General features: G+C 56.0%; 93 protein-coding genes and 1 pseudogene. 28 read left to right on the top strand and 66 right to left on the bottom strand.

Annotated features, from left to right (window positions below):
• Positions 1-247 precede the first annotated feature (247 nt).
• Positions 248-463: pseudogene (locus tag Q5Y71_RS00455) on the top strand (integrase core domain-containing protein); the annotation flags it as partial.
• 484 nt (positions 464-947) lie between these two features.
• On the opposite strand, the gene Q5Y71_RS00450 reads toward Q5Y71_RS00455, so the two are convergent.
• The 9 genes from Q5Y71_RS00450 to Q5Y71_RS00410 all read right to left on the bottom strand — a co-directional run bounded on the left by Q5Y71_RS00450 (position 948) and on the right by Q5Y71_RS00410 (position 9,463).
• Positions 948-1,616, bottom strand: coding sequence for an O-methyltransferase (locus tag Q5Y71_RS00450; protein WP_306039153.1), 669 nt, complete (start codon positions 1,614-1,616; stop codon positions 948-950).
• Between the two features lie 225 nt (positions 1,617-1,841).
• On the bottom strand, positions 1,842-2,054 hold the full coding sequence (locus tag Q5Y71_RS00445) for a LexA family transcriptional regulator (RefSeq protein ID WP_306039151.1): 213 nt from the start codon (positions 2,052-2,054) through the stop codon (positions 1,842-1,844).
• A gap of 195 nt (positions 2,055-2,249) precedes the next feature.
• Positions 2,250-2,915, bottom strand: a complete 666-nt coding sequence (locus tag Q5Y71_RS00440) for a phytanoyl-CoA dioxygenase family protein (protein WP_306039150.1) — start codon at positions 2,913-2,915, stop codon at positions 2,250-2,252.
• Between the two features lie 371 nt (positions 2,916-3,286).
• On the bottom strand, positions 3,287-5,071 hold the full coding sequence (locus Q5Y71_RS00435) for a DUF885 family protein (RefSeq protein ID WP_306039149.1): 1,785 nt from the start codon (positions 5,069-5,071) through the stop codon (positions 3,287-3,289).
• A gap of 189 nt (positions 5,072-5,260) precedes the next feature.
• Positions 5,261-5,752 carry a shikimate kinase gene (locus tag Q5Y71_RS00430; RefSeq protein ID WP_306039147.1) on the bottom strand — a complete coding sequence of 164 codons (492 nt, stop codon included), beginning with the start codon at positions 5,750-5,752 and terminating at the stop codon, positions 5,261-5,263.
• A 512-nt stretch (positions 5,753-6,264) separates the two neighbouring features.
• Entirely contained in the window at positions 6,265-7,272 is a 1,008-nt protein-coding gene (locus Q5Y71_RS00425; RefSeq protein WP_306039145.1) for a fumarylacetoacetate hydrolase family protein, read from the bottom strand.
• Positions 7,269-7,829 carry a VOC family protein gene (locus tag Q5Y71_RS00420; RefSeq protein WP_306039144.1) on the bottom strand — a complete coding sequence of 187 codons (561 nt, stop codon included), beginning with the start codon at positions 7,827-7,829 and terminating at the stop codon, positions 7,269-7,271. The genes Q5Y71_RS00425 and Q5Y71_RS00420 overlap by 4 nt, the downstream gene beginning before the upstream one ends.
• Before the next feature lie 15 nt (positions 7,830-7,844).
• The gene (gene hppD / locus Q5Y71_RS00415) at positions 7,845-8,924 is read right to left on the bottom strand and encodes a 4-hydroxyphenylpyruvate dioxygenase (protein ID WP_306039142.1); all 1,080 of its coding nucleotides are present in this window, start codon (positions 8,922-8,924) and stop codon (positions 7,845-7,847) included.
• 287 nt (positions 8,925-9,211) lie between these two features.
• Positions 9,212-9,463 (bottom strand): hypothetical protein, encoded by a 252-nt coding sequence (locus Q5Y71_RS00410; protein WP_306039140.1) that lies wholly within the window; start codon positions 9,461-9,463, stop codon positions 9,212-9,214.
• A 335-nt stretch (positions 9,464-9,798) separates the two neighbouring features.
• On the opposite strand from Q5Y71_RS00410, the gene Q5Y71_RS00405 reads away from it, so the two are divergent.
• On the top strand, positions 9,799-10,779 hold the full coding sequence (locus tag Q5Y71_RS00405; RefSeq protein ID WP_306039138.1) for a calcium/sodium antiporter: 981 nt from the start codon (positions 9,799-9,801) through the stop codon (positions 10,777-10,779).
• Positions 10,780-10,848: 69 nt separating this feature from the next.
• Here Q5Y71_RS00405 and Q5Y71_RS00400 read toward each other — a convergent pair whose 3' ends face one another.
• From Q5Y71_RS00400 to Q5Y71_RS00390, 3 genes are all read right to left on the bottom strand, one after another.
• Positions 10,849-11,172 (bottom strand): chaperone modulator CbpM, encoded by a 324-nt coding sequence (locus Q5Y71_RS00400; protein ID WP_306039136.1) that lies wholly within the window; start codon positions 11,170-11,172, stop codon positions 10,849-10,851.
• A gap of 2 nt (positions 11,173-11,174) precedes the next feature.
• Positions 11,175-12,128: a DnaJ C-terminal domain-containing protein gene (locus Q5Y71_RS00395; RefSeq protein WP_306039134.1), complete on the bottom strand. Its 954-nt coding sequence runs from the start codon at positions 12,126-12,128 to the stop codon at positions 11,175-11,177.
• 272 nt (positions 12,129-12,400) lie between these two features.
• Complete coding sequence (locus Q5Y71_RS00390) at positions 12,401-13,357, bottom strand: LysR family transcriptional regulator (protein ID WP_306039133.1); 957 nt, start codon at positions 13,355-13,357, stop codon at positions 12,401-12,403.
• 207 nt (positions 13,358-13,564) lie between these two features.
• Between Q5Y71_RS00390 and Q5Y71_RS00385 the strand changes: the two genes are divergently transcribed.
• From Q5Y71_RS00385 to Q5Y71_RS00375, 3 genes are all read left to right on the top strand, one after another.
• On the top strand, positions 13,565-15,010 hold the full coding sequence (locus Q5Y71_RS00385; protein WP_306039131.1) for an NAD-dependent succinate-semialdehyde dehydrogenase: 1,446 nt from the start codon (positions 13,565-13,567) through the stop codon (positions 15,008-15,010).
• Positions 15,011-15,140: 130 nt separating this feature from the next.
• The gene (locus tag Q5Y71_RS00380; RefSeq protein WP_306039130.1) at positions 15,141-16,454 is read left to right on the top strand and encodes an aminotransferase class III-fold pyridoxal phosphate-dependent enzyme; all 1,314 of its coding nucleotides are present in this window, start codon (positions 15,141-15,143) and stop codon (positions 16,452-16,454) included.
• Between the two features lie 395 nt (positions 16,455-16,849).
• Positions 16,850-17,446, top strand: a complete 597-nt coding sequence (locus Q5Y71_RS00375) for an HdeD family acid-resistance protein (RefSeq protein ID WP_301415931.1) — start codon at positions 16,850-16,852, stop codon at positions 17,444-17,446.
• 327 nt (positions 17,447-17,773) lie between these two features.
• On the opposite strand, the gene Q5Y71_RS00370 is transcribed toward Q5Y71_RS00375, so the two are convergent.
• Positions 17,774-19,306, bottom strand: coding sequence for a cryptochrome/photolyase family protein (locus tag Q5Y71_RS00370; protein ID WP_306039128.1), 1,533 nt, complete (start codon positions 19,304-19,306; stop codon positions 17,774-17,776).
• 636 nt (positions 19,307-19,942) lie between these two features.
• Between Q5Y71_RS00370 and pepN the strand changes: the two genes are divergently transcribed.
• Entirely contained in the window at positions 19,943-22,645 is a 2,703-nt protein-coding gene (gene pepN, locus Q5Y71_RS00365; RefSeq protein WP_306039126.1) for an aminopeptidase N, read from the top strand.
• Positions 22,646-22,823: 178 nt separating this feature from the next.
• Here pepN and tssH read toward each other — a convergent pair whose 3' ends face one another.
• From tssH to Q5Y71_RS00285, 16 genes are all read right to left on the bottom strand, one after another.
• Positions 22,824-25,487, bottom strand: a complete 2,664-nt coding sequence (gene tssH, locus Q5Y71_RS00360) for a type VI secretion system ATPase TssH (protein WP_306039125.1) — start codon at positions 25,485-25,487, stop codon at positions 22,824-22,826.
• Between the two features lie 28 nt (positions 25,488-25,515).
• The gene (tssG, locus tag Q5Y71_RS00355) at positions 25,516-26,658 is read right to left on the bottom strand and encodes a type VI secretion system baseplate subunit TssG (RefSeq protein WP_306039123.1); all 1,143 of its coding nucleotides are present in this window, start codon (positions 26,656-26,658) and stop codon (positions 25,516-25,518) included.
• The gene (gene tssF / locus Q5Y71_RS00350) at positions 26,622-28,451 is read right to left on the bottom strand and encodes a type VI secretion system baseplate subunit TssF (protein WP_306039122.1); all 1,830 of its coding nucleotides are present in this window, start codon (positions 28,449-28,451) and stop codon (positions 26,622-26,624) included. The genes tssG and tssF overlap by 37 nt, the downstream gene beginning before the upstream one ends.
• The gene (tssE, locus tag Q5Y71_RS00345) at positions 28,451-28,924 is read right to left on the bottom strand and encodes a type VI secretion system baseplate subunit TssE (RefSeq protein WP_306039121.1); all 474 of its coding nucleotides are present in this window, start codon (positions 28,922-28,924) and stop codon (positions 28,451-28,453) included. Before tssE ends, tssF begins: the two co-directional genes overlap by 1 nt.
• Positions 28,925-28,928: 4 nt before the next feature.
• Positions 28,929-30,443 carry a type VI secretion system contractile sheath large subunit gene (gene tssC, locus Q5Y71_RS00340; protein ID WP_306039119.1) on the bottom strand — a complete coding sequence of 505 codons (1,515 nt, stop codon included), beginning with the start codon at positions 30,441-30,443 and terminating at the stop codon, positions 28,929-28,931.
• A gap of 104 nt (positions 30,444-30,547) precedes the next feature.
• Complete coding sequence (gene tssC, locus Q5Y71_RS00335; protein ID WP_306039118.1) at positions 30,548-32,035, bottom strand: type VI secretion system contractile sheath large subunit; 1,488 nt, start codon at positions 32,033-32,035, stop codon at positions 30,548-30,550.
• Positions 32,032-32,553 carry a type VI secretion system contractile sheath small subunit gene (gene tssB, locus Q5Y71_RS00330; RefSeq protein WP_306039116.1) on the bottom strand — a complete coding sequence of 174 codons (522 nt, stop codon included), beginning with the start codon at positions 32,551-32,553 and terminating at the stop codon, positions 32,032-32,034. The genes tssC (Q5Y71_RS00335) and tssB overlap by 4 nt, the downstream gene beginning before the upstream one ends.
• A 42-nt stretch (positions 32,554-32,595) precedes the next feature.
• The gene (gene tssA, locus Q5Y71_RS00325) at positions 32,596-33,879 is read right to left on the bottom strand and encodes a type VI secretion system protein TssA (protein WP_306039115.1); all 1,284 of its coding nucleotides are present in this window, start codon (positions 33,877-33,879) and stop codon (positions 32,596-32,598) included.
• A gap of 513 nt (positions 33,880-34,392) precedes the next feature.
• Positions 34,393-35,079 carry a type VI secretion system-associated protein TagF gene (gene tagF, locus Q5Y71_RS00320; RefSeq protein ID WP_306039114.1) on the bottom strand — a complete coding sequence of 229 codons (687 nt, stop codon included), beginning with the start codon at positions 35,077-35,079 and terminating at the stop codon, positions 34,393-34,395.
• On the bottom strand, positions 35,076-38,615 hold the full coding sequence (gene tssM, locus Q5Y71_RS00315) for a type VI secretion system membrane subunit TssM (RefSeq protein ID WP_306039113.1): 3,540 nt from the start codon (positions 38,613-38,615) through the stop codon (positions 35,076-35,078). The genes tagF and tssM overlap by 4 nt, the downstream gene beginning before the upstream one ends.
• A gap of 53 nt (positions 38,616-38,668) precedes the next feature.
• On the bottom strand, positions 38,669-39,532 hold the full coding sequence (icmH, locus tag Q5Y71_RS00310) for a type IVB secretion system protein IcmH/DotU (RefSeq protein WP_306039112.1): 864 nt from the start codon (positions 39,530-39,532) through the stop codon (positions 38,669-38,671).
• A gap of 1 nt (position 39,533) precedes the next feature.
• Positions 39,534-40,871, bottom strand: coding sequence for a type VI secretion system baseplate subunit TssK (gene tssK, locus Q5Y71_RS00305; protein WP_306039110.1), 1,338 nt, complete (start codon positions 40,869-40,871; stop codon positions 39,534-39,536).
• 73 nt (positions 40,872-40,944) lie between these two features.
• Complete coding sequence (gene tssJ / locus Q5Y71_RS00300) at positions 40,945-41,562, bottom strand: type VI secretion system lipoprotein TssJ (protein WP_306039108.1); 618 nt, start codon at positions 41,560-41,562, stop codon at positions 40,945-40,947.
• The gene (gene tagH, locus Q5Y71_RS00295; protein ID WP_306039106.1) at positions 41,549-43,351 is read right to left on the bottom strand and encodes a type VI secretion system-associated FHA domain protein TagH; all 1,803 of its coding nucleotides are present in this window, start codon (positions 43,349-43,351) and stop codon (positions 41,549-41,551) included. Before tagH ends, tssJ begins: the two co-directional genes overlap by 14 nt.
• Positions 43,352-43,481: 130 nt before the next feature.
• Positions 43,482-44,918 carry a type VI secretion system contractile sheath domain-containing protein gene (locus Q5Y71_RS00290; RefSeq protein WP_306039105.1) on the bottom strand — a complete coding sequence of 479 codons (1,437 nt, stop codon included), beginning with the start codon at positions 44,916-44,918 and terminating at the stop codon, positions 43,482-43,484.
• 120 nt (positions 44,919-45,038) lie between these two features.
• On the bottom strand, positions 45,039-45,752 hold the full coding sequence (locus Q5Y71_RS00285; protein WP_306039103.1) for a transposase: 714 nt from the start codon (positions 45,750-45,752) through the stop codon (positions 45,039-45,041).
• Positions 45,753-45,939: 187 nt separating this feature from the next.
• On the opposite strand from Q5Y71_RS00285, the gene Q5Y71_RS00280 reads away from it, so the two are divergent.
• From Q5Y71_RS00280 to Q5Y71_RS00270, 3 genes are all read left to right on the top strand, one after another.
• On the top strand, positions 45,940-46,803 hold the full coding sequence (locus tag Q5Y71_RS00280; RefSeq protein WP_306039101.1) for a Stp1/IreP family PP2C-type Ser/Thr phosphatase: 864 nt from the start codon (positions 45,940-45,942) through the stop codon (positions 46,801-46,803).
• A 22-nt stretch (positions 46,804-46,825) separates the two neighbouring features.
• A complete protein-coding gene (locus tag Q5Y71_RS00275; protein ID WP_306039100.1) occupies positions 46,826-49,927 on the top strand; it encodes a DUF6531 domain-containing protein in 3,102 nt (1,033 codons plus the stop codon).
• Positions 49,928-50,014: 87 nt separating this feature from the next.
• Complete coding sequence (locus tag Q5Y71_RS00270) at positions 50,015-51,037, top strand: succinylglutamate desuccinylase/aspartoacylase family protein (protein ID WP_306039098.1); 1,023 nt, start codon at positions 50,015-50,017, stop codon at positions 51,035-51,037.
• Positions 51,038-51,044: 7 nt separating this feature from the next.
• On the opposite strand, the gene Q5Y71_RS00265 is transcribed toward Q5Y71_RS00270, so the two are convergent.
• The 13 genes from Q5Y71_RS00265 to Q5Y71_RS00205 all read right to left on the bottom strand — a co-directional run bounded on the left by Q5Y71_RS00265 (position 51,045) and on the right by Q5Y71_RS00205 (position 66,421).
• A complete protein-coding gene (locus Q5Y71_RS00265; protein WP_306039097.1) occupies positions 51,045-52,265 on the bottom strand; it encodes a lytic murein transglycosylase in 1,221 nt (406 codons plus the stop codon).
• Positions 52,266-52,437: 172 nt separating this feature from the next.
• Positions 52,438-53,091 carry a hemolysin III family protein gene (locus Q5Y71_RS00260; protein ID WP_306039096.1) on the bottom strand — a complete coding sequence of 218 codons (654 nt, stop codon included), beginning with the start codon at positions 53,089-53,091 and terminating at the stop codon, positions 52,438-52,440.
• A 141-nt stretch (positions 53,092-53,232) separates the two neighbouring features.
• Entirely contained in the window at positions 53,233-54,555 is a 1,323-nt protein-coding gene (locus Q5Y71_RS00255) for an adenylosuccinate synthase (protein WP_306039094.1), read from the bottom strand.
• Positions 54,556-54,666: 111 nt separating this feature from the next.
• Positions 54,667-55,863: an ATP phosphoribosyltransferase regulatory subunit gene (locus Q5Y71_RS00250; RefSeq protein ID WP_306039093.1), complete on the bottom strand. Its 1,197-nt coding sequence runs from the start codon at positions 55,861-55,863 to the stop codon at positions 54,667-54,669.
• Between the two features lie 187 nt (positions 55,864-56,050).
• Positions 56,051-56,923 carry a protease modulator HflC gene (hflC, locus tag Q5Y71_RS00245; protein ID WP_306039091.1) on the bottom strand — a complete coding sequence of 291 codons (873 nt, stop codon included), beginning with the start codon at positions 56,921-56,923 and terminating at the stop codon, positions 56,051-56,053.
• 11 nt (positions 56,924-56,934) lie between these two features.
• Complete coding sequence (gene hflK / locus Q5Y71_RS00240) at positions 56,935-58,071, bottom strand: FtsH protease activity modulator HflK (RefSeq protein WP_306039090.1); 1,137 nt, start codon at positions 58,069-58,071, stop codon at positions 56,935-56,937.
• A gap of 145 nt (positions 58,072-58,216) precedes the next feature.
• Positions 58,217-59,551, bottom strand: a complete 1,335-nt coding sequence (gene hflX, locus Q5Y71_RS00235) for a ribosome rescue GTPase HflX (RefSeq protein WP_306039088.1) — start codon at positions 59,549-59,551, stop codon at positions 58,217-58,219.
• A 138-nt stretch (positions 59,552-59,689) separates the two neighbouring features.
• Positions 59,690-59,974: an RNA chaperone Hfq gene (gene hfq, locus Q5Y71_RS00230; protein WP_301415873.1), complete on the bottom strand. Its 285-nt coding sequence runs from the start codon at positions 59,972-59,974 to the stop codon at positions 59,690-59,692.
• A 191-nt stretch (positions 59,975-60,165) separates the two neighbouring features.
• The gene (gene miaA / locus Q5Y71_RS00225; RefSeq protein ID WP_306039228.1) at positions 60,166-61,089 is read right to left on the bottom strand and encodes a tRNA (adenosine(37)-N6)-dimethylallyltransferase MiaA; all 924 of its coding nucleotides are present in this window, start codon (positions 61,087-61,089) and stop codon (positions 60,166-60,168) included.
• Positions 61,090-61,159: 70 nt separating this feature from the next.
• Positions 61,160-63,037: a DNA mismatch repair endonuclease MutL gene (gene mutL / locus Q5Y71_RS00220; RefSeq protein ID WP_306039084.1), complete on the bottom strand. Its 1,878-nt coding sequence runs from the start codon at positions 63,035-63,037 to the stop codon at positions 61,160-61,162.
• Positions 63,038-63,080: 43 nt separating this feature from the next.
• A complete protein-coding gene (locus Q5Y71_RS00215; protein ID WP_306039082.1) occupies positions 63,081-64,391 on the bottom strand; it encodes an N-acetylmuramoyl-L-alanine amidase in 1,311 nt (436 codons plus the stop codon).
• Between the two features lie 54 nt (positions 64,392-64,445).
• A complete protein-coding gene (gene tsaE / locus Q5Y71_RS00210; RefSeq protein WP_306039080.1) occupies positions 64,446-64,937 on the bottom strand; it encodes a tRNA (adenosine(37)-N6)-threonylcarbamoyltransferase complex ATPase subunit type 1 TsaE in 492 nt (163 codons plus the stop codon).
• Positions 64,938-64,939: 2 nt separating this feature from the next.
• Positions 64,940-66,421, bottom strand: coding sequence for an NAD(P)H-hydrate dehydratase (locus Q5Y71_RS00205; RefSeq protein WP_306039079.1), 1,482 nt, complete (start codon positions 66,419-66,421; stop codon positions 64,940-64,942).
• 135 nt (positions 66,422-66,556) lie between these two features.
• Here Q5Y71_RS00205 and queG point away from each other — a divergent pair, with 135 nt between their 5' ends.
• Positions 66,557-67,660, top strand: a complete 1,104-nt coding sequence (queG, locus tag Q5Y71_RS00200) for a tRNA epoxyqueuosine(34) reductase QueG (protein ID WP_306039077.1) — start codon at positions 66,557-66,559, stop codon at positions 67,658-67,660.
• A 24-nt stretch (positions 67,661-67,684) separates the two neighbouring features.
• On the opposite strand, the gene orn is transcribed toward queG, so the two are convergent.
• On the bottom strand, positions 67,685-68,224 hold the full coding sequence (gene orn, locus Q5Y71_RS00195; RefSeq protein ID WP_306039076.1) for an oligoribonuclease: 540 nt from the start codon (positions 68,222-68,224) through the stop codon (positions 67,685-67,687).
• A gap of 85 nt (positions 68,225-68,309) precedes the next feature.
• Between orn and rsgA the strand changes: the two genes are divergently transcribed.
• From rsgA to asd, 3 genes are read left to right on the top strand one after another with little or no spacing between them, the layout of a single operon-like run.
• Positions 68,310-69,344 (top strand): small ribosomal subunit biogenesis GTPase RsgA, encoded by a 1,035-nt coding sequence (gene rsgA, locus Q5Y71_RS00190; RefSeq protein WP_306039074.1) that lies wholly within the window; start codon positions 68,310-68,312, stop codon positions 69,342-69,344.
• Positions 69,338-70,135: a sulfurtransferase gene (locus Q5Y71_RS00185; protein WP_306039073.1), complete on the top strand. Its 798-nt coding sequence runs from the start codon at positions 69,338-69,340 to the stop codon at positions 70,133-70,135. The genes rsgA and Q5Y71_RS00185 overlap by 7 nt, the downstream gene beginning before the upstream one ends.
• A 26-nt stretch (positions 70,136-70,161) precedes the next feature.
• The gene (gene asd, locus Q5Y71_RS00180) at positions 70,162-71,031 is read left to right on the top strand and encodes an archaetidylserine decarboxylase (RefSeq protein ID WP_306039071.1); all 870 of its coding nucleotides are present in this window, start codon (positions 70,162-70,164) and stop codon (positions 71,029-71,031) included.
• A 55-nt stretch (positions 71,032-71,086) separates the two neighbouring features.
• Here the strand turns inward: asd and Q5Y71_RS00175 are convergent, their stop codons facing one another.
• The 11 genes from Q5Y71_RS00175 to Q5Y71_RS00125 form a co-directional block, all read right to left on the bottom strand.
• Entirely contained in the window at positions 71,087-72,433 is a 1,347-nt protein-coding gene (locus tag Q5Y71_RS00175) for an HD-GYP domain-containing protein (protein ID WP_306039069.1), read from the bottom strand.
• A 171-nt stretch (positions 72,434-72,604) separates the two neighbouring features.
• Positions 72,605-73,669: a uroporphyrinogen decarboxylase gene (gene hemE, locus Q5Y71_RS00170; protein ID WP_306039226.1), complete on the bottom strand. Its 1,065-nt coding sequence runs from the start codon at positions 73,667-73,669 to the stop codon at positions 72,605-72,607.
• Between the two features lie 164 nt (positions 73,670-73,833).
• On the bottom strand, positions 73,834-75,252 hold the full coding sequence (locus Q5Y71_RS00165) for an FAD-dependent oxidoreductase (protein ID WP_306039068.1): 1,419 nt from the start codon (positions 75,250-75,252) through the stop codon (positions 73,834-73,836).
• Between the two features lie 24 nt (positions 75,253-75,276).
• Positions 75,277-79,725 (bottom strand): glutamate synthase large subunit, encoded by a 4,449-nt coding sequence (gene gltB, locus Q5Y71_RS00160; protein ID WP_306039066.1) that lies wholly within the window; start codon positions 79,723-79,725, stop codon positions 75,277-75,279.
• A gap of 339 nt (positions 79,726-80,064) precedes the next feature.
• Positions 80,065-81,150 (bottom strand): 3-dehydroquinate synthase, encoded by a 1,086-nt coding sequence (aroB, locus tag Q5Y71_RS00155; RefSeq protein ID WP_306039064.1) that lies wholly within the window; start codon positions 81,148-81,150, stop codon positions 80,065-80,067.
• Between the two features lie 83 nt (positions 81,151-81,233).
• Positions 81,234-81,758: a shikimate kinase gene (locus Q5Y71_RS00150; RefSeq protein WP_306039062.1), complete on the bottom strand. Its 525-nt coding sequence runs from the start codon at positions 81,756-81,758 to the stop codon at positions 81,234-81,236.
• The gene (pilQ, locus tag Q5Y71_RS00145) at positions 81,755-83,938 is read right to left on the bottom strand and encodes a type IV pilus secretin PilQ (protein WP_371876968.1); all 2,184 of its coding nucleotides are present in this window, start codon (positions 83,936-83,938) and stop codon (positions 81,755-81,757) included. The genes Q5Y71_RS00150 and pilQ overlap by 4 nt, the downstream gene beginning before the upstream one ends.
• Positions 83,938-84,468: a pilus assembly protein PilP gene (locus Q5Y71_RS00140; protein WP_306039059.1), complete on the bottom strand. Its 531-nt coding sequence runs from the start codon at positions 84,466-84,468 to the stop codon at positions 83,938-83,940. Before Q5Y71_RS00140 ends, pilQ begins: the two co-directional genes overlap by 1 nt.
• The gene (locus Q5Y71_RS00135) at positions 84,465-85,085 is read right to left on the bottom strand and encodes a type 4a pilus biogenesis protein PilO (RefSeq protein ID WP_306039058.1); all 621 of its coding nucleotides are present in this window, start codon (positions 85,083-85,085) and stop codon (positions 84,465-84,467) included. Before Q5Y71_RS00135 ends, Q5Y71_RS00140 begins: the two co-directional genes overlap by 4 nt.
• Before the next feature lie 12 nt (positions 85,086-85,097).
• Complete coding sequence (locus Q5Y71_RS00130) at positions 85,098-85,673, bottom strand: PilN domain-containing protein (RefSeq protein WP_301415841.1); 576 nt, start codon at positions 85,671-85,673, stop codon at positions 85,098-85,100.
• Between the two features lies 1 nt (position 85,674).
• Positions 85,675-86,751: a pilus assembly protein PilM gene (locus Q5Y71_RS00125; protein ID WP_306039057.1), complete on the bottom strand. Its 1,077-nt coding sequence runs from the start codon at positions 86,749-86,751 to the stop codon at positions 85,675-85,677.
• Positions 86,752-86,898: 147 nt separating this feature from the next.
• Between Q5Y71_RS00125 and Q5Y71_RS00120 the strand changes: the two genes are divergently transcribed.
• A complete protein-coding gene (locus tag Q5Y71_RS00120; RefSeq protein WP_306039055.1) occupies positions 86,899-89,556 on the top strand; it encodes a penicillin-binding protein 1A in 2,658 nt (885 codons plus the stop codon).
• Positions 89,557-89,890: 334 nt separating this feature from the next.
• Here Q5Y71_RS00120 and Q5Y71_RS00115 read toward each other — a convergent pair whose 3' ends face one another.
• The 6 genes from Q5Y71_RS00115 to pilG all read right to left on the bottom strand — a co-directional run bounded on the left by Q5Y71_RS00115 (position 89,891) and on the right by pilG (position 100,738).
• Complete coding sequence (locus tag Q5Y71_RS00115) at positions 89,891-90,373, bottom strand: chemotaxis protein CheW (RefSeq protein ID WP_306039052.1); 483 nt, start codon at positions 90,371-90,373, stop codon at positions 89,891-89,893.
• 43 nt (positions 90,374-90,416) lie between these two features.
• A complete protein-coding gene (locus tag Q5Y71_RS00110; protein ID WP_306039051.1) occupies positions 90,417-96,737 on the bottom strand; it encodes an Hpt domain-containing protein in 6,321 nt (2,106 codons plus the stop codon).
• 136 nt (positions 96,738-96,873) lie between these two features.
• Positions 96,874-99,015, bottom strand: a complete 2,142-nt coding sequence (locus Q5Y71_RS00105) for a methyl-accepting chemotaxis protein (RefSeq protein WP_306039049.1) — start codon at positions 99,013-99,015, stop codon at positions 96,874-96,876.
• Between the two features lie 163 nt (positions 99,016-99,178).
• Positions 99,179-99,718 carry a chemotaxis protein CheW gene (locus Q5Y71_RS00100; protein ID WP_301415829.1) on the bottom strand — a complete coding sequence of 180 codons (540 nt, stop codon included), beginning with the start codon at positions 99,716-99,718 and terminating at the stop codon, positions 99,179-99,181.
• Between the two features lie 17 nt (positions 99,719-99,735).
• Entirely contained in the window at positions 99,736-100,098 is a 363-nt protein-coding gene (pilH, locus tag Q5Y71_RS00095; RefSeq protein ID WP_306039048.1) for a twitching motility response regulator PilH, read from the bottom strand.
• Between the two features lie 244 nt (positions 100,099-100,342).
• Positions 100,343-100,738, bottom strand: a complete 396-nt coding sequence (gene pilG, locus Q5Y71_RS00090; RefSeq protein WP_020413651.1) for a twitching motility response regulator PilG — start codon at positions 100,736-100,738, stop codon at positions 100,343-100,345.
• 347 nt (positions 100,739-101,085) lie between these two features.
• On the opposite strand from pilG, the gene gshB reads away from it, so the two are divergent.
• The 8 genes from gshB to Q5Y71_RS00050 all read left to right on the top strand — a co-directional run bounded on the left by gshB (position 101,086) and on the right by Q5Y71_RS00050 (position 108,643).
• The gene (gene gshB / locus Q5Y71_RS00085) at positions 101,086-102,042 is read left to right on the top strand and encodes a glutathione synthase (protein ID WP_306039046.1); all 957 of its coding nucleotides are present in this window, start codon (positions 101,086-101,088) and stop codon (positions 102,040-102,042) included.
• Between the two features lie 100 nt (positions 102,043-102,142).
• Entirely contained in the window at positions 102,143-103,051 is a 909-nt protein-coding gene (locus tag Q5Y71_RS00080; protein WP_306039045.1) for an energy transducer TonB, read from the top strand.
• A gap of 35 nt (positions 103,052-103,086) precedes the next feature.
• On the top strand, positions 103,087-103,671 hold the full coding sequence (locus Q5Y71_RS00075; RefSeq protein WP_306039043.1) for a YqgE/AlgH family protein: 585 nt from the start codon (positions 103,087-103,089) through the stop codon (positions 103,669-103,671).
• A gap of 32 nt (positions 103,672-103,703) precedes the next feature.
• Positions 103,704-104,135, top strand: coding sequence for a Holliday junction resolvase RuvX (gene ruvX / locus Q5Y71_RS00070; protein WP_306039042.1), 432 nt, complete (start codon positions 103,704-103,706; stop codon positions 104,133-104,135).
• Between the two features lie 81 nt (positions 104,136-104,216).
• Positions 104,217-105,134 carry a hydroxymethylbilane synthase gene (gene hemC / locus Q5Y71_RS00065; protein WP_306039041.1) on the top strand — a complete coding sequence of 306 codons (918 nt, stop codon included), beginning with the start codon at positions 104,217-104,219 and terminating at the stop codon, positions 105,132-105,134.
• A gap of 13 nt (positions 105,135-105,147) precedes the next feature.
• Positions 105,148-105,918 carry a uroporphyrinogen-III synthase gene (locus tag Q5Y71_RS00060; RefSeq protein ID WP_306039039.1) on the top strand — a complete coding sequence of 257 codons (771 nt, stop codon included), beginning with the start codon at positions 105,148-105,150 and terminating at the stop codon, positions 105,916-105,918.
• Between the two features lie 119 nt (positions 105,919-106,037).
• Entirely contained in the window at positions 106,038-107,396 is a 1,359-nt protein-coding gene (locus tag Q5Y71_RS00055; protein WP_306039038.1) for a uroporphyrinogen-III C-methyltransferase, read from the top strand.
• Positions 107,393-108,643: a heme biosynthesis HemY N-terminal domain-containing protein gene (locus tag Q5Y71_RS00050; RefSeq protein WP_306039037.1), complete on the top strand. Its 1,251-nt coding sequence runs from the start codon at positions 107,393-107,395 to the stop codon at positions 108,641-108,643. The genes Q5Y71_RS00055 and Q5Y71_RS00050 overlap by 4 nt, the downstream gene beginning before the upstream one ends.
• A gap of 26 nt (positions 108,644-108,669) precedes the next feature.
• On the opposite strand, the gene Q5Y71_RS17455 is transcribed toward Q5Y71_RS00050, so the two are convergent.
• The 3 genes from Q5Y71_RS17455 to Q5Y71_RS17450 all read right to left on the bottom strand — a co-directional run bounded on the left by Q5Y71_RS17455 (position 108,670) and on the right by Q5Y71_RS17450 (position 109,493).
• Positions 108,670-108,846, bottom strand: a complete 177-nt coding sequence (locus tag Q5Y71_RS17455; RefSeq protein WP_371876970.1) for a hypothetical protein — start codon at positions 108,844-108,846, stop codon at positions 108,670-108,672.
• Positions 108,847-108,992: 146 nt separating this feature from the next.
• Positions 108,993-109,241, bottom strand: coding sequence for a pyruvate kinase (locus Q5Y71_RS00045; protein ID WP_306039035.1), 249 nt, complete (start codon positions 109,239-109,241; stop codon positions 108,993-108,995).
• A gap of 3 nt (positions 109,242-109,244) precedes the next feature.
• The gene (locus tag Q5Y71_RS17450) at positions 109,245-109,493 is read right to left on the bottom strand and encodes a pyruvate kinase (RefSeq protein ID WP_371876967.1); all 249 of its coding nucleotides are present in this window, start codon (positions 109,491-109,493) and stop codon (positions 109,245-109,247) included.
• A gap of 137 nt (positions 109,494-109,630) precedes the next feature.
• On the opposite strand from Q5Y71_RS17450, the gene Q5Y71_RS00040 reads away from it, so the two are divergent.
• Positions 109,631-110,104, top strand: a complete 474-nt coding sequence (locus tag Q5Y71_RS00040; RefSeq protein ID WP_306039033.1) for an META domain-containing protein — start codon at positions 109,631-109,633, stop codon at positions 110,102-110,104.
• A gap of 62 nt (positions 110,105-110,166) precedes the next feature.
• Positions 110,167-110,661 (top strand): META domain-containing protein, encoded by a 495-nt coding sequence (locus tag Q5Y71_RS00035; RefSeq protein WP_306039031.1) that lies wholly within the window; start codon positions 110,167-110,169, stop codon positions 110,659-110,661.
• Positions 110,662-110,828: 167 nt separating this feature from the next.
• On the opposite strand, the gene smrA is transcribed toward Q5Y71_RS00035, so the two are convergent.
• The 3 genes from smrA to Q5Y71_RS00020 are packed head-to-tail and all read right to left on the bottom strand — an operon-like array spanning position 110,829 to position 112,744.
• Positions 110,829-111,416: a DNA endonuclease SmrA gene (smrA, locus tag Q5Y71_RS00030; protein WP_306039029.1), complete on the bottom strand. Its 588-nt coding sequence runs from the start codon at positions 111,414-111,416 to the stop codon at positions 110,829-110,831.
• A 19-nt stretch (positions 111,417-111,435) separates the two neighbouring features.
• Positions 111,436-112,299 (bottom strand): NAD(P)-dependent oxidoreductase, encoded by an 864-nt coding sequence (locus Q5Y71_RS00025; protein WP_301415815.1) that lies wholly within the window; start codon positions 112,297-112,299, stop codon positions 111,436-111,438.
• On the bottom strand, positions 112,292-112,744 hold the full coding sequence (locus Q5Y71_RS00020) for a thioesterase family protein (RefSeq protein WP_306039026.1): 453 nt from the start codon (positions 112,742-112,744) through the stop codon (positions 112,292-112,294). Before Q5Y71_RS00020 ends, Q5Y71_RS00025 begins: the two co-directional genes overlap by 8 nt.
• 297 nt (positions 112,745-113,041) lie before the next feature.
• Between Q5Y71_RS00020 and Q5Y71_RS00015 the strand changes: the two genes are divergently transcribed.
• From Q5Y71_RS00015 to Q5Y71_RS17445, 4 genes are all read left to right on the top strand, one after another.
• Entirely contained in the window at positions 113,042-114,019 is a 978-nt protein-coding gene (locus Q5Y71_RS00015) for a site-specific integrase (protein WP_306039024.1), read from the top strand.
• 136 nt (positions 114,020-114,155) lie between these two features.
• Positions 114,156-114,389, top strand: a complete 234-nt coding sequence (locus Q5Y71_RS00010; RefSeq protein ID WP_306039022.1) for a UPF0175 family protein — start codon at positions 114,156-114,158, stop codon at positions 114,387-114,389.
• A 13-nt stretch (positions 114,390-114,402) separates the two neighbouring features.
• Positions 114,403-114,912: a DUF3368 domain-containing protein gene (locus Q5Y71_RS00005; protein ID WP_306039021.1), complete on the top strand. Its 510-nt coding sequence runs from the start codon at positions 114,403-114,405 to the stop codon at positions 114,910-114,912.
• A gap of 249 nt (positions 114,913-115,161) precedes the next feature.
• Positions 115,162-115,343: SymE family type I addiction module toxin (locus tag Q5Y71_RS17445; protein ID WP_371876969.1), on the top strand; the 182-nt coding region annotated here is incomplete at its 3' end.

Raw genomic sequence — 115,343 nt, 5'->3', positions numbered from 1 at the left:
GTTAAAGGTTTCAACCTGGTCCCGGCTGAGTTGCTTCGTCATTTGTATGTTCAGGTCCTCATGGTATATATTGTAAAGAACGTTTTTCTTGAAAAACTTCCATAACCGTTCATTCAAATTTAATTCTGGAGAGTAGACAGGTAAAAAGTAACCGTCCGGTAATCTCATTTACTCAGCCAAACTCTACGCTGTAATTTAGGTGTCCACCTATCAACAAGTGGACATCTAATATGAGTGAAATTATCGTGAGCGATTTCACAAGACTATTCTGCAGGAGTTTTATCAGCCGTCACTACGACGCAAGATTTATAGCTCGCTGGAGGATCTGCAGATGGATCTAGACGAATGGCTCAATTATTACAATAATGAACGAACCCACCAAGGCAGGAAGTGCTGTGGCCGTACGCCAGTACAAACGCTTGAAGATGGCCAAAAGATCTGGATGGAAAAGTTCGTGAACTGAACCTGACCTGACAGAGCGCCGTCAGAAAAACCGGTAACTGTCAGATCAAGTCTGAACTACTACATTTAACCATTACCGCATTCTTGGGCCAATTGGCGATATGCCTCCAGCCGGATACGAAAACCTGTATTATCAAGAAACCGAGTCTGCCCAAGCGGCATGACTCAAATCAAATTGCCTCCGACAAACCCGGGGGGATTCATCACCTTTGTCTACCGCACTCCCCTGTATCCCACCATACTTTACACCGCGATATCCTCCGATTGTATAACACCTCAACCTGCGGAAAATTCGTGACAATTCCTTCCAGTTTGCGATGTTTGACACCCATGTTTAACCCTGCTTCTGCTTATTACACGGGGAGGACCAATGATATCACTTACAATCTGCCACCGTTTGGCAAATACGATCTGAAAAAAGCCAGCAGTCGCCTCAGGAAACGTTGCATGACCAAAAGAAAGCCTCTCTCGCTCCGAATCGAAACTCAAGCATCTCTTTTAGTAACAATGGTTAACCCGTCCCCAACGGGCAAAAGCAGCATATCAACCCGGTTGTCTTTATGAATTTTCTGATTCAGGGCTTTGATGGCCAGGGTATCCGGGTCGTTTTTGTCGTCATCTGCAACACTGCCTCCCCAGAGTACGTTGTCGACTAAAATAAGACCACCGGGGCGGATCAATTGCAGGCACTGTTCGTAGTAAGTGTCATAGCCCGTCTTATCGGCATCAATAAAGGCCATGTCAAACTGGTTGTGTTGCTTTTGCTCGATCAGCTTTGCCAGAGTCTCAGAAGCAGGGGCAAGATAGAGTTTTATTTTCTGAGAGCACCCTGCCTGCGTCCAAAAGGCTCTGGCTGTGTCAGTGTATTGTTTATTGATGTCGCAGGCGATCATTTCCCCGGTTTCCGGCAGGGCCATGGCCACAGACAATGCGCTGTAACCGGTGAACACACCCACCTCAATCGTTCTCCTGGCCTTTATCAGTCTTGCCAACAGCGCCATCAGCTGCCCTTGTTCGGGTGAGATTTGCATCTCAGCCTGGGTACAAGTGCGGGTGACATTCCTAAGTTCAATCAGTACAGGGTGCTCTCGCATGCCGGTGTTAAGGATATATTCCCGTACAGTAGGAGGAAAATCTCGAGTTTGGCTGCTCATAAGATATGCTCATTTCCATTGACTTGAGAGATGATATGATCGCGCAAGGCCAGTATGCTTCTCTGTAGCCAATTTGACAATTCGACCCCTCGCCAGCACCATTTTCGCTCAACACAGGGCCCTGTGCAGCGGTAATACCATGCCAACCGTTCATCCTTCAACACTGCGCCCTCTCGACTCAGAAGTTACTCTCTAAGCTGGCTGAATATACAAACAGCAGTTGGTTCAACCTCCTCTATGGTAGCGAACCGACGCTTTCACCACTCCTCCCACTACCAGCTCCTGACCCTCCAAGACAGAAATGGCCGGGCACTTGGAGTTGGCCGACAATAAGCATCCTCGCTTCCTGTCTAGAATTTTGCATGTTAACTGGCCATCCAGAGCCACCACTACAACATCACCATGTACCGGAGTTAGCGATCGATCGACAATAAGCAAGTCACGATTGGAAATACGACTTAGAGGCGTACGAAAAGCGAAATGAAGTGGAGAGACTGTTTCGACGCCTGAAGGGCTTCAGAAGAATTTTCTCTCGCTTTGACAAACTGGATGTTGTTTTCACGTTTTTTATTCACTTTGCGCTTATTGCCGATACTTTAATTAGTGTGAACAGGCCCTAACTGATTACCTGCTTTACGCCCATGTGATATCTGCAGGTAATGTGTAGCTACTGTACTCAAGATGCAAAATCCGGCGCTGAGAAGGATTTGACCCTTTGCTGGATGAATGCAGCATATGAGGGCGCATCACTAAAGCAGATCCCGCCGGTGCCTTGCAAGTCACGAAATCATGATTTTTTGCATATTCTTGGATATCGGCATGATCTAAAATACCTAATCTGTGGCTATTAGGTAACACTTTAAGACAACCATTCTCTAGATCAGTGTTATCCAGATGGATTCTGAAAGTTACCATTTGATTGAGAACTTCAACTGGAGGCTGGACGTGATAAATTCCATCTTTGATGCTCCACGACTGCCAATTTTCTTTTTCAAATTTTTCCGAAACGGCTACGGTTCTATCCTGATGCCATGTGACAAACCAGTTAGTTTCTTCTGTCTTGTTAAATAATATCACGCGGACCAAACTGGCTTTTCCCGGAAGGTAGCCGCTTGCCAGGTCTCTTATTTTCTGCGACTCCGCTAACTCACGTATTGAAGAAAACTTTTTCTCAGCATTTCGGATACCTCCAACTTTAGCTGTTATCTTAATGGCTTGGATATCGCGGTTTATGGATTTTATTTGACCAGCAGATAAAACCCTTGCAATCATTTCATAGCCATATTCTAAAACTGGCATTTAATTTTATCCTTGATGAGCCTGTAACAGATCAGCTCAACGGATCACGTGTGGCGTAGTCGTCTTGTGGAATTCCTTCAGGGCCTGTAGCGAACCCCACTCACTTGTTAGGCATTTGGGGAATGTATCTCATATACTAGTGCATATCCTGATAGGACTGGAAAAGGCAGCCAGTTGCCGTAGTCTTCGCGCTTTTTCTACGACAAGAGATATGCACTCGCAAATTCAATCTTGGGCTTTATTTTCCCATGATTAAGAGGGATTGAGCATTTGGTAAAAGACAATAAATCCTGCGCGACAACTCAAGCACCGACCAACGTGATTTATCATTCGAATCTCCCCGTTGGAATGAATCCATATTCAACCCCTTGCTAAGGGGCTTTCTGCTCGGCGATAAAGCGCTGTATCTGCGTTTCCAGCATGGAAAGCGGCAGGGCGCCGTTACTGAGAATGGCGTCGTGGAATGCCCGCAGATCAAACTTGTCCCCAAGGGCCTTTTCTGCCTGGGCGCGCAGCTGGCGAATTTTGATCTCACCCATCTTGTAGGAGAGCGCCTGTCCCGGCCAGGAGATGTAGCGGTCCACTTCCGCACGCACATTGGCCGGCGACAGTGAGGTGTTGTCAGAGAGAAAATCCAGGGCCTGCTGGCGGGTCCAGCTCTGGGAGTGGATACCCGTATCGATTACCAGGCGGGCGGCGCGCCACATTTCATAGCTGAGGCGCCCAAAGTGCTCGTAGGGAGTGGTATACAGACCCATCTCCTTGCCGAGGCGTTCCGAGTAGAGAGCCCAGCCTTCACCGAAGGCGCTCAAGTAAAGGTTGCGGCGAAAGTCCGGTACATTTTCCAGCTCCTGGGAAAGCGCGTTTTGCAGGTGGTGCCCCGGTACCGCCTCATGCAGGGTCAGCGCCGGCAACTCGTACAGGGGACGCTGGTTCAGTCCGTGGGTGTTCAGCCAGTAGGCACCGCCGCGGATACCGCCAATGGCGGCGGGGTTATAGGAAGCCGTGGTGTAGTTGGGGGCTATCTCACTGGGCACCGGCACCACACCATAGGGCGTGCGCGGCAGCACATTGAAAAATTCCGGCAAGCGGTAGTCGATACGCTTGGCGATATAGGCGGTTTCCTTCAACAGTGCTTCCGATGTGTTGGCATAAAACTGCGGAGCTGTACGCAGGAAGTGGGTAAACTCCTCAAAGCTGCCCTTAAAGCCGGATTCTTTGATCAAGGCTTCCATTTCCGCGCGGATGCGCCCCACCTCTTCAAGTCCGATGCGGTGGATCTGCGCCGGGCTCATATCCATGGTGACATAATAACGAATATTATGACGGTAGTACTCGCTGCCATCGCGCATCTGTTCTGCGCCAATGGCCTCACTGGCAGCCTTGCGATACTCTCCCTCAAGGAAGTCGGCAACGCGGGCAAAAGCCGGGATGGCCACTTGCCGAATTGCTTCTGTACCGGCATCGCGCAGGCGTTGTTGTTCTTCAGCTGGAATAGATTCGGGCATTTCCGCGAAGGGCTTGTACAAACTGCTCTCGGTGGGGTCTGAGTAGACCTGTGCACGCACTGTGGGCGCTATCCCTTCCACCACAATCCTGGGCAGTACAAAGCCGGTGCGTATGCCCTCGCGCATATTGGCGATGTTTTCATCGAAGTAGCGGCCGAACTCTCTAATCCGGGCAATATAATCCTCGTAATCGCTGACCCGGTGCATGGCCAGACCCCGGTTGGCATTCAGTGCACTGCTGTAGAAGCTGGAGAAAGTGTTCAGGGGAATCCGCTCTAGAAACAGCGTCTTACTCTCAATGCCGTTTTCCAGAACCCATGCAAACAATTCACGGTTGATCCTGTCCGATTCGGCCAAATCCTTTGCATCCACTGCGTTGAGGCGATTGAGGAACCGGCGTTCAGCCTCCAGGCGGCGCGCGCGATCCTCGGCAGTCACCCCCGGCAGCTGCCGGTTATATTCCCGCACACCCATGCGCCCGGCGGTAATGGGGTCTTCGCGTAAACTGTATTTCCAGTGGTCCTTAATCACACTGTGCAGTTGCTCGGTAGCCGTAGCGGCCCAACCCAATGGGGCAAGAAGACAGGTGACCACCAGGGCACCGGAGAATCGAATAAGGCGGTTGTTCAGGGTGCAGCCAGATTTCACTGTTTTTTCCATTATTCTGTTCAAATCATCTCGTAACCATAACATGGGTGGCGTAATCGAGGGCTGCTTTTTGCGACCGGAAACTCCTTCCGGATTTCCGGTCGCCTGGAGAAAGACAATAATCTTTACGGCTGGTTATAATACAGCGTTTTAAACACCCTCTATAGAGGCAAAGGCAATTGTATCGAATCAGTGTTTGTTCACCTGATTCTCGGTATAAATCCTCTTATTGCCTTGAAAAGTATCGTAAAAGTTACGATGTGATTGATAGGCGCATGTATCTGACCTTAGTTTATATTCCCCAATCCAGCTGACCAGTATTTCCAGGTTTGCGTCTTGGGCTTCTTTGGCCTTGTACTTGTGCGGCTCCCAAGGGCGATTCCTGGCGTTGACGATATATTGTTCAACGCTGAGGTCTATAAATATTATTTCCGTGGCTTCATACCTCAGAAGTACCAGTAAATCAGTGTGGCATCCCTCGACAACCCATCCATTCTGCTCCCGCAGAAAACTATTTATCCTTCTCCGTGATTCTTCAATAGGCCTTCTTCGAGGTGGCGATATTGGCAGCCATGCCAAAAGATCTAGATCCAAATGGGTCAAACCCTCTTTACCTGCAATATGTCTGGCAAGTGTAGATTTCCCAGAACCGGAATTTCCAAAAATTAAAATTTTCCTCATCACAACCTCCAGGTTTAATATCAAAAAACCCCATGGATAACCGTAGACAAATCGCAGCCGCTAGAAAAGGCGAACAACTCGTTATGGGCACAGAAGCTAAAAGTGGGACTGGGGTTACCTGCTAAGATATGAACTCTCTAAGTTGGATTTGGTTGGCATCAGGATCAATAATATTGCACACTTTAAATAAAGGCTATTTGATTAAAAAAGTAAAACCCTGAGTGAAAATGGCTTACCCGTAATTATTCATGGTTTTGCTCATGGTATTCTCCGGTTCAGAGTACGGAGGCATGAGCAGTTACACAATTTAATTTACACTCTCATCCATTGGCTACGTGCAAACGGGAACAACCCCCAGGGCCAATACATGACCACACCCAGGAATACCAGACTGGCTTGGACTGGGAAAACAGAGGAAAGACTTTTCTGATAAAAAACCCGACCGAACAAGAGACTGCTGCTTGAAAAGCCGCAGTCCACTGAACAGGGCCGGATTTGGTGTCGAATGTCGCTTAAGCCTGCTCTATGGCCTGCTCAATACGTCCAAAGACAGATTGACCATCCCCGTCAAACATTTCAATGGCAATGGTATTGCCAAAATCCATAAATGGCGTGCTCGGGGAACCCTGCTGAATGGTTTCTATCATGCGGATCTCGGCGATACAGCTGTAGCCGACACCACCCTCTGCCACGGGTCTACCGGGGCCGTCATCCAATTTATTGGATACGGTACCGGAACCTATAATGGTGCCTGCACAAAGTGGACGGGTTTTGGCAGCGTGGGCAATCAGTTGACCGAAGTGGAACGTCATATCCACACCGGCATTGGGCTCACCAAACTTCTGTCCGTTCAGCCGGGAAACCAGCGGCAAATGCAATTTGCCCTCACGCCAGTTTTCACCCAGTTGCGCGGGCGTGACACACACCGGTGAAAAGGCGCTGGAGGGTTTGGACTGGTAAAAACCGAACCCCTTGGCCAACTCCGCAGGAATCAACCCGCGCAGGGAGACGTCGTTTACCAGCATCACCAGCTTGATATGAGAGAGTGCATCCTCGGCAGACACCCCCATAGGCACGTCGTCGGTGATCACGGCGATTTCCGCTTCAAAGTCGATACCAAAGCCGTTGCTCTGGGGCATCTTCACCGGCTCCCGTGGCGCCAGGAAGGTATCGGACCCCCCCTGGTACATCAGAGGGTCAGTGTAAAAACTCTCCGGCACCTCGGCACCGCGGGCCTTGCGCACCAGTTCCACATGGTTTACATAGGCGCTGCCATCGGCCCATTGGTAGGCGCGCGGCAGAGGCGAGGCGCACCGGGTCTGATCGAACGTTTCCCCCTGGATCTCACCATTTTGCAGGCGCTGGCGCAGTGTCTCCAGTTCACTGTTGACTGCTGCCCAGTTGTCCAGGGCGCTCTGCAGGGTGGGTGCAATATCACTGGCAGAAGCCATACGGGTAAGATCATCACTGACGACAACCAGTTGGCCGTCGCGACCGGATTTCAGGCTGGCTAACTTCACTGTGGGTCCCCTTCAGATTTTTCCACAAACTCTCCCTCCCCGTGCATCCACGCAGCATGCCTTGGGGCTTTTTTCGTGCGCGACCACTCTTCCAGCATATCCTCAGCCACCCGTTTCAATTCTTTGTGCATGCCGGGCCTAGCGGTATTGGCGGCCAGTTCGATGCGGTGGCCGTTGGGATCGAAGAAATAGATCGACTGGAAAATCGTGTGGTTGGTGGGGCCGAGCACATCGACCCCAGCCGCTTCCAGTCGCGTTTTGGTCGCGAGCAGTTCCTCCATAGACTCCACTTCGAAGGCGATGTGCTGCACCCACTTGGGGGTATTTTCATCGCGCCCCATCTCCGGGGAATTGGGGATTTCGAAGAAGGCGAGCACATTTCCCATACCCGCATCCAAAAACACATGCATGTAAGGGTCCGGCTCACCGGTTGAGGGTACCTCATTTTCGGCAATGGCCAGCTGGAAGTCCATGCCGAGAAGATCGCGGTAGAATGCCACGGTCTCCTTGGCGTCCCTGCAGCGATAGGCCACATGGTGAATGCGCTTGATGCCCATTGAAGCCTCCGGTTTTTATTCCTTTTCCTTGATTACGCCACGCTTGAGCTGGTCGCGCTCAATGGATTCGAACAGGGCCTTGAAGTTGCCTTCGCCGAAGCCTTCATCTTCCTTGCGCTGGATAAACTCGAAAAATACCGGGCCGAGCATATTCGCAGAGAAAATCTGCAACAGCAGGCGCGGTTGGCCGCCTTCGGTGGTGCCATCAAGCAGGATACCGCGTCTCTGGAATTCTTCGGTGGGCTCACCGTGGCCCGGCAGGCGCTCTTCCAGCATTTCATAGTAGGTATCCGGTGGCGGGGTCATAAACTCCATGCCGCGCTCTTTCAGGCGATCCCAGCAGGCCACCAGGTCGTCACAGGCAAAGGCAATATGCTGGATGCCCTCACCGTTGTATTTCATCAGGAACTCTTCGATCTGGCCACCGCCACCGGCCGCCTCTTCATTCAACGGGATACGAATTTTGCCATCCGGCGCGGTCATGGCCTTGGACAGCAGGCCGGTGTACTCGCCCTTGATATCGAAGTAGCGGATCTCGCGGAAATTGAACAGGTCTTCGTAGTACTTGGCCCAGTAGTCCATACGGCCGCGGTATACATTGTGGGTCAGATGATCCAACGTGTGGAAGCCACAGCCTTCGGGACGGCGCTCTACGCCTTCCTCCCAGATAAAGTCGATATCGTAGATGGACTCGCCATCTTTGTAGCGGTCAATCAGATACAGGGTGGCGCCGCCAATACCCTTAATGGCAGGCAGGTGCAGCTCCATTGGGCCGGTATGCACCTGTACTGGCTGCGCGCCTTTACGCAGGGCCTCTTCATAGGCGAACTTGGCGTCTTTCACACGGAAAGCCAGGCCACAGGCGGAGGGGCCGTGCTCTTGGGCATAGTAATCAGCGTGGCTTTTGGGCTCGTAGTTGGTGATAAAGTTGATATCGCCCTGGCGCCACAGCTCCACCTCTTTGGAGCGGTGGCGAGCAACTTTCTCAAAGCCCATAGCCGCAAAAACGGTCTCGAGAATGCCTTTTTCCGGTGCGGTAAACTCCACAAACTCAAAGCCATCGAGACCCATCGGATTTTCAAACAAGTCGGCCATGCAGTCCTCCGTCTCTTATCATCGCGGCGCCTGAAGTCGAGGCTGCGAGTGGTTGATTTAAAGCGCAAGAACTTAGTTGCACATGTAACTAATGTCAAGGGGCCACAAAGAGGTTGGCCGGGGGGTGCCGGCCTGGCTCAGGGGGTCATGAAGACCGTATCCACAGCGCTGCCATCGCCACAAAAACCAGCAACAGGCGTAGCGGTGTCACACTCAGAAAGAACGGCAGTTTGGGCAGGATAGGATGCACACAGGCGTGTTACCAATCTGTAACACGCCCGAAACTATCAGCGCTCCTTGCGGGTACACTTGCCAGCATCCGTGCTGCACATGTGATCCTTATGAAATTTGCCCGCCATTTGATCACACTGGGATTTGGTGACATCGCTGGCACAGGCATTCTCTCCGTGCTGGCAACAACCCATTTCTGATTTATCCATTCCCATTCCTTCGCCCATCCCCTCCTTCTTCTGCCCGCAGGCAGACAGGGTCAGCACCATCACCGCAGCCAGTACTCCAATCGAAGTTTTGAGTCGCATATCGGCCTCCTATCGTTAATCCCGCACAGCAGCTGGTATGGAGATATTGCAGCACCTGCCAGACATGGTCTGACTGGCCTGTGCAGACAATACTCACCAGCCACCCCAACCCCGCACCTGGGGATGGCATTCACACGCCATCCCACGGATTTACCGGGTCATGCAAAGACTGTAGCTCACAGGGGCAAAAAACTGTCTGACTGACCGGACATTTTATTGATTTCCACCACCTGCGCCACACAAAGAGCAGCCCCCCCTGTTTGTATCCGCCAGAGCCGGTACAATCGGCCCCCGTTTGCGGGGCAGTGCCCCCTCTGTTCGATTAAGGATTGCCTATGGTGCTCGCCGCTGTCGCTATCATCGCCGGATTTGTTGTGCTGGTCTGGAGCGCCGATCAGTTTGTGGAAGGTGCCGCAGCTACCGCCAGGCACGCCGGTATGCCCACACTGCTGATCGGTATGGTGGTCGTCGGCTTTGGCACCTCCGCCCCGGAAATGGTGGTCTCCGCCATCGCGGCTTTAAATGGCAGCCCCGGCCTGGCGCTGGGCAACGCCTATGGCTCCAATATTGCCAATACCGGCCTGATCCTCGGCCTCAGCGCACTCATTATTCCCCTGACGGTACACTCAAAAATCGTGCGTAAGGAGCTGCCACTTCTGCTGGCCATCACCCTGCTGAGTGGCGCCTTTTTGTGGAACGACAAGCTGGAACGATGGGAGGCCATTATCCTGTTAACGGGTTTCTTTGCCTTGATCGGCTGGAGTATCTTTTCTGCACTGCAGGGTAAGGGGGATCGAATGGAGGAAGACCTGGCAGGCGAGTTGGAGGCGCACGCCATGCCCCTGGGCCGGGCCCTCTTTTGGGTAGTAACCGGGCTGCTGCTGTTGATTGCCAGTTCCCGTATGCTGGTGTGGGGAGCGGTGACGGTTGCCGAATCCCTGGGGGTCAGCGACCTGGTTATCGGCCTCACCATTGTCGCTCTGGGCACCTCACTGCCGGAACTCGCCGCAACAATCGTGGCTGCGCGCAAGGGGGAGCATGATATCGCCATTGGCAATGTGGTCGGCTCAAACATGTTCAACCTGCTGGCCGTGGTGGGCATCGCCGGCACTATCGCACCTATGCCAAACGTGCCGCCGGAAGTGCTCACAAGGGATTGGCCGATGGTCATCGGCCTGACCATTGCCCTTTTTGTATTCGCTTACGGTTACCGCGGCCAGGGTCGCATCAACCGTTGGGAAGGTGCTGCGCTGCTGCTGGCCTATCTCGGGTATACCGGCTATCTGATTACGACGATTACCAGGGCCGCTCTGTGATTACACTGCGGGGCGGGTTTCCCCCCTTGCGCCCGGGGTCCAGGGTTGCCTGACTCAGGCCCAAGGCCACTATCCCTTGTGCCGCTCCTCCAGCCGGGACAGATGTGCCTGCAGCCGCTCTATTTCTTCAAGTAACTCAATAGCCAGGGCCGCACCGGCAAGATTGACGCCAAGATCCTGCTCCAGGGTATAAACGCGGCGCACCCGGCGCACACAAACACCACTGAAGCGCCAGGAGGCGCCGGCGCGGCTGGGCTCGATAATTCCCTCTTCCACCAGGGTCATAATGCGCTCTGCCGACATACCGCAGGCATGGCAAAGCTCGCCCAGGCTCAGCTCGCTCTCTTCGTCCAACAGCACCCCCGCCACCTGCTCGAACTCTTCGTCTCTCACCTTCAGCCCCCCATGATCTTGCGCGGGTTGAACTCGAACGCCTTGCCAAACTGCCGGTAGGCCTCGCGCTGGGCATCGGTATTGGCCGGGGGTGTTACCGTCTGCAGTACGACAACCATGTCTCCCGGCTGTCTGGCCGGGATTCCCCGGCCCTTGAGACGCAGCTTTTTACCATTGGCGCTGTTGGCGGGAATGGTCATCTTTACCGGCCCATCCGGGGTGGGCACCTGTACCTTGGCCCCAAGTGCGATTTCCCAGGGCGTGAGGGGTAAGTCCAGAAATACGGTCTTGCCCTCGGTATGGTAAAGCGCATGGGGATTGAAACTGATTTCCAAATACAGGTCTCCGGGTGCGCCTGTCCCCATACCCGGCTCGCCCTGTCCCGCCAGGCGTATCTGCTGCCCCCCGATAATGCCCTTGGGAATCTTGACGTTGAGCGTGCGTTCACGAAGCTGCGGGCGCCCGTCTGCACCAAGCGTTGGGTGCTTCAGGGTGATCTGGCGGGTACCCCCGCGGTAACTGTCCTCCAGATCAATCGCTATACGGGCATAGGTGTTCTCCCCCTGGGCGTTGTACTGGCGCCGCTGCCGACTGCCATAGGTCTGGCTGAACCCGCCCCGACCGAAGAGACTTTCGAAAAAGTCGCTGAACGCTTCCGGGTCCGCATTGGTGTAACCACCGCCATGGAATTCGAACCCTTCATCCCAGCCCGGCGGCGGGTGGAAATCCTGGCCGGGCTGGTAGCCGGCGCCAAGCCGGTCGTAAGCGGCGCGCTTCTCCGGGTCCTTGAGCACTTCGTAAGCTTCGTTCACCTCTTTAAAATGTTCTTCGCTGTTCTTTTCACTGCTGACATCAGGATGATATTTACGCGCCAGTTTGCGGTAGGCACGCTTGATCTCGGCCTGATCCGCACCTCGCTCAAGACCGAGTATCCTGTAGTAGTCCTTGTATTCCATGGCATTAATAAAAGCGTATGATCCGGATCTTCGCCACGCAGGCAGGGCAAATAGGCTGGCGCCAGTATAGCGCTACCTTTACAGACAGAGTCGCGGTTAACACTGTCCCATCACGGTGGAGACCCAGTTGGGCCGGGTACCCGCCTGCCAGAATATGGCACAACCGTATCCGGCAACCAGCCGGCTCGGGTGCAGGCCCTGCCACTTGCCGGCAGGTGCGCACATTGGAAATACAGGCAGTGCTCCGTTGTCGAACCGGTCATGCAAGGACGTCAATTCAATGGATTATGTCCGCCCTGATGGCAGGGTGATTCACGAATCACCAAAGCCTCCAGGAACAACCGCACCGCCGGGTGCTCCGCAGCATTTTTTTTGTAAGTGACCGCATTGAGGATGCGGTAGTGAAAGTGCTCCGGCAAGAGAGATACCAGTTTGCCAGCCTCTACATAGCGCCGTGCCAAATATTCGGGCAGAAACCCGATAAAACAGCCGGAGAGGATCATGGCCAGCCGTGCGGCCATATGATTGGCGGTGGAGCGATTGGGGAAAAGGCGGTATAAGTGAGCGGCACCGGAAAATACGGCGTGGCTGGGGGCGGCCAGTGCCTGCTGAGTCAGCAACTCTTCACTTACCCGGTCGGCACTGGCACAGGGATGATTGGCACCGCAGTAGAGAATGGATTGGTGGTGAAACAGGGGCTGGTATTTTAGGCCGGGGCGACGAGAGTGCAGGGGATTGATGCCCACATCGGCGCGATTGGCAAGAATCTCCAATTCCAGCTCCTGGGGGGCAGCCAGCTGCAGCTCCAGTTGTAACTGGGGAGCCCGGTTTCGCAGGCGGTTGATCGTAGCGGGCAGGTCCAGCCGCGGGATTTCCAGCAGATCATCCGGCATCACCAGGCGCAGGGTGCCGGTCAGCTGGGACTGAATGGCGTTTACCTGGCTTTTGAACGCCGCCAGGTGACCGTCCAGCTCCAGGATGGCGCGGTAGAGGTCTTCCCCCTCCGGTGTCAGCTTGAAATCGGCCCGCCCGCGGGAGCGCAGGCACAGCTGCATACCCAGGCGCGCCTCGAGGTCGGAGAGATGCACACTGATGGTGGAGCGGCCGATATTGAGGGCCACTTCTGCCGGGGCCAGGCCACCGGCACGTACCACCTCGCGAAAAACCCGCAACAGGCGCAGGTCCATGTCACTGAGTCGTCCGCTCAGGGCTTTTTTAGTCTTGCGCATTTGGCAGCTTTTCCCCTGTGCTTGTGGGTTCTCTGGCGTAGAGTGTGCACACTTTGCAGACAGCGCAGAAAACAGCTGTTGTACAAGATCGGTTAAAGTTTGATAAATATAAATTATAGTTGCAAAAATAGTACTATTTTCTGCGCTTCACAGCCGCCAGAATCGGCGTAATACCATAACCAAACACTGTTTATCGGGAGTTTTCTCGTGAAACTGGCAAATCCAGACCTGTTGAAATTTCAGAATTATATTGATGGCACCTGGCGGGCTGCTGCGCGCACCATGGCGGTGTGCGATCCTGCCAATGGCGAGCTGCTGGGCAATGTGGCCGATGGTTCGGCGGCGGATGCAGAGACCGCCGTGACCGCTGCCACTGCTGCCTTGCCGGAATGGCGCCGCCGCACTGCGGCTGAGCGCGCCGCCACCCTCAAGCGATGGTACCAGTTGATTGTGGAAAACAGCGGGGATCTGGCACGCATTCTTACCCTGGAGCAAGGCAAGCCCCTGGCGGAAGCCCAGGGCGAGATTCTCTATGGCGCCTCGTTTATCGAGTGGTTTGCCGAGGAGTGCCGCCGGGTCTATGGACAGACCATTCCCACCCACAACCCGGCCATGCGATTGAGCACTATCCGCCAGCCAGTGGGGGTGGTTTCCTGCATCACCCCGTGGAATTTCCCCAATGCCATGATCACCCGCAAGGCGGCACCGGCGCTGGCCGCCGGCTGTACCGTGGTGATCAAGCCCGCCCAGGAAACCCCGCTGTCTGCGCTGGCACTGTGTCAGCTGGCGCATGAGGCTGGCCTGCCAAAGGGAACCATCAATGTGGTGACCGGTAGCGATGCCGCCGGTATCGGCAGGGTGCTGACCCAGGATCCGCGTGTGGCTAAATTCACATTTACCGGTTCCACCGCTGTGGGCAAACTGCTGATGGCCCAGTGTGCCAGCACCGTCAAAAAAATGTCCATGGAACTCGGCGGCAATGCGCCGTTTATCGTTTTTGATGATACGGATATGGACACGACGGTGAAAGCCTGTATGGCCACCAAGTTTCGCAACGCGGGCCAGGTGTGTGTGGCCACCAACCGCATCTATGTGCATCAAGCCGTACATGATGAGTTTGTTGAGAAGCTGCGCACCGAAATGACCGCACTGAAGATCGGTCACGGCACAGAGGCCGGGATCAATATGGGCCCAATGATCTTCCGCCGCGCGGTGGAGCGGGTTTGGGACCTGGTGCAGGATGCAGTGGCATCCGGTGCAAACCTGGAAATCGGTGGCGAGCCACTGCCAAATGGCGAGAATTATTTTGCACCCACTTTGCTTACCGGTGTGTCCGACGATATGCGTATCGCTACAGAGGAGAATTTTGGCCCCATTGCTGCGGTGCAACAATTTACCGACGAAACCGATGTAATCCGCCGCGCAAACGCTACACCCTATGGCCTCGCCGCTTATGTGATGAGTGAGAATATCCGACGCGCGAATCGTGTGGTGGAAGCACTGGAATACGGCATGGTGGCCTGCAATACCGGCGTTTTCTCCACCACCGTGGCACCGTTCGGCGGCAATAAGGAGTCGGGCATTGGCCGCGAGGGCGGTGTCGAGGGCATGGCCGAATTTTATGAGACCAAATACTGCTGCTTCGGCACCTGATGCCGGCTTTGAACGACAACGACTCGTGCTTGTCCATACCGGTGGAAAGCACCTGAAACAAGCGCCGGGAGCCCGTAGCTCCCGCACCGATACACATTGAAATTTCAGGGAACCTGCGGAGATACTGTCTATGTCTGAATTGCAAACCAACGCGTTCTGGATGCCCTTTACACCCAATCGCGCCTTTAAGTCCGCGCCGCGGATTGTGGAACGTGCAGAGGGCATTTACCTCACTGAAAAGGGCGGACGCCAGATTATCGACGCCACTGCAGGTCTCTGGTGCAGCAACGCCGGCCACGGCCGCACGGAGATCGCCGATGCGATCTACAAACAGGCGAAAACCCTCGACTACAGCTCCATCTTTAACTTCGGCCACGAATTGGGTTTCGAATACGCCGAGCGCCTGATACAACATACACCCGATGGCCTGAACCATGTGTTTTTCGGCAACTCCGGCTCGGAGGCGGTGGAAACCGCACTGAAAATTGCCCTGCAGTACCAGCGCGCGCGCGGCAAGGGCACCCGCACCATGTTTATCGGCCGTGAAAAAGGCTACCACGGGGTGAACTTCGGTGGTATTTCCGTGGGCGGTATTGCCCCCAATTACCAGAGTTTTGGCCAGCCGGTAAAAGCCAACCATCTGCGCCACACACTGGATATCAAGCGCAATGCCTTTAGCCGGGGCCTGCCGCTGCACGGTGTGGAACTGGCGGAAGACCTGGAGCGCCTGGTGAATTTCCACGGTGCAGACCAGATTGCCGCGGTCATCGTAGAGCCTTTTGCCGGGGCCGGCGGTGTGGTGTTGCCACCAAAGGGCTACCTGCAGCGCCTGCGCGCCATCTGCGACAAGCACGACCTGCTGCTGATTTTCGACGAGGTAATTTCGGGCTGGGGCCGCACCGGTTCCGCGTTCGGCGCCATCGAGTTTGGTGTCACCCCGGATATGATTACCTCGGCCAAGGGTATTACCAATGCAACAGTGCCCCTTAGTGCGGTATTCGTACAGGAGGAGATACACAACACCATCATGGATGCCGCTGGGGAAGGTATGGTCGAATTCTTCCACGGCTACACCTACTCTGCACATCCGGTGGCCTGTGCCGCAGGTATGGCGACTTTGGATATCTACGAGCGCGAAGGTCTGCTCACCCGTGCCTCCGGCGACATTGCCAAATACTGGGAAGATGCCCTGCACAGTCTGGGAGACGGGCACAATGTGATTGATGTGCGCAATTACGGCCTGGTGGGTGCGATTGAGCTGCGCGCACCGGAAAAGCTCAGTGGTAAATTCGGTGCCAAGGTTTCCGGCATGGCCTGGGAGGCGGGCGTGATGACTCGCGGTATCGGCGACGCCCTGTGCATGTCGCCACCGCTGGTTATTGAAAAGCATGAGATCGACGCAATTGTTGACAAACTGCGCAGCGTGCTCAGTACGCTTTCCTGATAGACAAAGTCTAAGGTTTTCCCCAGCATCCCTGCTGGGGAGCCTTCACTCCTATTCACCGAGTAATCAAATGGGTTGTGGAAAACCTGTCCGCAGCGCCTTTGAAACACTGACGAGCATTCAAAAATTGTCCACCATAGAACAGCCTTCGCAACGCGGCAACGGCCCTGACTTGTACTCCACAAACCCAATTCGCCAGTTGCAGCTACACTGGAGATAGCGGCCCGCGGCGCGATCCCGGTCTTTGCAGAGTCGACTGTCGGGTCGCGCTCGTGGGCCGCCTCCATCAATTCCTCCGTTTTTTCATTCATTAGCTGGGAAAATTCCCCAAAAACTGGGTATTTATGCCCGGTAAGACTTAAACTGAAGAAAAGATGTCATTTGGGTATTACTGTATGTCCACTGATCCCTCTTCTTTTCCTGCGAGTCGAATTTTACCGGCACTGTCGGCCAACTGGTGGCTACTGCTGCTTCGGGGAATCATCGCGGTTATTTTTGGTGTACTCACATTTATCTGGCCGGGCCTTACTCTGCTTACCCTGGTTTTGCTATTCGGTATTTACGCCTTGCTGGATGGTATTTTTTCCCTGGTTGCGGCTGTTCTTGGGCGACACAAATCCTCGCCCTTATGGTGGCTGATTGTATCCGGGTTAATCAGCCTGGCTGCCGGTATCGTGACTTTCCTTTATCCACAGATTACCGCCTTAGTGCTGGTGATTTTTATTGGTGCCTGGGCACTGGTACGGGGTATTTTTGAAATTGTCGGGGCGGTTCGCCTGCGCAAGGAGATTGACAACGAGTGGCTGCTGATTGCAATCGGCATACTCTCGGTCATTTTCGGTATTGCCATACTGGTCAGCCCCGGTGCCGGAGCCCTTGCATTGGTATGGGTGATTGGAGCCTATGCGATCATTTTCGGCCTGCCCATGATCTGGCTGGCATTTCGCCTGCGCAAACATGAAAAGGCTGCGTCAGTATCCTCAGGAGATTGAGTATTCACTCTGCAATCACCCTGAGGGCCTATGACTGATTCGGCTATCGCCCGAAAACCTGACAGCGCTGCACAGTTGCCCTAAGCCGTGACCGGTAGCGGCCAGCAGCATGCTCATTTTGTTATTCGCTATGCAGGCGTGTTCTGGCTAGCACACAACAGGGTATTAACACCTCTGTGGAACCGCAGCGCCGTTTAGGTAATGAAGCCATAGCGCGGGATTCTCCGCAACCCAATGTCGGTCAAAGGAGATTTTGCACAGACAACTTTTATTTTCCCGTTTCAGTTTTTGGGAAATTGGAGATATCAGCGATAAAAATACCAAAAATTACTTACTCATTGACCGAATAAAGCTATTGGCCTGGTGGCGTATACTCTGCCGCTCTTTTTTTGATTTTTTATCTAATATGCTGAGTACCATGGCCATTCTGGGATTGCCTTTGAAATAGGCATACTTTTCCATCAAGAAATTCCAGTAAAGATAATTGAATGGACATGCCCCCTCACCCGTCTTTTTATTGACGTTATACTTGCAATCCCGGCAGTAGTTACTCATTTTGTTAATGTAAGCGCCGCTACTAATATAAGGTTTGGTGGCGATCAATCCGCCATCGGCAAATTGACTCATACCCCGTGTATTGGGCATCTCCACCCACTGGACAGCATCTATATAGATTCCCAGATACCAGGCATCGATCTGATCCGGGTGTATCTGCGTGAGAAGCGCAAAGTTTCCTGTAACCATCAGGCGCTGTATATGGTGCGCATAGCTGTGCTCCAGACTGTTTTTGATTGTGTGGTACAGGCAGTTCATGTCAGTATCCGCCGTCCAATACCATTTCGGCAGTCGATTTCTGTTCTGCAAGACATTGCAGTGCGTGTATCCGGGCATCTCTCGCCAATAAATACCGCGCATATATTCCCGCCATCCCAATATCTGCCGGACAAACCCCTCGACCTGGTTGATATGAACAGTCCGCCGGCTTTTTCGCCACCGATGAATTGCGGCGTCTATCACCTCTCGTGGACTCAACAGCTTGCAATTGAGAGAAAAGCTGAGTCGGCTGTGGAAAAGATAAGTTTCCTCTGGATCCATGGCATCCTGATAGTCACCAAAGTGTGGCAACAGGTGGTTACAAAAGTGTTGCAGCATTTTCAAACTGTCTTTGCGGTCTCCCGGCCATGAAAACCCTTCTGGTGTTATTTCCCCTATGGTTTTTACACCCGCTTGCCGGATACGGGCCAGGGTGTTACTCACATCCTTGCGAAACCGGCATTGTCTGGGCACTGGCAAATCGCCCTTCCACTTGTTGCGGTTACTCTGGTCGTAATTCCATTTGCCGCCCTCCGGTTCGCCTCGTGACGTAACGAGGATTTCGTGCTCTTTGCGCATATGACGATAGAATTTTTCCATTAGCAGAATTTTTTTACCACGGAAAAAATTCGACAACATCTCTCTGCTGGTAAAAAAGTGTTCCGTGTCGTAGGCACAGCACTCTATGTCCAGTTCCCGGGTGAGCATTTTCAACTGTTGATCCAGACGGTACTCATCCGGGAGCTGGTACTCAAACTTCCGAATAGCAAAACGCTTGATCAGCTGCTTGATATTTCCCGCAAGGTTTTGCTGGTTTTCCCTGTGATCTAATTGGTAGTAAATAACCCGCTTCCCATGGGATTCCAGCCAATTGGCAAACTTGCTTATAGCCTCAAAGAAGGCCACGATTTTTTGGATATGATGTACTGTATAATCCGTTTCCTGACGCATCTCTGCGATAAAGTAGAGCACCTCGTCACCGTTTTCGCGGTACCAGGAATGCTTGTGATTCAGTTGATCACCAAGGATCAGTCGCAGGGTTTTCACAGGGGCGTCCTCTCGGCGATAGCACGTATCCCTTCCTTAGTTATTACAGCCTGGGCTGGCCAGTAACGCCTTTCTTGGAAAATAGGGAGCAAAAATACTCCACCCAATGGAATGCCGGCCCTGTCCCCAGTCCCCTTCGGGTCATTGCTGGTAACTCATAGGGACGACCTGATTCGTCCAGTAGTTACCGATGGGCGCCAAGGGTAACTGACAGTGCCGCCGGAAGTGTCACTATCCCTTAAGCGCAGTGCCAACGCGGGGCTCTGCTCTGCGTGCACCCACAGGGTGTTCTGGTTTACATATAGCAAAACTTCCCGACTCTCTCCATGTAGGGCACTATTACGGGGGGGACTAATCACCCTGGGAAGCGAAACTGGAGCTCATCGCACAAATTCAACCTTTTAGCGTATAATCCCGCCTGGTAATAAACCTGCCTGCAGCTCATCGGGTAGACTGTCCATTTGGCAGTTTATTGGTTTTACGAAGCTACCCACCCTAGTGGATGGGACCGACCACCACATTCCTACCAGCAGGTTTTGCGATGCTGCCGTTATTCACTCACACGGCAACAGGGCCTGCTGCATCCATATTAGCAATCAAGAATAATGAAAACGTAGCCAGTACAGAGAGGAAAATATGACCCACAAGAGCAAACTGGCGGCACCCGGGCTTGCCGTCACCCTGATCTGCAGTATCACCCTGGCCGCTTGCAGCCAGGATTCCAGCGCGCCAAAATCCGCCCCCGATGCAGTGGCCATACCCCAGGCCAGAACTGCGGCAGCGGGGCTTTCTGAAGAGTACGCCAAACTGCGCAAGCAACAGGTGGCCCAGGTGGACTACCAGCTCAGTGTCAATTTAGACAGGGAGAGCGATCGCTTCTCCGGCACTGTCACAGCCGATACGACCTTCCAGCATATCCTGCAGCAACCACTGACAATCGATTTCGCTGGGGGTACGGTAGAATCTGTCGCTGTGGACGGCCAGAATATTCCCGTCGAGTACAACGGCCACTTTATTACGATTGCCGCACAGTTCATCCCCAATTTACAGCATGCTATCACGGTGCATTTCCAGCACCCCTTTTCTAAAAACGGCTCCGGACTTCATCGCTTTGAGGATCCCAAAGATGGCAAAGTCTATACGTACACAGACTTCGAACCCTATGACGCGAACCGTCTGTTCCCGCATTTCGACCAGCCAAATCTCAAAGCGCGCTATACCCTGGACGTTACCGCTCCCAAAGATTGGATAGTGATTAGTGCCGAGCGGGAAAACCGTATAGAGAAAAAGGGGGAATTGCGTCACTGGTTCTTCCCGCAAAGCCAGAAGTTCTCATCCTATGTTTTCTCCCTTCACGCCGGCCCCTATCATATCTGGGAAGACGAGGCCGATGGCATTCCCCTGCGATTGATGGCCCGCCAAAGTCTGGCACAGTATGTTAAGCCCGAAGACTGGTTCACTTTTACCAAACAGTCTTTTGCGTTTTTTCAGCCCTACTTTGACATTGATTATCCTTTTAAAAAGTACGACCAGATTCTGGTACCCGATTTCAATGCCGGTGCTATGGAAAACGTAGGGTCAGTGACTTTTAACGATAGTTACGTTTCCCGTGGTGAGAAAACCCAAGCACAGCGAATGCGTCTTGCCAATGTGATTGCCCATGAAATGGCCCACCAGTGGTTTGGCGATCTGGTGACCATGAACTGGTGGGATGACTTATGGCTGAACGAGAGTTTCGCCACCTATATGGCCAACCTGTCCCTAGCGGAAAACAGTGAATTTACCAATGTCTGGGAAAATTTTTATCTCGGCACCAAACAATGGGCCTATAACGCAGACCAACGCCCCACTACCCATGCTATTCAATTGCCAGTCCAAAACACCGATGAGGCTTTCGCTAATTTTGATGGTATCACTTACGGGAAAGGCGGCTCTATCCTTAAACAGCTCCCCTACTACCTGGGCAAGGAGGCGTTTCGAAAGGGAGTCAGCAACTATCTGAAAGAGTTGTCCTACCGCAACTCGACTCTGGATGACTTTATGGGCCATCTGGGTGCAGCCGCCGGGATGGATCTGGAACAGTGGCAACAACAGTGGCTCTACAAAGCTGGCCTGAACACCATTGAGACCAGCTTTCAGTGTCAAAAAGGTCAAATTACAGAACTGACGCTGACACAGACTGCGCCCACGGAATATCCGATCTTGCGGACACAACGCACACAACTCGGTTTCTACCGCATGAATGGCGACAGTATGAAGCGGGTTGCAACTCTGCCTGTGCTGTACAGCGGCGCAATAACCAAAGTAAAGGAGGCCGTAGGCCTTCCCTGCCCGGAGATTCTCTATCCCAACGAAGGAGACTGGGCATTTGTCAAAATAAATCTGGATCCTGTGTCCGTGGAGAACATGTCAAAACACATTAACCAGATCGAACCACCCTTTGTGCGCTTGATGTTGTGGCAGAGCCTGTTTGACAGTACTTATGATGCAAAACTGCCACTGGACAAATATATCAGCTTCCTTCTCAGCAATGGTGCCGCTGAAGAAGATATTAACGCGGTTCGTTTGAATGCCCGCAATCTGGGCTTTGTCTATAGTTACCTGAGTCAAATTCCCATTGAAAGTGCACGCCGGGATGCACTGCAACTGTCCATCGAAAAATTCATCTGGGAACAGTTGCAGCAGTCTCCCGCAGGTAGTGACAGGCAGAAAACCTGGTTCAGGGCCTTTACCGGTACAGCCCATTCCCCCCGTGCCCTCTCCAATGCCAGACAGATGCTGTTAGGGGAGCTGGCTGTTGATGGTCTTAAACTGGACCCGGATATGCGCTGGGACCTGATCACTCTGCAAAATCGTTATTTATTTTCCGACTACGAACAGGCTGTTGAGCGCGAGTTACAAACGGACAATTCCGACCGTGCAAAACTCAACGCCATTGCAGCAGAAGCTGTACGCCCACTGCCACAAAGTAAACAAAAGTGGCTGGACAACCTGAGCATGCATCGGGATAAATACAAATTGAGTGAACTCCGGGAGGCCGCCTATTCGATGTTTCCCTCCGAACAAATCGGCCCGTTTAATAACAACAGCGCACGTATTTTTGAAGTATTGGAGCAAATCAACGCTGAGGATTCTCCGGAGTTACTGAGCACTTATGCGAGTATCTTTCCGTTGATCTGCAACAAAGCGGGGGCACAGAAACTCAAAGACACACTGGAAGAAAATCAACAACTCAAGCCGACTCTGGTCAAGGCACTTAAAAATCACCTTTACTCGAGCCGTCGCTGCATGGCCATGGGAGAGGTATTGGCACAAAACCGTACCCCGGTTGCGAAATAGACTGCCAAGCCAATGACACCCAAAGGATCCCCACCATCAGTTGGTGGTGGGGATCATGGAAAATCAGATCAATTCACAACCGAATTTTGTCTGCCAGTGATACCTGTACATCAAATCGTGGGCGGCCTAAAGCCCGCTTGAGTGCTCAAGCACACTGTCTCATGACTGCACCTTCGATTTAATCTACGTTGTATGATAAGTCGCCGGTTGCACTCCCAGACACCCTGATGCTTTTGACCGTTTCGCCTTTCGCCATTTTATCCAGACACACACTGGCCAATTCAGGCAGGATGGTCCTGTTGAGAATAACTTCGATATTACGGGCACCTGTATCAGTCTCATGACACCGGGCGACGATATTGATCAACGCATTTTCATCAAATGAAAAGGATGCACCATAATGCTCCCCTATACGTTTCTCGATCTTGCACATATGGAGTTTGCAAATGGTCATCAGATCCTCATCATCCAGCGGATAATAGGCAATCACATTAGAGCGACCGAGAAATGCCGGTTTGAATTTCTGTAAAAGGTGAGAGCGGATATTATCCAGTAATACCTCCGGTTCCGGCCTCTCCTCCACCTGGTTAAAGATAGCCCTGATCGCCTCCTCGCCGGCATTGGAGGTCATGATAATAACGGTATTCTTGAAATCGATATCCCGACCCTCACCGTCTTTTATGCTGCCTTTATCAAACAGATTGTAGAAAATATCCTGCACCCCGGGATGGGCTTTTTCAATCTCATCCAATAAAATGACCGAATACGGCTTGCGTCGTGCAGCTTCGGTCAATACTCCACCTTCGCCGTATCCGACATAGCCGGGGGGTGAACCGAGTAACATGGAAACCTTATGCTCCTCTTTAAACTCGGCCATATTAATAGTTGTGATATTCTGCTCACCGCCAAAGAGTTCATCCGCCAGGGCCAGTGCGGTCTCGGTTTTACCCACACCGCTGGTGCCGCAGAACATAAATACGCCCACAGGCTTGCGGGGGTCGGTCAGACCGGCGCGAGCGGTGCGAATGGCCTGTGCGATTGCTTCAATCGCGTGAGGCTGCCCGATAATGCGTTTGTTTAAGCGTTCGGCCAAAGTCTTCACGGCGATGATCTCATCGCTCACCATCTTGCCAAGGGGAATCCCTGTCCAGTTAGCAACCACTGCAGCAATGGCCTGCTCATCCACAGCGGGTTGTATTAAAGGGGTATTGCCCTGGACCTCCAGCAGGTCCGCAGAGAGAGATTTAAGCTGTTGTTGACAATCCGCCAGTGCGGCGGCATCCGGTACCCCATCACTGTCCTGAATATTCATAAATTCCGCATCAATTTGATCGCGTAGGTTCCGGATCTGCCCGACCAACTCACGCTCTTTAACCAACTGCTGCTCAAGCGTGGTTAAACGCTGTTCTTCCGTTTGCTTAACCGCATTCAGCTCGGCCAACTCGTCTTCATATCCACCCAGAGCTGCGTTTTCACGCTCCAGCTTACTCAGAGTTGTTTCGGTGCGAGCGATCGTGTTGCGGGCATCTTCAATAGATCCAGGTGTAGAAGACTGGCTGAGCGCAACCCGGGCGCAGGCGGTATCTAACAGGCTCACGGATTTATCCGGTAACTGGCGTCCGGGAATATAGCGATGTGACAGTTTTACAGAAGCGATAATAGCCTCATCCAGGATACGCACTTTGTGATGCTGCTCCAGACTGTTGGCAATACCACGCATCATATCGATGGCATTTTCTTCACCAGGCTCCTCTACTTTCACAACCTGGAAACGCCTGGTCAGTGCGGGGTCGCGCTCAAAATATTTTTTATATTCCGCCCAGGTGGTCGCCGCAAGTGTGCGCAGTTCCCCCCTGGCCAGAGCCGGCTTTAACAGGTTGGCTGCATCTCCCTGTCCTTCCTTACCGCCTGCACCTATCATGGTATGGGCTTCATCGATAAACAAAATGATCGGCGTTGCCGAAGCGCGAATCTCTCCAATCACGGACTTCAGGCGGTTTTCGAATTCACCTTTGACACTGGCACCGGCCTGCAAGAGACCGAGATCCAGAGTGCGAACCGTCACCCCTCTGAGCGGTTCGGGTACATCACCGCTGGCAATTCGCAGGGCAAAACCCTCAACCACGGCAGTTTTACCCACACCAGCTTCACCGGTCAGTATCGGATTGTTCTGTCGGCGGCGTGTCAAAATATCAATACACTGGCGAATTTCTTCATCCCGGCCAAGAACTGGATCCACTTCCCCCTGCCTGGCCCTTTCGGTTAAATTAATGGTGTATTTGTCCAGCGCCGGCGCCTTGCTCACTACCACGGTCGCTGCAGTATTGTCTCCATCCTTTGTCACATTCGTTACTGAATGGCTGGATTCCCCACTCTGGCCAAACATGGCCCGCGCTGTTTCCCGAAGGGATTCGGGTGCAATGTTTTTAAGTTCCGGGCAGGATTCCAGTATCTGCCTTCTAGAGGTTTCCTCCAGTATCAAGGCAGCCAAAAAATGTCCCGAACCAATAGCGCGGTGACCATAGTCAATAGAGGCGAGCATCCAGGCATTTTTACTGACTTCCACAATAGTCGGCGACAACGCCGGGGGACGACTGCTGCCGGTACGGAACCCCGCGATGGCAGTTGCCAGCTGTTTGGCTAACCTTTCCGGATTGCCACCATGTTCTTTCACTAGCAGGTAGAGATCCGTATCAGACCGATCCAAAAGCTTCAACATCCAGTGTTCAAGCTCAACATTGTATTGATTTTGCGCCAGACACAGCCCCGCGGCGCCTTCAAGAGCATCGCGCATATACGGTGTCATGTTATCCACAAGCCGTTTAAGATCGATATGTATCACGAGATAAAATTCCTTTTAATTTTGATATTTAAAAAAAAGCTTCTGCGCTGGGTAATGCTTCATCAGGGGATATATTTTCGGCACTCAGAGTGATTTCTACGAGCCCGGCAGTCTCCTGGCCTCTGACCATGTAGGTGTTCCAGCCCAGCAGGGGCGCATGTTCAGATTGCCTGTTTAGCTGTACCGGTGGTACCTGATTTATGGGAAGAGTAACTAAAAGTTCAAAATTCAGTTCTATTCCCGCACTGAATTTGATAAATGTCTTCAGTGTCTCCAGCTTTTGAGTACCGGGAGCGATCATCATAAACTGCTCATACACCATTGGCTCAATAATCACCCGAAATTTATTTTGGGCCTGGAAGCAATGGGTACCCAGGATGGTGTTTTTCCCCAGGCAATTATTCACTCCTGTAGGTGCGCTTGCACATGGTAAACGACACAAAATGTCCCTGGGCAGCGCATCCCACTGGCCTTGAAACTGCTCAATTGTGACTGACAAACTAAAGTAATGTTTAATCATGCCAGTCAGTGCAGCAGCAGAACAACGTCCTCGGCTGTAGTGGCCTGTCATGCCCAGAAGGGCCTCATCGGGCATGGGCATACGGTAACGCATTTCGCTGGTGCCCAATCCAGCCAAAGCAGCGATCCCCTGAGTGAACAGATCCGGTTCCCGTTCCTTGCGCAACCGCTGCCTTTCATAATTGACCGGAAGTTGGTATTTGGACCACGCTTGAAAGAGTAGCGAGATATGACGGTGATTGAACAGGTTGAGAAAATCCCGTAAGGCGGTGTTATTTTCCCGAAGTTCCCTCTGCACAAGCTCTGTAAGATAGTAGGGCATAACCCCCTGGCTGCCAATCAGCCCGGTAAAGCCCACTTCCATCTGCCACTGGTTTAATAGGCTGTCCTGAGCGTCACTTTCGCCAACTGGCTTCCTCTCCAGACTCAGCACATCTGAACCGACAAAAGAAAGTCCACACTGGGCACTAAAACGTATGAACTCCGTGGAGGGCGGTGCTGCACCGGCAATAGCTGCATTACAAAAATCACCATCGGCCATGGTTACAGCCCGCTCTATAAGTCGAACGGCCTGGTAGAAGGCAAAATTATAGGGCTCCCGGCGCAGCTGTTCTATTACAGTAACGCTTTTTCTCCGGCGCGAGGTGGCCATCTCTTCAGCTCCCCATCTCTGCCGCTCATCCTGGCAGTTAATTTAGTAAAGGAATTAATGGAACAATAGAGGCCAAGGAAGCGTTCGATAATACTGGCAAACAAAAGCGGGCTGGTTCCTGTCAGCATCATTGAATCCAGTTCAATGTCAACCTCAGTGCCCCGACAGAGTACAATGCTCTGGTCTATTTGTATCGGCGCGGTGATCGGTTTGGTATTCAGTGTTAAAAGCGATTCGATCAAGTTCCTTATACTGGCGGAATCACGAAAGTCATACAGCCTGAATATCTCCTTGAGGGCATCACACCCCTGGGTTCCGCAAATAGACAGATGATTCAAATTCAAATGGGAAATCAGCCGCCAATAGCCCCGCTCCCGCCTCGGTGGCCGCAGCGTGGCACTTGGTGCGACAACACAGCTGATACGACTTGCCGGGAGATCCCCATCTACCACTTCCAGGTAAGGTTGCGCATTGCCGCTGGGGAGTTTTCTGGCAAGATTCCGATTACAGCAGGTTAACTTGACATCCAGTGTCTGATCACTGATCCGGTGCGGGTTAAACTCCAGGTCCACCAAGCTAATATCCACTTCCGAGGCAGATTCATTGCGGTGCTCCCCCTCAATGACCTCACGCCGCCGGCTGAACCAGAAAGCTGACTGTTCCGAATGATGCTGACTGTGCTTTATGCCATAAAATGGTCGGAACTTGGTTGTCTCTCCCTTTCCATCCGTTGCGGTAACCTCATCAATAGAGTAGATTTCCAGACCGTCACTGCGACGGGCATCGGGCACTATTTGATACTGATACTGCATATGAGTTAGTGGAACAGGGTCTGCACTTTGAGTGAAAAGATTCACTACCGGTGTACAGCCGAGCACAAACATGCCCGGCACCAATTGTTTTTCGAGTTCTTCGTGGGTTTCCGAGAGATAAAAATAGAGTGTGAGGGAGTCTTTATAGCTCTCGTTAATTGCCCTTCTGATATTTTTGATATCCAGAAACAGGAATTTCTCTGGAAAGGCAAAATATTCCGTAAGCAGGCGATAGCCGATGAATGCCGTGTCGGGATACGGCAGCAGGCCCTGATCCTTATCCAGCCCCACTTGTCCGATATCCTCCGGAGACAAAAACGTGGGCTTGGAGTCAGTCTCACTGTGCGCCACTACCAGTTTTATACACTTTGTCAGCAGCAAATCATATAGGCTGTAGACATGTGCGGGTTGTCCCCGCAGGAAAAAACGCAAACACTGCGGTTGCATTTCCGCAAAGCTCAAATCCGGGCTCAGGGTTTTCAGGGTTAACTTGAGAACCGCATTGGCACCCTGGACATCATTACAGCCAGGTGCAATAAATGGCCTGGGCATCAGGCTCGCACTCGTGGGCTGGAAGGGACTGATTTCCACGGGATAGCAAGTGGTAAACCGGCAGGCCTGACCCTGAAAGGGCTCGCTTTCCAGAAGGGTCCTGGCTGCCACCGGCGTTATGGCATCGAGATCCGCATCCGGCTCAAACTGCACAATGGCGCAGGAGGGAATCGGGCGCAAATAGTGCGGATAGAGGGTTTCCAGCATAGCATCTGTGAGTTCGGGAAAGTCGTCGCTGAGCTTCTGCTGTACCCGCGCATTCATGTAGGCAAATCCCGATAGCAGACGACCCACCAAGGGGTCATCCACAGTTTCCGTATCCAGTTGTAACCTGGCGGCCGCAGCGGGGTGCATGCGGGCAAACTCAGCGGCTGTCTGCTGAATAAAGGCCAACTCGCGCTCATAGAGATCGATTAAACGTTCACTCATTATATAATCTCAGACACATCGACCATTTGGGTCACAGGATTCAGCGCAGAATCAAAAACAATGACCTCGGAGGCCGGATTGACATATAACACCGCTTCGACACGAAACCGTATACTCGGGTCCTCCATATCTATCTTTTCCTGTGTCGTCACCTTGACGGAGCGAATCCTCGGCTCAAAATGCACAATCGTTTGTTCAATATCTCGGCAAAACTGTTTTCTGCTATCCAGAGAAGATAGATTGATTGTGGATAAATCTGGCAGGCCGTAATTAATATTGGAGTCCTGCAGGTGCTTCAGGCTATCTGGTGCAGAAATACAGCGGTAACGCGTATTAAATAAGTACTCGAGGTCCCGCCGCACGCCCTCCCTCAATTGCCGCAGTATTTGGTGTGACTGGTGCATATCCAGTTTGCGGGCGGATTCCAGCAGTCGATCCAAAATCGGTGCCAGCAGACGCTTTTCTTTTGCCATTGTACTAAGCCGCCCCCACGCCAATCGTGGCCAGCGCCGTGGTCAGCTTCAGCTCCGATACAAGATGGTCGACAGTATAGTGGCTCTTCAGGTGGATCACACTCTGATAACTACCGGCTTTGCCCGGTTCGTCGGCCACCTTGACCCGTGCCTCACGCAGAGGGTAACGGGCGAGCATTTCCCAGGAGAGGTCATCCCGTCCAGTCGTATAGAGATCCAACCAGTGCTGTAATTGTCGTTCACAATCCGCCGCATTCATATAAGCGCCCACCTTGTCCCGGATCATTACCTTGATGTAATGGGCAAAGCGCGATGCACAGAGTATCTGCTGCAACATTGAGCTGATCCTGGCATTTGCAGTGGCGGCTGTGGAAGTATACTGCTTGGCTTTTTGCAGCGAGGGAACGCTGTTAAAAGCACAATACGGCGTATCGTAGCAATGGCTCAGACAGGCAAAGCCCAGCTCAGAGAGATCCCGTTCGACAAAATCGGTGACAAGGATGGAGGTGGACATACGCACCATGCCCGGGCGACTGTCGGGCTTGTAGGGCACAACCGGTAACTGGGTTACCAGTCCACCGCCAAGGTGGTCTCGGGCAACTCCGCGGATATGGGAAAACCAGCCGACCTCACTGAATTCCCGCAACAATACCGCACCCAGGGCAAAGCAGGCGTTGCCCCACAAATAGTGCCGGTGATGCAAACCCGAAACCTGTTCCTCAAACCGCAAGCCACGGTATAGTGAAAAATCAACACTATAAGGTTCACGCATCAACACTTGTGGCAGAGTCACTGCGATAAAACGGCTGTCTTCCAACTCGCGAAGACTGTTCCAGCGGATATATTCACCCTGGCGAAAAACTTCAGAAAAGCGGATCGGCTTTGCAAGGTCATCAAAATGGTCCACACCGAACAGTTGCGGGCTGGCCGCACAGACAAAAGGGGCGAATGCGGCGGCCGCTGTATGTGCTATTCCCTGAAGGGTAAAGACATCATCGTACGGGTGTTCCGGTAAAGGGCGGTGGGAAATATAGTAATCCCCCATTAAGAGGCCAAAAGGCTCCCCACCCGGGGTACCGAATTCCTCATTGTAGACTAGGTGGAAAAGACCGGACTGATCAAAATCCGGGGCCCGCTGCAGATCCTTGCTAAGATCCCTCCAGTTCACATCCAGTAGCTTTATCTTAATGTTGTCCGAATGGGGCGTATTGAAAACCAACATGGACAAGCCGCGCCAACTGGCTTCAAGCCGCTGAAAACGACGATGGTGAATAATCCGGTTAACCTGCTCACAAATCAGCTCGTCCAGCTCCGCGATCATCCGACTGAGATACTGGCGAACAGAAAAACGGTTCTTTCCGGAGCAGGGACAGATATCGCTCAACCAGTATTCAAAAGCAAACAGCGTATCCGGTTCCTGTAAAAAAATCCGAAGTTCATTCTGATCCCCCCTGGCCAAATTTTCCGATAGTACTTCTATGTGATCTTCCGCTATCTGATTGGCTGTCTTACAAGGCACCGGACATCCTCACAAGTAGTATTTTTGAGAGACTCGCTAGAATCCCGGCTCGGGGCAAAACCTTTTGATAAGTTGGCCCGCCTTTATCCGACGGGCCTGGGGCACTATCCGGCAGAGGGGATATTCGCCACCATACGCATGGACGTGGTCAATTCCTCCATCTGCAACCAGGGCCTCAGGTAAGCCACGGCGCTATAGCAACCGGGCTGCCCCGGAATTTCCCTGACCTCTACCCGGGCTTCAGAAAGTGGGTATTTCGCCTTCATTTCCGGGCTCGCATCCGGGTTGGAGTTGGTGTATTGAATAATCCACTTATTCAGCCAGCGTTCGCAGTCACTGGCCTCCATAAATGAACCCACTTTGTCCCGCGCCATGACCTTCAGGTAGTGGGCGATACGGGAAGTGGCCATCAGATAGGGAAGTCGCGCGGAAATGGCGGCATTTGAGGTCGCATCCGGATCATCATAGGTCTTGGGTTTTTGTGCACTCTGGGAACCAAAGAAGACAGAGTAGTCGGTATTCTTGTAGTGACACAGGGGCAGAAAACCCTGTGCACTCAACTCTGCCTCCCGGCGATCGGTAATACCGATTTCGGTGGGGCACTTTTGATCCAGGTCACCATCATCGCTCTTGAATACATGAGAAGGCAACCCCTCGACCTTGCCGCCACCCTCGGCACCGCGGATCGCTGTACACCAGGAGTTCTCAGCAAACGCCCTGGTCATAGTGGTGCCCATTACATAAGAGGCGTTCATCCAGCAGTACTGATCGTGCTCCGCGGAGCGGGAAACTCCGGACTCGTCTACTTCAAATTCCTCGAAGTTAAACGCTTCGATCGGCTTGGTATTGGCGCCGTATGGTGTGCGGGCCAGTGTGCGCGGCATTACCAAAGTGACAAACCGGGAGTCGTCACTGTCGCGGAAACTGCGCCACTTGATATATTCAGCGGACTCGAATATACCGCCCAGGTCCCGTGGCTTGGACAGTTCGGTATAATCATCAAAACCAAACATCCCCGCACCTGCAGCTGCGATAAACGGACAGAAACCCGCTGCGGCAACGTTAGACATTTTGCTCAAAAGCTCAATATCTTCCGGATGGCTGGTAAACTCAAAGTCGCCGATCATACAGCCATAGGGCTCTCCCCCCGCGGTGCCAAACTCCTCTTCGTAAATTTTCTTGAAAGTCTGGCTCTGGTCAAATTCAACCGCTTTGTCCAGATCCCGGAATAATTCCCGCTTGCTCAGATTGAGCATGCGTATTTTCATGGTCGCGCCGGTCTCACTGTTCATAACAAGGTGGTTGAGCCCTCTCCACGAGCCCTCCAATTTCTGGAATTTGGAATCGTGCAGGATCGCGGACAATTGTCTGGACATCGCGGTATCAATGGCACTGACCGCTTTTTTAATCGTCTGGGTCAGGTTGCGATCCCAGATCACGGTGCCTTTCAACACCTGCTCGGTGAGATTCGCAAGCAGGTCCTGAGCTTCCTGCGGTTCTGTCTGCTTGGTTGCCGCGATCGCCTGCTCCAGCAGACCCACAGACAGCTCTTCTGCCTCGCTTTCCGCAACGTTTTCTGCTTCTGTACTCATTCTGAGTCCTCTCCCTTATCCCCTTTTAAGCCTAGTTGCTCGGAAATAGCACCCACGTTTTCCGTGCTCTTCAGGATATCCTCAAGCACTTTTTCCAGTTCTTCTGAGCGATCGGCCTTGCTGAGGAGATCACGCAATTTACTGCGCGCCTCGAGAAGCTGCTTCAGTGGCTCAACCTGTTCAACGATTTGCTCGGGGGAAAAGTCATCCATGTGTTTGAAATCGAGATCAACAGCCATTTTGCTGCCGTCACCGGATAGCGTATTTTCCACCTGCAGCTTCAACTTCGGATTCACTTTGGTCATCACGTCATTGAAGTTGTCGCGATCTATTTGCACAAATTTGCGATCCTTCAACACCTTGCGATTTTCGGTGTTATCCCCTGAATAATCACCCATAACACCCGCCACAAAGGGAAGTTCCTTTTTGACTTCAGTGCCATTGGTCTCTACATCGTAAGTAATATGCACACGGGGCTTGCGCACACGCTTGAGTTTATTGTGGATGCTCTCAGACATCTCAGGTCTCCTTTCCTAACTTTAGGGACTGTTGTCAATTAACTACCAACCTGTGCTGGTTTCTTCTTGTGGTTGCCCCCAGCCGTTATCGGAAGCGGACACTGGCCCAGAGGCCGCTGGCACCGGCTCGGGAGCTGCTGGTGCTGGGGAATGGCTGTTACTGGTTACCGGCGGCGCCACGTAGCGCTGTTTATCGGTCCCGTCGAGTCGCACGCCGGTTAACTGGGAGTAAAGCAGACGCGCCTGCTCATCTGGCAGCAGCTCCGCCATCAATTCAGAAACCGTCATACGCCCCCAGCCAATCAACCTTTCCAGACCCGGTGCTAGAGGCGTGTGCGGCTCGTAGGTACGAAAGTACTTCGCGGCCTGCTCCAGTAATTCAAGTGCATCCTCTCGCGAGGACACAGGTCCTGAAGGCGCGGAGAACCCGTTGCCTGCCACACCGCCCTCGACGGGAGTTTCGGAGCCATTTTCACTGGACGGAGCGTCATGCTGCACCACCGCTTCAGCCTGTGCGATCGATTGCAACTGGTTTTTGTAAATAAAGCGCGCCGTGCGCAATACTTCGTCCAGAAGCGAGGAAATATTTGTTGACGGTGGTGCCTCATGGCCACAGCGCTCTCGCAGCGCATTGTTCATATTGCCGAAATGCCCCAGGGCGGTTTCTATTGTCTCAATAAGATTCTGTGCCCAGACGTCACTAGCAGTGTTGACACATTGGTTGACCGCTTCCAGACTGTAGCCCAAGGTCTCAATGCGAGCTGTTTTTGCATCCTCATCCGAAATTCTGTCCGCATCCCGCGCCTGCTGGTGCTGAAAGAATGAGAATGCACCGTAATCACCTTCCGGTGTAATAGCGGCGCTGCGAATTGGCATCATCAGTGTGCCATCACCACCGTCGCCATTGAGGCCGGTCAGTGGTGCCACTTTGGTTTCAATACCGTCTTCGTCGGGCAGCGGGTAGAGACCATCCCAGAAATCTTCTACCAACCGGTCAATCAGCTGAAAGCCATCGCGCAACCCGCTGAATCCGTGCAACCGGATCAGCGCTTCGGTGAACCAGCTGGCAACCTCCAGATCCTTGCTTTTCTTGGTGAGGATTTTTTCTGCGGACTTGGCCACATCGCGCCAGGGCGCCAGCAAATCAGCATCCGTATCATCGAACATGGCCGAGCGCTCAGCCGCTCTGGCACTGTTTCGGGCATCCTTGATGGCATAATACTCTGATGTAGGTGAACGATCCTCGCGGATATCCTCACCGGCGGGTTTTTCTGAAGAAACCGGAGCAACCAGCGCCTCTATATTTACTGTGTTTGGGAATGCCATGAAAAAATCCCTTTTACCGAATCAATCCCTTCAAGTAAGGATTCTGGGAAGAGTACACGTTGGAGATATCGAATCAAGGCAAATGGCATCTTCAAACCAGAATACTGCGAAAAATGGGCACAGCAAACAAAGTTAATCAAATTTTTTTGGCATTTTTTGTGATACACAGCTTTTTTTAATTCCATTGAAAGAACGTAAAACCGGAGTTTTGCGCTCCCTAAGGGCTCATCCGCTCCTGTGAACAGCTTCTCAGTCATCACTATTTGTATAGATTTGATTTTATCCTTTGCGCCCTCATCTCTGCCCTGTCGAGCGTACAGAGCCTGAGCGCTTTGAAAAAACGTAATTTGGCCACCCTGGGTAAAATTGGGTTTCGCTGAGTTATAGCCATAAGAAACTCCTGTATCAGGTCATTGCACTGCCGGGAGTCATGGGCATAAAACTCCAATAGAAAATAGCCACCTGAACATTTCCAATCAATTACCGCAGCTTACAAGCCTGTTTAATAGCAGGCTAAGGATACGGCTGTTTTGCCGGCAGTGGGTCCCCGGCTCCCAGCATGGCGCAATAGGATTCCGGAGTTGGCAGCGTCGGGCACAGCAGGCTGGTAGGTGCCAGGTGTTGAGACCCCTCACACCACCAAAGGCTGTAACAGGAAAAGTGCCGCTGGCAGATTTGCCCGAGCAAACCCCCATAGCTGCTCTCAACACCACTTACATCGCCGCTGGCAACATACACCTCGGACTGCATGCGACACTCACTGGCCGCACCGATACCTTCCGGAGCAGAGACAAACGCCGCAAACAGCTGATCGACATGCAAGCGGTTTTGTAGCGCACTGACCGCCAGTTCGGACAGACTCTGGTACCATTGTCTGGCAGCCGACAAAAACGCAAAAGCATCCACTTTGGGTGACAGCGCCGTGGCAATGGTCAAGGGAAAGTAGCGACCCACACTGTCCACACTGGGCACCAGGATACCCGCCCAGGCGCTTTCATCGATCACCCCTTTGCCGTGCACGAAGTGCCAGATTGGACTCGTCAGATAATAATCCAGCCATTGCTGCCCCATGATTTCTCGGGAACCGCGTACTGCACTTTGTAACCACGCATCCCACACATCGACAAAACTGCCGGGCAACTGGCGCTGAATAAAGTCGCCGTGTCCGGGCAGTTTGCCAAAGAGTCCGATACCGCTCACAGAACCTCCGGACATCGATAACCACGCAGCATACCGCGGTCAAACGGATTGTTGACATTGGCGGCAGTCAGCCTGAACTGCGCCTTGCGACCGTTTTCGGAAAAAGTCACCAGGCGTTGCGCTTTGCTGCGCCCGACTGCCAGATCGGAACTGGCCAACAGACGGTACCACGCCCAGTCCCCCTCATAATGTTTCCGATGCACCGTTTCATTCAGATCTTCAAAAATAATCCTGACCCTGTTGCTCTCCCCCCCGCGCCAGGTGAGTTTCTTACTGGTCTTGGGTCCATGGGAGTAAAGAACGCGCTGATCCCCCAGCTCCAGTTCAAACAGGCGCACACTGGAATCCAGCTTGGTAGGTTCAATACGGAATGCATAGGATGCAGTGCCACTCCCGGCAAAAAGGGTCTTGCGGATGCGCTCCGCCCGCCGCAGTTGCGATAACGCCCTCTGGGACAGGTCCAGCGCCTGACCCTCGACAGACTTTATCCGCCAGTTTCTGGTATCCACAAACGGCTCCAGATACTCGTTGACAAACGACTGCTGGATGCCGCCCGGCTTAAAGAACTGGTTAAACTCCATCATCGGTACTTCCCGATCGCGATCACTGCTCAATGGGTAGCGCCCGGCCAAAGTGTTGGCATAGCTGAGATAAACCCGTTCATACCACACCCGGTTGAGATGGGCCTTGGCCTTGGCCATCACCAACCCCCAGGTGCTGTTGGCGATATCGGTCAGCCACCGGTCGAATGGCGCCGGGGCACTGGCGGCCTTGATCCTGAGCTGCTTGATGGCATCGCCTCCTCCGCCAAAGCGCGCTTTGGCCCGTGCAAATGCGGCCTCATTCGCATCGGGTGCACTGTCAATCTCGGTCAGGTATTCCTGAATTTGATGAATGGCCAGCAGATATTCCTGAACCCTGGCTGGCCGCCCCTTCTCACTCTGGGTAATACGCTGCACTTCCTCAAAGTGTAAATCGACGATATTGGGTTTGTACTGATCCCGCAAAGCACCCGCCGCGCTACCGAGTGCAGCACCACCTACCCTGCGGGTGGTACTGGAAACTGGCAGGGCAACCCCGGAGGCATCAACGGGCAACTCGGGGCGCGGTGTCAGGCGCGTGTTATCCGAGGTAATTTCCGCAACCGCAAGCAATGGTGAATAAATCGGGTCGGACAGGTTTGACAACACTTCCAATGCCTGAGAGGTCGTCTTGAATTGCCGAATACGGAATCCACCCACAAATGACTGCCAGCGCTGCAGGTATTCCCCCAGGTAAATACGCTTGACCTCCTCACCGAGTTTCTCCCGGTCGGCCTCAGTGAAATCCTCTCCACTGAGATCGCTACCGTAAATCCAGCGCTCTTTCGCCATCGAGGCCAAAAGCGGGGAATCCGCATCGAAGTCCAGCTCCTTGTACCCCGCTTTGGTGTAGAGGAAAGGCATACGAAACCGGGCATCATTTGCATTCATCCCGAAGAGATGCTGGGTATCGCCGCCTATTTCCTGGTAAAGGTCCACCGGGGTCTGGCCCAGATCAGAATTTTGCAGTTGGGCAAATAGCCGCTGGGGTACGGGTATACGTCGCAGCTGCTGGCGTGCGCGGGCCACGACCCGCGTGTTTTGCTCCACGCTGGTGGGTACAGGCCGCGCCAGCAATTGATCCAGGTGGTAGCGCAGATGCTCCTGCTCGCCGGCCTCCCCCGGTAACTGGCGCTCCCAGCGCGCAGCGTAATAGCCCTCTATGGTGCCAATATCCAACCGGTCGGCATGAAAGAACATCAGGTAAGTCTTGAGGGTATTCCCCAGCGCTGGGTCATCGCTGTCAAGGTGGCTCAGGTCACTCTCGATATCCCGCAACAACGCCGGTAAAAAGACACCTTCGAGTTTGCGCCTGTAGAGATTGCCCACCTCCGCATCGATCCGCTCGTCGTAGAGCCCCAGGTTGCCAATCCAGGGGTGCGCATCGCGATCGTACACTGCGCTGGCCTGGCGTAACGGCTCCAGCATGTTCAGTGTATTTACCGGTGCCGGCCTTTTACCCCTCAATGCATTTTTTGCTTGTTGATACGCGGCAAGGTGATCGCTCACTTCGCCCATGGACACTGTATTCTGAGCGAGACTGCCGCTCCAGAGGAATACGGCTCCGACAAAAACCGTCGCCAAAGCCGCATAGATCCCCCTGCGCAGCCATTGGTTGGCTGTTTCGATCTTGCGGTTGACACCGACCAGTTCCGCTTCCGGAAACACAACGTCCTTCAGTAAGCGGTGCAAAAAGAAGCTTTTGCCAGCTCCCTGGAATCTGGGCCCGACATTGCGCTCCAGGCCAAAGTCCGCCGTTACCGAGGCCATCATACGGTCAACCGGGCTGCCCTCCTGGGTGCCGCTGGTAAAGTAAATCCCCCGCACCATGGGCACCGTCTCATAGCGGTTGGGTTCGAAAGCCTGTTTGACAAACTCGGTGAGCACGCCGGAAAGGTTCTCCATTCGCGCCGGAAAGCCCTGAAGCAGTGCGCGCTTCTCGATATTGCGCTCCTGGTGTACCCGCCACAGGACGCGCTGGTTGAGCCGCTCAATCAGCTGATCAAACTCCGACTTGAAATTATCCAGGCGGGCACCGGTAGTGGCATCCACCTCGCGCGGGAAACTGATGCCCCACACCTGCTCGCGCTCGGCCTGGGAAAGGTTGTCAAAAAATTCACTGAAACCTGCCACCAGGTCACACTTGGTAAAGGTGAGATAAATGGGAAAGCGGATTCCCAGTTCCCGCTGTAGTTCATTCACCCGCTGGCGGATGGTTTTCGCCTGCTGCTGCCGCTGCTCTTCTGTCTGCACCATCAGGTCCTGCAGGCTGATTGCGACCACAGCGCCATTGATGGGACGGCGGCGGCGGTAGCGTTTCAGTAATCCCAGAAATGCCTGCCAGGCAGTGTTGTCATACACACGGTGGCTGTCCTGGCTGGTGTAGCGGCCCGCGGTATCAATCAATACTGCATCATTGGTAAACCACCAGTCACAATTGCGCGTGCCGCCGACACCGCCCAGTGCTGCCTTACCGTGACTTTGTGCGAGGGGAAATTCCAACCCGGAATTGACCAGCGCCGTGGTCTTACCACAACCGGGAGGGCCGATAATGACATACCAGGGCAGCTGATACAGGGATACCCTGCCTTTTTCCGATTTGAAGCGGGCATTGCGCAGGACATCCATAGCCTCGCGGAAGCGTCCGCTAAGCACATCAAGTTCCTCGCGGGAATGGGCTTCATCGGGGTCCTGTGCCACTTCCTGGGATGCCTCTATACCCTGAATCAGCGCCTGGTTCTGGCGCCGCTCCAGCAACCACTGACTCAGATTCCAGGCCAGCCAGAGTGCAAAAATAAAAGCGATAATAATGATGCGGATAGTGGGGGAGAGCGTGGCATTGTCACTGCCAAATTTGATGTAGTCCGCCCCAAACCAAATCAGCAGGGAGAGGGCCAAAAGACCAATCAGCCCGACCACCCATTTGCTGCTAAAAAAATCGCGCAAGCGTTTCATGAAAAGCTCCATCTCCCGGGGCCCTGCCGGCACCGGCTGTATTCGTTCCGGTTTTACCCTTCCTTTGGTGGGATTTCGCTCTCAGTACCTGTGAGTTCCGCCACGCGATCCACAACCGGTGTTGTCGTTTCGTACAACCACCAGCGATAACCACTGTAGGTGGCAACCAAGAGACCCAGGGCAACACTCATGATGACCCACAGCGGTACAAAGTGGATCAGGCGCGACTTGCGCTCGACACAGCCCTGCCAGCGCGGCGACAGATCGCGCTCCATGGTTGGTCTGTGCTGCTCAATCGTGCGGTAAAGCTCGTCCCTGATCTGTTCAATCTGTTCGTGCCCGCGCTGCACCAGGCGGTACTTGCCCTGAAAGCCCAGGCTCAGGCACAGATAGAAAAGCTCCAGTAACGCCTGGTGAGAGGCCGGCGTTTCGAGCATGCGTTGCAAAATGGCGAAACACTTCTCACCGCCAAAAGTCTCTTTGTGGAACAGGCTCAGCAGCGAATGCTGGCTCCAGCCGCAGGCCGTTCCCCAGGGAGTGGTCAACACCATCTCATCCACCACGGTACAGAGCAGGTAACGTGCCGTGAGAACGCTCTCCGGGGTCAGCGCCAGTTGCTTGGCCTCTCGTTCAAATGCCTGGATTTCCCAGGTCAGGCGTTTGTGCAGATCCGGCACATTGGTGTGGTTCATGGTAGTGCGCAGTTTGATAATCACACCCAGCAGTTTGGAGGCCGCAGACACCATCGGATTCAGGCTGTTGCGCACCTGTCTGTCTGCAGCGTTACCGGGGTTGGCGAAGAACTGTTCGGGGATGGGGTCCGGCTGCACCGGGGCGGCAGCACCCGGAGTCGGTATCATCACCGTCCTGTCACCAGCACCGGATGCCGGCGGGGGGGTGAAGCTTTCTTTGCTCATTTCAATGATTCCTTATGGCCCAAAGCTCCATGGACAGTCCCGGAAACTCTGCGCCGAGATGTACGGCAAAACCGCCTGATCTCAACATGGCCTGCCACATTTCGCCGCTGCGTTCCAGTTCAAAATAGGTGAATCCAGCGTGATAGGGAATTTGACGGGGCGCCACCGGAAGTGGGCGCAGGGACAGTCCCGGCAACTGTGCTGAGATCAACTCGCGAATGGCCTCCACCGGGGCCACCTTAGCCTGGGTGGGAAAACGGCTGCGCAACAGGTCACCCGGCATATCCGCTTTCGCAGCCATGACAAAGCTGGCCGACTTGAGCATTGAGGGATCGGTTACCGGTGCCACATAGATGCCAAACTTTCTCTGCACCAGTTCCAAGGCAATAGCGGTCTGCTCGAGGACTGTGGACAGGGATTGGCGCAGGGCGGAAAACAGACCGGCAAAACTCAGTTGCAGATTTTCGTGGGCATAACCGGGAATCTCCGCCGGGCGTTTGTTTGGCGAGGTGAATGTCGACAATTCCCCAGCCAGTTGCAGCAGTTCCAGAAACAGGCTGTGGGGGTGCAGACGCGGCTGTGCGGTAATCTGTTTCAGCAGGGGCTCAAAGCGATTGATCACCTGTAACAACAGGTAGTCGGCGATCTCCGCCGATCCACTTCTGCCGCTGTCACTCAAACGGTGCCCGAGGGCGGAGCCGCGATGGTCCAGCAGCCCACTGACCTCTTCGATATAGGCTTTGATCACCGGCGAAGCCTCAGCATTTAGCAGCGGTGGAATATAATCTGTATCCAACTCCAGCGGTTTTTCCGGTTGGCACTCACGTATCCGGGCAATACCGATCGCAGCATAGCCACTCCGGTCATCGCTCTCCAACTTGAGGCAGACGCGCAGCTTGCCCACTTGGATACGGGCGGACTCCCCCGAGGTCGTGGCGCTGTTGCGCGCATCAAAATTGGCTGCCTGGTAGCGGGCCTGGGGAAAATCCTCCTGATCCCTGATGGACTCCTGGTTGCCAGGGCGCTTGAGGGGTATACATAAATAGGCGATTTCATCGCGGGTATGGACAGGCACATCCAATACATCCGGCAGATGCTCATTCTCCGGTGCCAGAAATGGTGTGCCATCTGGAAAAATCGCCCGCAGTCGGGAGACGGAAACCTTGCCCATAGAAAGCGGTTCGCTGTCGATCGCCAGCTCAACCACACCCCAGGTATAGGGTCCCAGGGATGCGGTGCGCGCTTCGACCAGCTGTTCGAGATAGCGATCCTGCTGCTGGAAATGCTGGGGGCGTAAAAACATGCCCTCGCTCCAGATCACCTTATTGTTTGCCGACATAAGCCTTCCTTGTACGCCCGGGCCAAATAGACCGGTGCTGGAAATAAAATCTGCCCGTGCTTGGCGTGCCGTGCTATTTAGAACTTTCCATTTCCCGGAGGCGCTCTTTCATCGATTCATAGTCCTCACTGGAAATGGTTATCATCTTGTCCCGGCCCTCTGTAGTGTCCCTTCGCGGTAGGACGGATGCTTTGTCACGGCGCCGTTTGGCAATCTCGTCGGGCGTGCCGATGCGAGTATCGGCCAGGGATATCTGGTACGCATTTTTTCTATGGTCGACGATCGGCAGCACCATCAGGGCATCGGCCCGCTGGTACTGCACAAACTCGGCCAGAAGGCCGATATATTTCACCTCCGGGGTCAGCGCCAATGCTTCCACGCGCTGTTCACCGGGAGCGAATTCTTTCAGGATCACGGTATCCAGCAGGTCTTTACCCAGGCGGGATTGGGCATTTTCGTACAGGTTAAGGAACTCCTCCCGTGCAAACTGGCGGTCATCCGCCAGCATAAAAATACGAACCACCACGGGAGAAGCGCGCCCATCGTCATCGGGATTGACGTCTTCGCGGATATCCATCGACAGCTTGACACTGGTGTCCAGGTTCAGGGTGCGCCTGGTAGTCTGGCAGGCTGCCAGGGTAACCACCAGAAATCCCAGCAGAGTGATACGGAACCAATTATTTTTCGACACGACCAACTCCTTTTCTTCGTTCAACAGATTCATTTTGCAGTTGTCTGGCATTTTTCAATTCTGACAATTGATTTTCATACGTCACAGCAAATTCATCGCCAAACAACTTGCGGTAGCAAGCTTCGGGATCGCCAACCAACTCGCGGTACAGTGCACTAAAGCCCTGCCATTTTCTCGCATTCTTATTGCCGAAAACCCCGGAAGTATCACCCAGGCGCCGCTCGATATTTTCGGGGTTAAAGTAACTGAGCATCGCACCGTAGCCCGCGCGCATGCCAGCGAGTACCGCCACCTGGTGATCGGAGAGGTCTTCAAAACTGTCCCGCACCGCGTCTTGCGGCTGCATAAATGCACCGTTTCCCGCAAACATGACCTCCAGGGCATCCCGTTCGGTTGCACTGAACTTCAGTGGGTTATTGGCCTCAGTCTGGATCATGGTACGCTGCACACGCAGCTCATTTTTAATACTGGTGCGCGCGCGCAAGAGGTCTATCAAGCGGGCGACGGTTTCGCGAACGATCTCGGCCGCCTGTTGATCCGCCCGTTGCTGCTGCGCGGGGCTCATATTCAAGCCCAGAGTTGTCGCCAGCACACTGGCCGTTGCGGACGGTGTCTGCGGCGGGTCCGCTGAGGGTTCGACCCGGCTCAGCTGGGCCGCCATGGGCGGCTGGGGCTGCAACTGGGAAGAGGAGTGCCCCGAGGCGACAGAATCCCCAAGGCCTGACGAGGGCGCCTGCCCAAATCCCGGCGCGCCCGCCATCGACTGGCCCCCCACAGCGGCGAAAGAATCCGCAAACGGGTTATCGTGAGGCGGCTTTGCACCGTGTGACGTTAACTGGGTGGGAGTTTCCTGCGCTTGTGCAGGCGCCATCGGTGGTGACGATGGAGACAGCCCCGGCGCGGATTGTGGCTGCGGGGGCGGTGGCTGTGATGGCTCGGGGGGTACCTGATACGGACTGGATGGCGCCACCTGTGGCTGGGCCGGTGTCTGTGCTTCCACTGGCGGCTCCGGGGCAATGTGCACGGCCTGTTGATCCGCCGACACATGGTCCTGCTCGCTGCCATCTTTCCACCATTCCTCATCGGACCACTGGCCCGCACCGGCTTGGCTGACCGTCCCGCCCAAACCCGGGGCATCTAGTGTAGCCACCGCCTGTGGCCGGTCAAAGGCAGCGAGGGGATCCAGCGGGCCGGCCTCGACCCCCAACAGGCTGTCACTGGACGGTGTGTGCTGGGTCCCGGAGCCGATATAACCCCACTCCCCAGACTGGGAGATATCGGCGCCGCCACCGGGTTCCAGCCAGTTGTCCAGCTCCCTGGCGTCGTTCTGGTTTTGTATTTTGGCTCTGGTGCTAGAACTAAAGGTTGTGCGGTCTGAGGTATCGAGAAAATCGGCACTGCCAAGACCCTTTGGCAGATGGCTTTCCGCCTGCGGCTGACGCAGAGTCACCTTGAGGCGGTATTCCCCCATATGGAGGATATCGCCCTCTTTCAGGGACACCTGGTTCCCCTTGCCGATCATCTCTTCGGCACCGTTGTAAAAGGTACCGTTGGTACTGGTATCCGTCAGAAAATATTGATTCCCACTAAAGGCAATCTGTGCATGTCTGGAAGAGACAACGCGGTCAGGATCGGGCAATACCCAGTCGTTGTCTGCCGAGCGGCCCAAGCTGCCACCCGCTTGCGTAAACAGTTTGGTGTGCTTGAGCATGTTGGCCCCCGGGGGGTCAGCCAATACAGAGAGAATGAGGTCCATGTCTTCCTGACTCACACTATTGTTGTACTTCATTTGCCCGCAAAACGTTCTGGCCGGCGTGCGGCATGGCAAAACACGGGGCAGCTTTGCCGGTCATATCACCAAAACCGGGCCTTGCGCATTGCAGAACCCGCCGATTTTCCAGATCCATCGCATATGCATTTCAACCCCAGGGGCCCTTCAGGGCCCCGCCGGCGAGGGAGCACAGTCTGGGAAGAACAATCTGGTCCCGCCCCTGCACAGAGCGAAGGGTACTGAGCCCAGCCTGCATAAACCGTGCGGCACCTCTATCGGTCAGCAGAGCTTCGGCACAGGGGGTCACCCACTGTCCTTGTGGCAGTTTGCGCAGATGTAACGGAAGGTCCTCATAACTGGCAGACACCGGTACCTGCAACCTTCCGCTCGCAGAAAAGGACCGGCAGACCGCCAGTGCGAGCAGATAGGCACTGTTGCCCCACAGATAATACTGATGTCCCTGCTCTGCTGTCAGTTCCTCAAAGTCGAACTGCTCGGTGGTGGTGGCCCCACTGCCAAACGGGAGTCGCAACATAAACCTGGGCGCAGCCAAGGCCACGTATTCGCTCGCTGAATAGTCCCGTACAGCCTGCCAGCTCTCGGCAAAGCGCTCACTCATGGGGTAGTACCAATCGTCGGGATCGACAGAACCGGCCAGGTTGGGGCAGCCGGCCAGTTTTGTATCGCCACCCATCAACAGGGCGCTGCCCGCCGCCTCCGCAATGGTTGAGAGATCAATCAGCAAGTGCAGATCCCGCTCCTCATCGGTGATATAGAAGTCGCCGATGACCAGATTGTAGGGCCGGTTACCCGAAGCCGTTTCACGTTCCACCAACAGCTTGAAGACCTGGGATTGCTCCAGATTACTTTCCGCACCGGCAAAGTCTGCCAGCAGCTCCTCTTTACTGACATCAATCAAATAGAATTGCAGTTTTCTGTGCTCATCGCAGCGCCTCAACAAAAACTGCAGGCCAAACCAACTCGCTTCCAACTGGCGGAAGTCACTGTGGTGCATGACCTTGCGCATCGCATCGGAAGTCGCCACGGCAAGAGCACTTAAATATTCACCTTGGCGGGGATGGGTATTTTTCTGCACATAGGGCGCGACAATATCCCGGATCAACCGCTCAACCTGAAATGTACTGCTGCACTCGCTGGCCTGGTGTTTGCGGTCAGCAGCGAGGATTTTATCGAGGGTGGATCGGTCGGCAGCAGAAATCCCAGCTTCCAGGGAACCCTCGCGTAACTCCGGGCTCCACTGCCGGATATCTTCGGCAGCTTGCTGGAACTGCTGCGGATCCCGCAGGCGACGCTCTAGGTCAATAAATTTTTTAAAAAGTGGCAGGCGAGTGAAAAGGTAATCCGGGTGTAAATCATCAAAACAGGACAGCGGCAGAGGCCCTTCCATCACCGGCAGTTGCAGGCGCACCTCCAAATCGGCAAAAACCCCTTCGAAAGTATCGCGGTTTAGCAGATAGACCCTGCGCCCAGCGATAGTGCCAGGCTCACACCGGCGGCGGCTGGCGCGCCCGCTGAAGTCTCCAAGGATCGCAACCTTCAGGGTATCAGGGCCTGTTGCTATCATTTTTTTACCATCACCTGAAATAGGGACGTCTATTGCTCCGTTGGTTCCACTCACGCCCGGCTGACCGCTGGCAAACTATCCATTGCCGTTTCGGTACCTTCCTGAGCACATCATGCGTTTTTATGTAACGGGTTTCCAGCGATTCTTTTTCGATTTTTTTGGTCGCCCCCGCCTGAGTGGACGAACCCGTTGTTTGGCAATCTGTTCGATTTTTTCCTTAAAGGTGTCCCCACCCAATACGTGCCCCAGCTTGATGGTTTCGGCAATGTAATCGAGCAACCTGCGGTCAAAGCTGTAACGAAACAGTTTTCTATAGGCCTGTGCACGTGCCTGGGGATTTTCTCCTAAGGCGAGATACAGGTGATGATCACAAATCAGATTGTCACGCTTTATATTGACGTGATGGTTGAAGCTCGACCAGGGGTAATTCCCCAGGGAATCCGCCAATCCCAAATATAACGGCCGCAACTCAACATAGCGGTAACAGGTGAGCAGGTAGGCCTCCGAATCGATCAGACTGGACTTGTAACGTCCTCTCCAGAGTGTGCCGGAGCGCTTGTAGCGATGATTCACAAATTGCACGTAGCGACGCCCCAAAGATTGCATCACAGAGGAAATGCCATCCGGAATCCTCGGTGTGGCAATGATCTGGATCATATTTGGCAGCAAAACGTACGCGTGCACATCCACATGGTATTGGTCCGCAGCATTTCGCAAACTAATCAAATAATATTGATAATCTTCCTCATCAAAAAAACAGGGCAGGTTATTGTGACCCACCTGCACTATATGCTGGGGAATATCTCTCAGGTTGAGCCTGGGCAAACGGGGCATTTTGCCAGTGTGTCCTTCATTAACAGGCGCAGCGCCTTAATCGATGATAACAGGGATTTTATTATCGCAAACTCGGGGAAAAAATTTCAAACTTGGCCTGTGGGCAAGTTAACATTACCGTCGGTTGAGGGTTGTATCATGTTACGCTGCATTTTTTGCAATTTAATACAGGGGAATTGCACCAGACATGGATCAGATAAGTCTGGCAGTCAACGGGCGCACCGACATTGGACAAGTACGCGAGGAAAATGAAGACAGTATTCGCTGGCATGCGTGCGCGGATAAACCCTTCGCCTATATCGTGGTGGCCGATGGTATGGGGGGGTATACAGGGGGTGCCACGGCCAGTAAATTGGCAGCAGAAACCATTCAGACCCACCTCGACAACCTGCTCAAACACACCTTTATTGCCTGTAGCCCAGAGCAGCAGCAATTGATTTTACGCGCAACCCTGATTGATGCCATCAACAGTGCAAATACCGCACTGCTCAATACCAAAAACCGCAATCCACAACTTGCCAATATGGGTACGACCCTGGTTGTGGCCGTTATGTGGCACAACCTTCTTATCGTCGCACACATTGGCGATTCCCGTGCATACCTTTGGAACAATTACGGCTTACAGCGCCTTACGCGGGATCACAGTGTAGTACAAGAAATGCTCGATAGCGGTCAAATCAGCCCTGGGCAGGCCAAACAATCCGGGGTGCGTAATCACATTACCCGGGCGCTGGGCGTATCCGCAAGCGTGGAAGCGGAAATTAACAGTTGGAGACTCACAGAAAATGCCCTCCTGCTGCTGTGTAGCGACGGACTCACAGAATACCTGGACGACCATGCGATTGAGCGCGTACTGGCCACGCATCGCCCCGCGCTGGAGTGCGTTTATCGTTTTATCGACGATGCCAACAAGCTCGGAGGTCGGGACAATATCTCCGCCGGCATTCTCGAATACGCCTCCCGGCCTCTGCCGCGAATGCACATAGAAGAACAAAGTATAACCCAAAGGCCCAGGTCACCGGATGTGACTGTGCGCAAATTGCAGCGCTAGCCTATTTTCCGGAAACTGAAGAATGACACCGGAATACCCCGCCCAGTTCGTATCCGACCTGCTCAAGGCCCTAAACCCACCGCCTGTCACTTTTTCACAGCAGGACCCGGCTGCCGCCTGCCGGTGGTTGAACACTATCAGGGACATATCCGGGAGTCCGGGCCCTGTCGGTCGTGCACTATCGCCCTGGCCTGAAGCGCCAGCGGTAGCGACCAACCAATACACCATTGCGATGGCACCGGCAGTAGAGCATTTGCCCGGTATTGGCGACAGCCCGGTTCACTTTATCAACACCCCCGGCGTCAACCCACAGGGTACTTCTGTTCCACCTCTGAATCAGTGCCGGCGGATTGGTGGCCGGGTCATTGGCAGCAATGGCGAGGTGGCCTTTGAGCGGATCGATCTGGCGATACCGGGCCCGCTGCCCTTTCATTGGAAGCGCTACTACCGCACCTCTATTCGCGAGGATTTGGGCATTGGCACCGGCTGGCGCCATTCCCTGAACGAACAATTGCTTGTGCAAGACAATCTTGTTGAGCTACATACCGCCGAGGGGCGCAGGATTCGCTTCCAACAGCCCGCAGTGGGCCATGGCTGCTACAACCGGTTCGAACGCCTGCTGCTGTCGCGCCAAAGTCTGCACAGCTATTGCCTCATTGCCTTCGACCAATCTCACAAGATTTTTCGCGCAGATGGTGTCAACAGGGCACTGCCTCTCAGCGAGATTCGCGATCTGTGCGGCAATACCCTGACCATCGACTACAGCGCGGGGCTGCCCAGAAGAATCGTGAGTTCCTGGGGGCGGGTCGTGGAATTTCAGATTCACGGCGGCCGGATCAGTAAGCTGGTCAATCACCACGCCCCGGGGGACCAGCGCGATCTCTGCCAGTATGCCTTTCACGGTGAACTTCTCACTGAGGCCAGTAGTGCCCAGAACTCTGAGCAGTATCGCTATAAAAACCTTGCCCTTATTGAATTGAGTAGCGACCAGGCCGGTACTTGTCAGTTTGAATACGACCAACGTGAACGCTGCCAAAAAATGCGCCTCAATGCGGCAGAGATCGTATTGCGCTGGCAACACAAACACACTACTTGCCAAGTGGAGATGCCCGACAGGGACCCACAGCAGCTCTGCTTTAATGGCTTTGGCCAGCTGACCAGCGAGCGACGCGGACAACACCAGCGCAGTTGGCTCTACGATACCTACGGCAATCTGTGTCAGTACACCGACCGTCACGGCCAGCGCACCTTCTTTCGCTACGATACATTCGGGCGCTGCACTCGACGCACCCAGAGCGGTATCAGCACGCGCTATCAATACGATCAACAGGGGTTTCCCCAGGCGGCGCTGCTCGCCGAGGAGCAGGTCTGGCGGTATCAGTTCAGTGATAACGGCCGGCCGCTGACCGTGACCGACCCCGAAAAGCAGATGTGGAAGTTTTTGTATGGCAACCGGGGCCAGCTCACGCAGATCACCGATCCAGAGGGAGGTAAGGTAGATTTTACCTGGGATGGACAGGGGCAGCTGCAAACCGTGCGCTGCGGGAAACAGCAATGGGGATTCGAATACGACCACTGGCAGCGGGTGACCGCAATAGTGGCAGACGGTGAGGCCCGTTGCGCGTGGCACTATGGGGCGGCCGGTGAATTGCGCGAAGCCCGTATAGGTCTTCACCACTATACCCTGGACTACGCAGGACACGGACAGCCCTGTGCGATTCACCTCGGCAATCAGCAGCGCCTTCATTGGGAATTCGACGGTGCCGGTCGAGTGTGCCAGATCCATTTTGCCGATGGCAACAGCTGGGAACTGCAGCGCAATCCCCACGGCCAGCTGGCGCAGCTACAGACCACCAATGGCTGCTACCACTGGCGATACGATTCCCTTGGGCAACTGGTCTGCCACCGGGCACCGGGCGGGCGTCAGTTGCGCTGGCACTACAATCCCGACGGCACTTTGCGCGAGTACTGTGACAACGATTGCCACTGGTATTTTCTCTACAACACCCGCGGAGCGGTTACCGGGATTCGCAACAATAACGGCCAGAGCAGTGCGTTTCACTACGATACCCAGCTGAGACTGATCCAGGCCAATAATCAACATGCCTCAGTTCGCTTCAGATACGATCGGCGAGGCCGGGTGATCGCTGAAAATCACGACAGCAGCGATGTCCGCGACTTCAGCCTGAAATATCAGTACGATTCCCGCGGCTGGCTGCGCAGCGCCAGCTCCGATGACCTCGACCTCACCTACACCTTCGCACCCTGCGGATCGCTGTACGGCATCGACGCCAACGGAGCGTCGATACTGCGCTCAGAGACCAATGGCCGGGATACCATTTTGGTACAGGGGGCGGTGCGCAGTACCCACAGGTACCGGTACGGGCATTTGTCCACTCTGGAGAGCAGCCAGACCCCGGCCTGGAAATTCGAAACACATCCCCCTTTACCACTCACCACACCTGTCCGGCATGCGGAGTCTGTCCCGGCGTGCATAGACCGGGACAAACGCGGTAACGTCATCGGCGAGCGGGAGATGCCGGCACGTAAAAATTTTCGCTATCACTACGACGGCTGGGGACTGATGGGCACCGCAGAATGCAGCGAGTTCAAGACCTGTTTCCGTTACGATCCCTTCGGCCGGCGCCTGAGCAAAACCTGTACACACCGCAAATCCACGCGCCAGCGCCGGGTGGTCACCAACTGGAGCGGCCTGGGAATCTGGGCGGAAACCCTGCAGATAGATGGAAAATCCCTCGGTCTCGACCACTGGATACAGCACCCTCTGACCCGCAGCATACTGTGCCAATGGAAATCCACTGACAGCGAGCACTACCTGAACAGCCCCGATGGCAGGCCCCTGGCCATCTGCGATGCAAAGGGGGCCGTGCGCTGGTTGTGGACTCCCGGGCAAAGGGAAAATACCGGCTACAGCCATCGACAACAACCCGGCCCCTGGCGCGGTATCAACCTGATTGCCGATAGCGAGACCGACCTGTGGTACCACCCCCTGGGATACTGGCACCCGGTGTTGCAGATCTGGCTTAACGGTCCTGGGGTTTTTACACCCTGCGCTGCCGACACTACAGTGAGCGGGCCACGAGTCGAGGCGATCGCTACTTGACAGCGGCAAAGGCAACTAGCGGTGCTTACACCATCCTCCTATCCGACCTCTACACTCTGTTAATCAGGTCAATCGTACGGCTGAACTATGGAAGCCAGGCCCGATTTTGAAATTGGCGATATTCCGGTGGCCAGAGGGGAGTCCCGCCGCATCGATCTGCCCGTTGTCAGCCTGTATACAAATACGGAGATGGCGATTCCCGTCCATGTACAGCGCGGCAAAAAGGATGGCCCGACCCTCTTTGTCTGCGCCGCGGTACACGGGGATGAGTTAAATGGCATTGAGGTGATCAGCCGCCTGATCCGCAGGCGCGCCCTGCAATCGCTGCGCGGTACTTTGATCGCAGTACCGATGGTCAATGTGTACGGCGTACTGCAGCACACCCGCTATCTCCCCGACCGGCGCGACCTCAACCGCTCCTTTCCCGGATCGGCCAAGGGGTCACTGGCAGCGCGTATGGCCCATGTATTCCTCAACGAAGTAGTGGCCAAATGCGACTACGGCATCGACCTGCACACCGGCGCTGCCCACCGCAGTAATCTGCCACAGGTTCGCGCCAACCTGGATGACGAAACTACCCGTGCCATGGCCAGAGCCTTCGGTGTGCCGGTACTGCTCAATACTTCCATCCGTGACGGCTCTCTTCGCCAGGCAGCCGCAGACCTTGGAATCAGAGTCCTGCTGTACGAAGCCGGCGAGGCCCTGCGTTTTAATGAACTCTGTATTCGCGCAGGAGTAAAGGGGGTGATCAATGTCCTGCGACACCTGCATATGCTGCCGAGAGGGCGCAGGGGCAACCCTATCGAACCGTTTGTTGCACGGAGCAGCGGCTGGCTGAGGGCCGGTGACAGTGGTATTGCCAACTACATGAAATCCCTGGGGGATCAGGTACACGAAGGGGAGCTGCTGGCAACGATTGCCGACCCCTTCGGCAATGCGCTCGATCGGGTCTGCTGCAACGGCGTGGGCATTATTATCGGGCAGCAGAACATTCCCCTGGTGCAGGAGGGTGAGGCGATGTACCACATCGCCTATTTCCGCGAGCCGCAGGAAGTGGTGGAGAACCTCGAGCTACTGCAGGACAGCCTGCTGCCCGATGAAAATTTCTGATCTCGCCTTACTGCCGCTGCAGTAATTCAAGTACCTCCTTGCTGGGATAGCCCTTGACCACAACGCCAGCCCGCGCCTCAAACGCCCGGATGGCCTTGCGGGTAGCCGGGCCGGCTTTACCATCGATTTCGCCGCTGTAATAGCCCTGCTGCTTTAACAGTTTCTGCAGTTCCTCCACCTGGCCGCTTTGCAGGGGAGTAAAGGGGCGATTCCAGTCCTTGACCAACGGGGGAGCGCCGCCGATGCGATCGGCAAGCAGGCCGATGGCTATTGCGTAGCGATCGGAGTTGTTATAGCGCTTCAACACAAAGAAGTTTTTGAATACCAGGAAGATCGGTCCCTGGCGGCCATCCGGCAATTTCAGCTCGGCCACCGCCGCCTTGCTGGGGAAGGGGTCACCATTGGCACGCTTGACGCCGAGTTTTTCCCACTCCGCCACAGTGAGCTTGCCCGCCGGCAATTTACGTTGGGGGATAATCACTTCATACCCCCAGGGCTTACCGCGCTGCCAGCCATTGCTCGACAGCAGATTGGCCGCCGTGGCTAGAGCATCGGGCACCGAATTCCAGATATCGCGCTTGCCATCGCCCTCGATATCCACTGCATAAGCCAGGTAACTGGTGGGGATAAACTGGGTGTGGCCCATGGCACCGGCCCAGGAACCGAGCAGGTAGCGGTCTTCGATATCCCCAGCCTGCAGTATCTTCAGGGCAGCAAGCAGCTGCTGGCGACCGAATTTTTTGCGTTTTTGGTCCGCATAGGCCAGCGTCGCGAGGGAGCGGATCACATTGCGCATGACCTTGTCATTGCCGAGAATACCGCCAAAGCTCGATTCCACTGACCAGATCGCCAGGAGAATATCCGGGTCTACCCCGAAGCGTTTCTCGATTTTGTCGAGCCAGGGCGCTATTTTTTCCTTCTCCCGTCTGCCCCGCTCGATCGCCCTGCGCTGCACCCGGTTATCAAAGTACTGCCACACCGGTGCCTTGAACTCCGGCTGGAAACTGGCCCGGTCCAATACCCATTGGTCCGGCGAGGTAATGCCCTTAAATGCCTGATCGTAAACCTGTGGGGAAATACCATTGTTGATGGCTGTCTGGCGAAATTCCCGCACCCACTGTTCGAAAGCCGGGTCGGGCTGATCGGCGGCCTGGGCAACAGCGCAGAAAAGTGCCGCAAAGAGTGCGAGCAGACGGGACAGCGAGTGGGATCTGTACAGTTGACGCATTGCGGTACCCTTGATACTGGATTCTGCTCGCTCAAGGGTAGCCCGAGTCCCCATGATCTGAAAGGCGGTTTTTATCGGTGGCCAACGACCCGCTGAGCATTGATCCCGGTAATCGGTCACAGGGGCCAGCTCGATTGCCGGCAATCACCTGTGCGACATGCGGGCAAGGCATTCAGGGAATCACATAAAACAGCACGGCAAAGAAATGCAGGATACCACCGGCCAAAACAAACACATGCCAGATGGCGTGATGGAAGCGCAGGCTGCGCCACAGGTAGAAAGCGATACCACCGGTATAACAGAGACCGCCTATCATCAGCAACCAGAGACCGCCGGTTTCAAGGCTGACCGCCAGCGGCTTGATTGCGGCGATCACCACCCATCCCATCAGGGCGCTGAGAGTAATGGAAAGGGCGCGAACCCTTTTCAGCGGGGTTAACTGAATGATCAGCCCTAACAGGGCCAGTCCCCAGATAATCCCAAACAGCCACCAGCCCCAGGGACCGCGCAGAGTCACCAGGGTAAACGGTGTATAGGTCCCCGCAATCAGCAGGAATATCGAGGAGTGATCCAGTGTGCGCAAAATTGCTTTGGCACCAATATGACTCACAGCGTGGTAGAGGGTCGAGGCGAGAAAGCACAGGATCAGGGTCGAGGCATAGACACTGGCACTGACAATATGCCAGGCATCACCGTGCAGGGCGGCAAAACCGCTCAAAACCCCGAGGCCGGCGATAGCGAGCAGTGCTCCGATACCGTGGGTGACGCTATTGGCAATCTCTTCGGCAAAGCTATAGCGACTGGCAACGGATACGGACGTAGACATGGAGTAACCCGGTCAAATTCAGGCCTCGAGCCCCGTAAAACTGCTCGGCCAACGGCATGGATCAAAGCCCATCATCAGTGGCTCCATGGAAAATAGCAAGAACTGCATCAGACCATGGGTTCACTTCCCGGTCGCCGCCCTTTACACACTGGCGCTGTGAATGCCCATTTTACAGAGAGCAGAAGAGGCCCGCACAATGGTTTCGTTGCGATCCGGTCCCGTGGAAACAATCTCTACAGGCGCTCCCACCAGCGCCTCAATACGGGCGATATAGGCCTTGGCATTAGGCGGCAGATCCGCCTCGCAGCGCACGCCTTTGGTAGTCTCCTGCCAGCCGGGCATGACCTCGTAAACCGGCTCCACGCCCTCCCAGCCAGCGGCGTCGAAGGGGACTGCTACGGCTTCACCGGCGCTGTTGCAGTATCCTACGCAGAGCTTTACTTCCTCGAGGCCGTCGAGCACATCCAGCTTGGTCAGACACAGGCCCGAAATACTGTTGATACGAATCGCATGGCGCACCGCCACGGCATCGAACCAACCCGTGCGGCGTTCCCGTCCGGTGGTTGCACCGAATTCGTGGCCTTGCTCGCCCAGGTAGCGGCCGACTTCACAGTCCAGCTCAGTCGGAAAAGGGCCACTGCCAACACGGGTGGTATAGGCCTTGGTGATGCCCAGTACATAATCCAGGTACAGGGGACCGAAACCCGAGCCTGTGGCGGTACCGCCGGCAGTCGTGTTGGAAGAGGTTACAAACGGGTAAGTCCCGTGATCGATATCCAGCAATGAGCCTTGGGCGCCCTCGAACAGGATGTGTTCTCCCTGCTCACGAGCCCTGTGCAGGTGATCCGCTACATCGGTGATCATTGGCACCAACTGCTCGCGCCAGTGCCTGGCCTTCTCCAGAGTGTCCCCGTAACTGACCGGCTCCACTTTGTAATACCGGGTCAGGACAAAATTGTGATAATCGATAAGCTCCCGGAGTTGGCTGCAAAAGTGATCCCAGTTACACAGGTCACCCAAGCGCAGGCCACGGCGAGCCACCTTATCTTCATAGGCCGGGCCAATGCCGCGTTTGGTCGTTCCTATCGCCTTATCGCCGCGGGCTCTCTCACGGGCTTCATCGAGTGCCGCGTGTACAGGCAGGATCAGTGGGCAGGCCGGTGAGAGGCGCAAGCGCTCTCTGACAGGCACACCTTTCTTTTCCAGCGCTTGCATCTCATCCAGCAGTGCTTCGGGAGACAGTACCACACCGTTGCCAATCAGGCAGATGACACTTGGTCGCAGAATACCGGAGGGAATCAGGTGCAATACAGTTTTTTCACCGTCGATGACCAGGGTGTGGCCGGCATTGTGTCCACCTTGAAAGCGCACAACCAAAGAGACTTTCTCTGTCAGTAAATCGACAATCTTACCTTTCCCTTCATCACCCCACTGGGTTCCCAGCACTACCAGGTTCTCGCCCATCAGTATCAATCTCTAAACTCAGGTTTTTCTCTCGTTGGAGCTGTAGGCCCCGGCAATAATGGCGATCAGGAATGTTTGCCGCACAGTGTCCGGCACCGTTCCCACTGTCAATCAGTCCCGCGACTTCACCACCCAGGAGCCGCTGTCGAATACCAACTCGCGGTCGCAGCGCGCGTGGAGATCGCTGTCCATGTCACCACACAGCGCGGCAATCACCACCTCTCCCCGTGCACGCAGTTCACCAACGGTACGCCAAAGGCCGGCGGCATCTTCCAGCCAACGGACATCCGGTGCGAGGATAGCCCCGGTGCTCGGTGCCGGGCCATTGCCCAAAGTATTGAGCACTACCAGGTCGCTACTGAACCCGGTGGCCGGGCGGCTGCGTCCAAAGACAGCACCAATGCCGTTATAGCGGCCACCATTGGCAAGCGCCTGGCCGTGTCCCGGTGTATAGGCGGCAAACACCAGCCCGGTTTCATAGTCGTAACCACGCACTTCACTTAAATCAAAAAACAACTCTACCGCCGGGTAGCGCCCGCGCAGGGCGTCCGCCACCTGGCGCAGGTCAGTCAGAGCTCCCCGCAGCGCTGCCGGTGCACCCGCGAGCATTGTGCCAGCCCTCTCCAGGCACTCCAGGCCCCCCGCCAATCCGGGCAATACCTGCAACCAGGCGGCCGCCTCTGGATCGGCAACATTTTCCGCCACCCAACGGCGCACATCGGCACTCGCTTTGCTCTGCAACAGAGCGGACAGCGCGCCGCGCTGCGCTTCGTCGAGCCCCCCCGCTTCGGCCAGACTGCGATAGATGGCGACGTGACCGAGATCCAGGTGAATCCGTTCGACCCCAGCGACCTGCAGGCTCTCCAGCATCAGGGAAATAACCTCGATATCCCCATTCAGGCTGTCCACACCAAACAGCTCTGCACCGACTTGGAACGGGGCGCGGGAGCCCATGGCCGTGCGCGGCCGGGTATACAGAACATGGCCGGCATAACACAGGCGATTGGCACCGGCGCGCGGAAAACTGTGCGCATCAATGCGGGCGGCTTGCGGGGTAATATCGGCGCGGATACCCAGTGTGCGGCCCGAGATCTGATCGGTGACCTTAAAGGTGCTCAGGTCCACATCCCGCCCCATCCCGATCAACAGGGACTCGGTGAACTCCAGCATCGGCGGTATCACCAGTTCGTAGCCCCAGCAGTGGTAGAGGTCCAGCAGTCGGCGCCGCAGGGTTTCAACCTGAACGGCATCTGCAGGCAGACTTTCCGCGATGCCATCGGGCAGCATCCAGCGATCAGCTTGGGTCATGGTGAAACGGGCTTCTCAGGGTTAACGGGATGGTCAGCGGTTTTCACAAAAAAACCGGGCTGGGCCCGGTTTGCGTAATTTTAGCACCAAGTACTGGCGGGAAGGTAGGGCTTTCGGGGCCGTCGACACGACCACCCGGGACTCCCGGGTTACACCGAGTCTGGGTGGCGCGCCGACTGGGTCCGGCTCACTGCCCTTTGGGGTCCTTCAGATAGCGGAAAAATTCACTGTCCGGCTCCACCAGCAGCATGTCCGACTTGCTTTTGAAGGATTCCTTGTAGGCCTGCAAACTGCGGGTAAAGCGGTAGAATTCAGGATTTTTATTGTAGGCTGCGGCATAGATAGCGGCGGCCTCCGCATCACCGGCACCGCGCAGCTCCTCTGCTTGGCGGTAGGCCTCGGACTCAATCACTACCTTCTGGCGGTCCGCATTGGCGCGGATGCGCTCGCTGGCCTCCTCACCTTTGGCGCGATGATCCCGCGCTTCCAGCTCCCGGCCAGCGCGCATGCGCTGGAACACCGATTCGGAAACCTCCGGCGGCAGGTCGATCCGCTTGACACGCACGTCGATGACTTCCACACCCAAATTCTTTTGTGCTACCTGGTTCAAGTTCTTGGTGATCTCCGACATCAGCTCGTCGCGCTCGCCACTCACCACTTCGTGCAGGTCGCGCACACCGAACTGGTTGCGCAGGCGGTCATTGATCTGTTCCGACAACAGGCGCACCGCGTTGCGCTCATCACCGCGGGTGGCGGTATAGAACTTGCCCACGTCGGAGATCCGATACTTTGCGTACGAATCAACCATCATAAATTTATTTTCACTGTTGAGCATACGCACCGGACTGGAGTCCACGGTCTGGATACGCGCATCAAATTTGCGCAGCTTTTCCGCAAACGGGATCTTGAAATAGAGACCGGGGTCATAGTAGGAGCGCACCAGTTCACCAAAGCGCAGCAGCACCGCCTTTTCCGTTTCCTTCACCACAAAGGCGCTGGAGGAAATCAGCAGTATGCCGATAAGCACAACCGCGATAATAGCCAGTGTTCTGTTATTCATTCCATCACCTCCTAGCGCACAGTCTGGCTGCGGCGACTGTTGGCAGCATCATTGCGCAACCGCTCGACGACGCGCTGGTAGACTTCCTCGACCACAATCGGCGAGGTGTCTTGGCGCTGAGCCGCCGGTGTCGCGCTCTCCTGGGCCAGCTTGTCCAGTGGCAGGTACATGATGTTGTTGCCGCCTTCAACATCCACCATAACCTTGGAAGTACCGGACATCACCTCCTGAACCGCATCCAGATAGAGGCGCTCGCGGGTTACTTCCGGGGCACGCTCATATTCGGTCAGCAATTTTTCGAAGCGTACCGCTTCACCGCGGGCACTCTCCACTACGCGGGCCTTGTAGCCCTCCGCCTCTTCGAGAATGCGCTGAGCCTGACCACGGGCCACCGGGATTACCTGATTGGCGTAAGCCTGCGCTTCGTTCTGCAGACGCACTTCGTCCTCGCGGGCTTTGGTGACGTCGTCAAATGCATCCTGCACCTCACGCGGCGCCTTGGCGTCGGTCAGGTTAACCACATCAATAAGAATGCCGGTCTGGTAGAGATCCAGGTATTCCTGCAGGCGCTGCTGGGTATCGGTAGACACCTGGGTCCGGTTCTGGGAGATCACACCATTCAAGGTCAATGAACCCACCACATGGCGCAGGGCGCTGTCGGTAGCCTCCTGAAGGCTCTTGACCGGATCGCGCACACGCAGCACATAGGACTCCGCGTCACTCACCTGCCACTGCACGGTCAGCACCACCTCAACAATGTTGGCGTCTTCGGTGAGCATTTGCCCAGTGGTGCGCTCGGTGCGCACCTCGGTCATATTCACCTTGGTAACACTGTCGATCAGCGGCGGGTTCCAGTGTAGGCCGGCGGATTCTGTGGTGTGGTATTTACCCAGACGCAGCACCACCGCTGCCTCGTTGGCATTGACCTGATAAATCCCCAGGCCCGCATAAATCAATGCGCCGAGGACAAGGATCAGCATCCAGGGAAAGTTGCCGGTGCCGGTGCCGGGACTGCCGCCGCGGAACAAGCCACCGAGTTTCTGTTGAATCTTGCGAATCAACTCGTCCAGGTCCGGCGGGCCATCGTTCTTGCGGTTACCGCCACCCCAGGGATCTTTGTTATTACCACCCGGCTCATTCCAGGCCATCTAAATTACTCCAACTCTGCTCATTAACGCTTTGACTCCGGCGGATTCTAGCATCCCCGCCGGCAAAATATTGCCGCCAGGACTCAGCTGCAGGCAAGTCTGTCGCAATTGCGATTGCACAACAATGCCCACACCTGCTCAGTAGTCACTCGTGTTCCCTCTGCCCGCTGTCCTCACCTGTATCCACCAGTGGCAGCCAAACGGGGCGCTCACCATTAGATGAAAATGGCGCCAAAAGGCGCTGGAAGTCCCTGCGCGGCAGCAGTAGCTGCAACTCGCAATCACCATTGTCACGATAGACTTCGCCCTGAATGGCGTTGATCTGGTACAGCTGGGCGCGCAATCGGGATTGATGGGGTCTCACTACCAACCGGCCGCGCACCATTTGCGCACCCAGGCGCCGGGCAATCGCCTCAACCAACAGCGTGCAACCCGCACCGGTGGCAGCGGATAACCACACCGCCTGCGGCACACCCTGGTCATCGCAATCCATGCGCGGGGCAAAATCGGTAAATAAATCGATTTTGTTATACACAATCAGCTGTGGCAGATCAGACGCATCGATTTCTTCTAGCACCGTCCGCACCTCTTGCATCAGGTGCAAGCGGTCCCCCGCAGCGGCATCCACGACATGCAGCAACAGGGTTGCATTGGCGGTTTCCTCCAGCGTGGCTCGAAAAGCCTCTACCAGTTTGTGCGGCAGGTGCGAAACAAACCCCACCGTATCCGCCAATACCACGGCGCCGACATTGGGCAATTCAACCCTGCGCATGGTCGGGTCGAGGGTAGCGAACAACTGATTGCGCACATACACACCGGCGTCTGTGAGGCGGTTGAACAAGGTGGACTTGCCGGCGTTGGTGTAACCGACCAGCGATACTGTGGCCACCTCTGCACGGGAACGCGCGCGCCGGCCCTGCTCCCTCTGGCGCCGGACTTTTTCCAGGCGCTTCTCAATGGCGTCGATACGCACACGCAACAGACGGCGGTCGGTTTCCAATTGGGTTTCGCCCGGCCCGCGCAGGCCGATACCACCCTTCTGCCGCTCCAGGTGTGTCCAGCCGCGCACAAGCCTGGTGGCCATATGTCGCAGCTGTGCCAGCTCAACTTGCAGCTTACCCTCATGGGTGCGCGCACGCTGGGCAAATATGTCCAGAATCAGACCGGTGCGATCCAGTACCCGGCATTTCAGTGCACGCTCGATATTGCGCTCTTGGCTGGGTGAAAGGATGTGATCGAAGATCACAAGTTCCGCACCATGTTCCTGCACCGCCCGGCCAATCTCCTCCAGCTTGCCGCGCCCAACAAAGGTTTTCGGGTCCGGTCTGGCACGCTGTCCAAAGATGAAGCTGACGGGATCTGCTCCCGCAGAGAGGGCCAATTCCTCAAACTCACGCGGGTCATCGGGACTGTCGATGGCGGAGAGTTCTAGGTGCACCAGCACAGCCAGTTCACCGGATTCCGGTCGATCGAAAAACAATGGGAATTCTCTGTTGCGAAAACGGGCGCCGGCCCGGCTCCCTATCTGGAAGTGGCAGCCGGTGAGGCCGTGGTGCGCTCACTCAACTGCGGTCGCCCCGATCAAGCGGAGCACAGGTCACTCTAACGCACGGACCACTCAGCTGAAGGATTCGCGCTCACCGCTTTCTGCATTACCTTCACCGCCATGTTGAGCCGCCGGATTCAGCAGCGGTACGCGAACCGCGCGAGATGGAACCACAGTGGAAATTGCATGCTTGTACACCATTTGGCTGACGGTATTTTTGAGTAACACCACGAACTGATCGAAAGATTCAATTTGCCCCTGGAGCTTGATGCCGTTGACCAAATAGATAGAAACCGGGATACGCTCTTTGCGTAATACGTTGAGGTAAGGGTCTTGTAAGCTATGCCCTTTTGACATCTTTTTTCTCCTTGTCAAAAAGCTGAATTCGGTATGCAGGCCACAATCACCCCCGCAAAATGCACGGATCAATGAACGACTGAGGTTGAATACGCGTGTAAGTAGTGTAGTAGCGATCCGGAAAAGGCCGGACTCTGTGAAAACTGACTGAACGGGTCTGTCGTTTATTAGCCCAACCACGTTATGGATGCTCAGGTGAGAAATTTCAAGGCTTCCGCCACGATTTCCTCCCGCGCACGCACCCTGCCCTCAGTATCCTGAGTATACAGAGTCGTCAGCGCCGGCCAGCGCCGCAACCAGGTCAGCTGGCGCTTGGCCAGTTGACGGGTGGCAGCGATACCCGCGGCAATCATTTCATCGTAACTGTAGTGACCCTCCAGGTATTGCCACACTTGGCGGTAGCCCACTGCACGGATCGCCGGCAAGTCCTTGTGCAGGTCGCCGCGCGCGCGCAGCCCCCGCACTTCATCAACAAACCCTGCCTCAAGCATCCGTTTAAAACGCCCTTCGATGCGCCGATGCAACAACGCCCTGTCCCTCGGCATGATCGCCAGCTGCTGCAGCTGGTAGCGCTCCTGCACCCCGCTACTGCGCCGCTCGCGGCGCAGTCGGGACAACGGCACACCGGTGAGGCGGTAGACTTCCAACCCCCGCTCAATACGCGCCGAGTGATTGGGGTGCAATTCCGCCGCCAGTTCCGGGTCGACCCGGACCAGTTCCGCGTGCAGCGCCGGCCAGCCCTCACGCTCTGCGTGCGCCTCAATGTCAGCGCGCACATGCGCATCCGCCCCGGGCAATACTGCCAATCCTTGTAAGAGAGCGCGGAAATACAACATAGTTCCGCCAACCAGTAAAGGGATCTTACCAGCTGCACTGATATCATCCATAGCCTGGAGGGCATCTGCGCGAAAGCGGCCGGCGGAATAGGATTCACTGGGCTCGCAGATATCGATCAGGCGGTGGGGATAACGGGCCAGCTCCCGCGCTGTCGGTTTGGCTGAACCCAAATCCAGGCCGCGGTAGACCAGCGCGGAATCCACACTGACCAGGACCACCGGTAAGCGGTCAGCAATAGCCATGGCCAGATCCGTCTTGCCCGATGCAGTGGGGCCCATCAGGAAAATTGCGCAGGGTTTGTCACCCGAAATGCGCTCGTTCAAATCACCACCTACTTTCCATGCGCAGTTATTGTCCGCGCATAAACCACTTATCCATATCCGCCAGTTTAACCTGGGTCCAAGTGGGGCGGCCGTGATTGCACTGTCCGCTGCGTTCGGTGCGCTCCATACCCCGCAGCAAGGCGTTCATCTCCGGCACCGCCAAGCGGCGGTTGGCGCGCACCGAGCCATGGCAGGCCATGGTGCCAAGAATCTGATTGATTCTTTCGCCTATGCGGTCACTATCCCCCTGCCCTATCAGGTCAGAGAGCACATCCCGCACCAGTTGCTCCACCTCGGCACTGTGCAGCATCGTGGGCACCTGGCGCACCAGTAATGTCTCGGGCCCGGCGCGCTGCAGCACAAAACCGAGGGAAGTAAAGACCCCGCTGCGCCCCTCAAAGCAATCTGCCTCACGCTGGCTTACCGCCAGACTCACTGGCACCAGCAGCGGCTGGGCCTGGATGCCTCCGGCAGCGTAAGCCACTTTCATCTGTTCATAGACGATACGTTCGTGGGCGGCATGCATATCCACCACGATCAAGCCATGGTCGTTCTGCGCTAGCACATAAATCCCGTGCAATTGGGCTATGGCGAACCCCAGTGGCGGCGCCCCCTCCCCGGAAGCCATTTTAGCGCCCATAGGCTGCGGCACCGCTGCAGCTGAGCCGGCGGGATCTCCGCTTGGCTCTGCAACCGCTGCGTGTCCCCGGTACGGCTGGTGCAGGGTACCGTAGACATGCATCTGCTGCTGCAGGTTCCCCGGGGATGGCCGATTGCTCAGCGGCATCTTCTGCTGCCCGGCAAATTCCCCTCCCTGGACACCGGTTACTCGCCCCGTGTCCGCAGCTTCAGCAACCCCGGTCTCGGCACCCTCGGCAGTTTTCTCCCTCTGTCCCGGGCGCGCATCTGCCAAGGCCCGGTGCAAGCTGCCAAACAGGAAGTCGTGCACCAGGCGACTGTCGCGAAAGCGCACCTCATGCTTGGTCGGGTGCACATTGACATCCACCGACGCCGGGTCCAGTTCCAGATAGAGCACAAATGCGGGATGACGACCGTGGTGGAGCACGTCGGCAAAGGCACGGCGCACCGCATGGCTCACCACCTTGTCACGAATGGCGCGACCATTTACGTAGAAAAACTGCAGGTCGGACTGGGACCGGGAGAAGGCCGGCTCAGCCACCCAGCCCCACAGGCGCAGGCCGCTGCGCTCCACCTCGATATGCAGGGCCTTCTGCATAAATGCCGGGCCACAGATCTGGGCTACACGGCGCTCCATCTCCACGCGGTTGCTACCGGCGCGCAGGCTGAGAACGCCCTTGCCATTGTGGCGTAGGCTGATGGAGACATCGAAGCGGGACAGGGCCAGGCGCTTGACGGTCTCGTCGACACGGTTGAATTCCGTCTTCTCAGTGCGCAGAAACTTGCGTCGTGCCGGGGTATTGAAAAACAGGTCGCGCACATCCACCGTGGTGCCGCGCGGATGGGCTGCCGGCGTCAACTGGGCGTGCATCTCGCGGCCTTCGGCGCTCACTTGCCAGCCCTTGCCACACTCATCGCGACTACTGGTCAGGGTCAGGCGTGCCACTGAGGAAATACTGGCCAAAGCTTCGCCACGAAAGCCCAGGGTTGCCACTGCATCCAGATCTTCCAGATCGTGAATTTTTGAGGTGGCATGGCGCGCGAGTGCCAGAGCCAGGTCATCCCGCTCAATCCCTTTGCCGTTATCGCGCACTTTCATACGCTTGATACCGCCTTTCTCCATATCCACATCCAGGCGCGTGGCACCGGCATCGAGACTGTTCTCCAGCAGCTCCTTGATCACCGAGGCAGGCCGCTCCACTACCTCACCGGCGGCAATCTGGTTGGCGAGACGGGGGGATAACTGCTGGATGCGATCGTGCATGATTTCTGGCCTGTTGTTGCTGCCTGACCGGCCCGGCGGGGATTTATCCGGAGGGAATATTCAGAGTCTGCCCCACACGAATCACCGAGGTATTGATACCATTGGCTTTTTTCAGCGCGGCCACCGAGACCTTGTAGCGTGCGGCGATACCCGACAGGGTCTCGCCGCGGACAATCACATGTCGCTGCGATCCTCTATCCCGTTGCGCGGCGAGCCAAGTGTCCGCCGGTGGGTGGCTGTTGAAATGTGCCACTATACCGTCACTGAGTTTTTGTGCCAGCTTGCGTTGAAAGCTGGGATCACGCAGGCGCTTGGCCTCCTGGGGATTGGTGATAAAGCCGGTCTCCACCAAAATAGAGGGGACATCCGGCGAGCGCAGTACGGCAAAGTTGGCCTGTTCCACGCGCTTTTTATGCAGATGGGCCACCTTGCCTAAATGATTCAGTACACTGGCGCCAATATCCAGGCTGGCATTCATGGTGGCGGTCATGGACAGGTCGAGCAATACTCCGGCGAGGGTGTCGTCCTTGTCGCCGAGGCTCAGACTGCCGGCGCCGCCAATCAGGTCCGATTCATTTTCCCGCTGAGCCAGAAAACGCGCGGTTTCACTGGTGGCGCCACGGGTGGATACCGCATACACTCCGGCACCCCGTGCATCCTTGCGGGTGAAGGCGTCCGCATGGATGGAGACAAACAGGTCTGCACGCATCCTGCGGCCAATATTCACCCGCTCGCGGTGGGGGATATAGTAATCACCGGTGCGCACCAGTTTGGCGCTAAAGCCCGGCCTGCGGTTGATCTGCTTATTCAGCTGCTTGGCGATGGCCAGCACTACGTTTTTTTCCCGCAACCTGCCCGGCCCAAGGGCACCGGGGTCCTCACCGCCGTGGCCGGCATCGATGGCGATGACAATATCCCTTTCACCACCGACCTGCTCCAGAGTCTTCACTGTGTTTTTGACGTTATCGTAAAGGTCGATCACCAGGCGGTCTGGCAGTTTTTCATGGCGACGCAGGGCAAAGCTGCGCGGTTTGACCTGGGTTTTCAGGTCCAGTACTACACGCAGGTCTTTGCTATTGTGACGGGCGTGGCGTATCTGGACAATTGGGGTACCCTCCAGATTCAGCCTGTCCAGCTCTGCCAGCAGTTCGGTATCGGCAATATCCACCACTACCCGGTGCGGGGCGCCGAGAGTAAACAGCTTGTGTTCCGCCGGTCCGCTCAAATCAAAAACCAGGCGTGTGTGATCCGGCGCACGCCACAGGCGCACGCCTTTCACTTCCGCCGCCACAACCGGCAGCACCATTGCCAGTGCACACACCGGGGCCATCAGCCATCGCCACCTCAACGCCATTACCTGTCAACCCTCACGACTCATCTGATAGCCACTGCCCTGTACCAATGCCTTTCAATGTTCCCATTGCAATTTGTCCAGCAAAGCCATGACCCGCTCACCCTTTTTGGAGTGAGCGCTCAAATACAGCAGGCGGCCATGCTCCTGCACCCCCAGCTCTACCTGCAGGTCCGGTTCCGGCAGCACACCGGCACCGCGCGCAGGCCACTCCACCAGAGTCAGGCTGTGTGCGACGAAATAATCCCGCACCCCCATAAATTCCAGTTCCTCGGCATCCCCGAGTCGGTAGAGGTCGAAATGATAGATACGCTGGGCGCCCAGCTCATAGGGCTCGACCAGGGTATAAGTGGGGCTTTTCACGGCACCGTTATGGCCAAATGCACGCAACACACCACGGCAAAAGGTGGTTTTCCCGGCACCCAACTGGCCGTTCAGGTACAGGGTCAACCCCTGCTGCAGGCCACTGGCAAGACAGGCCCGGCCCAAGGCTTCGCCGCCGGCCACTGTTCCCGCCTCATTCCCCAGATACACTGTCAGCGCACCCACGATCAATCCACCAACCGGCGAATCCAGGGCAGCAAGTCGGTAGCGAGCAAACCGCGCTGGCCATCCGCAGCGGCGCGATTGCCCGCTTCACCGTGTATCCACACTGCCAGGCGTGCCGCTTCCACAAGCGGCAGATGCTGTCCAATCAACGCTGCAACAATGCCGGTGAGCAGGTCACCCATGCCGCCGGAGGCCATCCCCGGGTTGCCACTGTTGATCAGGTCGACACCGCCACCGTGAGCAATCAGCGTACCGGCTCCTTTTAGTATCACCACGCCACTGAATTTGTGCTGAACAGCCGCGGCCGCCGCACGGAGATCGGCACACACTTCGACGGTATCGCAGCCGAGCAGACGCGCAGCCTCTCCCACATGGGGGGTGAGGACCCAGTCATCCCGCTTGACCCCGGCCAAGACCCGCCCCTGAGCGAGAATGTTCAGAGCATCGGCATCCACCACCAGCGGGCTTCCTGTACGACCGACACGTGCCAGCAGCTGCTCGCTCCAGGGCGAGCGCCCGAGCCCCGGCCCCACCGCAATCACATCGGGACCGATGAGCAGCGGCTCCAGTTCCTGTCCGGAAACCACCGGATGAGCCATCACCTCTGGGCAACGGGTCAGTGCCGCACCCAGGTGCCCCGGGCGCGTTGCAAGGGAAACCAGGCCAGCACCGGCACGTGCCGAAGACTGTGCCGCCATTAATGCTGCGCCGCCAAAACCGCTGTCACCGCCCACAATCAGAATATGACCGAACTGGTTCTTAAAGCTGTCGGCAGGGCGCGGCGGCAAGCGCTTGATACTGGCACTCCCATAACATTGCACCAGTGGTCGCACTGCATCGTATACCGGCTCTGGCACGCCGAGCCCCGCAAAGACCACCTCACCACACAGCGCCGGTCCGCGGCCGCAATACAGGCCCAGCTTGCGGCCAATAAAAGTGACCGTCATATCTGCACAGACCGCCTGCCCTGCACTGCCGGTATCGGCATCGAGCCCGGAGGGAATATCCACGGCGAGCACCGGTCCCCCGCTTTTGCGGATACGCTCTATGACGTGCGCTACCGGGGGCCGCAGTGGGCCGCTGAAGCCGGTGCCGAGCAGGGCGTCCACGCTCAGGGTATCGCCATCGGCACTGCCCATCTGGGTGAGGGCAGTCACTATCCGCACACCCTCTCGGCAGGCATAGTCATGCGCAGCACGGGCATCGCCTTTTAGGCGTTCGGGATTGGTGCAGGCAAAAACGGTGACGGGAATATTCTTCTGCGCGGCCAGAGCTGCAATCACATAGCCATCGCCGCCATTGTTGCCACCGCCACAGTAGACCTGTATGCGACCGATATCCGGCCAACGCGCCAGCAAACGGTCAAACGCAGCGCGACCGGCGCGCTTCATCAACTGGATGGAGGGGATCCCCAGTGCAGCCATCGCCTGCCGGTCGAGTTCCCGAACCGATTCGGCACTGTAGAGAGGTTGAGGCGTATCCATGCGACTCCCGCAATGTGGTCAAAATTTCATCTGTGGCAAAATAGGCGATTACATCGCCGTCACTCGCCCTGACAGCAAAGTATACCGCCCCGGCCAGGCGGTGTGCTTGCACGAGATATCGAGCCATTGCAATTTATGACCGAATCACTGTTCCCTGAACTTGCCAAACTGATCAAACGCTGGGGGCAGGAGCTGGGCTTTCAGCAAATTGGCATCACCGATTGTCAGCTTGAGAAAGACGGCGAACGCCTGCGCGCCTGGATAGACGCTGGCTACCATGGGGATATGGCGTGGATGGGTGCCCACGGGGAAAAGCGCTGGCGCCCGGAGCTATTGGAGACAGGCACGATACGCGTTATCTGCGCCCGCCTCAACTACCTGCCACCGGATACCCGGCCCATTGAGGTGCTCAAGGATTCCAGCAAGGCCTACGTCTCCCGCTATGCCAATGGCCGCGATTACCATAAACTGATTCGCAAGCGCCTGGCTACCCTGGCCAGGAAAGTCGATACTTTCTGCGCCGAACAGGGTATCGAATTCAGAGGACGCGCCTTTACCGACAGCGCCCCGGTACTGGAACGCGCCCTGGCCAGAAAGGCCGGTCTCGGCTGGGTGGGCAAGAACTGCCTGGTTATCAATGCCAAGGCCGGCTCCTTTTTCTTTCTCGGCGAGATCTATACCAACCTGCCACTGCCGGTGGATACCAGCGAAGAGGCCGACCAGTGCGGCGACTGTGTCGCCTGCCTCAAGGTGTGTCCCACCGATGCCTTTATCGGCCCCCGCACGCTGGATGCACGCCGCTGCATTTCCTACCTGACTATTGAAAATGGGGGACCGATACCGGAGACACTCCGAGAACCAATGGGCAACCGGGTATTCGGCTGTGACGATTGCCAGACGATCTGTCCCTGGAACAAGTTCGCCAAGCCCACCGCCGAGCGGGACTTCCACCCGCGTCACGGCCTGGACAACGGCGAACTGCTCAAGCTGTTTGCCTGGACGGAGGCGGAGTTCCTACGCAAGACCGAAGGCTCTCCCATTCGCCGTATCGGTTACGAGCGTTGGCAACGCAATCTGGCGGTGGCCCTGGGCAATGGGGAAGCCAGCGCTGCCGTGTTAGATACTCTAGAAATGGCGCGAAAAACCGCCACATCATTGGTGCTGGAGCATATCGACTGGGCTCTGGTGCGGTTGCGCAGCGGGCGTAAGCGCAGACGTAAAATCAAGCGCATACCCTGATATAACGCACGGTAGCACCCAGGGCTAAAGGCGGAAAAACGTCTCGCGGTAGTGGCGCAGTTCCTGGATGGAATCGCGGATATCGTCGAGGGCCAAGTGGCTGCTGTGCTTTTTTATACCCTCTAGCACATCCGGTCGCCAGCGCCTGGCCAACTCTTTCACCGAGCTGACATCCAAATTGCGATAGTGAAAATAGGATTCCAGCTGCGGCATGTATTTGACCAGGAAGCGGCGATCCTGGCCAATGGAATTACCGCACATGGGCGAGGCGCCCTCCGGCACCCAGTGGCGCAGGAATTCCAGGGTTTCTCGTTCCGCTTCCCGTTCGCAAATCGTCGACGCCTTCACCCGCGCCACCAGACCGGAGCTGCCGTGTTGTTCGGTATTCCAGTCGTCCATGGCCTTCAGCAGTGTATCGCTCTGGTGAAGTACCAGGGCCGGACCCTCAGCGAGAATGTTGAGCCGCGCATCGGTCACAATGGACGCGATCTCAATAATGCGCTCTCTCTCCGGGTCGAGGCCGGTCATCTCCAGATCAATCCAGATCAGGTTGTTCTGATCCACAGGGGTCTCCTCAAACTTTCCGCGCAAGTTACCGCAACTACCCGCCAATAGCTATACTCCGTCGCTGATCTCCAGGTACCAGTGCATGAGTAAACGCAAATTGAGCCGGCGCCAGCAGTGGCGAATTGCCAAGGCCCAACAGGAGCGCGAGGCGCGCGCGCGCAAACGCGGGCAGTCCGTGGAGCAAGCCCTGGAACATGACGGGTTGGGACGGGAACAAACCGGCCTGGTGATTGCCAATTACGGCACCCAGATCCTGGTGGAGAGTGAGAGTATCCCGTCCCTGCGCCAGCGCTGCCACCTGCGCGCCAACATTGACACCCCGGTCACCGGAGATCACGTTGCCTGGCGCCCGGCCAATAGCGGTAGCGGCTGTGGCGTTGTCGGCGCGCGCTTGCCACGCATATCAGAATTACAGCGCCCGGATCGCTACGGCGACCTGAAAACCATAGCCGCCAACATCAATCGCATTGTCATTGTGATAGCGCCCTATCCCGAGCCCTACGCCAATGCCATCGACCGCTATCTGGTCGCTGCAGAAACCACCGGTATTGCTCCCGTTCTGCTTCTAAACAAGATCGACCTGATCGACGACAGCAACCACGAGACTCTGGAAGCACTGCTGGCACCCTATCCCGACCTGGGTTACCCGGTGCTGAAACTCTCCACCAAAACCGGCCAAGGCCTGCCCCGGTTACTGAAAACCCTGGCTCAAGGCAGCAGTGTGTTTGTGGGCCAGTCTGGCGTTGGGAAGTCGTCACTGGTGAATGCACTGATGCCAGGCGCCGGCGCACACACTGGCATTCTCTCAGAAGCCACCCGCAAGGGCACCCACACCACCACCGCAGCGGAACTGTTTCACCTGCCCAGTGGCGGCGATCTGATAGACTCCCCCGGTATTCGCGAGTTTGGTCTCTGGCATCTGGAAGAAGCTGCTTTATTGGAGGGGTTCGTTGAGTTCCGTCCCTTTATCGGCCACTGCCGCTTTCGCGATTGCCGCCACCAGGCAGAGCCCGGCTGCGCTATCCGCGCCGCACTGGTCAATGGAGATATTAGCGAGCGCCGAATGAACAGTTTTCTGCACCTGCGCAACAGCCTGGCATCGGAGAATAAATGTTGAACCTGATTATGGAGGCGGAAGACCTCGTCGCCAGACTGGAACACGAGACGCTGCTGGTCATCGATCTCAGCTCTCCACAGAACTACCTGAGCGGCCATATTCCCGGTGCCCAGCATCTGTCATTTCAGGCCCTGATGTCCGGCACACCGCCAGCACCGGGCAAACTGCCGGATCTGGACCAGCTGACCCGAGTGTTTCGCGGCATTGGTCTGCGCCCGGAACTGCCTGTGGTGGCCTGCGATGACGAGGGCGGTGGCTGGGCCGGGCGCTTCCTGTGGACCCTGGAGGTAATCGGGCACCGCAACTTCAGTTATTTGAACGGTGGCATGCGCGCCTGGCGCGGGGCCGACCTGCCCCTCTCCACAGAAAAGCCACAGATCACACCCAGTGAAATCGATCTCTTGATCGACACCGCCGCGATCATGGATGCCCGACAGATTCAGGCACAACTGGGCAACCCGGACTTCCTCGTGTGGGATGCACGTTCGCCGCAGGAATACCGTGGCGAGCGGGTCCTGGCCATGAAAGGCGGGCATATTCCCGGCGCCATCAACTGCGAGTGGACCCAGCTCATGGATCCCCAACGCGATCTGCGTATCCGTGCCGATGCGCGGGCGTTTCTCGCAAAGCTGGGGATCGATCAAAACCACACGATCGTTACCCACTGCCAGAGCCACCACCGTTCCGGTTTTACCTGGCTGGTAGGCAAATCCCTTGGCCTGGATATCCGTGCCTACCCCGGCTCCTGGAACGAGTGGGGCAATTTGCCCGATACCCCGGTAGAAACATAAGCATCACTGAGAACCCTTGTCATTCTATGCATCCAAAACTCTTTGCCACACTGCAGTACCTGACCCCGCAGCACGCCCTGTCCCGCGCTGCCGGCTGGCTGGCGAACACACAAATCAAATTGATCAAAGACCCCTTTACCCGCTGGTTCGTGGAAAAGTACGGTGTCAATATGCAGGAGGCGAAGGAAACCGATTGCACCGCCTATCGCACCTTTAACGATTTCTTCACCCGCGCATTGAAAGAAGACGCACGCCCTATTGTCACTGGCGAACACAGTCTCGCCTGCCCGGCAGATGGCGCCATCAGCCAGCTGGGCAGTATTCACAATGGCCGCATATTTCAAGCCAAGGGACACGATTACAGCCTGCTGGAATTGGTGGGTGGGAACCCGGAGCTGGCGACACACTTTAACGGCGGCCATTTCGCTACGGTTTACCTGTCGCCCAAGGATTATCACCGGGTGCATATGCCGGTTGCCGGCACCCTGCGCAGCGTGACCTATGTGCCCGGCCAGCTGTTCTCCGTCAACACAGTGACCGCAGAAAACGTGCCGCGCCTGTTTGCCCGCAATGAGCGCCTGGTGTGTCTATTCGATACGGCTGCCGGCCCCATGGCCATGATCCTGGTGGGTGCCATGATCGTCGCCGGCATTGAAACCGTATGGGCGGGCCAGGTAACTCCGCACAGGCACGATGTTTGCACCACCCACTATCTCGACAATGCACCAATCCACCTGGAAAAAGGCGAGGAGATGGGGCGCTTTAAACTGGGTTCGACCGTCATCATGCTGTTCGGCGCAGACCGGGTGCGCTGGCTCGACACTCTGAAAGCAGAGTCTCTGGTGCGCATGGGTGCGCATTTCGGCAACCTTGCCGCTGACAACAACCGGGCTTGATAGATGGGGAGGTTATGGTTGCCCATATTGCTTCCACAAGCTGTAAAAGGCCCCGCTAGTTTGCCAGATGTGAGATCAGTCGGGACAGCTGCCCGCGGCCCTTGAACAGGTAATAGTCCCGCACTGCAGCGACATCCACCTCGGGATAAGCACCGGGCTCAATATCCCGCAAAATACGGTTTTTTTTCTGAGCACCCATTTTACCCCGCTCAATCAGCTTCTCTGCGCGGTCTTCGGCGGCGGCCAGATCAAACAGTCTCGGCTTGCTCAGCTGACGCTTTTGCCCATCCAGAACAATCATCACCTTGGGCCTGAGGCGCCGACCGTAGTTTTGCTCCACCACCACACCAACCTCTCCAGAGGAAAGCTCCACCTGGGTGCCGGTGGGATAGAGTCCGATCGCCTGGATAAACTCGACCACCAGCTGCTCCTGATAGGTGACGCCACGCAAATCGTAAAGTTGCGCCACGGCGCGGGACGGTGCTATGGGCTGGCTGGCGCCGCGCGGGTTAGTGGCCTCATCGTAGAAGGTCACGATCCCGCACAGGCGCGACAGTACCGGGATTTTGTCACCGCGCAAGCCAGCGGGGTAGCCGCTGCCATCGTGGCGCTCGCAATGACACTGCACAACACGGATCACCTCGGGATCTAGTTGCGCATCTGTGGCCAACAATTGCACACTGTGCTGAACAAAGTTTCTGTACGCCAGTTCACTGCGGGGATCCCTGTGTCGCATCTGCAGTATTTCTCTGGCGATAGACAACTTGCCCACGTCCTTGAGCAGCGTGGCCACCCCCAGCCTTAGCAGCGCCTGGCGCGAGAGGCCGATATGGCGGCCAAACACTACCGCCCAGATACTGGCGCGCACCGAGTGACTGTAGGTGTATTCATCCCTATGCCGCACCCGCGCCAGCCAGGTGAAAGCATCCAGGCTGCGCAACACGCTCTCGACCAGGTCTTCCACCACCCGGTTTACCTGCCTCAGCGGTAGTGGACGATTGCTGGCCACCAGCGCCATCACTTCTCCCATAGCCTGCAGTATCTGCCCGTGCAGCTTGCGCGCATTGCCAGCCTCACGCCGGGCCGGTTGCGGCGGTGGGTAGGTACCGTGCGCAACAGTCACAGGGCGACAGGGGGTGACGACATGGGAAGCGGCCCGGTTCTGCCTGTCGCAACTGACATCTAGGAGACGGCAAAGAGCGATGCCGGCACTGCCCACGGTCTTGTGCACATCTACATAGACATAGCGACAGTGTTTTTGCAGTTGGCGAATTTCCTCCAGATCGCGGATATAAAAGCCCTGCAGTGCAAAAGGCGTCCGGACCCAGGGCCTGTCGAGCCTGGAAACAAACATGCCGCGCTGGAGGGCACCAACGGAAATTTTTGCCTGTTCGATTGCCACTTGAGGGAGTGCCGACCACTGTGAAAATTGCCTGTAACGCGCCCAGAGGAACCGTCAGGTGCAATAACCGGGACCCCCTGGGCAAGCGTCTCTTTATATCATGGAGAGATATTGACGAGCACCCGTCCAAACTGAGACTGCCTTCACAGACTCAGACACTGGTTGCCACCGTTAGGTATGGTATTTTGCCGACAGCGTTACCACCGCCTCGATCATGGCGCCGGCGTGATCCGGATCAATTTTCGGGGTAATACCGTGACCGAGATTGAAAACATGTCCGCTGCCGTGACCAAACGCCTCCAGGATGAGCGCGACTTCCCGGCGGATACGCTCGGACCCGGCGAAGAGGACAGATGGATCCAGGTTGCCCTGTAGGGCCACCCGGCCACCCACACGGGCACGGGCACTACCGATATCCGTGGTCCAATCGAGGCCCAGGGCCTCTGCACCAGTTTCTGCCATCGCCTCCAACCACTGGCCACCACCCTTGGTAAACAGGATGGCGGGCACGCGACGTCCCCCGGCCTCCTTGATCAGGCCGCGCAGGATACGCGCCATATAGCGCAGGGAAAACTCCCGATAGGCACTGTGGCTCAAGGCCCCACCCCAAGTATCAAAGAGTTGCACTGCCTGGGCACCAGCGCGAATCTGCGCATTCAGATAATCGGTCACCGAGTCCGCCAGTACGGCTAACAACTGGTGCATCAGCTCAGGGCGTTTGTAAAGCATTTCCTTGCAACGGGCAAAATCCCTGCTGGAGCCGCCCTCGATCATATAAGTGGCCAGGGTCCAGGGACTGCCGGAGAAGCCGATCAGCGGTACACGCCCGTTCAGTTCGCGGCGAATGGTGCACACGGCGTTTATCACATAGTCCAGGTCACGCTCGCTGTTCACTACTTCCAGGTTCTCGATATCCGCAGCACTGCGTAGGGGTTTGTGAAATTTGGGCCCTTCGCCCTCGGCAAAATGGAGGCCGAGGCCCATGGCATCGGGAATAGTGAGGATATCGGAGAACAGGATCGCCGCATCCAGAGGGTAGCGCTCCAGCGGCTGCAAGGTCACTTCGCAGGCCAGCTCGGTGTTGCGACACAGGTCCATAAAACTACCGGCTTCGGCACGACTGGCGCGGTACTCCGGCAGATATCGGCCCGCCTGGCGCATCATCCACACCGGTGTTCGATCCACAGGTAGGCGCAGCAGGGCGCGGAGGAAACGGTCATTTTTCAATTGGGGCAATTTGGTATCAGACATAGGCACACTGAGAGGGTTAAAAGAGCGGCCATTGTACCGGGGGCGGTGTCACGATAAACAGGGGGACAGCACTTAAGCGGAGTGCTGCCTGGAACGGGTGGAAAATGACGATAGTGTACGGACAGCCCCCTGCGAACAGCTGGGGCCGCTCAGATACCCAGGTAGTCGAGAATACCCTCGCCGGCCTGGCGTCCCTCCCAAATGGCGGTCACTACCAGATCGGAACCACGGACCATATCGCCGCCGGCAAAAACCTTCTCGTTGGCCGTCTGGAATTTGTATTTCTGATCTTCTGGCGCAATAACACCCCCCCAATCCGCCAACTCGATATCGTACTTGGCAAACCACTCCGCAGGGCTCGGACGAAAACCAAAAGCCACCAGAACAATATCCGCCGGAACCACTTCCTCGGAATCGGTCACCACCCGGGGTCGGCGGCGGCCATTCTCATCGGCTTCACCCAATTCGGTAGTCACCATCCTGACCCCGAAGACCTTGCCTTCTCCGACGATCTCCACCGGCTGGCGATTGAACAGGAACTGCACCCCCTCCTCCCCGGCATTGGCTACCTCGCGGCGGGAGCCGGGCATATTCTCCTTATCACGACGGTAGACACAGGTCACACTCTTGGCGCCCAGGCGAATGGCACTGCGGTTGCAGTCCATGGCGGTATCGCCACCACCCAGCACTATCACGCGCTTGCCCTCCACTGCTATGAATTCCGCCGGGTCTTTCTCCCAGCCCATACTGCGGTTCACATTGGCCACCAAAAACGGCAGGGCATCGTGCACGCCGGACAAATCCTCACCGGGGAAACCGCCTTTCATATAGCTGTAGGTGCCCATGCCCAAGAAAACCGCATCGTAGTCATTGAGCAGCTGGCCGAAGCGGATATCCCTGCCCACCTCGGTGTTGAGGCAGAACTCCACGCCCATTGCCTCAAAAACCGCGCGACGCTTCTGCATCACGGACTTTTCCAGCTTGAACTCCGGAATACCGAAGGTGATCAGGCCGCCGATCTCCGGGTACTTGTCGAACACCACCGGCTGTACGCCGTTGCGGACCAGAATATCGGCACAGCCCAGTCCGGCGGGGCCGGCGCCAACGATCGCCACCTTTTTGCCGCTCTCTTTCACATGGCTCAGGTCCGGGCGCCAGCCCAGGGCAAAGGCCGTGTCGGTAATATATTTTTCCGCATTGCCGATGGTCACAGCACCAAAACCATCGTTAAGGGTACAGGCGCCCTCGCACAGGCGATCCTGTGGGCACACGCGGCCACAGACTTCCGGTAAGGTATTGGTCTCGTGGCAGAGTTCTGCCGCTTCGATCACATTTCCCTCGCTGATCAGTTGCAACCAGTTGGGGATATAGTTGTGCACCGGGCACTTCCATTCGCAATAGGGATTGCCGCAGTCCAGGCAGCGGTGCGCCTGACTCGCCACCTGGCGTTTACTGAAAGGCTGGTAGATCTCCACAAACTCATTGGTGCGGGTGATGATATCTTTCTTCGGTGGATCAATACGCGCCACATCGATAAACTGGAAATCGTTGTTCAGCCTGCCTCTCATACTGTCTTCCTGTCTGTTTCCGCTTTATTCGCCGCGCTTGCGCACGTCAGAAAGAAGATCCGCAAGACTTGCCGCCTTGGGTTTCACCAACCAGAAATGGCTCAGGTGTTCGTCAAAGTTTTCCAACAACTCCATACCCCAGGCACTGCCGGTCTCTGCGGTGCTCTCCTCAATCACTGCACGCAAGTGGCTCTGGTGCGGCTCCAGGATCTCGCTACTGATGCGGCGCAACTCAATCAGCTCATGGTTGCAGCGGTCGAAGAAATCCCGCTCCAGATCCAATACATAGGCAAATCCACCGGTCATGCCGGCGCCGAAGTTGTAGCCGGTGCGTCCCAGTACCGCGACCATACCGCCGGTCATATATTCACAGCAGTGGTCACCCGCACCTTCCACTACAGCAAAGGCACCGGAATTGCGCACGGCAAAGCGCTCGCCGGCGCGGCCCGCGGCAAACAGTTTGCCGCCGGTGGCACCGTACAGGCAGGTGTTGCCCACAATGCTGGTTTCCCGAGAGTCAAAGACGCTGCCTTCGGGCGGGCGGATCACCAGTTTACCGCCAGCCATACCTTTACCCACGTAATCGTTGGCATCCCCCTCCAGATACATTTCCAGTCCGCCAGCATTCCAAACGCCGAACGACTGCCCGGCGACCCCCTTGAGATGCAGTTTGATCGGTGCTTCCACCATGCCCTGGTTGCCATAGCGCTTGGCGATCTCACCGGACAGGCGCGCGCCCAGGGAACGGTCGCAGTTGGTCACCGCGTACCTGAACGCACCCCCGTCCAGATTTTCTATCGCGGGCAGGATTTCCGCCACCATACGCTCGGCCAGCTCGCCCTTGTCCCAGGGCAGATTCCTGGCGGACTGGCAAGTTTGCGGTTTGCTGGCGAGGTGTGCATCGGTGTGCAGCAGCGGCGACAGGTCGAGCTTGCTCTGTTTGTCGGTTTCCCCGTCCAATACACGCAGCAGGTCTACGCGACCGACCAACGCCTCCAGGCTGCGCACACCGAGCTGTGCCATCCACTCACGGGTTTCTTCGGCAACGAAGCGAAAGAAGTTCATGGCCATTTCGGCAGTACCGATATAGTGCTCATCGCGCAAGCTCTTGCGCTGGGTGGCAATACCAGTGGCACAGTTATTCAAATGGCAGATACGCAGGTATTTACAGCCGATGGCCACCATGGGCGCGGTACCAAAACCAAAACTTTCAGCGCCAAGAATGGCCGCCTTGATCACATCGAGACCCGTCTTCAGGCCACCATCGGTCTGTACCCGCACCTTGCCGCGCAAATCATTGGCGCGCAGGGTCTGATGGGTTTCCGCCAGCCCCAACTCCCAGGGTGAGCCTGCGTAGCGGATAGAGGTGATGGGGCTGGCGGCGGTACCGCCATCGTAGCCGGAGATGGTGATCAGGTCCGCATAGGCCTTGGCCACCCCGGCGGCGATAGTGCCAACGCCGGGACGCGAAACCAGTTTCACCGATACCAGTGCATCGGGATTGACCTGTTTCAGATCAAAGATCAGCTGGGCCAGATCCTCGATGGAATAGATATCGTGGTGCGGTGGCGGTGAGATCAGGGTTACGCCGGGGACCGAATAGCGCAGACGCGCGATCAGTTCGTTCACCTTTCCGCCCGGCAGCTGTCCGCCCTCGCCGGGTTTCGCCCCCTGGGCCACCTTGATTTGTAACACTTCCGCATTTACCAAATAGTGCGGCGTCACTCCAAAACGGCCGGAGGCAATCTGTTTAATCTTGGAAACCTTGTCGGTACCGAAACGGGCCGGGTCTTCACCGCCCTCTCCACTGTTGGAGCGACCTCCCAGGCGGTTCATCGCCTGGGCCAAGGATTCGTGGGCCTCTGGTGATAGCGCACCCAAGGACATGGCCGCGGTGTCGAACCGACGTACGATCTGTGCAACAGACTCCACTTCCTGCAAAGGTATTGGATCAATAGACTCTTTGAAACCAAGCATATCCCGCAAGGTCGCCACCGGACGCCGATTCACCAATGCCGTGTAATCACGCCAGGCAGCGTAATCACCGCTACTGGCAGCGCGGCGCAGGGCAGTCACCACATCCGGGTTGAAGGTGTGATACTCCTGACCGTGGACATAGTTGTGTAGCCCGCCGGGAGAGACCGGCTTGCGCGCCTTCCAGGCGATATCTGCGCGGGAGGCCATATCCGCCTCCAATTCGGCAAAACCGGCACCTTCTATGCGGGTGGGCGCACCGGGAAAACACAAATCCACAACGTCCTTGGAAAGTCCCACCAGTTCAAACAACAGGGCACCGCGGTAGGAAGCCACCGTGGAAATCCCCATTTTCGACAGGATCTTCAACAATCCCTTGATTACGCCGTTGCGATAATTTTTCTGCGCTTCGGCGGCATCCAGCAGCAGTTCACCAGTATCGATCAAATGATTGATAATGCTGTAGGAAAAATAGGGATGTACGGCAGTGGCACCAACGCCCACCAGGCAGGCAAGCTGGTGGGCATCCCGCGCACTGGCAGTATCCACCACAATATTGGAATCACAGCGCAGGCCCGCATGAACCAGGTGGTGGTGTATGGCACCGGTTGCGAGCAGTGCGTCGATAGGCAGAAGGCCCTGACAGATATCCCGGTCGGAGAGCACCACGATCACGGTGCCGGCACGAACCGAGACCTCGACTCGGGCGCACAATTTCTCGATGGCGGTTTTCAGGTTCAGTTCCGCCGGATCGTAATTCAGGTCGAAAATTTGCGCATCGAAACCGGGGCGATCCAGCGATAACAATGCGGTGTATTTCATATGGGACAGGACTGGGGAGGACAGGATCACCCGGTCGGCGTGTTCCGGTGTTTCCTCGAACACGGACTTCTCGCGACCCAAACAGGTCTCCAGAGACATTACCACCGTCTCCCGCAAGGGGTCTATGGGCGGGTTGGTCACCTGGGCAAACTGCTGGCGGAAGTAGTCGTAAAGAGCGCGATTGTGGCGGGATAAAACCGCCATCGGGGTGTCATCCCCCATGGAGCCCACCGCTTCCTGGCCGGCTTCCGCCATGGGGCGCACCACCTTGTCGCGCTCTTCCAGGGAGGAACTGAACAGCTTCTGGTAGACCTTGAACTGCTGATGGGAGAAATTATTGTCCACCGGTGCGGTAACCAGGGTGGAGCGAATACGCCGCGCTTTTTCCTTTAGCCAGCGTTTGTACGGCTGGGCCCGCTTGAGCATGTTGTCGATATCAGTGGTATGGTACAGCTTGCCCTCCAGGGTATCCACGGAGAGCATCTGCCCAGGCCCCAGGCGGCCCTTGGCCACCACGTCCTCCGCTGCATAGCCGTAAACACCCACCTCAGAGGCCACAGTGATGATGTCATCTTTGGTGATCACCCACCGCGACGGGCGTAGACCGTTGCGATCGAGGGTACAAACGGCATGGCGGCCATCGGTCATCACCAGACCGGCAGGGCCATCCCACGGCTCCATATGCATGGAGATATATTCATAGAAAGCGCGCAAGTCCGCATCCATGCCCTCGACATTCTGCCAGGCGGGCGGCACCAGCATACGCACGGCTCGGTGCAGTTCCATGCCGCCAGCAAGCAGCATCTCCAACATATTGTCCAGGCTGGAAGAGTCGGAGCCCTCGCGATTAACCAGCGGTACCAGTTCACCTAATTCCGGAATCAGATCGGTGACAAACTTATTGCTGCGTGCCACAGACCAGTTGCGGTTGCCGGTGATGGTGTTGATCTCGCCATTGTGCGCCAGCAGGCGGAACGGCTGGGCCAGGGGCCAGCGCGGCATGGTATTGGTGGAAAAGCGCTGGTGAAAGACACAGATGGCAGATTGCAAACTGGAGTTGGCCAATTCCGGGAAAAATGCAGGCAGGTCTGCAGGGATCATCAGACCCTTGTAAGAGAGCACACTGGTAGAGAGACTGGCGATATATACCGCGTTGCCCAGTCGCTTTTCCGCTTTGCGCCGCGCAACATAGAGACGTGCATTAAACCACGCCTGCCCCAGTGGCTCCTCGGCATCATTGACCAGCAGTTGCTCAAAGCGCGGCTGGCTATCACGGGCAATGGGACCCAGGCATTCAGGATTGGTGGGCACAGAGCGCCAACCGACAATACGCAGGCCCTGCGCTTCCAGCGTACCCTGCAAAATTTGTCGGGCGGCCTGGGCCTCGCGCTCATCGAGGGGCAGCATCACCGAACCCACCGCATAAGTATCGGTCAGTTCGGCACCAAAAAGAGCGCGGGCCTCACCGCGTAGAAAGGCATCCGGTTTTTGCAGCAGCAGTCCGCAGCCATCGCCGGTTTTGCCATCGGCGGCAATACCTCCCCGGTGGGTCATACAGGTGAGGGATTGGATGGCTGTTTGCACTAATTGATGACTCGCCAAACCATGCAAATGCGCAATCAGGCCAAAGCCGCAGTTGTCTTTGAACTCGTCCAACTGATACAAACTGCTACCCATAGAACTCCTCGTTACTATCGATTGCGGGACCACAGGCAGGGACAACTCCAGACCTGACATGGGCTAAAACTGCACTTGAATTGCGCACGCTCTCCTGCAATTCCCAGAAGATCCCGAGATAAAAAAAGCCCTCTGCTGGGGCTTTCTTTTTTCTTCTTTTTGGCGGTTTTTCCACCCAACCATTCTTCGTGGGGGCGCGCAATAGTACTTCTATGTCACTGTATTTTCAATATTTTGCAGATTATTAATCTGCCAAGTTAAATTAAGCCAGATTTATCTCCTTCTGCGATCATTTGCCGTTATTCACTTCTCACACTGCAGGCCATATCCGGAGAATCATCACCTCACCCCACAGTTCTTAAGCGCTTTTATCACTTTTCCCCTCGGTGTGTCGTTGGCCACCCTGGCTTCGCCGAGCGACTTCAGCACCACCAGACGCAACCTCCCATTCACCACTTTTTTGTCTAACGCCATGGCTTGCAGAAAGTCGGCAACGGTCATCTCCGCGGGCGGCCGTTGTGGGAGCCGGGCCTTGCGCAAAAGACTCCGCAGTCGCTCGAGCAAGTTGTTGTTGATACTGCCATACAGTCGTGACAGCTCCAGTGCCAGGACCATACCAGCCGCAACCGCTTCACCGTGGAGCCAGACACCGTAGCCCTGCACCGTTTCAATCGCGTGGCCGAAGGTATGGCCAAAGTTCAATATGGCACGACGTCCGGACTCACGCTCGTCACTGGCAACCACGGCCGCCTTATCCCGGCAGCATTGATCAACGGCATAAGCCAGGATGGTTGCATCGCGTTGCAACAGGGCATCCATATTGGCTTCGAGCCAATGAAAAAACGGCGCGTCACAGATCAAACCGTATTTGATGACCTCGGCTATACCGGCGGAAAATTCCCTGTCGGGTAGGGTGGCGAGGGTATCCATATCCGCCAATACTAGGCGAGGCTGGTAAAAGGCGCCGATCATATTCTTCCCCAATGGGTGATTAACGCCGGTTTTACCGCCGACAGAGGAATCCACGAGCGCGAGCAGAGTCGTGGGTACCTGGATAAAATCCACCCCACGCTGGTAACAGGCAGCGGCAAAACCACACATATCCCCGACCACACCGCCGCCAAGAGCGATCAGAGTGGTGGTGCGGTTGTGGCGTTTCTCCAGGAGAACATCGAAGATACGGTTAACGGTATTCAGGGTTTTGAATAATTCGCCGTCGGGCAACTCGACAACATCCACCTTATCGAAGCCGGGCAGGCCATCGAGCAGTCGGGCCAGATACAGGGGTGCAACCGTTTCATTGGTTACCACACAGACCTGACGCCCACGGATAGAGGGCAACAAATATTGAGCGTCTCCGAGGAGTCTCGAGCCGATGATAATGGGGTAGCTGCGCGCTCCCAGCGCTACATTCAAGCTGTGCATGGCGCTCTCCTTCTCCCAGTTCGCATTTACCGCCGCAACGAGGAATTAAATGAGGCCCACTGTAGCACAGAGTGCCCAAGGCATTATTGGCAGAGAAAGTCTTGCAGACGTTCAGCCACCAACACGGCGGCCTGTTTGGGATTTAAATGATCGGTAGTGCAGATGACGTCTGCCACCTCGCGGTAGAGAGGCTCTCGCTCCCGCAGTATCTCTTCAATACGCTTGCGCGGATCGGGGACATACAGTAGCGGTCGATTGGCATTTTTTGACGTGCGTTCGAGCAGTTGCTCCACACCGGCCTGCAGATAGACGACGTGGCCACACTGTTGCAGCTTTCGTCGATTTTCCGCCAGCAGTACTATACCACCGCCTGTGCCAATCACTTGGCAAACCCCGCAGCACAGCTCCTCAAGCACATCACTTTCTCGTCGACGAAATCCCGCCTCCCCTTCCACATCGAAGATCCAGGGAATATCCGCCCCGGTGCGCTCTTCCAGCACCTTGTCGGTATCGGCAAACGGCAACCGCAACTGAGCCGCCAGTAATTTACCGATAGTAGACTTGCCCGCCCCCATGGGGCCGACTAAAAAAATGGAGCGACTGGTCACTTCGCAAAAAACGTTTCATCTTCCATAATCCGCGGGGTAATGAACATCAGTATCTCGCGTTTGTCATCCGTTCGAATAGACCTCTTGAACAAATTGCCCAGGTAGGGGATATCCCCCAGAAAAGGAATCTTGGTTTCACCCTCAATCACATTACTTTCGAAAATCCCACCTAAGACTATCGTTTCGCCATTGCGGACCAGCACCTTTGTCTCAAGGGAGTTGACATTGATCGAGGGAATCTGGGCGCTGTCAGTAATGTCAATATACTCACCAACACTATCCTGTTTGATATGCAAAGCCATAATAATATTATTGTCTGGGGTAATTTGCGGGACCACCTTTAGCTCCAGTATCGCCTCGCGGAAGGTGATAGAGGCGGCCCCGGAGGAGGTCGTTTCCTGATAGGGAATCTCAACACCCGACTGAAGAACTGCCTCCTGCTTGTCCCCCGTCACCACCTTTGGCTGGGAGACAACCTCCGCCATACCAGTTTCTTCCAGGGCAGACAGCTCCAAGCCAAGGTAGAAGTCCCTTTTTAGGATGGCGTAAGCAATGCTACCTGCAGCATTACTTACCCCCAAATCCACCAGTAAAGGATCAAAGTCTCCTTCTAGGGCACCAAGGGTGGTGTCTTCCTTTAAATTCAGGCTGCCAGAACTAACCCCCAGCGCATCATCACTGAGTACATGATCCCCCACATAATCCCACTTGACCCCTAGTTGGCGGGTAAAATCACTGTTTGCGGTAACAATACGGGCCTCGATCATTACCTGGCGGATCGGGACATCAATGGCCTCGATCAACTCGCGAAACTGAGCGATCTTATCCTCTGTGTCCGTGAGAATGATCGTGTTTGTACGCTCATCGACAATCGCACTGCCACGCGGGGACAATATACTGGCTTTATTGCTATCGTCGCTGTTGCCACCGGCAAACCCCCCCTGCCCCTGGCTCTCTCCTTGCTCGCCGGAAAACAACTTGAAGAGCTCACCAGCATCGGCATAGCGGACATGGATATATTCTGTGCGTAGCGGTGCCAACTCCCGCAACTGCCTGCGTGTCTCGAGTTCCTGGCGTTCCCGCTCGGCAATCTCTGCAGCCGGTGCCACCATAATGACACTGCCTTCCTGGCGCTTGTCCAGACCTTTTGCCTTTAGAATCAGGTCCAGGGCCTGATCCCAGGGGACACCATCCAGGCGCAGGGTGATACGCCCCTGCACGGTGTCGCTTGCCACCAGATTAAGGTCGGTGAAATCGGCAAAGATCTGCAGAACCGAACGTACCTCTATATCCTGAAAACTCAGTGATACTTTCTTGCCGGAAAATTCAAACGCCTTTTCTTTTTCACGAACTTCCGCAGCCGTCAGCGGTTTCACGCTCAGCACATACTCAGTATCCGCCTGATAGGCAAGATAATCATATTCGATATCTGCCGGATCAATAGCAACGACGGTGTTTCGCCCATCGTGATCAACCGTAATTGAATTCACTGGGGTCGCGAAATCCGTCACATCCAGGCGCTGGCGCAAAGAATCCGGCAACTCGGCATTGAGAAACGTGAGGTATATTTTGCCTTTGGTACGCTCAACATCAATGTTCACGGCCGGATCAGACAGGCTGATAATCACTTTCCCCTCACCGGTCTCGCCGCGGCGAAAATCGATATTGCTGATAGCCACTCTGCCAGACGTGAAGAACTGTTGATCACCGCTCAAATTGGCACCGCGATCGTGGGAATTCGGGGTGACAGGGGCGGCCACTGTGGCCCCTGTCGCCGAATCGGCGCCGATGTCCAGTACCAGTTGATTGCCCTCGCGCGCACTAGTATACACTGGTAACTGGTCCAGGTTGACAATCAGGCGCGTGCGGCCCTCGCTGGAAACGATCACCGCACTGCGGGCACCTCCTATCCCCAGGGGGTATTTTTTTCTCGGCAAAACACTCTCGACACCGGCGAAGTCCATCACAATGCGCGCTGGTTTCTCGATTGTGTACCCTGTGGGCTCGGGCGGTACGTCGTTAAATATCAGGCGCAATTGCACTCGACTATCGGGCAGCTCGGAAAACTGGATATCAGTTAGTTGATTCACCTGGGCCTGCAGAGCAGCAGGAAGTATCAACAAAACGAGCAGTAGTATCCGATACGGGGCCAAATATTTGGCGAACTGCTTATTGATCATTATCCGTTGTCCCTCTCTTTCAACGTCAGTGCCCGTGGCCTCTCAATCCAGCCGCCGGTGCCATCCGGTACAATTTCCAGTACGTCGACTTGTGAAGCCGTGGCATTCACTACGCGCCCATGGTTCTTCCCCATGTAGTTGCCGACGGTAATCCGGTGGATACCGCCGGTGCCATCATCAATCAAAGCCCAGAGCTGCCCGTCGCGGGATAGTGTGCCCACCATCGACAGGGCATCGAAGTTGACTCTTTCCAACAGCTCCCGCTGCCGATTCATATCCGGTGCGATATCGAGCTTGCGCCCCACCAGCCTCTGCTCCGACTCCAGCACCGGGCGAACAAAAGGGCTACGTCGGGCTGCAGTACTGTACACATAGGGACTATACGGCGTAAAAGTCGGTATCGGCTCCATCTGACCACGGGGCCGCCGCTCCACTTCGGCCATTCTCTCACGCAAGTCACTGTAGTCCGTATTCAGACTACATCCCGAAACCACCAGGAGAGTAACGGTGAGGACGATATACTTAATCACCCCTCTTCCTCCTGGTCTTTATAGCGATATGTCTTGGCGTTGATGACCATACTCAGAAGGCCTGCGCCATCCCGATTAGTGGTGATTTCATAGTCGTGGAGTGTGACGATACGCGGCATACCGGCAATACCACTGACAAAGGCGCCAAATTCATGGTAGCCCCCTTGAACCTCTATACGAATTGGAAGCTCCACATAGAATTCGCCCACCAATTCGTCTTCCAGTGCCACTTTTTCAATAGTAAGGCCACTGCCGCGACCATACTCGTCAATGTCCTCCAGCAGGCCCGGTACCTCGGTATCCTGCGGCAGCTGTTTGAGCAAGGCACCAAAATTCTCTTTGATTTCGACAAGCTGTGCACGATAGGCCTCCAGGTTTTCCGCTTCAAACTGCTTGCGCTCAAATTGAACAAATAATTCCTGCTCTTTTTTTGCAGCGATTTCCAGCTTGCTGTACAGGTCGCCAATCCAGACGTAATACCCAAGTCCTATCAACCCTGCCGCGACCAGGCTCAAAAGCGCAACACGCCCAGGCAGCGGCCAGATGCCCACACGACTGAAATCGATATCATTGATATCGAGATTCCTCAGTTGTTCTAGTGTATCCCCCAATGCCATGATCAGATTCCTTCAATTGTCTGCATCGGCTTGTTCACTGTCTTTTTTACGCCCACTCAGGTTGATTCCGAGCTGAAAAGCGCTCGCCTGCTCCCCAAATGCAGGACTTGCCGTGACATCCGTGAGTATGGGTGAGTCATACCAGTCTGATTGGTCCAGGTTGCGCATAAAGGATGAGACCCGATTGTTGGATTCGGCGACACCAGAAAGGGCCAAGCTATTGCCCTTACGCACAAGAGAAGTCAGCCATAGCCCCTCTGGTGTAGCCTGCACCAGCTCATCGAAATAGCGCACAGCCAGGGGGCGGTTGCCCTGCAACTCCTGGATTACCCGCATGCGATCAATCAGCTCTTGGCGGTGCTTTTTCAATTCCTTGATTTCCGCGACCTGTTTATTCAGAGCGTTGATCCTCACCTGCAGGATCTGGTTGCGCGCTTTCTGGCGATCAACCTGCTGATCCACAGTTTCCATCCAAAGAAATACAGACACCGCTGCTGCCATCACAACCAGCAGGGCAATCTGCTGAAATTCTTTTTGCTTCTGGGCCCGGTATTCCTGGCGCCAGGGGAGCAGGTTAATCTTGGCCATATCAGTATTCCTTTTCCCGCATCGCCAGGCCTGCGGCAATCAGCAGGGCCGGAGCCTCTCTGCCCAGCGCCTTGTGATTGACCCTGGAGGAGATGCTCATCCCCGCAAACGGGTTAGCGATTAACGTGGGCTTGCCCAGTTTCTCGCCAACCAGTTCAGACAAGCCTTCCATGGCCGCAACACCGCCGCAGAGCAGGATGTAATCGACATCACTGTAGGAAGTTGAAGAGTAAAAGAACTGCAGAGAACGGGTAATTTGCTGAATCACCGCGTCGCGGAAAGGTTCCAGCACCTCAGTGTGATAATCGTCCGGCAGTCCGCTACCGCCCTGGTGTTTCGCCAGGGCAGCCTCTTCCGATGACAGGCCGTAACGGCGCTGTATTTCATCGGTAAGTTGACGCCCACCGAAAAGTTGCTCACGGGTATAAACGGTCTTGCCATCCACCAAAATGGACAGAGCACTCATAGTGGCGCCAATATCCACAACAGCGGCAACCAGTTGCTCCTGTGGTGGCAATTGTCCTTCCAAAAGAGTATATATACGCTCTATGGCATAGGCTTCCACATCAACCACACCGGCTTCCAATTCGGCTTCTGCAAGCGCGGAAACGCGCTGATCAATGTTTTCGCTTCGGCATGCTGCCAGCAGAACCTCCACCTGATCCTCGCCCTTCTCAGAAGGACCCTGCACTTCGAAATCCAGACTGACTTCTTCGAGGGGGTAGGGAATGTACTGGTCTGCCTCCAGCGCAATCCGCGCCTCCAAGTCTTCATCGGAGAGATCCGCGGGCATTTCCAGCGTTTTGGTAATCACCGCCGAACCGGAAACGGCCACGGCGGCTTGACGCAGGCGGGTTTTGGATCGGCGCACCACCTTGCGGATAGCCTCAGCGGCAGCCCCGATATCGTTGATGTTTTTGTCCACCACCGCATTGGGAGGCAGGGGCTCCACGGCGTAACCCTCCACTCGATATTTATCACCATTGCGACTCAGCTCCAGCAATTTCACCGCAGTAGAGCTAATATCGAGCCCCAGCATGGCCTTTTGGCCTTTATTCAGAAAAGGGAAAATCCCCATTTTTCTTATCTTTTCCGTGGGTTATAAGAGTTTGATGTTATAGCACTTTAAATTACCCCTTCAACCGGCATTTGCATAGGTAATAGCGCACAATATTCGTATAATTATCCATCGGACCCAACAAATGAAGTACACAGAAGCCATTTCATGACCGCAAAAGTCCAAAACCGCCTGCTGGGGCTGCTCTGGCTCTGCCTCGCCGGCCTGTCGGCTACCGCCATGGTGCTCGCCAGCATTTATCTCTACCTGAAGCCGGGGCTGCCCTCCATTGAAAGCTTGCGGGATATTCGTCTGCAGACACCCCTGCGAGTCTATTCACAGGATATGAAACTGATTGGCGAATTCGGGGAAAAACGGCGCAGCCCGATTACCATCGAACAAACACCCGAGCCCTTTATCCAGGCCATTCTCGCCGCCGAGGATGCGAGCTTTTACTCCCATAACGGCGTCTCCATCAAAGGGCTGATCCGGGCCGCCTCCCAACTGATACAAACCGGCGCCATTCAGTCCGGTGGCAGCACCCTGACGATGCAAGTGGCACGCAACTTCTTTTTGAGCCGCGAGCAGCGCTTTATACGCAAATTCAATGAAATCCTGCTTTCCCTACAGATAGAGCGCGAACTCACGAAGGACGAGATCCTGACGCTGTACATTAACAAGATTTTTCTGGGTAACCGCGCCTACGGTTTCCAGGCGGCCGCCCAAGTCTACTATGGGCGCGATATCAAGGCACTCAACCTGGCCCAGTGGGCCATGATGGCGGGACTGCCGAAGGCCCCTTCCACCTTCAATCCCATTGCCAATCCAACCCGTGCACTGGTGCGCCGCAACTGGATTCTGAAGCGTATGCTGGATCTGGGGTATATCGACCAGGACGCCTACAAACACTCCATCACCGCCCCGGTCACCGCCCGCTATCACAGTCGGGACCTGGACCTGGATGCCCCTTACATTGCCGAAATGGCTCGCAAGGAGGCCGTGGCGCTGTTTGGCGATAGCGCCTATACCGATGGCTATCAGGTGGTTACAACTGTGGATAGCCGCCTTCAGGATGCGGCGCGAAAGGCCCTGCAACACGGGCTCGAAACTTACGATACCCGCCACGGCTACCGCGGCCCTGAGCAGCGTTTGCCGCCAGAACTATTGCACGATAGTGACCAACTGATTGATCTGCTCAATGAAATTCCTGTGCTCGGCGGCCTCGAGCCCGCTGTGGTCACTGCCGTCGAGCCCAGGCAGCTGCAGGTGCAGTTGCGGGACCGACGGGTGGTGGAGATTCCCTGGCGCAACGGGCTCAATGCCATTCGTCCCTACATCTCCGAGAGTGCCCGGGGCCCGCGCCTGCAATCCGCAGAAAAAATGTTTGCACCGGGCGATGTGGTGCGCCTGCGCCACATTGTCTTGACCCCTCGTAAAAACGCCAGCCATACCGCCTCGACCCCAACTGACGAGGAGATTCCCAATCCGGATCCATTTGCCGATCCCGATGAAAGCGATTCAGAGCTCTCGGAGGCGCAGGTCACCGAGGAGTGGGCGTTAGCCCAGGTGCCGGCAGCTCAGGGAGCGCTGGTTTCCATCGACCCCAAAGACGGTGCCATACGCGCTCTGGTTGGCGGCTACGATTTCCGTCAGAGCCACTTCAATCGAGTGACTCAGGCAGCGCGACAGCCAGGCTCCAGTTTCAAGCCCTTTATTTACGCCTCCGCCATAGAACGGGGCTATACGGCTGCCAGTATGATCAACGATGCGCCGATTATTTTTGAAGAAACCAACCTGCAGGATGTGTGGCGCCCCGAGAATGATGGCGGCACCTTTCTCGGACCAACCCGCTTGCGTATGGCGCTGTATAAATCACGTAACATGGTTTCCATCCGTCTGTTACAGGCCCTTGGGCTCGACTATGCCCTTGGCTTTATTGAAGGCTTCGGGTTCGAACGCAGCAAGCTCGCGCGCAATCTGACCATTGCCCTGGGCAGTTCTGCACTCACTCCCCTTGACATGGTGCGCGGCTATGCCGCCTTTGCCAACGGTGGCTACCGGGTGGAACCCTATCTGGTGGACCGGGTTTTGGATGTCAATGGCGAGGTACTCTACCAGGCACTGCCCCTTACCGTGTGTACTGATTGCCCCGAACCCGGTATCGATGCCCAGGGTTTCAAGGAGGAGCCGGTTGACCTGGCAGCTTGGCAACAGGCTGAGGAAGGCCCTGATCAGGGCAAGGGGCCCGTTAAGTTGAACGTGTTGCCGGTAGGGCCCCTGGACCCTGCAAAGAACCAGGCGCGTCCCCTGGCCCCACGCGCCATGACCGTGGAAACCACCTACATCATGGATTCCATCCTCAAGGATGTCATCAAGAAAGGAACCGGGCGCCGCGCCCTCGTGATGAAACGCGGCGATATCGCCGGTAAGACCGGCACGACCAATGGTCCCCGGGACGCATGGTTCTCCGGATACAGCCCATACCTGGCTACCAGTGCCTGGGTGGGCTTCGACTCCTATGGGGAACTCGGCAAGAATGAGTACGGTGGCTCCGCCGCGCTACCTATCTGGATCGAATTTATGTCCGCAGCTCTCAAGGGCCTGCCGGAGCGCCACCTGCCCCAACCCGACAATATCATGACCGTGCGTATCAACCCTAAGAATGGCTTGCGCACTTCCTATGGCGGCATGTTCGAGATTTTCCGAACCAATCGTGTACCCGGGCGGGAGGTCTATAACCCCTACCGCCACAGATATACCGACGACGATAGGGATATGCCCGGACGGGAACGGCCGGTTGAATCCCTGCCCGAGGAACTGTTTTAAGCCTCCCAGGACGCCTTTTAATAGCTCTGGGCAGTTTATGGCTGAATGTTCACGGGGGGAATTTGCGCTGTCATGCAGGAGGCCACTGGGCCGGCCAGAAAGGCACCACAGCCGTTACAGGATACCCAGAGCGCAAGCCGGGCTCACTATGGCCTTACCAATGCATTCTCTGCACGGGATACCTAGGGTCTCAAAACAGTTCCATGGGCAGTGTGTTTAGCGGGGGAATCTGTAGGGTAAACTCACGGTTCGCCACGTTTGCACCATCTCTTTGGCACTGTTTCCCTGTACACAGGGAAAGGCAGGCTGCCGCCCGCTTGAACCGGACACCTTGTCACTCCGCCCTGCGGTATTTTAGACAGGCACACTCCAGCCCCTGTAAATCGGGTATGACAGCCTCCTCCCCAGAGAGGGCAACGTGCATTAGTTCGCCGGGGTTCAGACATTGCTCACGCAGCGCCAGTTCTTCCGGGGTTACACGGACTAGGCGTGGAGTCCCCCGTAGTGCAAGCGCGAAAAATGGCAGGTCGCCATCGGGATTGCCACTGCTTAGAACAGCGATGCGCCCATTCTCCGAGATATCGTCGAGGGAATCACCGCGCATCACATCAAAAGACAACAGCGGCAGACGTTGCTCACGCCAGATAAGGTCCCCCAGATACCATTCAGGCGTATCGCACACAGCCACCGGAGCCTGCATCGCAATGATTTCGGAGAGACTGTCTACGGGTACCAGCATTTGCCCCTGCTGCAGGGGCAGCAACAGACTGCTTACCTCAGGGGGGACATCTACCGGTAGGGCTTCAACTTCACGCATTGCTACCTCTTGTGTTCAGGTTCTCTCTTGGGTGCCGACAACCTCATCTGCCAACAGCTGAAGTTCCCGCATACTCGCGAATGGTTTCCAGCAATACGTCTTCCTGGTAGGGCTTGCCCAGATAGTGGTTCACACCTAGCGACATGGCGTGGTCGCGATGCTTGCTACCGGTACGGGATGTGACCATCACAATGGGGATATCCCGCAGGCGACTGCTGGAGCGAATATGCCGCGCCACCTCGAAACCATCCATACGCGGCATCTCGATATCCAGCAGGATGAGGTCGGGGATCTTGTCTTGCAACTGGATCACTGCATCCTGGCCATCCTTGGCGGTATTGACGAGGTAGCCTTCGCGTTCAAGGAAGCGGGTGGTCACCTTGCGCACGGTGACTGAATCATCCACCACCATCACTGTCTGCTGGTGCTCTTCCGTCTCTCGCTTCGGCGTCGTCTGCAACTGTAATTGTGGCATTGCCGGGCGCGCCAGCTGGGTGGCCTGTCGACGCAGCAGGGCGTGGGCGTCGAGGATCACCACCACGGTGCCGTCGCCAGTTACCGTTGCCCCGGAGACCCCCTGTACGCCGGCAAACTGCGGTCCCAGACTCTTCACCACGATCTCACGGCTGCCGCGGATAGCATCCACCTGCAGCGCCATGGCATGGCCCTCGGAGCGCACCAGCAGAACCGGCAACTGCATATCGTCGACACTGAGTTTTGGCTGGGCACCCGATTTGAGCAAAGTGCCGAAATAACAGACCTCATAGCGATCACCGGCATACTCAAAGCGGGCGTCGCCGGTGCGATAGTAATGCTCCAGTTCGAAGGGGCTGAGACGTACGATGCCCTCAATGGTATTCAGGGGCAGGGCAAACAGGTCCTCACCGATTTTTACCATCAGCGCGCGATTGACAGACACGGTAAACGGCAGACGCACGACAAACTCGGTACCCGCTCCCGCCTGGGAATTGATATGCACACCGCCACCAATCTGCTTCAGCTCTGCAGAAACCACATCCATACCCACCCCACGACCGGAAATCTGGGTCACTTTTTCAGCAGTGGTAAAGCCCGCCTGCAGGATAAACTGCAGTATCTCATTATTGGACAGCTCTGCGTCCGGGCGCATCAGGCCATTTTCCACGGCTTTTTCCCGCACCTTTATTAGGTTGACTCCGGCACCATCATCGCAGATGGTCAGCACCACCTCACTGCCCTCGCGCGCCAGAGCGACCTCAATTCGACCGCGCTCGGGCTTGCCCGCAGCGAGGCGCGCCTTCGGCACTTCGATGCCGTGGTCCACTGCGTTGCGCAGCATGTGCTCCAGCGGTGCCACCATGCGCTCAAGCATGGACCGGTCCAACTCCCCTTCAACATTGGAGAACACTAGATCCACCTGTTTGCCGAGTTCTGCACTCACCTGTCGCACGATCCTGCGAAGGCGTGGCACCAGGCGGGAGAAGGGCACCATGCGGCTGCGCATCAGGCCCTCCTGCAGTTCCGTATTTACCCGCGACTGTTGCAGCAGCAGGGTCTCGGTATCCCGCGCTTTGTTATCGAGGGTGGAGCGAAGCTCCATCAGGTCAGAAGTGGATTCCAACAGGGAGCGGGACAACTGCTGGATGGAGGAATAGCGATCCATTTCCAGCGGATCGAAGTTACCGTCCTGCTCAGCGAGCTGTTCGTGCCGAAACAGGATCTGCGCCTCGGTTTCTCTATCCAGACGGCGCAACTGCTCATTGAGCCTCACCAGAGTTGAATCCATTTCGTCGAGCGCCAGTCCGAACTCACTCATCTGCTCTTCGAGCCGACCTCGTGAAATGGCGGTCTCACCGGCGAGGTTCACCAGTTCTTCCAACAGCTCAGCGGCGACGCGGACCATTTCCTGGGGCTGGTTTCTGGCGGAACCCGCTACCTCATCCGAGCCCTCCGACTTGCGGATAAACGGCAGTATGTTGCCACTGCCCTGGACAACTTCCCGTTGCGCTGGACAATCAGGGGGCTCATTCTCCTTCAGCCCTTCTGCGGATAAGGATTGCGGTGCACTCACCCCTGACCGAGCGTCAGCGGTAACATCTTCGACGGCTTGTGCCAGTTCCAGGACCACAGCCTCGCTCTCCGTCGTTTCGGCAGCACGCCCTCGGGGATCCTGATCGGCCCAGTCGGCGACCAGCAATTGCACAAAGGCTTCCGATTGTTTTCCGGACATCCAGGCGCGCAGAGTTTCAACGCCGTCGGCAATACGGTCATGGATACCGTGGGCACCGGCAAAAAACTGCCGAGAGGGCTGAATGTCATCCCGCATTTGCTCAATCACGGTTTCAAATCGGTGGGCCACTTCGCCAAGCCCCATAAGGCCAGCCATGCGCGCACCGCCTTTAAAGGTATGCAGCACCCGCTTGAGCGCTTCCGCCTGTTTCCGGTCTTCCGGTGCATCTTCCCAGTTTTGGATCAAGGCCTCCAACTCGTCGGCAAGATCAACGGCTTCCTCCATAAAGACGTCGACAACATCGGGATCGATTTCTGCGAGCAGGTTTTCTTGCTCAGCGCTTACCTCCTGGCGATACCCGGCGGCACTGACTTCCGCCACCGATGATGACTCAGCAGGGGTTGCCTCAGGTTCGCTTGTCTCCGCTGTATGCACCCCGAGTGTGGCATCTGCAGACTGTTGCGGCCCATGCTCCGGCACCGCTGCCACCTGTAGCCCTGAAAGCGCAGCGGGCGCTTTTTGCACCCCTTCACTGGTGCTGTCTACCACCGCCTTTTCAACTCCGTGCGCAGGCCCACATTCAACGGCGGTATCGCGGGACTGCTCCAGCGTCTGCACAATGCCGAATTCTGGGCCGTTAATACCCAGTTCACTCAGATCGTAATCCTCCTCGGGCACTTCGGTGACCGCCACACCTTGTGCCAGGTAACGCAGTGCCTCCCCGACAGCCTCACTCACCTCCGGCAAATCCTGCGCAGCGGCGACAGCATCAACCAGGTCCAGCAGTTCATTGTGCCCCTGTTCCAAGGACGCCCACAGCGCCGGCTCACCTTCAAGCTGACCGGAAAGTACCCTGTGGTAGACACCCAAGAGTAACTGGGAAAGCTCCGCCAGAGTCTGCAGTTGAGCGTGACTGGCCGCTTCCTGTAAAACCTTGAGTTCTTCGGCAACGAGGGTGACCTGGGACTTGTCGGCGGGATTGGCACGCCAATGATTCAGCACTTGGTCGGCATCCAGCAAAACACGCATTCCGTCGGCCATCAGCACCGCAAGCAGTTCCGGGTCCACCGCCCTGGGCTCGTTGGCCTCGCGCTCGCGGATCAAGTGGCCCACAGAGCGCTCCTGCAGCTCGGCCACTCGGGCGAGGAACTGCTCAGATCTTCCGATGCCCAACGGTTTCCCAGTGCGGATCTGGGCCAACACCTGACGTACATAGCTGGCCCCATCATTGATCAATTCCAGTATGTCGCCGTCAATCGGCACCTGATAAATACGCAACTCCTTGGCGAATCGTTCCAGCGGCGCCATCATTTCGGCGACCACGTTAATTTCCGCCATATGAGCAGAGCCTTTCAGGGTGTGCAGCGCCCGATGCAAAGGATCGCTGGGCACTCCGTAAACCGGCGCAGCGGTGCGCATATCCTCAATGAATCCGCCCACCACCGCCAAGTGGGTCTCCGCCTCTTGGGCAAAGATCTCCCAGAGTTGTGCCCGGTCCTCCCCATTGTCCTCCTCTACGGGGCTCCGAACTCTGCCGGTGCTCTGCATTTCCAGTTCCGCGGGGATACGCCCATGGCTGAGCTGCTCTGCCCAGGCTTGCAGCTGCAAGGTTTGCTGCTGATCCGGATCACCCTGACCGCCGCGAAAGGCCTCGATCATAGAGGGCAGTTTCTCGCAGACCCGCTCGACCAACCGCACATGGGCACCCTGGGGTTTCACACTGTCATCGATAATGCGGTTGAGCATGTTCTCCACCGCCCAGGCCAGCTCGCCGATATCCAGTGCCTCGACCATGCGGCCCGACCCCTTTAGGGTGTGGAAACCGCGGCGAAATTCCACCAGAGCACCCACATTGGCAAAATCGGCCGCCCAATCGGGGAAGTAATTACGAATATGGGCGAGAACTTCACCGGCCTCTTCGAGAAATATTTCTACAATCTCTTCATCGATCAGGCCCTCGTCATCACCGGTCGATGCCCGTACCCCTGTTGATTTCTCAGGCGACTCCAAAACCGGTCCAATGTGGGTATTCGCTTCCGGCGCGATGGGCGTCTCTTCATCCATTGGTATCGGTTTACCAATCGCATTTTCCAATGCCGGAGCGGATACGTGTAAAGGCTTGGGAGAATGCTCACCGCTTAGTAATCCATGCGCCTTTTCTGTAGCCGGCACCCCATCGCCTGCGGAGAGGGCATGTGCACCCTCAGTGTTATTGTCAGCCGCAATAGAGTTCTTATTGGGTACTTCAACCCGCTCAAAGAACGTCAGGGGCTCAGCAGGGGTTTCCATGCTCTCCGCCTTTGCGGAGGTGAAGGGAGTACCTCCCCCTGCAGGCTCCGCTGCAGGGCTGGACTCATGCTCCATTTCACCTTCGGCTTTCCCAGCCTCGGTACACTCCGTATCAAATAGTGCAAAAGCCTCTCTGTCCCCACCAACAGCTTCGTTCTCCGGCACTGCTTCATCTGTGGAATCGGCGATCTCGGGGGGATTCCGCCTCTCCCCCCTGAGGAGAAAACCCAGATTGGCGACACTGTCTTCGGCCAATGCCAGTAGCATCTCGGCATCCTCAAGACCCTCGCAGCGGCGCTCGAGATAATATTCAACACTGGTAATGGCATCGGCCAGGGTATCCAGCATGTGCCACTCGGGCTGCTCGGCCTTCTCGATTAGGGACTTCCCGATATAGTCCTTACAGGCGGCGATTATTTCGCTGGCGCGCCGATATCCCACCATTTCCAAGCCACCACAGACTTCCTGCAGGCGCTGTGGCACCCGGCTCAGGTAACTAATATCCCAGTGACTGGCGACATACTCCATCACCGCCTCTTTAACTGCCTCCAATCCCAGGTGCGCCTCACGCCGAACCGAATCTGTAGCATCGCCCATAATCGGCTGTTCATCATCAACCCGTTTATTGCGATCGATATTGGCCGCCAGGGCGGAATTCAGTTGTACCAGCTCGCCGGCGGCGCGCATCAGATACTCCTCAACATCGCTGCCACGGGAGGCATCGCGCAAATATCCGTATATGTCGCGGGCACGGGCGCGCTGCGTCTCAAGCCCGAGCACGCCGAGGGTATCCGCAACCCGTTTGACCACCACCGCAATTTCGCTCAGTGGCGGTTGTTCACTCGCAGCGCTGCTCGGCTCCAGGGCTTCGCGCACCCATTGAAGCTCTTCGCGCAGAGCGGTGATCGCAGTGCCGAGAGCCTCGGGGCCCATTGCCAGCACATCCTCGGTATCGGGCCGCGGTGTGCCCGGAACCGCTCTGTCCAGGCCAAAACGCAGGTACAGATCGTGGCAACGCGGACCGTTGGGGCCGGCCAGGTAGACGTAGAAAAGCAAGTTGCGCAGGAAATCTGCATCAAGGCGTGCATCCAGTACCCTGGCACCGTGGCCCTGCAGCAGGCGGAACTCCACATCGACCCTGCGCAGCAGGTGGCGCAGGGCGGGCTGTACACTGAGCCGATGCTCACCGATGGCTTCAAAGATGCCCAGCAGAACCGCCCACAGGGACTCGCGCACACTGCCGCGGTAAAGCAACTGCATCTTTTCAACAATTTTGTTCAGGTAGGCCAGGCTCTCACCGCTGTTCACATCCCGAATCAGGCCTGCCGCAGCGACGTGATACATCTTTCTCAGTTTGGTGACCAGCTCCTGCAGTTTCGCACTGTCCGCGGTCAGCGGCTGGCGCTTGCCGGTGACCTGCTCCAGAGGGGAAAGGTCGGGAGAAAAAAGCGCACCTTCTGTGATCAGACGCTCACGACGCACCGCACGCAAGTCGTTGAGAAGAGGCAGCAGGAGCACCGCATTGTCCCGACGCTGGAAAGAGACTTTTTCCAGGTACAGAGGCAACTCCAACAGCGCGCGCATAAGAAACTCACGGGTCTCTTCCGTATTTTCGATACCACCACTGGCTAACGCCTGAACCAGTTGTTCCATCTCCTCAGCCAGCATGGCCGCACCGGAAAGCTGTGCCATATGCAGGCTGCCGTGTACCTGATGGACCAGAGACAGACAGTTTTGCAACAGTGGTGCACCGGCATCTGGATCGTCAGCAAATGTCTCGAGCAGTTGACGCGCCTGCGCCATGGTCTCGTTGATTTCACCGATCAGCCAATCCAGGGCCAGGAAGTTTGGATTGTCGTGATTCACGCCAAGTCCCCAATTTTTCAATCTCTATGCAGGCGCAATACTCCGATGCGAGCCGGCTTCCATGATGATCACGAAAGCCTCGCGCGCGCCCCTGTCCACGAGGTCATCTTAAAACAACGCCAGATTGTCCTTTTAGTCAGGCCAACGCCCGCCCTTCGCGAGCCCCCAAAGCAGCGGGCTCTTCACTTTCGATCGTGAAACTGTCCACATCTATTTCGGGTAATTCCACGTCATACGACTCACTGCTGACTTCGAGGCTTTCCTCCTGGGGCAGTTTGAAGCCGGCAACGGAATCGCGCAGTGCGTTGGCCGTTTGCGCCAGGTTACCAATGGACTGCGCCGTTGCCTGAGTACCTGCCGAGGTCTGGGAGGTAATTTCCTGGATCACGTTCATCGTATTGGAAATATGGCCGGCAGAGGAAGCCTGTTGGCGAGCGGCATTGGAGATGTTCTGAATCAGAGAGGCCAAGTTACCGGATACGTTTTCGATCTCCCCCAGGGCGACACCTGCGTCCTGGGCCAGTCGGGCTCCACGCACCACCTCCGTGGTGGTTTGCTCCATGGAGATGACCGCTTCATTGGTGTCGGACTGAATGGCTTTCACCAGGCCTTCTATTTGTTTAGTTGCAGCGGCAGAGCGCTCCGCCAGTCGCTGTACTTCATCCGCAACCACCGCAAAACCCCGGCCAGCGTCACCGGCCATACTCGCCTGGATGGCGGCGTTTAATGCGAGGATATTGGTCTGGTCAGCAATGTCATTAATCAGGCTTACGATATCGCCAATCTCCTGGGACGACTCCCCCAGCCGTTTAATTCGCTTGGAAGTATCCTGTATCTGCTCACGGATGTTGTCCATCCCCTTGATGGTGTTCTGTACCACCTTGGCCCCGTTACTGGCGATATGTACCGAGCGCTCTGCCACCTGAGCAGATTCGGAGGCGTTGGCAGACACCTGGTCAATGGTAACCGCCATTTCATTCACCGCAGCGGAGGCCCCGGCAATTTCCTGCGCCTGATGCTCAGAGGCCTCGGCGAGGTGCAAAGCGGTCTGCTGGGTTTCCTGGGACAGGCCGGACACTTCCTGAGCGGCGCCGTTGATCCGCGATACCAGCACGCGCAACTGGTCAATAGTAAAGTTGATAGAGTCAGCAATCGCACCGGTAAAGGCTTCGGTTACTGTGGCAGAAGTGGTCAAATCCCCATCGGCAAGATCCGCCAATTCGTCCAATAGTTGCATAATGGCCTGCTGGTTGCGCTCGTTGGTATCCGCTTCCTGCAGCAGATTGCGGCGTGTACCGGAGATGACCATTCCCATCATGACGAAAATCAGCAATACAAAGGCCGCTGCCAGAATCGTAATGGTCATATTGTTTGGCTGGCGCTCATTCGAGAGATTCACGATGCGGTCATTCAGCACGCTCAGGGCTTCGAGTAACTGCGGTGAGGAGGCGATAATGCCATCGGAGGCCTGGCGCGTGGCAAACAGAGCCGGGGTCGCCTCAAAGATTTCCCGTACCGAAGAGCTTACAAACTCAAACAATTCCGTAATTTCATCCAGGGAGCGGCGCGCTTCATCGTCGGTAACCTGGGAAATACCCATCACCACATCACCACTTTTCATACCGTCTACGACCTTACCAAAAAGACTCGCATCGGTATTGAACTGGTCCGCAGCGGCTTCAGCGTCATTGCCACCCTGCAACATCTTGTCGATATTCCCGCCTATCCGTTCCGCGCGCCAAACTTGTAGCAGTGCCTGCTCCACCTGATTGGCCGGGGCGTTGTTAGCCAGCAGGATCTCAACAATATTGTTGTGTTCCGCCTGCAATTCGGGAAGAGAGGCGCTCAGCGTGGTGGCAACGTCATTCAGGAAGATAATGGTTTCCTTGTTGCCGAGAATGGTGTCCACCTGCTCTCGTAACTTGCGCCACACCTGCCCATAGGCAGCCAGCTCAGCTTCGAGTGTGCGGCGGCTACCTGTATCCATTTGCTGCAACTGGTTCCAGGCGTTGGCCATCTGCCCGGACACTTTCTCTAGCTCGACAAACGCTTCCTCATCACCTGAGGTAGCGGCCGGTGCATAGGAAACCACCTGATAAGAGAGTGCGCGCAATTCCGCCACTTGCTGCAGGTATTCTTTATCGCGGTCGCTGCGGGTCTGTACCAGATAGATACTGACGACCAGTCCCGCCAGTACGGCGAGTACCAGCAGGCCCAAACCCAACGCGGCAGGGTTACTGCGCAACGCGGAAAAGGAACTCTGGGAGCCTGTTTTCATAGTTCACTCCTAGCGGGCCCGGGTATCAGGCCAGATTAGTACCACTTGACTTCTAACACATTTACAACAACCGCCTGCAGCCGGTGCCCATCACTGCACCGCCCGCTGACCATTCCCGGCACTGTCAATAAAGTGAGGCGCCGGCAAACTGAGCTTGGATTCTCTATTGAAGGGCTACATCCATAAAACGGCCATCTTTGAGCAGGGCCCGCATATCGAACACCAGCCATCGGTCCCTCTGCAAAATAAACTGGCCCTGCACCATGGGTGCAAATGACTCAATCAAATCCGTTGGCGCTTCCCGGGCATATTCATACGCCAGGTGTTGCATTCCGTGCAATCTGTCCACAATCAAACCCACATAGGTTTTTTCGCGTTCAAGCGCCAACACCCGGCGCTGCTGTCGCGGACCGGTAAGATGGCCACCGTAAAAAGCGGCGAGATCAATCAGAGGTAACAGGCGGCCACGTACATTAGATACCCCTTTCACCCAGGGCTGAACGCCCGGGATAAAGGTGTATTGCGGCACTTCGAGCAGTTCCACAACATCATCCATGGAGGCGACGAAATTATGCTCGAGAATGGAGAAACCAACCCCACTCCAGTATGGCTTGATTTCCCGGCGTGCGGGCAGGCCATTGGACTGCGCCCTGGCACGCCGCGCAATATCAATCAGGGCCAAATAAGGTATTGTTGACTGCACACTGAAGCAGCTGGCCGTCAGGCCAACACCTCCCCAATCGCGCTCAATAGCTTGCCCTCGTCCACAGGCTTGGTTAGATAAGCCCTGGCACCCTGGCGCATGCCCCAGACCCGATCTGTGTCCTGATCTTTGGTAGTCACAATAATAATTGGGATGCCCGCGGTACTGCTGTCCTTGCTCAGTTGGCGGGTGGCCTGGAAGCCATTCAGACCGGGCATCACAATATCCATTAAAATAAGATCCGGGCACTGCGCGCGCGCGACATCAACACCGTTTTCGCCGTTGGGGGCTGTGATTACCACGTGTCCGTTTTTTTCCAAAATTGTAGTCAATTTGTGTGTTTCAGTAGGAGAGTCATCCACTATTAATACTTTTGCCATCATTATTCCCCATGACATCTTATAATCGGCTCATCGGCAGCTGAACGACCGCGTTTGACGGTTTGCTTGTTACTTTCTTGTTAGCATGCCCAAGTTTGCACTGGCTATCAGCTGCTTCCCGGCCAACACATTTCCCAGGTCCCCATAAACAAGGGAATATGTACGCAATTCCGAAACAGCCTCTGTCTGTTTTTCAGAGCACCACCTGGTACCGGTCACTCACTTTCTTTGTTAGCTACAACGCTCAGGCTGCGTGATGTGGCTTGGCATGGGCTGAGATCGCACCCAACAATTCACTTTTACTAAACGGTTTGGTTAAATATTGATCGCATCCGACAACACGCCCCTTTGCCTTATCGAACAAACCATCCTTACTCGACAACATAACGACAGGAGTAGAGCGAAATTCACTGTTATTTTTAATCAGGGCACAGGTTTGATAACCATCTAGGCGCGGCATCATGATATCGACGAAAATAACATCCGGGCGGGAGTCCGCGATTTTCGCCAGCGCATCAAAGCCATCCGTTGCGGTAACGACCGTACAGCCCGCCTTCTGCAGCAGTGTTTCGGCAGTGCGACGAATTGTCTTACTGTCGTCGATCACCATAACAGTCAGACTTTCCCAGTTAAGCTCCATAGTTTTTTTGACTCCCCTGTTTACTTATTGCCGGGCACGCGAAAACGTATTCTTGCACCCTCGGTGAACCACATAGGGGGTCTGGGTGTCTCGCCTAGCCAAAATCGCACACTGGAGGAACTTTTATCACAGAACCCCAGGTTAATCTACCAGACTCGACAAACCCCTGGCGATGCGGTTCAAATTATCACCACTTTGGTCTTGAACCCAGTACAGCGTGTTAAAGTTGCACCCTGGTGAAGCTGCTTTTACCGTATCCACCCTACAAAGTCGGAAGCGGCAGCCTACACTGAGCCACAACCACCACAGCGCGGGGTAGCGCTATCCCGCCAGAAACGGAAACCCCTATGAATTACTCCCTCGGTGTAGTGATGGACCCCATCGCCCAGATCAATGTTAAAAAAGATACAACACTTGCACTGTTACAGGCCGCACAAGACAGTGGTTTCCAGCTGTTTTATTTCGAACAGACCGATCTGTACCTGGATAATGGTCGCGCCACCGGCAGCGGACGGCCACTGCGGGTTTTTGATGACACCGAGCGCTGGTTTGCCCTGGACGAGCCCAGGGAGGTACTTCTAGGGGAGTTGGACACCCTCTTGATGCGTGTCGACCCCCCTTTTGATAACGAATATATCTATTCCACTTACATCCTCGAAGCGGCAGAGCGCGAGGGCACACTGGTCGTCAACAAGCCCCAGTCCCTGCGCGACTGCAACGAAAAAATTTTCGCAACCAGTTTCCCACAGTGCTCCCCGCCAGTACTGGTAAGCCGGGATATGCCCAAGTTGCGGATGTTTCACCAGACACACAGGGACGTTATCTTCAAACCCCTGGACGGTATGGGAGGCGCGGGGGTTTTTCATTGCAAACCCGACGGTGCCAATCTCGGGGCAATACTGGAGATGCTCACCGGACACGGTCGCCGGCAAATTATGGCGCAGCGCTATATCCCAGAAATCAAGGATGGCGACAAACGTATTCTGGTCATTGATGGACAGGCGGTTCCCTATTGTCTTGCACGCATTCCTGTAGGCGGAGAAACCCGTGGCAATCTGGCCGCAGGTGGACGCGGTGAAGCGCGCCCACTAAATGATCGCGATCGGTGGATTGTCGAGCAGGTCGCACCCACACTGAAAGAGAGAGGACTGCTGTTTGTCGGTCTGGACGTCATCGGGGATTACCTCACCGAAATCAATGTCACCAGCCCAACCTGTGTGCGCGAAATCGATGCAGCCTATGACACCAAGATCGGTATGCGACTAATGCACGCGATCACACTTCGCTTGGCACAAACAGGGTAAACTGGAGCGCTTCGAATGCAACCCTGGTCGCTTGCCGATCAGTGGGCCACAGACTACCGGTTAAAGGGCTTGGCGCAACAGATAGTAAAGACCGCACAAGATGAACTCCACCGCCAATACGGCACCATTTGACGCTACCCAGCGCGAGCGCTTTGTATTCTCCCTGTTTCTCGCCGGCGCTATCCACGCCCTGGTTATTTTCGGTGTGGCTTTTACCGCACCCGAGGGCTGGCAGTCATCCCCCACGCTGGAGGTAACCCTGGCCCAGCACCGCTCGGCACAAACACCGGTGGATGCTGACTACCTGGCCCAGCACAACCAGCAGGCCAGCGGCATCGCCGATACTCCCAAAGAGCTGTCCAGCAACCGCCGCGCGGAGTTTGCCGATACACAGATTCACGATGTAAATCCACTGCCGCAGCAACAGACAAAGCGCCCGGCAGACCAGCGGCGCCAGTTGGTCACCACCATTGGCAACAGCCCGCTACAGGCGCCAGAGCTGCCCGCAGAGGACAAGCGCTCTGAAGAAAAGCGCGGCGATGCCCCCAGTGACCTGGACCGAACCAATCCGAAAATTACCAGCCTGCAGGCGCGCCTGGATAAAATCCGGCAAACCATTGCCCAGCGACCAAGGGTGAGGCGCCTCACCTCAGTGGCGACCAAAGCCTCTGCAGACGCGGCTTATCTGCACGAATGGCGACAGAAGGTGGAGGCCGTGGGCAGCGACAACTTTCCCGAGGAAGCTCTGCAGCAACAGATTACCGGCAGCCTGCGAATGATGGTGCGCCTGCTGCCCAGCGGCGCAGTGGAGAAAGTGGTCATACTAGAATCTTCCGGCGAGCGCATTCTCGATGATGCGGCCCAACAGATCATGCATCTCGCGGCACCCTTTGCGCCCTTTCCAGCGCAGATCCGCAAGGAGGTCGACAGACTGGAAATTATACGTACCTGGCGTTTTGAGATGACCGGATTTTCCACCTCTGCAAGTGACCCGCCCAAGCGGGGCTAAACTTGCCTTTCACTTAGCCGACCTAAAATCACGCTATGCCCAGCTCGAACATCGACAGTGACTTGACCCACGGCAGCCTGCGCGGCCAGTTCCTGCTGGCCATGCCCGGCATGGAGGATCCCCGCTTCAAGCAGACCGTAGCGCTGCTTGTGGAACACAGTAATGAGGGGGCCATGGGTATCGTGGTTAATGCCCCCAGCAAGGTCCATTGGAAAGAGGTATTCGAACAGTTGTCCTTGCAAGACTCCAGCCAGCGCGGTGGTGAGGCGGTGCTGCTGGGCGGCCCCATCTCCCCGGAACAGGGCTTTGTCCTGCACGGGGCGGGTATTCAGTTTGACTCAACAACTGAGATCAATGCGGAAATCAGCCTCACCGCCTCCAAGGATATTCTCGAATCCCTCGCCGGCGGGCACGGCCCCGATGACGTACTGCTCGCGCTTGGCTACGCAGGTTGGGAACCCGGGCAACTGGAACAGGAACTGGTTGACAACGCCTGGCTGACGCTGCCGGCAGAACCGGAGATCCTGTTCGCCACGCCAATTGAGAAACGCTGGCAGAATGCTGCCGCGCGCCATGGTATCAATCTGTCCGGTCTCGGCTCACAGACCGGTCACGCTTAGCCAGCGCACACCAACCCAAAAATATCCGCCCCATGAGTAAACCCATTACAGCCCTGGCCTTCGACTTCGGTACCTGCTCCATCGGCCTCGCGTTTGGCCAGAGCCTAACCGCAAGCGCCAGGGAACTGCCCCCCCTGCCGGCAAGGGACGGCAAACCGGATTGGGAAAGCGTGCAGCGTCTTATTGCAGAGTGGCAACCCCACTACCTGCTGGTGGGTCTGCCCCTGAATATGGATGGCAGCGAGAGTGTACTGAGTGCCCGCGCACGCAAATTCGGCCAGCGCCTGCACGGGCGCACCGGGCTGCCGGTGGACTTTATCGACGAGCGCCTCAGTACCCGCGCCGCAAAGGAAGAGGCCCATGGGCGCGGTCACCGCGGCAATTACGCCAGGGATCCGGTGGACTCAATCGCCGCGCGCATTATTCTGGAAGACTGGCTGCGCGCACAGCAGTTTCCAAACTGATATTTCCCTTTGCCTATAAAAGCCACGATATCCCTCCATTTGGTAGAATTGCCCCACCACTCAAACAAATGATCGAACAGAATGCCCATTTCCCGTATCCGCATCGCCACGCGTAAGAGCGCCCTGGCACTCTGGCAGGCCAATTACGTAAAAGACCGCCTGCAAGGGGAGCACCCGGGCCTACAGATTGAACTCTTGCCCCTCACCAGTCGTGGCGATCAAGTTCTGGATATTCCTCTGGCCAAGGTTGGGGGCAAGGGGCTTTTCGTGAAAGAGCTGGAGGTGGCCATGCTGGCGGGTCGCGCGGACATCGCCGTACATTCCATGAAGGATGTCCCGATGGAATTTCCCGCAGGATTGCACCTGCCTGTGATCTGCGCCCGTGAAGATCCCCGCGATGTCTTTGTCAGCAACCGCTACACCAGCCTCGAAGAGCTACCCCAGGGCGCCGTAGTGGGTACCTCAAGCTTGCGACGACAGTGCCAGCTACTGGCGCACCGTCCGGACCTGCGGATCCAATTCCTGCGCGGCAACGTCAATACTCGACTGGGAAAGCTCGATGCAGGGGATTACCACGCCATTATTCTTGCGGCGGCCGGCCTGCTGCGTTTGGGCATGCGTGAGCGCATCCGCAGCTACCTGCCCACCGATACACTGTTACCCGCAGGCGGCCAGGGCGCAGTGGGCATTGAATCCCGCCGTGACAAAGCCCTGGAAGCCCTGCTGCAGCCTCTGCACTGTGCCAAAACCGCCGCGCGCCTCAGTGCCGAGCGCGCACTGGTCAAACACCTCAACGGCAGCTGTCAAGTACCCATCGGCTGCTACGCCGAGTTGCAGAATGAAATTCTTTGGCTGCGCGGCCTGGTGGGCAGCCCGGACGGTTCTACGCTGATACGGGCAGAGTGCCGCGGTGCTGCCATCAATGGAGAGATGCTCGGCACACAATTGGCGAAGCAGCTGTTGGCCGACGGCGCCGACAAAATACTCGCGGCCCTCTGAGATTGATAACGACATGCCAGGTTCACTGTACGGCAAGCGCATACTCACAACACGCCCAACTCACCAGTCCGCCAACTGGTGTGCACAACTGCAGGCAGCTGGCGCGCAAGTCGACAATATCCCCATGCTGGCCATCAAACCTCTCCGGGAGGCCAGTGCACTGCAAGCCATCAAAAGCCGCATTCTCAGTTTTGATCAGGTGCAAGAAGCGATCTTTGTATCCCAGAATGCCGTCCATCACGGTGTGGATTGGCTGGAGGACTACTGGCCGCAATTACCCCAGGGGCCGCACTATTACGCGATTGGCAGCGCAACGGCAAAAGCACTACAGGCGCGTGGTATTCCCTGCGAGCAAAACAGAGGGCACATGACATCCGAAGACCTGCTCACCCTGCCATCCCTGCAACAGGTGACCGGTCACCGTATCCTGATCTTCTGCGGAGTTGGTGGGCGCAGCCTGATTGGCAATACCCTTCGCGCCCGCGGCGCCCGGGTGACCTATTGCGCACTATACCGGCGCACGCTGCCCCCCTGCGCCCCGGATGCACTGGCAAAGTATCCGGCAATCCCGGATGCCATCAGTGTGCACAGTGGTGAATCCCTGGCAAACTTGGCACACTGTATTGTGCAATCCGCGCGAGGGCAATTGCGACACGCTGCGCTAGTCTGCCCCAGTGCGCGGGTCGCCAAACAGGCACGCGCACTGGGTTTCAAGCACCCCCACAGTGCTCAGAATGCCAGTGACAAGGCCATGCTGGCCGCACTGCGCAGCGCTCTGGATTGAATTGCTATCGAATTCTCCGCCGTATTGGGATGAAAGTCTTAAAAGGGCGCCACCCTTCCTATAAAGGTTGGCGCCACTCGCTATAATTTGACGACAATTTCCATCTGCGCTGTTATGCCATGACCGACAAAAAGACCAAGAACAGCCCCCCTGCAAAAACCACCGCGCCCGCCGGTGAGTGTGCCGACAGGGCAGAGCACAAAAGCAACTCCACCAGATCGGCACAGGAAAACCCCGCTGGCAAGAAGTTACCAGACCCCGCCAGCAGGGCCGGAAAAGGGAGCGGTTACTGGTGGTGGCTGGTGTTCTTTCTGCTGCTGATTGCCCTGATTGCCTTTGCCTGGTTCAGTTGGCCGCAGCTGCGCATTCACATCAGCGGCCATCAGCATCTCCCGCCCGCCAACCAGGCTGGACCAACCCAGAGTGCCGCAAATACCCGGCAGCCGGCAGATGCCACCCGTGCGCCCGCAGCCCCGATCGAACAGCCACCGCAAGCAGAGCCCGGGGGGGGACCCGAGCCGGATGGTGCACAATCGCCCTCGCCATCCTCACAACCGGCAGCCCCGACCCCGGACCAGCAAGCCAGCCAGCCTCAACAGGCGGATGCCGACCTGAGCAGCCAGATAGAGTCACAGGCCCGTACTATCGAAGAACTGCAACAACAGCTGGCCGGTTTGCAGCGCAGTATCACTGCCCAGGGCAACCGCTTGAGCGAGTTGGGCAATGTGACCCGAAAGGATTGGCAGCTGGCTGAAGCCAGTTATCTGCTGCGCATGGCCAATCAACGCCTGATACTTGAGGATGACAGCCGTGCCGCTCTGGGACTGGTGGAGGAAGTGGACAGTATCCTGCGAGAAGTGGACCTGCCGGATCTGTATGGTGTGCGCCAGCAGCTGGCCCAAGATATTACCGCGCTCAAGCTGGTGCAAGATGTCGACCGCGAGGGGCTCTTCCTGCGTCTGCGCGCTTTGGAAGGCGCGCTGATCCGCGCCCGAATCCAGCCGGAGTTTGACATGACCCACCCCCAGCCGGAGGGGCAGGAGGAGGAGCCACAACCCGAAGGGGTAACCCAACCCCCCTGGCAGCGGGGCTGGCAGAAATTTATCCGCTTCCTGCGAGATTCAGTGCGTCCCATTGATGGCGATATCAACCCAGTCATGCTCTCTCCACAAAGCGAGGTGCGTTTCCGCCAAACCCTGCGCCTGGATATGGAGCAGGCCCAACTGGCACTGCTGCGCGGCGATACCACGGTATACAAGGATGCCCTGAACAGTGCCCGTGAACTACTGCTCACCTATGGCACGCCCAACCCGCACCGCGACGCCCTCGCCCAGCAACTGGCCGAACTCAGCGAAGAGCGCATCCAGGCGCAGATGCCCAACCTGAATGCCTCACAGGTGGCACTGAACAATTACATTGAGCAACTGCACACAACCTCAGACCAAAGTGACAATACGCAGGGAGAGGGTACCCAGTGAGGAAAATTCTTTTTGCAGCCCTGGTACTGCTGCTACTGGGTGCCCTGTTTCCACAGGTCAGTAACAATTACCCAGGCTTCCTGGTCATTGGGTTTGGCGGCGAGCTCAATAAGGGCTACGAAATGAACCTCTGGTTTGCCTTCGTTGCATTGCTGACAATACTGTTCACCCTGTTCCTGGCGGTCTGGCTGATACTCAGCCTGATTCGCGCGATCAGGGGCAGTGTTGACCGCCTGCGCTTTGGCCGCCAGCGCGTGGCACGCCGGCGTCTCACCAACGGACTGGTGGAATTTATGGAGGGCAACTGGTCTCGCGCTCGGCGTCAACTGTTGAAAAGTGCCCCACGCTCAGAAGCTCCGCTAATCAATTACCTGGCAGCCGCACGCAGTGCTTTTGAACTGGGCTTTCGCGAAGAGGCCAATGAGCTTTTGGCGAAAGCTGAGGCCTGCGGTGAAGAAACCCTTCTCGCCGTGGCCCTAAACCAAGCGCGTATGCAACTGCAGGACAAGCACTATGAACAGTGCATCGCCAGTCTGAAGCGCGCCAAGCAACTGCAACCCAAACACCCGGCTCTGTTACAGCTTCTCAGACAAGCGTACTACCTGCTGGGGGACTGGAGCAGCCTGCGCGAGCTCCTGCCGGAGCTGGAAAAGCACGCCGGTATGAGCGATGACGAGTTACAGCAGCTGGAATTGCAGATCTATCAACATCAGCTGGACGAGGCAGCCAATCGCAACGACAGAGACAGGCTACAGCGTATCTGGCACAGTCTGAACGGACGCTGGCAACGCAATATGTCATTGCGCAGCCGCTACGCGACACTACTTCATCAGGTTGGTGAGGACACCGAAGCGGAGAAACATTTGCGCTGGCTGCTTAACCGGGAATGGAGTGCAGAGCTGGGCGACCTGTACGGCCGCCTGACAGGGGTCAATCCCGCGGCACAGCTTTCCAGCGCCGAGGGCTGGCTCAAAGAGTATGGCGAAAGCGCTGACCTGCTGACTTGCCTCGGCCGTTTGAGCCTGCGCAACGAATTGTGGGGCAGGGCCCAGCAGTATTTTGAAAAGAGTCTGCTGCTGCGCCAGGACCCGGTTACCTCTGCGGAACTGGCGCGCCTGCTCCAGGCACTGGGAGAAAAAGACAAAGCCGCACAACTGTATGAGGAGGGGTTGATGCAGGCTATCAACGATCTGCCACAATTGCCAATGCCCAGCCGGGATACGCCCCTGCTAGGTGCGCACGCCTAATTGCCCGCTCCCACAGCTCCAACCCATTAAGCGCATCGTGACCTTTTTATCTGTACCGAAAAAATTGCTCTCCACAGGATGAGGTACTGTTCAGCACTCCTAATTTCTACGGCCAAATCCCCGCGGCCCACCATAATCGCATCGCTGGACAGGATGAGTTTTTCCAACTGCGTATCACTGAAAACCGCTTCCGCGTGCTCTATCTTGGCGATAATATGCGCAGTGCTTCCCGCCTCTTGCAGCAGTTTACGGGCCCTGTGTATAATAAGAGCATCTCATGGAAAAGAGACGGCGAGATAATCCAGTTGCAATTCTGCAGCCAACTGAATATCCCGGAGATCCTTTTTCGTCAGTGCCGGTGCGGTGAGTCCACCGCCCCGTTTATTGATACCCTTCCTGTCCAACAGCCGATCTCCACCGTTGTAACCACTGCATTGCCATCAATTTTTTTCACCCGCAGGCTGAGGCGTCCATCATCCAATAATAGGCAGTCGCCTACACGGCAGTCCCTGGCCAGCACGGGATAATCCACCGAGACCCTTTCGGCACTGCCACGCTCGATAGGCTGGGTCCAACACAAAGTCCGTCCCGTGTTCATGGTCTACACGCCCATTGGTAATTTTACCGATCCGAATTTTTGGCCCCTGCAAATCTCCCAGCAGGGCAACGTGGCGCCTCTGGCACACGGTCTCTGCCCGAACAAGCTCAGCACGGTGACGGTGGTCCACGGGTCACCATGGGAAAAATTGAGGCGTAACGTATCGACGCCCACCGCAATCAGCTGGCAAAGGGTGTCTGCCCTATCGCTGGCAGGCCCGAACGTGACGACAATTTTTGTGCGTCTGTTCATGCCAAACAGTCTTCTTTGGGTAATTTTCCCCGTCACAATGGAAGCATAGCTTGTCACCCTTATCGACTCGCCGTTGCGCGCAACAACTAAGCTAAGGAAACCGGGGACAGAGTCAGCGATAAAGGAGTCAATCGCCGATGCGCAGGTTGGTGCAACTGTGGTTACTGGGAATCCTGCTGGCTATTGGTGGATGCTTGACAAGCAGTGTGGAAGAAGCCAGGGTCGTCCAGTCGGCAGGTAATATGAGCACAGTCTGCGGTAAGAAGTGGCAACTTGTGCGCCTTCGAATCAATGGCGCAGCCATTTCGATGCAAAGACTTGCAAATTTCACCTTCGTGTGTAACCGCGACGGCAACGTAGTGGGCCGCAGTGGCATCAATACCTATCGTGGCGTATTACAGGTTACCGACAATGGCCAGCTTCTGTGGGATACCTCCAGCTTCGCCTCTACCAAGATGAGCGGTCCAGAGGTACTGTTACAACAGGAAAACACCTACTTGCGTGCACTGGCCGGCACCCGCCAGGCATTCACAAAATCTCGGGGCAAACGCCTGATACTGCGCGATGTATCGGGTGATATCTACATAGAATATGTCAATGTCGGGCCTTGAACACGCGCACAGACAACAGGTGGTTTTCGTGGTTTAATGCTGTAAAAAATAAGAGCGCCTCTATGCCGCAACACTCGAAGCGCCTGCAGCTTATCCTCCCCGTTGCACTCTCCCTTTTATTGTCGGGGTGTATGACCACTGACAATCCAGCACAGGCTCTCGGGCAATCCCCCTGGTCCGCATGCGATCACGCCTGGATTCTTTCAAATATGGTGGATGGCAAGTACACCTACCACTACCAGCTTCTGTGGAGAAAGTTTTGGCGGGACCGCCCCTTCTTTACCTGTGACCGCTTCGGGTATGTGCGTGGCAGTGGCGGTATCAATCCCTATCTGGGCCGATTCTCTCTTGCAGGCCATGGCGAGCTGTCCTGGCCGCTCCCACCGGACATCTCGCGCATGGGCAAAATCTATCCCAGTGATGCGTTGGAAACCGATTACTTGAGGGCACTGCGAAAAACCCGGTTTCTCGAAGTGATGGGCGATCAGTTGATCCTGCGCAACAGCGACAAGTCCACACTACTCGAATTCGATCGCGTCCGGGACACGATGCGCTAAGTTACACTATCGGTTTTGCGCGCGGGCAACAGCCTTCCAAAAAAAAACGACCCAGTGGGTCGTCAATACACAATCGAGAAGTAACAATAAAGAGAAGCAAGCGCATAAGGGGGCCTTGCCCGAGTATCTTAATCGGCAAAAGTAACAAACAAATGACAGGGAAAAGCCTAACGGCGCCGTGAATGTCTTTCCAGGTTTTCCTGCCGCTTGCGTGCGCTTTTGCGCAGCAGCAGGTAGGTGGCACCCATACCACCATGCCACTTCTGGGCACTGTGAAAAGCCAGGACTTCTTCCAATTGGGGCAACCAGTGATTGATACAGCTCTTCAACAGGCCCGGCTGCCTGCGGCCCTCGCCTTTGCCGTGAGTAATCAGAGCACAGCGCACATCTGCCTCGATACAGTCCCGCACGAATTCCACTACGGCAACGCGCGCCATCTCCACGGAGTGGCGGTGTAGATCGAGGCGTGCATCCACCGTGTATTTGCCCAGGCGCAAATTGCGATACACTCCGTTTTGCACCCCGTCACGCTTGAATGCCAGCGGATCCCAGGGGACCACCAGTTCGAGATACTCGCCCGAGAGGGGGTTCATTTCGCACCCGGCCTGGCGAGTGGCGGCAGCGCGGCGCTCCCGCGACACCAATGCCGTGGGCATATCTTCCCTGCGCAGCGCGACACAGCGCTCCTGCACCAAGGGCCTGACACCCCCAAGCTCTCCGAGGGCGTCTTTGAACAGTTGGCTGTCGCTGCTCACACAATACCTCCTGCCGGCTTCAATCGAGAAACAAATCCCGGGTCAAACTGTCCGCGTTGGCCGGATTATGGGCATAGTCAGTGAAATCCCTGACCCCTCGTTCTGCCAGTAATTCTTCATCAATCAATTGGCGCCCTGTGAGTGCGGCGTCTTTTGTGGCCAGTACCTCGTAGGCGGCATCCGCCATAATCGCGGGCTTGCGGCTCTGCTCAAACATCTCGCGGTTGCCCACAGCAAATTCAATAGCAGCGGTGGCCACCAGGGTGCGCGGCCACAGTGTGGCCACACTGACACCGGCCTCGCGCAGCTCCTCCGCCAGGCCCAGGCTCAGGATCGTCATTCCGAATTTTGACAGCGCATAGGGGGCAAAAGGGCCCAGCCATTTGGGCTGAAGATTCAGTGGCGGGCACAGGCTGAGGATATGCGCGCTGCCCGATTTTTTTAAATAGGGCAGCGCCAGGTGTGCAGTCAGGTACACCGCGCGGCTGTTGATGCTCTGCATCAGGTCATAGCGCTTGGGGGGAGTGGAGGCCACGTTGGTCAGGCTGATCGCGCCGGCATTATTGACCACCGCGTCGATACCACCAAACTTATCCGCAGTCTCTACCATCGCTTCCTCTACCCGCTGTGCATCGCGTACATCCACCTGCAGGGCAAGGGCCTTACCCCCGGCATTTTCCACTTCCTGAGCCACCGAGTAGATGGTACCCGGCAGCTTGGGATGGGGCTGTGCGGACTTGGCGGCAATCACGATATTAGCACCGTCGGCAGCACACTTGAGCGCTATGGCGCGCCCTATGCCACGGCTGGCACCCGTGATAAAAATAGTCTTATCCCTCAGGGTCCCTGTGTTCTCAGTCAGGGTAATAAACTCTTCACTCACTTTTCTCAGCCTCCCGGTCAGTCACTGCGGAACCGTAGATTTTCTTGAAGATCGCCGGCATGCGCTTCGGCCTGCCAGTGGACAGCTCGATGCACACCATCCGCCACCGGGCCCGCAATACCTCAGCCCCATCGGCGGCACGAAAGGCCTGAAAGCGGCGAATCACCTTCAGACACCCTTCCACATCAGTTAACCAAGTGCCAAATATCAGTTCATCCCCCTCTCTCGCCGCCAGTATATAATCATACTCACTTTGACGGATGGCCATTCCGCGGTCGAGTTGCTGATAGTTCGTGACATCCAGACCCAGTGCTGTGCTGTGGGCCCAGGCAGTGGCCTCACACCAATGCACATATTCAGCGTTATTAGCATGGTGCAGACCATCAACATGGTGTGCCCCCACAAGCACCCTTCGGACGAAGGGGTTCGGTAAATCCCATTGCACAGGCAACTCCCGACTGACTATCAGCAATTATTTACCGGCCACACGCTTGATCGTAAAGCCCAGGCAGCGAAGACGGTATTCCATTGGCTTGTCCTCTGATTAAAAGAGAACAACGGGGATAAAAAAGGCCCCGGAGGAGACTATGACAGAAATTCCCAGGGAGCCCCTACGAGTGCCAGACAGAATCATCTCATTGATTTTGAGGCACTTTTTAAACCATACCTATCCTCAGTGGTTGCCAGCTAGGTGCAGGTAGAGGCAAAATATTGCACCAAATTTGCACCAAAGGGTAGAGCGGTGGCAACATTTATTCGGCGCGGCAAGACGTGGCGCGCTCAAGTCAGGCTTCGGGGCCAGTCTGCCAGTGCGACCTTTGATTCAAAGAGGCAGGCTCAGGAGTGGGCACAAGATATAGAGTATCAGATCCGACAAGGAACTTATGGAAAGCCCAATGCGGGCACCTTCGGCGATCTGATGAAACGCTTCGCTGAATCTGTATCTCCCAGCCGTGCTGGAGCAAGATGGGAGGCGGTTAGGCTCAAAAAGCTTTTAAAGGACCCCATATCCCAAATCTTTCTATCAGAACTCAAAACTCAGCACTTTGCAGAATTTCGTGACCGGCGCCTTACCACTGTATCATCAGGGGCCGTAAATCGGGAAATCAACCTATTAAGTGCCGTATGCCGTTATGCTTTACGCGAGTGGCACCTGCTGGATCACCATCCAATTCAAGGGCTTGAGCGACCGCGCAATCCACGACCACGAGATCGGCGCATCAATGAACAAGAGATAGATCGGCTCTGTACGGCCCTCGACTGGCGGGAAATGGCTCCCCAAACGTACCGCCAAGAGGTCGCATGGGCTTTTTTGGTGGCCTTAGAGACGGCAATGCGGTTGGGCGAAATACTGGCGTTAACTCGTGATGATCTTGACATACCAGGGCGCTATGTCACTGTGCAGAACTCTAAAAATGGGGATAAACGACATATACCCTTGTCTCGACGGGCAGTAGAGCTGTTTCAAATGGTGGAAGACAGATCTCGGGGCTTTTTGAGGGTTGGGCGGGATATGGCAAGTGCGATGTTTAGGCGTGCCCGGATAGATGTTGAAATTGACGATTTGCGCTTTCACGACACTCGCCACGAGGCGCTGACACGGCTGGCACGTAAATTAGATGTGCTTGACCTTGCGCGGATGGTAGGACACCGTGATCCACGCTCATTGATGATCTATTACAACGCAACAGCCACAGAAATTGCCTCACGCTTGGACTAGCCAATAAGTTTGCACTCACTCACAAGGGGTGTCAGAACAGCCTCTTCTTAGTGGTTGGGGTATACTCGATAGCTCGGCAAGGAACTGCTACACCAGTGGTACCCTTGGAATCGGGCAGCCTTAGCAAGGATGTAGCATGAATATAGAAATCGACGACGCGCTGATGACGAAAATCGGTGTCGACGAAAAGGAAGCGCGTGAGTTGTTGGCTATCGCCCTATACAAGTACAAGCGCATACATGGATCTTTGGCGGGAAAACTGATTGGAGTGTCTGAATTCGACTTCCATAATCTGCTTTCTGAAAAGGGGGAGGCCGTCAACTTCGGTGTGGACGACTTGGTCGACGATATAAAAAATCACGATCTATAAGGATATAAAGAAGATGAACAGGATTGTCGTCAGCGATACCACCGCAATAACCCACCTCGCCAAGATCGGTGCTCTTCACATACTCCAGAAGCTTTACGGCGAGATACTGATCCCTGAAGCCGTTGTGTCAGAGCTGGCACAAGTCAAGCGTGCCCAGCCAGGCGCACTTCAGGTACTCAATTCTCCCTGGATCAAGGTAGTTCCGATCAATAATCAGACAGTGGTTAACAAGTTGACCCGGCATCTGGATCTAGGTGAATCCGAGGCAATAGCCCTTTCTTTGGAGCTGGATGCCGACGTGCTGATTATTGATGAAGTCGCCGGTCGGGCAGTGGCGAAAAAGCTGGTGCACAGCATTATTGGCATGGTTGGCGTTCTGCTGGAGGCAAAGAAGAAAGGTCATGTGACACAGGTGAAGCCTTACTTGGACAAGCTGCGCAGCACTGGCTTCCGATTGGGAGAAGATATTTACAAACTGGCATTGACTCGTGCCGGGGAAGCCCAAAACAAACAGCAGTGGTAAGCACTTTCGGAGCCCACTATGTGGGCTCTAAGCCACTACCGCTCCCCCGAGTCGAAATGAGTAAAAAGCAAAACAACTAATCGAAGAAACACCTTTGCGTTCAACTTAGCAGTTATCTTTGTACCTATGCGAAAGCAGAATTAAATTGTCAATGTAGAAGCTACAGGCTATTGAGATAATTGGCGGACAAATCAACTTATGGTCGCGACAATTTCGTTGACAAACACCGGGCTCATAAGATGAGCCCTCATTCATCAGGGCCTTTGTCCCCTTTACTCTGATTCCGTCCATCATCAACAAGCCATAGATTCTCAGGGCCTTCTGCAAACGGCCTATTGTACACTCAAAGGCCACTGGCTTGAACGGGCCGGTTTTGTGGTGGATACGCCGATCAAGGTCAGAGTTATGGAGCGGTGTTTGGTGTTGACTGC

This window comes from Microbulbifer sp. 2205BS26-8 (genome assembly GCF_030731025.1).
GTDB classification, from domain to species: Bacteria; Pseudomonadota; Gammaproteobacteria; order Pseudomonadales; family Cellvibrionaceae; genus Microbulbifer; species Microbulbifer spongiae.
Note: the sequence above shows the minus strand (reverse complement) of the source record. Positions and strands in the feature narration are given on the sequence as shown.

Bases quoted from the DNA above. Each gene is read 5' to 3' on its own strand.
- Q5Y71_RS00450 (WP_306039153.1), bottom strand. From the start codon at position 1,616: ATGAGCAGCCAAACTCGAGATTTTCCTCCTACTGTACGGGAATATATC.
- Q5Y71_RS00440 (WP_306039150.1), bottom strand. From the start codon at position 2,915: ATGCCAGTTTTAGAATATGGCTATGAAATGATTGCAAGGGTTTTATCT.
- Q5Y71_RS00430 (WP_306039147.1), bottom strand. From the start codon at position 5,752: ATGAGGAAAATTTTAATTTTTGGAAATTCCGGTTCTGGGAAATCTACA.
- Q5Y71_RS00420 (WP_306039144.1), bottom strand. From the start codon at position 7,829: ATGGGCATCAAGCGCATTCACCATGTGGCCTATCGCTGCAGGGACGCC.
- hppD (WP_306039142.1), bottom strand. From the start codon at position 8,924: ATGGCCGACTTGTTTGAAAATCCGATGGGTCTCGATGGCTTTGAGTTT.
- Q5Y71_RS00410 (WP_306039140.1), bottom strand. From the start codon at position 9,463: ATGCGACTCAAAACTTCGATTGGAGTACTGGCTGCGGTGATGGTGCTG.
- Q5Y71_RS00405 (WP_306039138.1), top strand. From the start codon at position 9,799: ATGGTGCTCGCCGCTGTCGCTATCATCGCCGGATTTGTTGTGCTGGTC.
- Q5Y71_RS00395 (WP_306039134.1), bottom strand. From the start codon at position 12,128: ATGGAATACAAGGACTACTACAGGATACTCGGTCTTGAGCGAGGTGCG.
- Q5Y71_RS00390 (WP_306039133.1), bottom strand. From the start codon at position 13,357: ATGCGCAAGACTAAAAAAGCCCTGAGCGGACGACTCAGTGACATGGAC.
- Q5Y71_RS00380 (WP_306039130.1), top strand. From the start codon at position 15,141: ATGTCTGAATTGCAAACCAACGCGTTCTGGATGCCCTTTACACCCAAT.
- Q5Y71_RS00375 (WP_301415931.1), top strand. From the start codon at position 16,850: ATGTCCACTGATCCCTCTTCTTTTCCTGCGAGTCGAATTTTACCGGCA.
- pepN (WP_306039126.1), top strand. From the start codon at position 19,943: ATGACCCACAAGAGCAAACTGGCGGCACCCGGGCTTGCCGTCACCCTG.
- tssG (WP_306039123.1), bottom strand. From the start codon at position 26,658: ATGGCCACCTCGCGCCGGAGAAAAAGCGTTACTGTAATAGAACAGCTG.
- tssF (WP_306039122.1), bottom strand. From the start codon at position 28,451: ATGAGTGAACGTTTAATCGATCTCTATGAGCGCGAGTTGGCCTTTATT.
- tssE (WP_306039121.1), bottom strand. From the start codon at position 28,924: ATGGCAAAAGAAAAGCGTCTGCTGGCACCGATTTTGGATCGACTGCTG.
- tssC (WP_306039118.1), bottom strand. From the start codon at position 32,035: ATGAGTACAGAAGCAGAAAACGTTGCGGAAAGCGAGGCAGAAGAGCTG.
- tssB (WP_306039116.1), bottom strand. From the start codon at position 32,553: ATGTCTGAGAGCATCCACAATAAACTCAAGCGTGTGCGCAAGCCCCGT.
- tssA (WP_306039115.1), bottom strand. From the start codon at position 33,879: ATGGCATTCCCAAACACAGTAAATATAGAGGCGCTGGTTGCTCCGGTT.
- tssM (WP_306039113.1), bottom strand. From the start codon at position 38,615: ATGAAACGCTTGCGCGATTTTTTTAGCAGCAAATGGGTGGTCGGGCTG.
- icmH (WP_306039112.1), bottom strand. From the start codon at position 39,532: ATGAGCAAAGAAAGCTTCACCCCCCCGCCGGCATCCGGTGCTGGTGAC.
- tssK (WP_306039110.1), bottom strand. From the start codon at position 40,871: ATGTCGGCAAACAATAAGGTGATCTGGAGCGAGGGCATGTTTTTACGC.
- tagH (WP_306039106.1), bottom strand. From the start codon at position 43,351: ATGAAGTACAACAATAGTGTGAGTCAGGAAGACATGGACCTCATTCTC.
- Q5Y71_RS00290 (WP_306039105.1), bottom strand. From the start codon at position 44,918: ATGATAGCAACAGGCCCTGATACCCTGAAGGTTGCGATCCTTGGAGAC.
- Q5Y71_RS00285 (WP_306039103.1), bottom strand. From the start codon at position 45,752: ATGCCCCGTTTGCCCAGGCTCAACCTGAGAGATATTCCCCAGCATATA.
- Q5Y71_RS00280 (WP_306039101.1), top strand. From the start codon at position 45,940: ATGGATCAGATAAGTCTGGCAGTCAACGGGCGCACCGACATTGGACAA.
- Q5Y71_RS00275 (WP_306039100.1), top strand. From the start codon at position 46,826: ATGACACCGGAATACCCCGCCCAGTTCGTATCCGACCTGCTCAAGGCC.
- Q5Y71_RS00270 (WP_306039098.1), top strand. From the start codon at position 50,015: ATGGAAGCCAGGCCCGATTTTGAAATTGGCGATATTCCGGTGGCCAGA.
- Q5Y71_RS00265 (WP_306039097.1), bottom strand. From the start codon at position 52,265: ATGCGTCAACTGTACAGATCCCACTCGCTGTCCCGTCTGCTCGCACTC.
- Q5Y71_RS00260 (WP_306039096.1), bottom strand. From the start codon at position 53,091: ATGTCTACGTCCGTATCCGTTGCCAGTCGCTATAGCTTTGCCGAAGAG.
- Q5Y71_RS00255 (WP_306039094.1), bottom strand. From the start codon at position 54,555: ATGGGCGAGAACCTGGTAGTGCTGGGAACCCAGTGGGGTGATGAAGGG.
- Q5Y71_RS00250 (WP_306039093.1), bottom strand. From the start codon at position 55,863: ATGACCCAAGCTGATCGCTGGATGCTGCCCGATGGCATCGCGGAAAGT.
- hflC (WP_306039091.1), bottom strand. From the start codon at position 56,923: ATGAATAACAGAACACTGGCTATTATCGCGGTTGTGCTTATCGGCATA.
- hflK (WP_306039090.1), bottom strand. From the start codon at position 58,071: ATGGCCTGGAATGAGCCGGGTGGTAATAACAAAGATCCCTGGGGTGGC.
- hfq (WP_301415873.1), bottom strand. From the start codon at position 59,974: ATGTCAAAAGGGCATAGCTTACAAGACCCTTACCTCAACGTATTACGC.
- miaA (WP_306039228.1), bottom strand. From the start codon at position 61,089: ATGGGCCCCACTGCATCGGGCAAGACGGATCTGGCCATGGCTATTGCT.
- mutL (WP_306039084.1), bottom strand. From the start codon at position 63,037: ATGCACGATCGCATCCAGCAGTTATCCCCCCGTCTCGCCAACCAGATT.
- Q5Y71_RS00215 (WP_306039082.1), bottom strand. From the start codon at position 64,391: ATGGCGTTGAGGTGGCGATGGCTGATGGCCCCGGTGTGTGCACTGGCA.
- Q5Y71_RS00205 (WP_306039079.1), bottom strand. From the start codon at position 66,421: ATGGATACGCCTCAACCTCTCTACAGTGCCGAATCGGTTCGGGAACTC.
- queG (WP_306039077.1), top strand. From the start codon at position 66,557: ATGACCGAATCACTGTTCCCTGAACTTGCCAAACTGATCAAACGCTGG.
- rsgA (WP_306039074.1), top strand. From the start codon at position 68,310: ATGAGTAAACGCAAATTGAGCCGGCGCCAGCAGTGGCGAATTGCCAAG.
- Q5Y71_RS00185 (WP_306039073.1), top strand. From the start codon at position 69,338: ATGTTGAACCTGATTATGGAGGCGGAAGACCTCGTCGCCAGACTGGAA.
- asd (WP_306039071.1), top strand. From the start codon at position 70,162: ATGCATCCAAAACTCTTTGCCACACTGCAGTACCTGACCCCGCAGCAC.
- Q5Y71_RS00165 (WP_306039068.1), bottom strand. From the start codon at position 75,252: ATGAGAGGCAGGCTGAACAACGATTTCCAGTTTATCGATGTGGCGCGT.
- gltB (WP_306039066.1), bottom strand. From the start codon at position 79,725: ATGGGTAGCAGTTTGTATCAGTTGGACGAGTTCAAAGACAACTGCGGC.
- aroB (WP_306039064.1), bottom strand. From the start codon at position 81,150: ATGCACAGCTTGAATGTAGCGCTGGGAGCGCGCAGCTACCCCATTATC.
- pilQ (WP_371876968.1), bottom strand. From the start codon at position 83,938: ATGATCAATAAGCAGTTCGCCAAATATTTGGCCCCGTATCGGATACTA.
- Q5Y71_RS00135 (WP_306039058.1), bottom strand. From the start codon at position 85,085: ATGGCATTGGGGGATACACTAGAACAACTGAGGAATCTCGATATCAAT.
- Q5Y71_RS00130 (WP_301415841.1), bottom strand. From the start codon at position 85,673: ATGGCCAAGATTAACCTGCTCCCCTGGCGCCAGGAATACCGGGCCCAG.
- Q5Y71_RS00125 (WP_306039057.1), bottom strand. From the start codon at position 86,751: ATGGGGATTTTCCCTTTTCTGAATAAAGGCCAAAAGGCCATGCTGGGG.
- Q5Y71_RS00120 (WP_306039055.1), top strand. From the start codon at position 86,899: ATGACCGCAAAAGTCCAAAACCGCCTGCTGGGGCTGCTCTGGCTCTGC.
- Q5Y71_RS00115 (WP_306039052.1), bottom strand. From the start codon at position 90,373: ATGCGTGAAGTTGAAGCCCTACCGGTAGATGTCCCCCCTGAGGTAAGC.
- Q5Y71_RS00105 (WP_306039049.1), bottom strand. From the start codon at position 99,015: ATGAAAACAGGCTCCCAGAGTTCCTTTTCCGCGTTGCGCAGTAACCCT.
- pilH (WP_306039048.1), bottom strand. From the start codon at position 100,098: ATGGCAAAAGTATTAATAGTGGATGACTCTCCTACTGAAACACACAAA.
- pilG (WP_020413651.1), bottom strand. From the start codon at position 100,738: ATGGAGCTTAACTGGGAAAGTCTGACTGTTATGGTGATCGACGACAGT.
- gshB (WP_306039046.1), top strand. From the start codon at position 101,086: ATGAATTACTCCCTCGGTGTAGTGATGGACCCCATCGCCCAGATCAAT.
- Q5Y71_RS00080 (WP_306039045.1), top strand. From the start codon at position 102,143: ATGAACTCCACCGCCAATACGGCACCATTTGACGCTACCCAGCGCGAG.
- Q5Y71_RS00075 (WP_306039043.1), top strand. From the start codon at position 103,087: ATGCCCAGCTCGAACATCGACAGTGACTTGACCCACGGCAGCCTGCGC.
- ruvX (WP_306039042.1), top strand. From the start codon at position 103,704: ATGAGTAAACCCATTACAGCCCTGGCCTTCGACTTCGGTACCTGCTCC.
- hemC (WP_306039041.1), top strand. From the start codon at position 104,217: ATGCCCATTTCCCGTATCCGCATCGCCACGCGTAAGAGCGCCCTGGCA.
- Q5Y71_RS00060 (WP_306039039.1), top strand. From the start codon at position 105,148: ATGCCAGGTTCACTGTACGGCAAGCGCATACTCACAACACGCCCAACT.
- Q5Y71_RS00055 (WP_306039038.1), top strand. From the start codon at position 106,038: ATGACCGACAAAAAGACCAAGAACAGCCCCCCTGCAAAAACCACCGCG.
- Q5Y71_RS00045 (WP_306039035.1), bottom strand. From the start codon at position 109,241: ATGAACACGGGACGGACTTTGTGTTGGACCCAGCCTATCGAGCGTGGC.
- Q5Y71_RS17450 (WP_371876967.1), bottom strand. From the start codon at position 109,493: ATGAACAGACGCACAAAAATTGTCGTCACGTTCGGGCCTGCCAGCGAT.
- Q5Y71_RS00040 (WP_306039033.1), top strand. From the start codon at position 109,631: ATGCGCAGGTTGGTGCAACTGTGGTTACTGGGAATCCTGCTGGCTATT.
- Q5Y71_RS00035 (WP_306039031.1), top strand. From the start codon at position 110,167: ATGCCGCAACACTCGAAGCGCCTGCAGCTTATCCTCCCCGTTGCACTC.
- Q5Y71_RS00010 (WP_306039022.1), top strand. From the start codon at position 114,156: ATGAATATAGAAATCGACGACGCGCTGATGACGAAAATCGGTGTCGAC.
- Q5Y71_RS00005 (WP_306039021.1), top strand. From the start codon at position 114,403: ATGAACAGGATTGTCGTCAGCGATACCACCGCAATAACCCACCTCGCC.